We start from the raw sequence: 115,343 nt of genomic DNA, 5'->3' as shown, positions 1-115,343 counted from the left end.
GATACCGTGATTACCGCCGGGCGGGATATCTCATCGGTGGCCTCATCCGTGATCACAACCGGCGACATTGCGCTGAACGCAGGACGTGACGTCACACTGACGACGGCCACGGAAAGCGATTATCACTACGAAGAGACGAAGAAGAAAAGCGGTAGTTTTCTCAGTAAGAAGACCACCCACACTATCACCGAGGACAGTGCCACCCGTGAGGCCGGCTCCCTGCTTTCAGGAAACAGCGTCACGGTAAACGCCGGTAACAACCTTATGGTGAAAGGCTCGGATGTGGTAGCTGACAGTGATGTGGCGCTCAGTGCGGGTAATAATGTGGATATATCCGCCGCCACCAACACCGACACCTCATGGCGTTTTAAGGAAGTGAAGAAATCCGGCCTGATGGGGACCGGGGGTATCGGCGTTTCCATCGGCTCCAGTAAGACCACGCACGACCGCCGTGAAGCCGGTACGACCCAGAGCCAGAGTGCCAGCACTATTGGCTCCACTGCCGGCAATGTCAGTATCACCGCGGGCAACCAGGCGCATATCAGCGGCTCGGATGTGATTGCTAACCGGGATATCAGCATTACCGGGGACAGCGTGGTGATTGACCCGGGTCACGACCGCCGCACCGTGAACGAAAAGTTTGAGCAGAAATCCACGGGTATCACCCTTGCACTGTCAGGTGTTGTGGGTAGTGCCCTGAACCAGGCGGTGTCAGCTGCTCAGGATGCGAAAGACAGCAGCGACAGCCGTCTGAGTGCACTGAAAGGTACTCAGGCTGTTCTCTCCGGGGTTCAGGCTGGGATGAATCGGGAACAACAGCAACAAAGTGCCGAACCGAATAATGGTATTGGCGTAAGTCTCTCGCTTACCCACCAGCAATCAAAATCCGAGACAAAATATGAGCACGATATGGTCTCAGGATCGAATATTAATGCAGGCCGCGATGTTTCTGTTACTGCAACAGGTAAACACCCGGATGGCAGCAACAGCGGTGATATCGTTATTGGCGGGAGTCAGATAAAGGCGGGTGACAACCTTACGCTGGATGCACAGAATGATATCCTGCTGGCCGCAGCCGCTAATACGCAGCAGACCACCGGGAAAAACAGCAGTAGCGGTGGAGGTGTGGGCATCAGTTTTGGTGGGGGCTCAAATGGCGGCGGTCTGAGTATCTTTGCTAATGTGAATGCTTCAAAAGGCAGTGAGAAAGGCAATGGCACCACCTGGACCGAAACCACGCTGGATGCAGGTAAAAATGTGTCCATCACCAGCGGACGAGACACTACCCTGAATGGAGCACAGGTTAGCGGGGAGAAAGTGACTGCGGATGTTGGTAACAATCTGACCATCAGCAGCCTGCAGGACAGTGACCGTTACGACAGCAGGCAGAACAGTGGGGCCGCAGGCGGCAGCTTTACCTTTGGTGGTGGCGGTGGAAGCGGCTATATCAGCATCAGCCAGGACAAAATCAAAAGTAATTACGACTCGGTTCAGGAGCAGAGCGGGATTTACGCCGGGAAAGGCGGTTTTGATGTCACCGTGGGGAAACACACGCAGCTTGACGGGGCGGTGATTGCGTCCACGGCAACGGATGACAAAAACAGGCTGGATACCGGGACGCTGGGCTGGACGGATATCCACAACGAAGCGGACTACAAAACCAGCCATACCGGTATCAGTGTCTCCGGTGGCTCAGGGATGACAGCCAGCCAGATAGTGACCGGAAACGTGATGGCTAATGCGGCGAATGGAGTGACGGGAATGTCCGGCAGCAAGGGACATGCGGAAGGTACCACGTCGTCTGCTGTCAGCGGCGGCAGTATCGTCATCCGGGATAAGGAAAACCAGAAGCCGGATGTGGCTGGCCTCAGCCGGGCCCCGGACAACGCAAACGGCAGCATTGCGCCGATATTTGACAAGGAGAAGGAGCAGAAGCGCCTGCAGGAAGCACAGGTTATCAGCCAGATTAGTGGTCAGATGAGCAATATCGTCATGACGTATGGCGAAACCGAAGCGATGAAGGCTGCCAGAAAAGAACATCCGGGAATGAGCGATGCACAGCTACGTGATACCCCGGAATACAAAGGCGTCATGAAGGGCTACGGTACGGGCAGTATGCCGCAGATGGTGGTACAGGCCATCACGGGCGTACTGGGCGGACTGAATGCGGATAACTTTGGACAGGCCCTGGCGGGTGGACTCAATCCGGCAGTGGCTCAGCTTATCAAAAATGCCACCGGCGATAACAAAGAAACCAACCTGATGGCGCATGCTGTCTGGGGCGCACTGGCAGCTCAGCTTGGCGGGAACAATGCAGCAGCAGGGGCAGCTGGCGCCTTCAGTGGTGAACTTGCTGCCCGCTACATCATCGACAATTATTACGGTGGGAAGACAGACAACCTGAGCGAGCAGGAGCGTCAGCAAATCAGTATGCTGGCAACCATTGCATCGGGTATCGCCGGTGGTCTGGCGGGCAACAGCACCGCAGCAGCAGGTACGGGGGCGCAGGCGGGCAAGAACGCGGTTGAGAATAACTCACTGGCCGGAGACCAGGCTCGTGACACAATGAAACAGGCCGCTGAATCCCTGAAAAATCAGGTCAGGGATTCGCTGGGTGAAGGTACAACTTCTGCCATCGCTAACGGCATTATTAATGCTCTTGCTGATAGCGGTGATGCGGCATTAGGTTCGGCGGACTATGTTGCTGATACGGCAATGGCGCTGGCCTCATGTGCAATCGGGGACAGTTACTGCACTAAAGCGCTGAATGATCTGTCAGGTAAGAATCAGGCAGTGGCGGATAGCGTTGCCGCCCTGATGAAGAGTGAAACCTGGATCGGTATTGCTGATATGGCGAAAAAAGCCAATCAGGGTGATCAGCTTGCTCTTGAAGGTATGGGGGGACTTATGGCAGGTCTCATTATACCGGGCAAAAAAATTCCAAATGCTGGAACTGCAATCATCTCTGATAGTGTCGCTTTCAGTACCAAACAGTTAGATAAGAAATTTAAACATGCTTCTGATTTTGGCGTGGTAACCACCAAGAAAAATGGTGATACCATTATTGAATATCAGACTGCTATCAAATCACATTTAGATAATAAAACGACTTATGAACATGGGACGTATTTATTAGTTCCAGAGTCGAAAGTGTTCTTCAACCCACAAACCAACAATGTGGTTGTAATTGATAAAGCAGGTAATTTTGTTAGTGGATGGAAACTTGATCCCCAAACAAAACAATATGAGAACTTCATAAATAACGGGACCTTAAGATGAGTCAGTCGCTTAAATGTTATATTGATAGCTTTATTGCTAAGGATATATCGGCTAACTGCTTTGCAGATAGCTATATGACAAAATGGAAATCTGAGCGTGATAATGGTCTGCTTGGAAAGGATGATGACAATTTAAGTGAATTATTATCCAGCGTTTTTTGTCTGGCTGATATGTATAATCCAGATGATGACCGTGAAGAATACGAATTTAGTGATGAACAATTATGGGATGAAGTAAATAAATTGCTGATTAATTACATAAGATAGTGAAAGATCCCGGCCTCAGTGTCGGGATCTTTTTGCCAGACCTTACCCAAAATGCCCGTTCCCGCGCCTGTACACCGGCAGATCGCCGGTGTCATTCATCAGCTCACGTTCCTCTCCGACAAAACCCGGACCCGGCGCGACCATATGAAGTACCTGACGCTGATACAGTCGATAGCGCTGCTGCACCAGTACCAGCGGGAGGTGAAACGGGCGGCGCACCGGGGAAAAGTCATTGAGTATATCGAGGTGGAGCGGTCTGATATCGCATTAGCCAATAAGCTGGCCCATGAGGTGCTGGGCCGCACGCTGGACGAGATGCCGCCGCAGACACGGAAGCTGCTGTTGCTGATACAGTCGATGGTGAATGACATGGCGCAGCGGCAGAACTGCCAGCCCTGCGAGGTGCGCTTCACACGGCGGGATATCCGGGCATACAGCAACTGGAGCGACAGCCAGCTAAAGAACCACTGCCTGCGGCTCAGTGAAATGGAATACCTGCTGCTGCACGGCGGGAGCCGGGGCCATCTGCTGCACTATGAGCTGCTGTGGGACGGTTCCGGCGAGGGAGAGGCGCACCTGTGCGGGCTGCTTGACGTGGATGCAGTCACGGGCGATGAACGCAAGTCTGACCTGGAGGATAGCAAGTCGGCCTCAGGTCTGGCACAAGTCGGGGCTAAGTCTGATACAGAAAACAGGCCTCAAAGCCAGACAGGACAAGGGGTTGAAGGTGCGCAAGTCTGCCCTGACGAAAATGCAGTAATCAGGGGCAAAAATAAACGTGCTGCCGCCGCCGTCCCGAAAGGTAAAGGTAAAACGACACAGGAGGTGGCGCATGGCTATCCGCAGGGGCGAAGCGGCGCGACTGGAGACGTACAGCGTGGACGTGAGCCGCCGCACCGTCACCATCGTGCAGGGCAAGGGCAAACAGGACCGGGTGGTGCCAGTGGGTGTGCGGGCCTTGTGGTGGATACAGCACTATATTCAGCAGGTGAGGCCTCAGCTGCTGGTTAATCCGCACTGTAGGGCGCTGTTCCTTGCGCTGGACGGTGTGGAAGGACTGGGGCCGAACGGTATCACCAACGCGGTGGGGGCGTATATCAAAGCGTCCGGGATAGCTAAATGGGGAAGCGGCCACCTGTTCCGCCATGCGATGGCCACGCAGATGCTGGAGAACGGCGCGGACCTGCGCTGGATACAGGCGATGCTGGGGCACCGCAGCGTCGAGTCTACGCAAATCTACACGCAGGTGAGCATCCGGGCGCTGGCGGCGGTTCATGCGAGCACGCATCCGGCGGAGCAGCAGGAGACGGACAGTGAAGAGGTCGGGTTGCTGGCCGACCTGAGCGCGGACGATACGCCAGAGCTGCCGGAGAGTCCCAAAAGTTAGCTCGTTCCTCTGTGAGTCCGCAGGGGTCCGTGCAGGCAACAGGCGCGCATCCCTGCGCACCTCTTGCCCCCTGCCTTCAGCGTGTGCGGGGGTAAATGCCCGGAAGCCGGCGGTGGCCACGGTGCCACATGGCAGCCCGGCGTGGCCGGCATCCGTTCATTCAACATAATGTGAGGGTATTATGCGCAGTCACCCCGGTCAGGCGCGAAGGCCGCCCCGCCCACGGGCGCGCGGGGCGTCTTCGCATAATATGCATTATGTCTTGCGCCCCCGCAGGTGAGTCCGCAGCCCGCAGCAGCGCACAGCTCACTGGCGTTCGCTCTGCTGTCGGCAGCGTCACGCCACCTCAGCTCCGCAGGTCGCCGCGTCCCTGCGGCTCCCGGTGCCGTTCTGCGGCAGCGGTGCAACCATCAGCAAACCCCACAGGGGCAGTCGGCCTGCGGCCTCCGCTTAAAGGGCGTTACCTCGCCCCCGCCCCAACCCTGCTGCATCTGGCTGCGTCGGCTCGCACTGCGTTGCTCGTTCCCGCCTCGCCAGTCTCCGCCCCGTGCGGCCCCCGCCGGGGGCCTCCCTGCTAACACCTGTGCATGCGAACCCTGCCGGTTCGCGCTCCGGCCAACCCGCGCCAGCCCCACAGGCAAGCTGTGTGGCCGTCACGGGTTCGCGATAACCCCGGTTCAGGCAGGGAAAGGCGGTTAACAAAAACGGTAATGGCAGCGGCTGACGCCGCTGCTATGATGCGGGGTGTGCAGGCCGGAAGGCCACGGCGGGGCGGTAGCGTGTCGGGGGCTAAAAGTGCGTATCGGGGCCTGATGAGCGGGCAGCGAAAAGGCACAGGGGAAAAGCAGTTATAAGTTGCTGACCGTACTGGAAAAACCTCTCTTCGTCGCCGGACTTCGCAACGGATAAAGTTGTTGTTGAGAATAACTATCTGAGTCTGCCTAAGGGGCTGAATGATATTGGCTTATCTCAACAGTCGCTTGCGGCCAGTATGATCCAGAATGGCGCTTCGCCGGATGAACTTACGGCGGCGCTGGTTAAAAACTCGCAGGGTCAAATACCTGAAGGGCAGGATGCCGTTAAAGGATTGCTGACAGCATGGGCAGAGTTTTTTGGGGTCCCGGTCACTGCATTGACGGCTGACGGAGAAATGACGCCACAACGGGCAGCAGAAATCCTGGCGAGTGGTGTACCTACGAGTGAAGCCAAGCTGGTGCAGTACGTAGCTGCTAAAGCTTTTTTGTCTATTGCGAAAAGTTCAGATCTTGGACTATCACCTTCAAACCAGAAATACGTTGATATCCTTTCACCAGAAGCGAAACAACATATTTTATATGGGGATAGCCCTACGCAAGGGGGACATCTATACCCTGGAAATCCAGGAAAAACAGTCTTTCCTCAAAGTTGGTCAGCAGATAAGGTTGTCCATACTGTGGGAGACATTGCTACCTCCCCCGATACTCAATGGTTTGCTCAAACCGGAACTGGTGGGGCGTATACAAACGCAGGAAGGCCGGCAAGGTGGGTTGCTTGGGAAGAACGAGATGGTGTCAGAGTTCGTGTGGTATACGAGCCCGCTAGTGGGAAAATTGTAACAGCGTTCCCGGATAGTAATCCGACTCCTCCAACTTTAAAGCCTATTAAAAAATAGTGTGGGTGACATGGATATTAATGACAAAATTAGAGAATTTGGTGAAGGATTAAAAGATCGTCTGGAACCTTCGTTAGTTGACTTTGCTCTTGGTTATCTTGGGTATTCAGAGAATGTATTAGCATTCGAAACGCTATGTGATCATATTGCTGATCATGATGTTGTGATCAGTAAAGATGAGTACACGCAAGTGCTTAAAATAGTTAATGATCTTGGTCTGGAAATTGATAGTAGGTATACATATATAAATCCAGAAAAATAACCGCTAAAACGCACAAATGCTCCCAACACCAACGTCAGGAGCATTTTTAAAATCCTAACAATGCGCCAGGTGCTCTTGGCCAGCGGTAGCATATGAAGACGAAAAAGGCGCGTCGGGGCAAAAAGTTGTCGCACTGGAAGTGCGGCAGGCAAAAACGACGGTAATCAACGGAAAGTAAAGGGAAAAATCGGCCTCACCTATGTAATCCGCGTCAGAGAGAGTTGTTGTTGAGAATAACGCGCTAAGCAAGAAAGACAAAATTAATATCTTTGATATCAACCCGATGCTGAAAATCGGGGTTGAGGATGCTGACGGAGAGTTACTGAAAGGCGGCGGTGGAATTGCTAAAAATGATAAAGCCAGCCTCACTGCGAAAGATAGTCTTATTTCATCAGCAAACAAACCAATTAACGGGCAAGGTATGTCTGCTGCAGCAAGAGCCTGGGAAAAGCATGCTGGCAGAGAGGGTGGAACGTTTGAACCTTTAAAAGGAAATGTGGCTCAAAAAAATGAATCTGCGAGTAAGTTTGTTAATGATGTATTGAGTAATCCAAGTACTGTCAGAACAGAGTTATCTCGTGGTGGCGTAGAATATCGTCTACCAAGTGGTCAAGGTATTCGCTATAACTCTGATGGCTCGTTTTCTGGTTTCTTAGATCCAAGAAGGTAAGGCGCATGAATGACGGATTTGAAGTGGATTTTTTTAGTGACTCTCGTTATGAGGAACTGACAGCGGAAATATCTTATAAAGGGCAAATTCTATGTCAGTTGAACAAAGATAAAGGGGTTGATTCAATTGAAATCGAGTTTTTTTCTGATAGCCGAATTTTGGCTGAAACTGTAGTTATGAAATTTCCTGTTGACGATTTTTTAAAAATTTTAGAACAGACGAAAGAAGAATTGATCGGTTAATTTCTGCGTGTTACGTGGAATCTAACTATTTACCCGGAGGGTTCTTTTCCATGTGATGGTGTGTCTAGGTGGAAAGGCGTATCTGGAAAAAATGTTGCTGCGTCAGATATACAGCAGGGAAAACCAGTTGTAAATCACGGAAAGGACAGGGAAAAAACATGCTCATCGCAGCAACCTGCATCGGAAAGAGTTGTTGTTGAGAATAACTACTTAAGCTCTAAAGAAGCACGACAACTTGAACAGGAATTAACCGAATGCAAAGCTTCTGGCGGAGACTGCAAATCTATTGTTCAGAAGTATCTGGATATTAGTAACAAAAACAGCAAGGAGCTGGCTGAGGCCTGTACTGGTGGTGGCGTCGCGTGTGTAACCTGGGAGGAGCTGATTCAGGGAGGAACGAATGTTGCTAATGACCCGCAATCAGGACAATTCAGACTGGATGAAAAACTGAAAGATCCCGATGCGGCAGCAATCGTAAATTATCTCAATCGTTCAGATCTTAAATTCCTAAAAGATAACATTACGGAAGGTGACCGTTTGCTGTCCGTAATAAGCGATCCAACTTCCTGGCCTGTTGCGGTAATGGGAGGTAAGGCCTTTATCACCAATGCAGTCAATAACACTAAAGAACAGCTTATAGCTGTGGGTGTTGGTGTTGGATTAGGGGCCGGTATTCAATACGGAACGACGGGAGAGGTGAAACTTTCAGATCTGATAGGAACCGGCCTGATTGGTGGGATTACTGCCGGTAAAGGTTATAATCCAACCGTGACATGGAATGCAGTAGGCGGTTATTATCAAGGAGAAATAAGTGGAGATGATCCATTCATTTCTGCCATATTAAGTAAGGCTGGTGCCGGTGCTGGTTATGCAACTGGTAACCTTATCAAGATACCAATGGACAAGGTTCTTAACCCTGTATCAAAGCAATATGAGTGGGTCCCGACTGGTGTATGGACCATAACTAAACCAGCACAACAAAGCTCTGTTCCATCAATTATGGGGAATTTAGGTGATTCTTTTGTTTCAGGAGTAGCCGGCGATACTTTGAAGAAAAATGTATCTGGAGGTGAAAATGAGGCTAAATAGTACTAATAAATCCATAAAGGCATTGCTAGTTATGTGTTTTTTTATGTGCATAGCTTTAATTATTCTCGGGATCTTTTCTTACCTTCTTAAGGGGTGGTTAGTTTGGGACTTTGATAAACCTTTCCCTTTCGGAAAAGAGGAGCTCATTACAATTTTAAAAATTAGTTTATTAGGTGTACCAACCGGTTTGGTCTTCTGGATTTTTGGTGTCCGTTAACAAATAATCCATATGTAATGATCGGGATTTTTGTCGTTGAGAATAACTCGCTGAGTGGTGATCGGGCCCGCGAAGCGGCGAAACAGGCTGCTGAATCCCTGAAAAATCAGGTCAGGGAAAAGCTGGGTGACGGTACAACCTCTTCCATCGCGAACGGTATTATCAATGCCCTCGCTGATACCGGTGATGCAGCACTAGGCTCAGCGGATTATGCTGCTGATGCGGCGATGGCGCTGGCTTCCTGTGCAGTGGGCGACAGCTATTGCAGCAAAGCGATGAGCGACCTTGCAGGGAAGAATCAGGCGGTAGCGGATACCGTTACTGCACTGATGCAAAGCGAAACATGGTCATCGGTTGCGGATACGGTTAAACAGGCGGCTGGGGGAAATCAGGCTGCGCTGGAAGCGACAGGTGGTTTGCTGGCTGGCATTATATTGCCCGGTAAGAAATTACCAAATGCTGGGAAATTGGTTGATCCAACTGTAAAAATTGCTACTGGGAATACTGTTGGTGCTTTCGAAGCGAGCCTGTCTAAGCTTCCACCAGGAGAACGAGTAGCTATTGTAAAAGAAACAGTTAATAAAGTTATCGTTGAACAAGGCATGGTGAAAGACAATAGGTTGACCAAACTAAATAATCGAGATGTCTATCGCGGAGTTGATGGCAATTTATATGCACTCGATACCCAACACGGACGATTTGAAGTTGTTAGCCCTAAAGGTAAACATTTAGGCGAAGTTGATTTTTCTATGCAAATAAGAAAACCTGCTGATCCATCTGGCGGTCATAACCTGAAGGTGAAGTAATGAAACTCGTTGATTACAAAGAAAAGGGTATATCGAGAGGAACGGTTTTTAGGCTACCTGCTACTTGGCCATATGAAAAATGGGTCGATTTTATGTTGTTTGAAACTCAAGATGACAAACGGCCATATGGTTTAATCGTTTCATCTGGGTATAAATCAGGACTTTTCTTAATCAAGTTACCTATTGAAAGTATCTCAGGTGAGGGGGGGGTAAGTACGGAATGGGTTATAACCAATTGGGCTAAATGGATATATCCGGAATGTGATGTTGAAGATGTTTATATCCTTGATGGATATGTGGCAACCCCCATTGAATAAACAAAGATCCCGGTTAAAGCGTGCCGGGATCTTTTTACCTACCATTCAGCCAGCGGCCGTATGACTAGTTGCCCGTTCTAAATAGCCGTAGTGGCAGTTGTATCCTTTCCGAATAATACAGCGGTTGTTATGGTTGCTCTTTAATAGCACTGGGAAAATGGGAAACACGCGCAAAACCGCGTATCGGGGCACTAGTGCCTGTCCATCAAAAGTTAGTGGTGGAAAGTATTTATAACTTGCTGAATATAATTGGAAAGTTTTGCTTGGATTGTTGAATCTGCAACAGATAAAATTGTTGTTGAGAATAATGCGCTGGGAGATAAGGACAAGAAACTTCCGATACTGGATATACGTCCGGGGTGGCTGAAACCTGGAGTTGTGGATGCTGATGGAGACATTAAAGGGAATGGAATGTCAAAAGCTTCAATTCCTAAAGTCCCCCCAAAACTACAGCCTTTTACAAACCCGCCTCAGGGACCTGTTATCCCTCAGGGTTGGGTTAGTAAGCCAGGTAGAACACCAGGAAGTACAATTTATTATCCACCAAACACTGACCCGGGCAGTCCGGGAAGCTCATATATTAGAGTGATGCCGCCAGGATCGACCCCGGTTCCTGGGTTAGAAAATGGATACTGGATATCGGTTAAAAATGGTCAGCCAACAAATCCAGCCACAGGTGGCACTGGCACTCGCGGTGAAACTCATGTACCACTACCAACAGACACTATGCCGCCAAAAAGGTAAGAACAATATGATTACTGATGCCGAACTTCATGAATTTGAACAATCTATATTTACCGGAGTAACGGTTGGTGTGGGATCTTTAGTTTTGCTGTTTTCATCAGGCGCTAGGGTAATGATCCAGTGTCCATTTCAGTGCGGGGAAAAAGGACATTTACATACAGGGCATGGTGAGAATTTATCGACTAGTAATTTTTTATTTCCCTTACTTAACCAGGTAGTCAGAAGGTGTTCTGTTGTGGATGGTGAAATACTGAGACTATCCTTTGATAATGAAAAATATATACAAGTTTTGCCTGAAAATAACGGGTTTGAGTCTTATGTTATTACTACAAGTTATGGGGATTACCCCGTAATTACTTACTGAACGGGTACTGGTTCTTGCGTTAGGATCTTATCAGTTGCTCTTTAACAATTTTGCTGGATAGTACAACAAACTGAAAAGGCGCGTCGGGGCAAAAAGTTGCCGCGCCGGAAGTACAGCAGGGAAAAACGGTTGTAACTCACGGAAAGCACAGGGAAAAAACGTTATCATCACAGCAATGTGCACCGGAGCGAGTTGTTGTTGAGAATAACTCGCTGAGTAAGGATAAAATCTTCGACATCAACCCGATGCTGAAGATCGGGGTTGAAGGGGCTGATGGCGATCCGCTGAAAGGCGGTGGTGGGATAGCAAAAGGCACTAATGGCTCTATGCTGGGTCAAAATGGTGTTCAAACAGCGAGCAAGACTATATGGAAAGGAACTGGTAAAGAACGTATTGATGTTGAAAACCCTAATCCAGGTCAAAGGCCAGGACAGCTACACTATCAAGATAATAAGGGTAATAAGTATATTTATGATCCTCAAACCAACTCGTTCCCTGATGCACCAAAATCAGTTAACAATTTATTGAAGGATCCTTCTTTCAAAAAATCTATAGATAAAGGGATGACTCAATACTTGGGAGAGAAAAAATGAAATGCAACTCACTGATGTTACAAGCATTGTGTAGTGCTCAATGGAGTGATTTGGTCTTGCCAGAAGAGTTAAATTCATGGGTGGAGAAGGGATTTGTAAAGAAAAAAAATTGTGTTTTCCTTGCCGCGTTTTTCCGCTCCTATCCAAATGATAAATATTTATTTGATAAAACTGGTGTTGAGTGCTTTGTCAATTCATTTCATATTGATGATTATGTTACAGAACGATATTTAGACTATTCATGTCTTTTTTGTAATAGCATTATTAATAAATGGTACCAAGAAGGAAATAGTGAAAAATTAAATATGATTATTTCAATGGATGAATTTGGCGCTGTGATTAAATGTCACGTTATACGGCAAGGTGAAAACTGGTTAAGCCATAATCTTGAGCAGTACGAAGATGCTATATTGGTAACAAGCGATATTATAAAGCGATGATCCCTTGGAATGCTTAACAGCGAAAAAAGTTGTAGCTGCAGAAATTTCGTGGTCAAGATTGACTGTAACCGTCTGATTGTAAATAAAAAATAGTGCTATTCTTGCTCAGTCTCGTCGGATAGAGTTGTTGTTGAGAATAACTACCTTAGCAGTAAGCAGATAGATGCCTGGTCCGCTGAAATAAAGTCCTGTCAGGCGAAAGGCGGTGACTGCGGCGGTATTATCAAAAAGTACGAAGAGTTGAGTACGGCACAGCAGAAGCAACTGATCAGTGACTGTGCAGCCAGCCCGGCAACCTGCCAGCAGAAATACGGTGATGTACTGACTGACAGTCTGGCGGTGAAGCAGGCAATAGATCGTGCTCTGGGTGAAGATATCCCGATCAAGATGGTCTACGATCTGACGGCGACTTTTGCGCAGCAAATGCAGGCCGAAGGGGTTGTCGCGACCAACAAAGTCTCGGAAGCACTCCAGAAAGAATACGGTCTGGATGAAGTTCAGGCGGGAATAGTAGCGAGCGCTGCGGCGTCAGCATTTGGGGGAATTAGTAAGGCTAAAGGGAATTCCCAGCCTAAAATTGAACAAATCCTCAAGCCAGAGAAAAACTGGGAAACTGCTCGAAACAAGGCATTGGATCTTGTAGGTAATTTAGGAACGGACTCTAAGCCAGTTATCGGACGTTTGGAGGTCAGCGCTGGTAATGGGAAAGTCATAGGGCGGCAATCCAGCGACGGAAAAGTTGGTTGGCGTGTTGATTATGATCCTGAAAAAGGCACACACATCAATATATGGGATTACTCACAAGGTAAAGGCCCTGGAAAAGCGGTGAAGCAAGTCATACCTTTTGAAGGCAATGAAAAGTCTTTTGAAACAATATTGAAACAGCTAAACAGGTAGAGCAAATGACTTTATTTGATGAGTGTCGGGAAGCACTGAGTGCTGATTTTAATATAGTAGAGGGGCAGGCTCAGCAGGAGGCTCTGGGCATTTTAAATAAGTATCCTCTCGCGAAAGGAAGTGTTACTTGGTCAGAGATCAGGCATTCTGATTATGAGAGTTTTGATGAGCTATTGAGTGCAAACTCTGTAAAAAATGATGACATGTTTGTCTTTGCAGATGATGCAAGCATTCCAGTTTTTAGGTCAAATCTAAGATTAATCGCTGAAAATATCTATGACGTAACAGCTTTATCGCCCAAATTATTCATTTTTAATGATGAAGTGATAATACAACCTTTATTCCCAACTGATATGTTCCGTTTAGGAATCAAGAAATAGTGGGAAAGCTCGCAAATCCCGCCCCTTATGCCGGGATTTTTTTGCGCGTCATCTGCCACAGCTTTACACGGTTTTCCTCTCAACAGCGGGACAGGGTAACAACGCAAAAAAAGCCCGTGGAGAAAATGCAACAGTAAAACCGGCTGTAACTCACGGAAAGAACAGGGAAAAATCGTTATCATCACAGCAATGTGCACCGGAGCGAGTTGTTGTTGAGAATAACTACTTAAGCTCTAAAGAAGCACGACAACTGGATCAGGAATTAACTGAATGCAAAGTTTCTGGCGGAGACTGCAAATCTGTTGTTCAGAAGTATCTGGATATTAGTAACAAAAACAGCAAGGACCTGGCTGAGGCCTGTACTGGTGGTGGCGTCGCGTGTGTGACCTGGGAGGAGCTGATTCAGGGAGGAACGAATGTTGCTAATGACCCGCAATCAGGACAATTCAGACTGGATGAAAAACTGAAAGATCCCGATGCGGCAGCAATCGTAAATTATCTCAATCGTTCAGATCTTAAATTCCTAAAAGATAACATTACAGAGGGTGACCGCTTACTGTCTGTTATCAGCGATCCAACTTCATGGCCTGTTGCGGTAATGGGAGGTAAGGCCTTTATCACCAATGCAGTCAATAATACTAAAGAACAGCTTATAGCTGTGGGGGTTGGTGTTGGATTAGGAGCCGGTATTCAATACGGAACGACGGGAGAGGTGAAACTTTCAGATCTGATAGGAACCGGCCTGATTGGTGGGATTACTGCCGGTAAAGGTTATAATCCAACCGTGACATGGAATGCAGTAGGTGGTTATTATCAAGCTGAAATCAGTGGTGATGATCCATTTATTGCGTCTTTACTGAGTAAAGTAGGGGCTTCGGCTGGTTATGCTGCGGGTAATGTTCTAAAAGTTCCATTTGATAAAAAATTAAACCCAATATCGAAGGAGTATGAATGGATTCCAACTGGTGTTTGGACAATAACGAAACCAGCCCCGCAGCATCCATTGCCCTCAATAATGGGTAATGTCGGCGACTCTGCTGTATCGGGTATGGTTCAGGATAAGCTGAAAGATAGTGGAGGTAAGTGATGAAAGATAGCACTAAGTCATTACTTAACCTTTTATCCTTATGCTGCTCTATGAGCTTGGCGTTGTTTGCCCTGACTATGCTTGGCCGCTTATTAGGGGCATGGTTAGCTTGGGATGTGAATGAGAGCTTCCCATTTTCATTAAAAGATTTAATTGCTTGTCTCAAACTAACTTGGATGGGAGTACCTGCTGGATTTATTTTTTGGTATTTTTATTATCGGTGAGTCTGGTAAAGCATTAAGTCTATATGATGGTGGTGCGGTAGCTTCTCCTGTTAATGAGGGGCGGTAGCGTCTGGGGGGCCAAAAACGCTTAACAGCGCAAAAAGTTGCCGCGCCGGAAGTACAGCAGGGAAAAACGGTTGTAACTCACGGAAAGCACAGGGTAAAATCAGGTCCATTGCAGCCACCTGTGCCGGAAAGAGTTGTTGTTGAGAATAATGCGCTGGGTAACAAGAATGGCAAGCTGCCACCCATTATTCCGATTAATCCATTGAATCCAGGGGTTGTGGATGAGAATGGCGATCCGCTGAAAGGTGGAGGTGGGATAGCCAAATATACAATTAATAAAGGACAACAAAACAAACACATTGAGGGTACTAATGAGTATAAAACTGCGGCTGCTTCATCAGGAAGCCAACGCAGTATCTTAACGGTTGATCCACAATCTTTGTTGCCTCAATTAGGAACAGGGCAGCAAGTCGGGAAGGTAGACGTTGGCTTAGCTGGTTCTAAAGAGCGAATTGATTTTGGTAAGCCTATTGGAAACTTTGTCGATAGAGATACTGGCCTATCTGTGCCTACGACAAAAGGAATCGTTCATTACGGCAAAGATGGTGCTCATATAGTACCTGCACGCCCATGATTGAGAGGTTATGATGAGAAGTAATTATGAAATCATGAAAAGATTAAAATTGTCGATACAATCAGCACTTCTTGGTGCTATTACTGAAAATATGAGAAATATAGCTATAGATATCAGTGAAAACAAAATCATGCTGTATTTTTTTATTAGTGGAGAGATCACTGAGGATGATAGAGAAAATATATCCATAATTGAAACGGAGGTTATAGCTGATTTTGAAGATAAATTTGATATAGAATCCGTTATAAAAAGAGTTGACTATCCAGAATCAATTGTTCTAGAGCGAGGTTGTAGTGTTTTTCAAAGAAAAGAAAGATAGTTATAAACGTAATCTAAAAATCAAACCTACTAAAATTCCGCCCTTGATTGGCGGTTTTTTTTGCTTCGCAATTTTTCGATAAATACTGAATCCATCCCGGCAGGCTATTTTACGATAGCTGTAAATAGACCCGTTTTAGTTCCAGGTGTTTTTTGAGATCCCGGCCAAATGATTGTGTTGCCGATATTCCTCCGGCGTCATATTGTTCAGTGATTCATGCGGGCGTTCACAGTTATATTCTGACACCCATCTTTCAGTGATTTCCCGCACTTCATTCAGCGTTCTGAACAGATAAAAATCGAGTATTTCTGTACGGTATGTCCGGTTAAAACGCTCGATGAAAGCGTTCTGCGTCGGTTTACCCGGCTGAATAAATTCCAGTTTTACTGCATGTTGCTCTGCCCATTCAGCCAGTGCAAGTGAGATAAATTCCGGACCATTATCCATACGTAGCATGACCGGATAGCCGCGATTTGCCGCGATCCTGTCGAGTACACGGACCACGCGCAAAGCTGGTAGATTCAGATCGATTTCAATCGACAATGCCTCACGGTTAAAGTCATCAACGACATTGAACGTGCGAAAACGACGGCCACAGACCAGAGCATCATGCATAAAATCGACAGACCAGCTCTGGTTCAGCGCTTCCGGTGTGGCCAGTGGCGAGGGATTACGCACCGGCAACCGTTGTTTGCCTTTACGACGAAAATTCAGCTTCAGCAGACAATAAATACGATGGATCCTTTTGTGATTCCACGGGTATCCCTGCCGCCGCAGAACCTGGAAAAGTTTTGGAAAACCGTACCGTGGGTATCGCTCTGCCACTGCCTGCAACGCGGCAATAACGGGTTCGTCACGCGTGGTATCCGGACGGTAATGGTAAACCGTTCTGCTCAGGTTCAGACTCCGGCAGGCCAGACGGATACTGAGTCCAAATGTCGTTATCAGATGAGTGACCAGCTCACGCTTAAAGGCTGGTTTTAAAGCTTTTTTTCGATAACGTCTTTCAGCGCCCGGTTCTCAAGGCTCAGGTCGGCAAACATCTGTTTGAGACGTCGATTCTCGTCCTCAAGATCCTTGATCTTTTTAATATCAGAAGCCTCCATGCCGCCGTATCTGGACTTCCAGTTGTAGTAGGTGGCTTCAGAGATACCGGCCTCCCGGCAGACATCTTTAACGGTTCGTCCGGCTTCAACCGATTTAATTACGGCAATGATCTGATGCTCAGTAAAACGGGCTTTACGCATAGTGATCTCCTTTGTTGGCAGAGTGATTATGCCGGAGGATCTCTAAATGTGAATGGCACGATTATGCGGGATACTTACACACTGAAAGAACGGGAAAAACGTTATCATCACAGCGACATGCACAGGAAAGAGTTGTTGTTGAGAATAAATCGTTAAGTCTGGTAGTCAGAGGTTGTGCGGTTGCAGCGCCCTGCCGGACAAAGGTTGCGGAGCAGTAGCTGGCAATGGGGGGGCAAAGCTGGGCTGACGGGGCAGTGGCGAAGACGCTCGCCGACAAACTGACTGCAGACGAACTGGATCACCCCGTCACATACGGGGAACAATCAATTTTCAGTTCAGCGCATTGACTCAGCATTTTTGCAACTCATCTATATAATCAGCGTACCACTGCATCATTTCTCTACGACCATCAAGATATTGCGCATGGTTGTACGTCCCGCGAATGCTGTTTTTATCTACATGGGCTAGTTGCATTTCAATCCAGTCAGAATGAAATCCATGATCGTTTAGTATTGTGCTCATGGTGTGACGAAATCCATGAGCGGTAACTCTGTCTAGCCAGCCCAGCTTTAACAAGTAGTAATTGAACATACGACGGGCGCGTGGCTTTTGTGGATTATGACATCCAGGAAAAATAAACTGAGATTGTTTTGTTTGTGTTAATATTTTGATGGTTTTCAATATTTCAATAGCTTGTTTTGATAATGGTACAATGTGTGGTCTTTTCATTTTCATTCGTTCTTTAGGGATCTCCCAGATGGCTTTATCCAGATTGATTTCATCCCAGACCCCCCAACGTAGCTCAACAGAACGTAATCCTGTGATGATTAACAATCTGGTGGCTAATTGTAATATGGGATTACTTGTCGAGTCATAGAGTTCTCGTAAAAATTCGGGAAGAGCTTCAACTTCTAGGCTCAGATGATTTTCGCTTTCAGGTGATGCGAGAGCACTGGAGAGATAATCGGCAGGATTAGACTTTGCTCTGCCGGTTATGATTGCATATGTAAATACCTGTAGGCAGGCGTTTCTTGTTTTTCTGAGAGTTTCCAGCTTGTCTGTCGACTCAATTTTTCTCAGGCATGTTAATACTTCCATAGGGGAAATCTCAGTAACAGGTCTGTTGCCTATGAAGGGATACACATAATTTTTTAACCGGCTTTCAGTATTTTTCCAGTAATCCTGACCCCACTGTTGTTTTTTCGACAGTAGCCATTCAGTAGATAATGTTTTAAACGTATTTGTTTGTTCCGTTCTGTGTATCCGTTTTTGATTTTGTTTTTCTTGCGATGGATCTTTGTTCTCAGCCAATAATTTTCTGGCTTCATCACGGCGTAGGCGTGCCTGAGCAAGGGATACGTCAGGATAAACACCGACTGCCAGCTTTTTTTCTTTACCTGCAAAGTGGTACTTATAACGCCAATATTTCGCTCCTGAGGGCTTAACCAGTAGGTACAACCCCTGACTGTCTGTCAGTTTGTACTCTTTCTCTTTGGGTTTGGCATGTTCAGCTTGTCTGGCAGTCAAAGGCATAGTTATATTCCTTTTCATTTTAGAGCCCCATAAAAGGCCCCGAAATGATACTTGAAATAGGTTGATTTTGGTAGACCTTGGTTGATAATGTTTTTTTTAATTTATTGTTTATAATGTATATTTATTGATTTTAGTTGAGTCTGGTTGAATTTATTAATCTTCCCGTAAGGGGAAGGCTTATGCTTAAAAGATAGCCTGCTTAAGCTGCTGAATATAAGGAAGTGAGAATGCAACGTCGTGACTTTTTAAAGTACTCCGTGGCGCTGGGCGTCGCGTCAGCGTTACCTTTATGGAGCCGGAGCGTATTTGCCGCCGACCGTCCCGCCTTACCCATTCCTGATCTGTTAACCGCCGATGCTTCGAATCGCATCCAGCTGATCGTGCAAACCGGGCAGTCAAACTTTGCCGGTAAAACGGCCACGACCTGGGGATATAACGGCAATCTGCTCGGACCGGCGGTCAAGCTGAATAAAGGGCAATCGGTGACCGTCGACATTCATAACCAGCTTACCGAAGAGACAACGCTACACTGGCACGGACTGGAAATCCCCGGTGAAGTCGATGGCGGGCCGCAAGGCATTATTCCTGCAGGCGGGAAACGCTCCGTGACCTTTACGCCGGATCAACGGGCAGCAACCTGTTGGATCCACCCACATCAGCATGGCAAGACTGGTCGTCAGGTGGCGATGGGGCTGGCCGGGCTGGTGCTGATTGAAGATGAAGAGATTCGCAAGCTGCTGCTGCCTAAGCAGTGGGGCATTGATGATGTGCCGGTAATCATGCAGGACAAGCAGTTTTCCGCGGATGGACAGATTAACTATCAACTGGACATCATGACCGCTGCCGTCGGCTGGTTTGGCGATACGCTGCTGACCAACGGGGCGATTTTTCCTCAGCATGCGGCGCCGCGCGGCTGGCTGCGCCTGCGTCTGCTTAATGGGTGTAATGCCCGCTCACTGAATATCGCGGCCAGCGATAATCGCCCGCTGTATGTCATTGCCAGCGATGGCGGTTTGTTGGCGGAGCCGGTAAAAGTGACCGAGCTTCCTATGCTGATGGGCGAACGCTTCGAAGTGCTGGTGGATGTGAGCGACGGTAAAGCTTTTGATCTGGTCACATTGCCTGTCAGTCAGATGGGCATGGCGGTGGCGCCGTTTGATAAACCGCACCCGGTCATGCGCGTTCAGCCGCTGCTGATTACCGCCTCCGGCACGTTACCGGATATGCTGACATCTATGCCAGTGCTGCCGTCGCTTGATGGGCTGACGGTACGCAAACTGCAGTTGTCTATGGATCCGATGCTCGACATGATGGGCATGCAAATGCTGATGAAGAAATACGGCGGGCAGGCCATGGCAGGGATGGATCATGGGAAGATGATGGGCCATATGAATAACGACAATATGGGTCACGGGAACATGGATCATGGCAATATGAACCACGGTGAGATGGGGAATATGCAGCATGGCGGCATGGGCAACATGAAGCAGGAGGGTACATTTGATTTCCATAATGCTAACCGGATTAACGGGTTGGCGTTTGATATGAATAAACCGATGTTCGCCGCGGCGAAAGGTCAGCACGAACGCTGGGTGATTTCTGGCCAGGGAGACATGATGCTGCATCCGTTCCACATTCACGGCACGCAGTTCCGCATTCTGTCTGAAAATGGCAAAGCGCCTGCTGCCCACCGTACGGGATGGAAAGACACGGTGCGGGTAGAGGGCGGCGTCAGCGAGGTGCTGGTGAAGTTTGACCACGACGCGCCAAAAGAGCATGCCTATATGGCGCACTGTCATCTGTTAGAGCATGAAGATACCGGCATGATGCTCGGATTCACGGTATAAAAAAAGCCGGGGGGCGGCTTCGCCTTGCCCGGCCGACATGTCGCATCCGTAGGCCCGGTAAGCATTAGCGCCACCGGGCTTTTCAGTTATTTAGCGTCGTCCGGCAACGCGTACGCCACGATATAATCGCCCATTTTCGTCCCAAATGAGCCGTGGCCTCCGGCGGATATAACCACATACTGCTTACCGTTAACTTCATACGTCATCGGTGTTGCCTGGCCACCGGCCGGTAAGCGCCCCTGCCACAGTTTTTCACCGTTGCTCATGTTGTATGCGCGCAGATAGTTATCGGCAGTTGCGGCAATAAACAGCACGTTGCCCGCAGTGGAGATTGGTCCACCCAGCATCGGCATCCCCATATTGAATGGCACCGGAACCGGCATCGGGAACGGCATGCTGTCCTGCGGTGTACCAATACGTTTTTTCCACACTACCTTATTGGATTTCAGATCGAGCGCGGAGATATATCCCCAGGCCGGTTGCTTGCACGGCAGTCCAAATGGCGAAAGGAACGGGTTCAGCGTGACGCCAAACGGCACACCGTACTGCGGCTGAATACCGGATTCCGTACCGCTGCCTTTGGCATCTTTCGGCGGCTCCATTGGGTTGCCGGGACCGCGTGGGATCAGCTTCGAAACGAACGGCAGCGCCATCGGGTTAGCAATAGCGACCTGACGGTTAGGATCAACGGAGATACCGCCCCATTCGAACATACCGAGGTTACCAGGGAAGACCAACGTGCCTTGTTCAGATGGCGGGGTGAATATCCCCTCATAACGCAGTTGGTGGAACATCACGCGGCACACCAGCTGGTCAAACATGGTTGCGCCCCACATGTCGGCCCCGCTGAGATCTTTTTTCGGACGGAAGCTGAGATCGGAGAACGGCTGGGTTGGGCTGACATAATCCCCTTTAGCTGCGCCTTGCGGCACCGGTTTTTCCGGGGCAGGTACCACCAGCTCGCCATTACGGCGGTCGAGGACGAAGATATTACCGGTTTTCGCCGGAGCATAAATGACCGGAACTTTCTCTCCTTTAACGGTGATATCTGCAAGGGTCGGCTGCGCCGGTAAATCCATATCCCACAGATCGTGGTGAACGGTCTGATAACTCCAGGCAAGCTTACCGGTGCTGGCATTCAATGCCAGAATCGAACTCGCGTAGCGTTCCTGTTCCGGCGTGCGGTTACCGCCCCAGATATCCGGGGTGGTGACGCCCATCGGTAGATACACCAGGTCCAGCTTCGCGTCATAGGCCGCAGGCGCCCAGGAGTTCGGAGAATTAAAGGTGTAGTGCCCGCCCGGCTGCGGGATCGCGTTTGGATCTTTCGCACCTGGGTCAAAGGCCCACAACAGTTTACCGCTGTTAACGTCAAAGCCGCGAATTACGCCTGACGGCTCGCGGGTAGAGAAGTTATCAGTCACCGCTCCGGCAATTACTATCACTTTATCGGTGATAATCGGCGGAGATGTCGGCTCGTACATACCTGGCGTGGTTACCGGCATATCGGTTTGCAGGTTCAGAATACCTTTGTTCGCAAAGGATTCGCACAGCTTACCGGTGTCAGCGTTGAGAGCAAAAATGCGCCCATCGTTGACCGGCAGAATAATGCGACGCGGACAGTCGGCCACCACGTCAGACGAAGCATTCGCCGCCGTTGCTTCATGATAAGACACCCCACGACAGGTGACGTGCTGGAAGCTGGTGTTGGTATTGAGCTGTGGATCGAAATGCCACTTCTCCTTCCCGCTGGCCGCATCGAGGGCAAACAGCCGCTGGTGGGCGGTACACAGATAAAGACTGTCGCCCACTTTTATGGGGGTAACTTCGTTGGTGATTTCACCAGGATCGTTCGGTTGTTTTAAATCACCGGTACGAAATACCCACGCTTCTTTCAACTGATGAACGTTGTCAGCGTTAATTTGTTTTAACGGAGAATAGCGTTGGCCTTCCTGATTACGACCATAAGCAGGCCAGTCCCCATCGGCAACCGGCGAGATTGCGTCGGCCTCTGTGGCATCAGCACTCAGCGTGCCGTGAACCTCTTGCGGATCGTTAAAGCCAGCCCAGGTCAGGATGCCGCCGCTTATCAGCAGGGCCACAACCAGCGCGGCTACCGCACCGCTGGATGGGATTATCAGACGATGCCAGACGAAAGGTAAAATAAGCCAGATACCAAAGAAAACCAGGATGTCGCTTCGCGGCGTCAGTGCCCAGAAATCAAAGCCGACTTCCCAAACACCCCAAATCATGGTGGCGAGAAGTAGGACAGCATACAGCCAGAGAGCAGAACGTTTACTTCGCCACAGCAGGAAAGCCACACCGAGCATGACAAGGCCCGCGATCGGGTAGTACCAGGAGCCTCCGATAGCGACCAGCCAGCCTCCGCCAATCAGGAGATAGAGTCCACAAAGTGCCGCGAACAGGGCGCTCAGGGTCACGATAAGCCGTTGAGAACGTACGTTGTTATTTGCCATAAAAAATACCATCACGGGTGTTATTTATTTATTCGCAGTTAATTATAGGAGCTAAAACGCGTGATACTCGTCACGTTATGAACTTTATCAACAGATGCCGCGTGTGAATGCTTTTACTGGTATACTGCGTGCCTTGCGCTTAGATGCTCGCTTATTACAAGTAAGCATTGAGTGATTTGTTTTTAAATCATATGGTTAGAGATATGAAACATACTGTTGAAGTCATGATCCCGGAAGCGGAGATCAAAGCGCGTATTGCTGAACTGGGACGTCAAATTAACGAACGTTATAAGGACAGCGGCAGCGATATGGTGCTGGTTGGTCTGTTACGCGGCTCATTTATGTTTATGGCCGACCTGTGCCGTGAAGTGCATGTCTCCCACGAAGTCGATTTCATGACTGCATCCAGCTACGGCAGCGGAATGTCTACCACGCGTGATGTTAAAATCCTGAAAGACCTGGATGAAGATATTCGTGGCAAGGACGTGCTGATTGTCGAAGACATTATTGACTCCGGCAATACGTTGTCTAAAGTGCGTGAGATTCTGAGCCTGCGCGAGCCGAAATCCCTGGCCATCTGTACGTTGCTGGACAAACCTTCCCGTCGTGAAGTGGATGTTCCGGTTGAGTTTATCGGATTCTCTATTCCAGATGAGTTTGTTGTTGGCTACGGCATTGACTACGCCCAGCGTTATCGCCATCTGCCGTATGTTGGCAAAGTGGTGCTGTTGGACGAGTAATATTGGGAGCGCCTGCTGGCGCTTCGCTTATTCGGCCTGCACGTTACTTCCGCAGGCCGAAAAGTCGCTTACGCGTCGCTGCCGTTTGTTGGCATCTGCTTGTGATTGGTATGTTTCTGACTGAGGTTAGACAACCCCTGGCGATAGCGCTGCTCCAGCGTTTCGCGACTGGTGGCGGTGACGTCAAGATCGCGCAGCAGGCCATCATGAATACCGTAAGCCCAGCCGTGAATTGTGACTTTCTGACCGCGCTTCCAGGCTGAACGCATAATGGTTGAGTGGCCGAGGTTGTAGACCTGCTCCATGACATTCAGTTCGCAAAGGGTATCAATGCGGCGTTCCTGTGGCATTTCGCCCAGTAGTGAGCTGTGTTTAAACCAGATATCGCGAATATGAAGTAACCAGTTATCAATCAGTCCCTGTTCTTTATTTTCAATAGCCGCCTGGACGCCGCCGCAACCATAGTGACCACAAATAATAATATGTTCCACTTCCAGCACATCCACCGCATACTGCACTACTGAGAGGCAGTTCAGGTCGGTGTGAATAACCAGATTGGCAACATTACGGTGGACAAATAATTCGCCCGGCTCAAGACCGGTTAATCGTTCAGCGGGTACGCGGCTATCGGAACATCCAATCCATAGAAAACGCGGATTCTGCGCATGTGTCAGCGTTTCAAAAAATCCGGGATCCTCTTCTACCAGCATCTTTGACCATAGTGCATTGTTGCTGATGAGTGTATCTATGTCTTTCATGGAGTTGTACGACCCGAAGCCAGATAAATTCGATGGGCTAATATAGGTTAACTCCAACATTATTTAAACTATATATAAAATGTCAGAACGTAAGGTAAGTAAAAAACCATGACCATTGCTCTGGAACTTCAACAACTTAAGAAAACCTATCCCGGTGGTGTTCAGGCGCTACGCGGCATAGATTTGCAAGTCGAAGCGGGCGATTTCTATGCGCTCCTGGGACCTAACGGCGCAGGGAAGTCCACCACCATCGGGATAATCAGCTCGCTGGTGAATAAAACCTCCGGACGGGTTAGCGTTTTCGGCTACGATCTCGATAAAGATACGGTTAACGCCAAACGCCAGCTTGGGCTGGTCCCGCAGGAGTTTAACTTTAACCCGTTTGAAACCGTGCTGCAGATCGTGGTTAACCAGGCCGGTTACTACGGCGTTGAGCATAAAGAGGCGGTCAAACGCAGCGAATTATATTTAAAGCAGCTCGATTTATGGGAAAAACGCAACGAGCGCGCGCGCATGCTTTCCGGTGGGATGAAGCGCCGTCTGATGATTGCCCGGGCACTCATGCACGAGCCCAAATTACTCATCCTTGATGAACCGACGGCGGGCGTGGATATTGAGCTGCGCCGTTCAATGTGGGGCTTTTTAAAAGATTTAAACGACAAAGGCACCACGATTATTCTGACCACCCACTATCTCGAAGAAGCTGAAATGCTGTGTCGCAATATCGGCATTATTCAGCATGGTGAGCTGGTGGAAAACACCTCAATGAAGAGCCTGCTCTCTAAACTGAAATCCGAGACCTTTATTCTCGATCTGGCGCCGAAAAGCCCGTTGCCAAAACTGGAAGGCTATCAGTATCGTCTGGTGGATACTTCCACGCTGGAAGTGGAAGTTCTGCGCGAGCAGGGCATTAACAGCGTCTTCTCCCAACTGAGCGCTCAGGGGATTCAAGTATTGAGTATGCGGAACAAAGCAAACCGACTGGAAGAACTGTTTGTTTCTCTGGTGCATGAAAAACAAGGAGATGGCGCATGATGCAGCTTTATTGGGTTGCGCTGAAAAGCATTTGGGCGAAAGAAATTCACCGCTTTATGCGTATCTGGGTCCAGACTCTGGTTCCCCCCGTCATCACCATGACGCTCTATTTTATTATCTTTGGTAACCTGATCGGCTCGCGTATTGGCGAAATGCACGGTTTTAGCTATATGCAGTTTATCGTGCCGGGTCTGATTATGATGGCAGTGATCACCAACTCATACGCTAACGTGGCATCGTCATTCTTCAGCGCCAAGTTTCAACGCAATATTGAAGAGTTGCTGGTCGCCCCGGTGCCAACACACGTGATCATCGCCGGTTTTGTCGGCGGCGGCGTGGCGCGTGGCCTGTGCGTCGGGATCCTGGTCACGGCGATTTCACTGTTCTTCGTGCCGTTCCAGGTGCATTCCTGGGTCTTTGTGGCGCTCACGCTGGTGTTAACGGCAGTGCTGTTTTCGCTGGCCGGTTTGTTGAACGCGGTTTTCGCCAAAACCTTTGACGATATCAGCCTGATCCCAACTTTCGTGCTGACCCCTCTGACCTATCTGGGTGGTGTGTTCTATTCGTTAACACTGCTGCCGCCGTTCTGGCAGGGGCTTTCGCATCTGAATCCGATCGTCTACATGATTAGCGGCTTCCGCTACGGCTTCCTGGGGATTCATGATGTTCCCCTGGTCACCACATTTGGCGTGCTGGTGGTGTTTATCGCTGTGTTTTATTTGCTGTGCTGGTACCTGATTCAGCGCGGTCGAGGATTGCGCAGCTAACGTTGCGTTGTGCCGGATGGCGTTTTGAGCGGCGCATCCGGCCAGCATTATCGTGTGAGCAACTCCCAGCGTAAGTCCGCCTCCAGACTGGTGACATCGGTGGTATGCGAAAACTGGTTATCGTTGAGTACTGGGGTTAGCGTCAGGGTAAATGACATCTGCTTTCCCGATACCTGCGCATGGTTTTCTACTGCCACAATACCGTCATTGTTATGTAGTAACAGCGTCTCGCCGGCATTTTCTTCGGCGGTCAGATTCTGGCGGTCGCTGGTTTTTGCCACCGAATAGTGGCGCCCATCAACGACCAGTTGGCTCACCCGTACCACGAGCCCGCCACCGTTACCAAATAAAAAACGCCCTTGCGGGCCAGCGCTTCCCTGTACAAACACGCCCATTACGGTGTCTTGCGGGCAGTAAGCGTTCACACTGATCTCTTTCGTTGGCATTTGATGCCACTGCTGGCGTGTGTTGACACTATCTTCCCGTCGGAACGTGTTAAACCCCACGGTCGGTTGAGATAAAGTCAGTTGGCACTCACTCTGCGCCATTGCAGAGGGGGAAGAGAGCACCAAAGCGGCAACGACCCCATAAATCCCATTTATCTTCACTGGCAGGTTCCCTCCACGGTTTCATAAAACGCCTCTTTATCCTGCTCGTCGCTGAGCGTGTAATGTATGCGACAAATCCGCTGCATATTGTCATCCACGGCATAAAGTGCAGGGTTGCCTTCCACGTCGCTGATAAAGACGCGACCGCTGTCTACCACACTGACCTGATAATTATCGTGCTCATCAACGATACTCATTCCTTTCGGTAACCATTGCCCGTCCGCACCTTTTACCGTCAGCATGACCCGACGTGTATTCAGTACGTTAAAATCCACTTTGCTTACCGAGCCGTGGGCGGCAACCACGCTCTTGATCCCGTTCGCCAGATCCATATTTTGCGGCAAGCTGTTGGCATTAATTTCAATACGTGATTTTCGCCACTCCGACACGCCCGGGATCACCGCTTGCCCCCAGACGTCAGTCCACACGGAGCCCTGCGGCGTGGAAATTTCGACACCGCTTTGTGATTCGCTTAACCGCGCGATGCCAAAGGTATTTTTGATGGCGTAAGGCGAGAAGGTGAGGCCATGATCGTGAATTGCCACTCCACCCGACAGTGTTCCGTTGTAAGTGCGCTGCCGATCGCTGTCGGCAGTAGCCGCGAGGCTCAGCTGCGTGTAATGCAGGTTGGTGCTGAGGCCTCCGCTGAGCGAATTAACGTCGCGTTCGGCGCTTTCACGCTCTGCCGCCAGATAATAGTTGGTATTTCTGCCAATAATGCCGCTATTTTGTACGCCATAGGCGGTTCGGTCGCCCTGATCGCGCATATAAGCGCTGATATTCTGATTTGCGCCAAGCGGTATACTGAGATTGACATACACCATGTCATCATCGTTGTAGCGGCTACCGTTATCGTCACTGATATGACTGTTTAACGCATGCTGCCAGTTGACGCTCACGGACCCATACTGGAACGATTTACTCCATGAGGCGATCATATAGCGAGAGTCTTCCGTGTCGCTGTCGCTTGCCTGTTCATAGTTGTAACCCAGCGAAAAGGTGCCCACCAGCGGCGCACTCCAGCTCAGGTTGCCGCCCCAGCTATTTTTGCTGCGCTCAAACTCATCATCCAGCGCTTCGGTTAATTCGCGATAGCCGTTCGAATAATGCGCCGCATTGAGGGATAACGCGAAGTTACTGGTGAGGTACAGATTACTTTGTAACTCCGTTTTCATGCCGTTTTGCGCACTGCCAAAGGATTCGCGGCTGCCGAGCAAACTCGACGAGAGCGTCCAGCTATCGTTCACCGCCCAATCAAGCATCGTTCCGGCTGCCTGATAATCCTGTGCCGCCACGCCGGACGCCTGCAAAGAAAGCTGCGGATGTAACAGCCAGCCATCAGAGACGTTATAAACCCACGGGTTGCTATAGTCGCCTTCCACCTCGCGGACTTTACCCAATGACATCGTTAATCCTGTCGGGCGCGACAGGCCATTACGGCGGAAAGAGGCGGCCGGGATCATAAAACGGGTCACCGAGTTATCGGTTTCCACTACGCTGACGTCCAGGTTGGCATTGTGCCGCACGATCGGCACATTCTCGAGCGTAAACGGCCCGGCCTGTACCACGGAGGAGTAAATAAGCTGCCCGGACTGACGCACTTCCACGCGAGCCTGCTGGGTGCGGGCAATGCCGGAAACGCTCACCCCGGAGAAATTTGAGATAAGTCCTTGCTCTGGTTGAATCTGCACGCCGCTTATCGGCGCACCGCTAAACAGTGCCGACTGCACGTTGATCTGGCCAACCTGAGCGCGTATTTTCTGCTGCATAAACACGTGCTCAGCAAAGGTATAGAGGCTGTCGGCATTGCGTTCACCGTTATCATCGGTGACGATATAACGGCTGCGTAGAGTCCAGTCAGCGATATTCATTCCCGCTTCCAGATCTGCCTGTGAATAATCGTTGCTGGCGGTGTCAAACTCGTTGTGTGAGTTGAATACCGTATAGTTCAGCAGCCCCGCCGTGCCGCCAGTGGCGTAGTTTTCCTGTGTGTAAAAGTCGTTATCCAGCGCCACGGTGGGCACAAACAGTTCCACGGTTTCATCGTTGGGGCGGTAATTGAGGGTGGCGTCAGGATAATCGCTGTGAATTTCGTGGCACGTTTCGCTGGCGGAGATGGACAACGTGCGCAGCCCCGCCGCGTCGGTAAAATCATTATCTACGCAAAGTTGCCCTTTATCACCAAAGCGCAGGGCAAGCGTGCCTTTTTCCGTGCCATTCACTTTGAGTGAAACCGCGTGCCGTCCTGGCAGAAAACGGGCTTCGTTGGCAAAGTATTGTGCCACGCTGGTACTGATCCCACGCGCTTTGAGAATATCGGTACTGAATGTCACTTCTCTGGCATTGGCTGCTGTCATCGGGAATAAACAGATCGTCAGTGAACAGCAGAGCGCATGGCGAATACTGCAAGTCAGTGGCTTGAGCTTATTCACTCATCTATCCTTCTGATCAGGGGGCTAATGGGGCGGTAAAGGTTGGAACTTCAATGCCATAGCGGCTGGCAGGCGAAAAGCGTACCGATTTGTCTGCGGCGATGGCTTTGGGTACCGCAACATTCAGCGTTTCACCGGGCAGAATATAGGTTTTAGGCAGTCTCCCCGCCGTGCCGGAAGGTTGATACGTAACGTTCATGTCCATGCGCACTACGTAAGGCGAGGGGTTTTTCACCGTGAGATGTTGCCCGCTGCCTGACCAGGTGAGCAGTTTCCAGGCGTCGGTAACCACGGGTAAACTTTTCGGGCGGATTAGCACCGGTAAATCCTGGCGAATATTAAAACTAATTTTGCGTTTTTTGGTTGGGTCTTTGGGTGGAATTCCCTCAAAGACGACGCGTTTGTAATGCTCTACCGTGAGCGGCTCGGTGGTTTGCAGAATAAAACGCACCTGCTGCTGTTGCCCCGGCTCTACGCGCACCACGGGCTGGGTGACGTGTACCTGAGTGCCTTTGTCGTCGGGCAGGTCAGTGATGGTGGTGTACAGTAATGCCGGGTAGTCGTCAGTATTTTTGACGTTCATGACCCCACCGCCATCTGATTCATCAATGACCAGCAGCGTGGTGTCCGGCACCATGCCAGCGGCATGTGCCGCTATCATTGGGCACAGGGAAAGAGACAGCACCAGTAATGCGCGTTTGGATGTCAGGTATTGCAGGGAAATCATTGTTATCCTCCATGGGGAAATACGCTCTCCACATCCGGTGGAGAGCGGGGAACCGATTACAGATAGCCCAGGGTAATGGTGGCTTCACCATCAAGTGGGGTATCGTCGGTGATGGCAAGCGTTGTTGTATTCTGAATGGCGGCAGAGACTACCAGTGGGAAAACCGCTTCGGTAATGGCCAGTGGATCCACACTGCCAGTGGTGGCGACGCTGTACCAGATAAGATCTCCGGCATCGTTGGTTATTGCTCCCGTCGTTGATTTCTTCCAGGCTTGCGTTAGCGTGCCGTTACCTTCAACCATATCCACGACCGCGCCGTTGGCCTTCAGGTTCGGCAGGTCAACATAGAGAGCCCAGCCACCAATCTTGACGTTCCCGGCCGTTTTGCCGAGGCCATTTGTTCGTGGAGCCAAATCTGTTGAGGCTCCCGAGATGTCTGCATTGGCCACTTCGATACCTAACGGGCGAGTACCAGTGCGGTTTTCCGAAAGGCGCCAGGCCATTTTGGTGGCCGCTGTGCAGTTAAGGGTCAGCGTGATATTTTTGTGTCCTAGCTGGTTGGTTTCGGTGGCGCTCAGGTTGCCGAGGTAAATCTTCCCATAGTCGGCCACCCCCGCATCACTCATGGTGGGAGTACAGGCGGCATTGGTGAGCTTCCCGGCGACTTTCAGAGTGGCGGTATCCGCTGCGTGAGCGGCGGAGCCCAGTAGAGCCAGTGATAACGCTGAAATTAAAAGTGTTTTTTTCATTGTTAATCCTTACAGGTAAAGCAACTAAACGGTGTATTTGTTTTTCTCTTTAATATCCGTCATTCTCCAGGCTGCAGGTGCGTTGGCTTTATCCGGCTCTTCAAGAGCCGCGGCAAGCGGCGTTCAAAATGCAGAGGCGTTTTGACCTGCAACTCGAATTATTTAGGGGATATACAGGCCAGCCGCGTATGAAACGTTCGCTGGCCGTCAGGCAACACCTTCAGCAATTGCGCCGGTGGCGTTGGATGCCCGGATTAGAGATATTTCAGCGTGATGGTTGCTTCACCGTCGAGATTGGTGTCATCAGTGATAGCCAGGGTAGTGGTATCCTGAATGGCAGCAGACACCACCAGCGGGAATTCCGCCGATGTGACCGCTACCGGGTCAGTTGTTCCGGTTGTTGCCAAAGAGAGCATACCGGCATTTTGCATTTTGACCGCACCAGTGGTGGATTTTGACCAGCTTACGGTGGCGACATCGCTGGAGATCAAGTCAGCCGCAGCGGTGTTTGCTTTCACGCCCGTAGGATCGACATATACCGCCCAGGCACCAATGTTTACCGCGCCCGCTTTACCCAGGCCCGCCGTCAATGTTGCCCCCGTGGCTTCTCCACCTGCCGAGTCCGCGTTTTTCACTGTGATGCCGGAAGCCAGCGTGTCGGCATGGTTATCGGTCAGCGTCCATGCCACTTTGGTAGCGGTGTTGCAGGTAATATTCAGACTGACATTTTTTTTGCCTAACTGGTTGGTTGCAGTGCTGCTCAGATCGCCGAGGTAGATACGGCCATAGTCAGCAACACCGACCTGATCCAGCGCAGGGGTACAGGCGGCGTTGGTCAGCAGACCTTTTACTTTCAGTAAGGTGGTATCTGCAGCGTGGGCGTTGGACATCAGTGTTGCGAGTGATAATGCTGAAATTAAAAATACCTTTTTCATTGCTAATCCTTTATAGAATATAAATAAAACATCTCGCTCTTAATAATAAGAGAAAGATAAAAAATATTAATAGCATTTGCTATGCTAATGTTTTTTTCGTGTAAAATTATATTTTAGCTGGAGTGGGAAACATATATATTTTTTCTTAATAGCTTTTCAATTATAGCTAATAAATAGCGCAGGGTTGCACAGTTCTTATTTAAATATGAAATAATTTCCATTGCGTTTATTTATTCCACGAATAAATAGATCAATGATTTTCGGATTAAGAACAAAAATTAAGAAAATATTGATATATGTGATGCAACGGTAAGAAACATGCAGGTCCGGTGTATGATAAGCTGTTTGCTGATTCAGACTCATTGGGAGAGTTGCGATGCTGGGTTGGGTAATTACCTGTCATGACGATAAGGCACAGGATATGCTGCATCGTCTGGAAACAAAACACGGTCCTTTGGTCCAGTGTCAGGCGGTAAGTTTTTGGCGAGGGCTCAGCTCGAACATGCTAAGTCGCATGATGTGCCATGCCCTGCATGCTACAGACTCGGGCGAGGGCGTGATATTCCTGACCGATATGGCCGGGGCTGCGCCTTACCGTGTGGCTTCGTTAATGAGCCATAAACACCCCCAGTGTGAAGTGATTTCAGGTATCACTTATCCGTTACTTGAGCGAATGCTGTCGTCACGGGAATCGATGAGCAGTGCTGCGTTTCGCGACAGCATCGTCGCGCTTGGCGGGCCTGAAGTCTCCAGTCTCTGGCATCAGCAACAAAAAAATCCCCCCTTCGTGTTGAAGCATGATTTGTATGAGTATTAATCATTGGTATTGATGGCGTTTTTGCTACAATAGCCAGGGTTTCTCGCCTCGGTTATCTCATATGGTTATGCGCGTTCTGCTTATTTTATTGCTCCTGTTTTCTGGCAGCGCCACTGCGGCTTTGCCTGCTCGCTATATGCAAACCACCGAAGCCGCCGCCGTATGGGCGCAAATTGGCAATAAAATGGTGACGGTCGGGAATATTCGCGCCGGGCAGATCCTCGCCGTTGAGCCCATCGCGGCAGACTATTACGAATTTGCCTTTGGTTTTGGCACCGGGTTTATTGATAAGGGGCACCTGGAGCCCGTTCAGGGGCGGCAGAAAGTCGATGATGGCCTGGGCGATCTCAATAAACCGCTGAGTAATCAAAGTCTGATAACCTGGAAAGATACATCGGTTTATAACGCTCCGGATGTCGGTAGCGCCCCATTTGGGGTGCTGGCTGATAATCTGCGTTATCCGATTATCAGCAAGCTTAAAGACCGACTCAACCAGACCTGGTACCAGATCCGCATTGGTGGCCGACTGGCTTATGTTAGCGCGCTGGATGCGCAGGAAGACAACGGTATTCCGGTGCTAACTTACCATCATATTCTGCGCGATGAAGAGAATACCCGCTTTCGCCATACCTCCACCACAACCTCCGTACGTGCGTTTAGCAACCAGATGGCCTGGCTCCAGGATCGTGGCTACACCACGTTGACGATGTATCAACTGGAAGGCTACGTGCAGAATAAAATGAATCTTCCGGCGCGGGCGGTGGTGCTGACCTTTGATGATGGTCTCAAGTCGGTGAGCCGTTATGCTTACCCCATTTTGAAGCAGTACGGTATGAAGGCCACGGCGTTTATCATCTCCTCACGCATCAAGCGCCACCCGCAGAAGTGGGATCCGAAATCGCTGCAGTTTATGAGCCTCTCTGAACTGAACGAGATCCGGGATGTGTTCGACTTCCAGTCGCATACCCATTTTTTACATCGGGTTGATGCGAATCACCGACCGATCCTGCTGAGTCGCAGCTATCACAATATTCTGTTCGATTTCGCCCGTTCGCGCCGGGCGTTGTCCCAGTTTAATCCTCACGTCCTGTATCTTTCGTATCCGTTTGGCGGTTATAACGCCACGGCGGTAAAAGCCGCAGGCGACGCAGGATTCCATATGGCGGTCACTACGGTGAGAGGGAAGGTTAAGCCGGGAGATAATCCGTTCTTATTGAAAAGACTTTATATTTTAAGAACGGATTCGCTGGAGACAATGTCGCGGCTGATAAGCAACCAGCCGCAGGGGTAATGGCTGTCAGGCAACCTGTACCGGAATGGCTTTCGCGGTGCGCTTCATTTCGTTGTCGCCTTCAAAGTAGGCTACTTTTGGACGCCAGGTACGGGCTTCTTCATCAGGCATGGTGACGAAGCTGGCAATAATCACAATGTCGCCAACCTCGGCGCAATGCGCTGCCGCACCGTTCACTGAGATAATTCTGGAGCCGCGTTCAGCCGCAATCGCGTAGGTGGAGAAACGTTTCCCGTTGGTCACGTTCCAGATATCAATCGCTTCGTTTTCCAGAATACCAGAGGCGTCAAGAAAATCCTGGTCAATGGCGCAGGAGCCTTCATAGTGCAGGTCTGCCTGCGTGACTTTTACACGGTGGAGCTTGCCTTGCAGCATGGTGCGAATCATAACTTCTATACCCTGTCGTTTATCTTGGCTAAGCAGGCGCAATTGACCTGCTTTGAGAATTTCAGGCAGTATTGCCTGATTTTTAACCCCTGTCTACTGGGCTAATGTAACGCTTTGATTATCGATCAGACGCGCCTGACCCAGCCAGGCGGCGACCAGAATCACTGCGCGTTTGCTGGTTTCAGTCAACTCCAACAGTGTGTCGGCATCACGGATCTGAATGTCGTCGGCGCGGAAGCCTTTTTCATTCAGTTCGTGCTCAGCAATGGCGACAATCTCTTCCAGATCGCGCTCACCAGCCTGTAATTTTTCACCGATATGGCTCATTACTTTGTATAAACCAGGGGCGATTTTACGCTGCTCTGCCGTGAGATAGCCGTTACGTGAGCTGAGGGCTAAGCCGTCTTTGGCACGAATAATGGGTACGCCGACGATCTCAATGTCATAACCCATATCCGCTACCATTTTGCGGATCAACGCCAGTTGCTGGAAATCTTTCTCGCCAAAGCAGGCGATATCTGGCTGGATCAGGTTAAACAGCTTGCTGACGATAGTGGAAACACCGCGGAAGTGACCCGGACGGCTGGCGCCTTCCAGCATAGTAGACAGTCCAGGAACATCTACATAGGTATGGCCTTCTGTGCCCTGCGGGTAGATTTCTTTCTCTGACGGTGCAAAGACGACATCGACTTTACGCTTGTTCAGTTTTTCGCAATCTTCCTGCAGCGTGCGTGGATAGCGCGCCAGGTCTTCCACACGATCAAATTGCATTGGGTTAACGAAAATACTGACGATCACGACATCAGCCTGAGCCTTTGCTTCATCAACCAACTTCATATGACCGTCGTGTAGGTTCCCCATGGTAGGGACCAGCGCGACGCGTTTGCCTTCCTGACGCAGACGACGAATATGCTGGCGCAGCAACGGCAGAGTTTCAATAATTAACACGTTGACTCCTTAATGGAAACTGTGTTCTTCACCCGGATAGACGCCGGATTCAACCTCAGCAATATACTGCCGTACTGCGGCGCGCATGTCGCCCGCTTCAGTGAGGAAATTTTTGGCAAATTTAGGGATATGGCCGCCGGTAATGCCGAAGGCATCGTGCATGACGAGGATTTGTCCATCAGTGACGTTACCTGCGCCAATACCGATAACCGGAATAGACAGCGCATTTGTGACTCGCCTCGCCAGCTCAACCGGTACGCATTCCAGCACCAGCAACTGAGCGCCAGCGGCTTCCAGCGCCAGCGCATCTTCCAGCAGAACGTCTCCGGCATTGCCGCGGCCCTGAATTTTATAGCCACCAAAGATATTCACCGACTGCGGGGTTAACCCCAGATGACCGCAAACCGGCACGGCACGTTCGGTGAGCATTTTCACCGTATCAACCAGCCAGGCTCCGCCTTCAATTTTTACCATATTGGCGCCCGCACGCATAACCACCGCGGCGTTTTCAAACGCCTGTTGCGGCGTGGCATAAGCCATAAATGGCAGGTCTGAAAGCAGCAGGCAGTTGGGCGCACCACGACGCACGGCGCGGGTGTGGTAGGCAATATCTTCAACGGTCACAGGCAGGGTAGAATCATGACCCTGAACTGTCATTCCCAGGGAGTCACCGACCAGCATCACGTTAACGCCTTCGTCAGCAAACAGTTTGGCAAAACTGTAGTCATAGGCGGTGATGGTGGCGAAGCGTTTCTTTTCTTGTTTGCATTTCTGCAGCAAGGCGATGGTGGTTGGTTTCATCATAACCCCTGTTGGTCATCAATAATCTGAATATAATGGCCGCATTGTAGGGGAAGCGACGATGGAAAGTTAGCCCTTTATGGAGATCTCCCGGCCATAGACAGCCGGGAGTGAGCGTTACGGGTAGTCCATCGTGAAGATACCGGTGGCTCTGAAATTACCCGCGGTGATTGGCTGATTACTGTCTTGCTTCAGCGTTGCCAGGAAATTGAGGGTTTGAGATTGCGCTACGCCCGGCTCATTACCCACAACCGTGCCATCATAAATGTTGTTTTCACCGGTGGTATCGTGCCGATCGCGATACACCGAGTTCTCGTCATTTGGCACCAGAATAGTCTGCGGGCTGAAGTTATTTGCCGCGCCGCTGATTTGCACTCCCACGCCGTCGGCTCGATCGTTGGCTAACGCATTGGCGAGCAGGCTAGGGTCTCTACCCACTGCATTTGAAGAGAGCGTCACGTTAATATTGTTGAGCCCTCTGCAGCCTGCGAGCTGAATAGCGAAAGGTACTGGCGTCGCACCTGTGAGAATATCACGCGGGCTGTAGCGCCCCAGGTCGACAACACCGCCGCTGACGCTGCGACCGCTGACAGCTGGTTGAGCCGTGCAGGTGGGTTCGCTGATTTTGATTTTGCTGATATCGTAAGTGACAAGGATGTCGTGGCTGGCAATACCTGGGCCGGGACTCTCATTCCAAATGCGAAGGCCGTAACCGTTCGTTAGCAGTTGAATAGAATTTCCACCAGGGACATAGGTCTGGTCGGTATAAAAGGTGATCGTATTGTAAAAAGCAAAGCCGCCATCGGTGGCGTAGTTCACACCACCGCTGGTGTTGGTTTTATCGCACCAGTTTCCACTGGGGATGGGGGTCAGCACATTGGACTGAATGCTATTACGAATATTCAATTCAGTGACGTTCACGGTAAACTGATTTGCGGCGCTAAAGTTATGTAGCTTAAGCGAAAAGTAGAGTCCCTGAATATTGGTTTTAAAGATATCCACTCCGTTATAGCTGCCGGCGGAGATAAAACCCGACTGTACTGAAAATCCACGTTCCGTACCGCTGGATGACTGGGTGCAGAATGCGCCAGTTGAGTTTTTTCCCGAACCATGGTTGTTATCCCATTTCAACACCACGTTGGCCGGCGCCAGGGTGGTGTTATGGCTAAATACCACCGTGGGGGCTGCGTTATAGGTCATATTAACCGTGCCATCTTTTGAGGGGCCGCGGCCGTCCTGGTAAGAAGTCTGGTATTCGCCTAACACATAGGTTTTTTTCGCGAGGCTATCGGTGCTGACGCCAGACAGCAGGCTGACGAGCAGGAGGGCGGTAACGCCTTTCCCGCCGCGTCGTTCGAATAATGTCCTTATCATGTTCAATTCCTTATTCATAATAAACGGAAATCAGCACGCTGCTTTTGACCGGGCCGCCGGTAATCGACTGCGCAGAGACCACTTTCTGCATCCTGGCATAGAAGGTGTACATGCTGTCCTGATAGGTGGCGGCGGTCACGTCATATTGACTGCGCGGCGTGCCGTCGGGGTTCATCACGTTGACGATATGGCTGGGATCCTGAGTGGAGAAGATCACCACGCCCACGTTTTGTGCACCCGGCGTGGCGTCGTTTGGGAAAATTTGCGCTGACCCGGTGGCAAAACGCCCGGAAAGCGGCGAAAAGTTGAGGGTAATTTTTGACGGTTCTTTCCCGCTGACCGGCATACAGTTTTTCACGCGGACGTAGAACGTAGAGCCCCCCTGGTAAGGATCTTCTGGCGTAATGCCGCGCGCGAAATAGTCGATATCTTTGGTGCCTAATTCCACCAGCCCATTGTTATCCAGGGAGATTTCGCAGCTGGTGTTCAGAATATTGGCTCTGATTTCCACCTCGTTATCGGCGTGGGCGAAAGAGGTTAATAACAACAGGCCAATCGTCAGCGTGCGGCGCAATAGTGTGCTCATGGCGTTTTACTCATAGGTGACGGTGAACAGGCCCTGGGTGGAGAATCCCCCGGTGTGTATATCGGCGATGGTGTTACCATTGGCTATTACGATGCGGGCGCTGAGCGGCCACTTGACGATATTGTCGTCGTGCGCGTCGGTGACATTAACCGCTTGTTTAACCGGGTTGTTGCACTGCAGTTGTACGCTGCCGCTGCTGCCCGGCGAGGCGGTAGTCCACACTTCCGCTGAGACGCCAGCGGCATCTTCGCCACCGTTGAGCGCGTTACGAAATCCGTTGCCGCTACCGGAAAGACCATCGCAACCGGTTCTGGGGGTCAGGGTGACTGAGGCCTGATTCTTCACCAGCCCGGAGCAGTTTTTGAAGGCCAAATAAAAGGCGCGGAAATTGGTTTTATTCACCACCTGCGGAAGATAAATATCGCCGATATTGACCACCGAGTTCACCGTACCGCTGCTGTCAGTGATCGTTGTCTCGCAGGTGGGCTGGAGGAAGGTGGTGGACACCGTCATCTCCAGCGCGTTGATGCCCGCAAACCCAGGAAAGGCGATCAGCAGGGCCGGAAGCGCACCGCAGAGTGAGAAGAGAGATCGCATCAACGTAGCCTCATTGCTATTCATAGGTAAACGTAAACGTCGCCTTGGCCTGAAAATCCCCGCTGGTGGGGGCGATTGAAGAACTGCTGCGACGGAAAAAGGCGCTGATATCAAAGCCGTTCTCTATCTGGTCGGCGCGCCATAGCACCTCTTGCGAACCATCCAGACGGAAAAGGGCGCCGTCATCGCTGCCTTTGGGCTTAAAACCAAGCGAAATGTTTTCTGCGCCGCCGCTCAGGCTGTTTTGCAGCTTGTAGTCGGTGCTGGGCATCCGGTCGGCTGACCATATGGTCATTTTCAGCGTGGTAATATTGTTATTGCACTCTTGCGGCAGAAGTTTGAAACTGCCTTCGGCCTCTGCTGTGGCATTAACCACTGCCGTCAGCGCCATGGTAGGTATCTTAAGCGAATATTGCGGGTCATTGCCGCTGACCGTGGCGTTCGTCACGCTGCTGACTTTCATGCTGCAGGTGGTTTCCGCTATCACGGCGGTAAAGTCGACACTTATCCCTTGATTGCCTGCAAAACAGGACGGGGAAAACAGCAGTCCGGTTAGGCTCAACGCGGAGATTACGCGGCGTATTTTCATCATCTTTCCTCGTAATCTATTGCATTATGCAGGGAACGGCATTGAACACGAGTGTTTTGCCGCCGTTCTGCTCATCTTGCTGCGTCACCTGGTAATGCAGGCGGCAGCTTTGGGATTGGTTTTTGAGCGTCCAGCGCACCACCAGATCGCCGCTGTCGCCAATGCCGCGTACAAAGGCCTGGCTGCCCTGGCCTACGGTACCTAACAGTGTCTGTTTCTCGTCGTAAACTTCGGCGGTGAACGGAACCGGTTTATGGTCGCTGCGTACGAGGTTAATAATGGCTGCGCGGCCCTGGTCGGTCTCAAATCGACTCAGTACCACCGCGCCACGGCGTGGAATCACCGTCGAGCTGGTGCTTTTCAGTTCGACGTCATTTTCCAACTGGTCAATATCCAGCGAGACCATATTTTCCCGGTACGGGGTCAGCGAACTGCCCACGCCGTAGCCAAAGCGGTCAACCGTACTGTTGCCATAGTCAATTCGCGCCCCTTTGGCGCCAGGCGCTTCTATCAGCACCAGCGTATCGCTATCACCAAAACTCTGGTTGCTGAAGGTCAGGCCACCACGGTGCAAAATAAAGCCGCCGTCGGTGTTAAGGGAATATTGACGCGAGCTATCGTTGCTGGCAGAGGCGGACGCGGCCAGGCTGCCATACCCAGAGTCATAGCTGACGTAAGAGCTGACGGTGGAGAGGTTTTTATCCTCTTTGCGCATGTCATAGGCGGTGCTGACACTGTAGTTCCAGCGGTTGTCGGCACTGTAGCCGCTGGCGCTGGTGTTGAACTGGTTGTTGCCGTTAAAATCGCTGTTTACGCTGCTGTTTAAAGTGTGGAAACCGCCGCCGCTGGTTTCTCTACCCAGTAATTTATCCAGTGGAATGGTCAGACTGAGATACACCGAGTCGTCGCGGTTATTGTCTTCATCGTAGGTGCGCTGCAGGCTCACGCTATAGCTGGCCCAGCCCCAGTTGTTGCTGTAGCCTGCCGAGAAGCTACTGCGTGAATCATTGGTGACCCAGTAATCAGACCAGCTGCCGGTAAGGTATATGGAGCCATAGGTCTCGTCGCCGCTTTGCAGGGTTTGGTTAAGACTGATGGTGAACTGGTTTTTCATTCGCGCGTAGCTATTCATGTTGCGGACTCTATCGCCACTACTGTGGTTCGCATCATCAATCAACGTCAGCGCATCTTTCAGTCCCAGGTAGTCTTTCGTGGAGTAGCGGTAGGCCGCGATATTCAGTGAGGTGTCGGTCGGTGTGAAAAATTTGTTCCACGATACGCGATAGCTCTGGCCGGAGTAAGTTTGATCCTCCGGGATCCTGGCTTGCGATTGCGTCACGTCAAAGGAGATGGCGCCCGCCGAGGTATTCATCCCCAGGCCGAGCAGCCCGGCGAGATAGCCGTTATCTGTGGCCTGAATGCCGCTATAGCCGGTAAACGTACTGTTGAAGCCGTAATAAAAGGTGCCCTGCGCCAGGCCGGGTTTATCTCGCAGGCTGTCGTCATTGACTTCGCCTATGCTGACGTCCCAACGGCCGACGCCAGGGTGCATCATTTGCACCAGCGATGAGAACGGTTGGGTGAAGGTATGCTTCGTGCCATCGGCCTCGGTGATGGTGACTTCTAAATCCGCGCCATAGCCGGACGGTGAAAGATCGTCAATAACAAATGGCCCAGGCGGGACGGTGGTTTCGTAAATTTTATAGCCGTTCTGGGTGATTGAGACGCGGGCGTTGCTTTTGGCGACGCCGCGTATGGTCGGCGCGAAGCTGGCAAGCTGTGGCGGCAGCATTTGCGACTCGCTGTATAGGCGCGCGCCGCGAATATTCACCGTGTCGAAGGTTTCACCGCTGGTACCAGACTCGCCGAGAATGAGCTGTGAACGCAGAAAAGCAATGTCCCTCTGGACGTACCGGTTTTGGTACTCAATGCTGCTTTCGCCCTCTTTTTGCCAGGAGTAGTTACCCTGAGCGCGAAAATGCCATGCGCCAAGGTTGACTCCGCCATTAAAGCCGGCGTATACGCTGTCATCGGTACCTTCATTGTTTTGGTTTTTCCACGCATTGAGGTTATACGACAGCATGGCGGCTGGGATACCATCGTCCCATAACGAAGGGTCAACGCTGTTGGCAAAACCTTTCTGCACCCACATTTGCGGCACGCCGATATCCAGACGCTGGTCGCCACCATCGAAGTGAACGGTTGACTGGTCAATGGCACGCGACAGCTTAAGGCAGCTGTTCGCGCGATCGTCGCGCTTGAGCCATACGGCATCTTCCGGCATATCGTCGGGCAGGCGGACGTGCAACTGGCTGAGTATTTTAGGCGTGATACAGGCTTCGGTTTTGCCGTTCTTGGCGTCAATAAATTCAAGTTTTAGCGTGGTGACCAGCGTGTTATTGACATAGCCGCTGACGTCATAGATCCCGGCAGCAATGGCGTTGCCGTTGGTGTAGCGGCTAAGGTCGACGCTGTTAGAGCCGGGTCCCATGAGAAATGAACTGTCAAATTCGACGTTTTCATTTTCAGCCCATGCGAGAGGACAAGCCGAACAAACGGCGAACATAATCACGCGGGCTAACAGCGAAACAGCGAACTTTTTTGACGACATATTCATCAAGGTGTCCAGAAGCTAAATTTAAAGATCGGCTTTACCGTTGATGGCACCGCCAAAATCGTTAATGGCCATATAATTGACGCTGGCTTTACCCGGCATGCCGCTTAAGCCAGGGATCGCAAAGTCCGCTTCGGTTTTCGGTGCGACCATGGATGACGAAGCGGTATATTTTCGGCCATTCACGTTGGTTTCTACTTTATTAAACGAAACAAAATAGCCAGTGGGATTGGTGACGTGCAGTACGGGCTTGCCCGCTTTTTGCTGCAGGCGCCACTGTAATTTATGCGGTGCTTCCGAGGCGTTATCGTTCAGCCCGCTTGGGCGGTAGAACATTTTAATTCGTGTACGGAATGCCAACTGCAGAAGATTTTTTTCGTTAACGTCTTCGTCTTTCATTTTGGGCGGCACTTCAAGGACGTTAAACCAATAGATACTTTCCCGATCTTTCGGTAATGCGCGTCCGCCGGTAAAGGTGATTTTCACTGTCTGCCCGCGGCCCGCTTCAATGCGCGACACCGGCGGCGTGGCGTTGAAAGGAAGATTAATCGTGCTTGGGTCGGCGTTTTGATTGCCGTCATCCAGCCAGCTTTGCGTTAATGCCGGGCGCGAACCTTTATTTTCCAGCCGAATAGTGGTGTCTTTTTGGGCTTCGTTGTAAACGATTCGGGTGCCTGACAGAATAATATCGGCCCTCGCCGGGTTAATAGCCGAGGTGGTGGCGAGTAGAGATAATGTAATAAGAGTAGAACGACGCATCCTGGTCATTATTATTCCTCCATGTTTTTCATTAAAAGGGAATAATGGAATTCTTTATTCCCTTATAAAGCGTTAACGATTACTCATAGGTAAACGTATAGGCGGTATTCGATTTCACGTAGCCCGGCGTTACAGGAACTGCGCTGGCCTGTCTGACGTAGGACACCACAAAGTTAAAGGTGGCGATGCCGCTTTTGAACGCCACCTGGTGAGTATCAGTAGGGTTGTTGACTTTCACCTGTTTGTACGCCACGGCAGCGCCAGACGAATCGACCATATGAATCGCCAGGTTAACGCCGCTGGCCGGGCTGATGATGGCTTTATCGTTCTCCAGCGTGCCGTTGGCGTTGCTGAAGAACGTGGAGGCCATGCTGAGATTGGCTTTGGTATTCGACGTCGCAGCGCCGCAGTCTACGGTGATGTAGAACTTCTCAGGCATAACGCCCGGTGTGGTGTCTGATACGCCGGGGTTGGCAGTGATATCAGCGGTTTTGGCGGTTTTCAGCTGTACCTGGCCGTCCTGGCTGCCGCCGTTTACGTGCGGCGTACAGGTGTTGTCACTGACCAGACCGGCGAAGTCGACCTGACCACCGTCTAATGCTGCAAATGCCGTTGTGGTTGACGCTGCAGACAGCACCAGCGATAAAGCTATTAACTTTAATTTCATGTAGAAATATCCTTGTTAAAAATAATTTCATGTAAAGCAGCGCTCATTATATGGAGCGTCAATGAAATATAAAAATATAACATTTGGATGATTTTATTTTAAATTATTAATCAGGGTGATGATTCTTGTTCATTGCCTCATGTATATGCGATATAAAGCCTCGGTGTTTTTATCCTTTATGACACTTTGGATAATTATGCATTATTATTTTTGGGGCCATTTTCGCAATCTTGCTGTTTACGCTATTGATTATATAAAATTATTTTGTTTTTGCTTTTTGTTATTTTCGTTGTCTATTGTTACGGCTGGATAAAACCGCATCCGCCTGCTATGTGCTTATTATGCGGTAGCAGGGAAAAGAGGAGCTATCCCATTACTGCCGATAGCTCCAGAACCGAGCCTTTACTCGTAGGTCAGAGTATAGGCGGTGTTCGATTTCACGTAACCCGGTGTTACAGGAACCGCGCTGGCCTGTCTGACGTAGGACGCCACAAAGTTAAAGGTAGCGATGCCGCTTTTGAATGCCACCTGGTGAGTATCTGCGGGATTGTTGACTTTCACCTGTTTGTACGCCACGGCAGCGCCAGACGAATCGACCATGTGAATCGCCAGGTTAACGCCGCTGGCCGGGTTGATGATGGCTTTATCGTTGTTCAGTGTGCCGTTGGCATTGCTGAAGAACGTGGAAGCCATGCTGAGATTGGCTTTGGTATTCGACGTCGCAGCGCCGCAGTCTACGGTGATATAGAATCTTTCTGGCATAACGCCCGGTGTGGTGTCTGATACGCCGGGGTTGGCAGTGATATCAGCGGTTTTGGCGGTTTTCAGCTGTACCTGGCCGTCCTGGCTGCCACCGTTTACATGTGGCGCACAGGTGTTGTCACTCACCAGACCAGCGAAGTCGACCTGACCGCCGTCTAATGCTGCAAGTGCAGAGGCGGAGAGCAGGGCAGCGGAGAAAGCAACCGATAGTGCGATGATTTTTTTCTTCACAAGAATATCCTTATATAAAGTTAATATGTGGCGCAATTTTTTATCTGGTAAATAAAAATATGGTTTATATGAAATTAATTCGTGTGAATTAAACCTGAATGTGGTTACTTTGTAAAATCCATGAGTTGAATTTAAAAAGTTTTATCATTCATAAATTGAATATTATTTTTTTACGTTATCTCCTTTGTCTTGAAGAAGATGTCATTGATATGTCTTTTTTACGCTAAACCATAGGTTTTGATTAATTTTTGAATGAAATGAGCATTTTTTTGTTTTTTTATTCGTTTTGGGGTGGTTTTAATACATGTCGAAATGGTTATTAAATATTAGAGGAGTGTCGGTATATTATTTATATTATTTGTTTTAATGATGTAATTGCGTTATTTAGAATTTTTGAATTGTTTTGTTAGAAGATATAAGGAGATGTGGGTTAAAATTTCAGCTAATATTAAAGGCGTTTCGGTAGATTGATTTAATATTTCTCGATAGATTATATGGTGATACTCGTCATCTACTCAAAACTCAGGCACGTGTTGTGACGCAAGCTGAATGATTCGTGCCTGCTTTATAAGCGCAATATTACCAGCGTTCGGGGCAGGGTGACACGTGACGCAGGCAGATAGCCAGCGGCTGGTTGTCATCGGGGAAGCGTAATTCAGGGGCTATTTCAAACAGTGGCCACAGCATAAATCCACGGTTCTTCATGTCATAATGTGGCACGGTCAGACGGTCGGTATTCATCACTTCATCCCCAAACAGCATTATATCAAGGTCCAGCGTACGCGGCCCCCAGCGTTCGGCTTTACGCACGCGTCCCTGCTGTAGCTCAATGCGTTGGGTGTGATTAAGCAGTTCTTCGGGCGCGAGAGTCGTTTCCAGCGCCACGGCGGCGTTCAGGTAGTCTGGCTGATCCTGTGGGCCTAACGGCGGTGTACGGTAAAACGAGGAAACTGCGACGATGCGGCTGTCGGGAATATCGCCTATCGCTTGCACGGCAGCATTAACCTGCTCCAGAGGTGAGGCTAAATTACTGCCGAGCGCAATATAAACGAGGGTCACGAAGAACCTTCACGGCGCGGGGCACGTTTACGCGGGCGACGATGTCGACGGCGCTCTGGTTCTTCGTCGAGTTCGTTCAGCATGCCTTTTTGTTCCGGCGGCGCGGAAACCTGGAATTCACTCCACCACTGCGCCAGACGCTGCAGCTCTGCGTTGTGTTCCACTTCGGCGCGCAGGGCCAGTAGGTCGTAGGCAGCGCGGAATTTTGGATGCTCCATCAGCTTCCAGGCGCGTTTGCCCTGACGGCGGGACATACGTAGTTGTAGCTGCCAGATATCGCGGGTCAACGAGGTCAGGCGCTTAGGAATAGCCAGCGAGCGGCAGGCTTCGTCCAGTACGTCGTTCATCGCCAGCGCGAAAGCGTCGTAGTAGGCCAGACCGCTCTCCTGCGCGATTTTCTGCGCGGCTTCCAGTAACGGATACCAGAACATGGCGGCGAACAGGAACGCCGGGTTAACGCGCATATCATTGTTGATGCGGTTATCGGTATTCTTCAGCACCTGGGCGATGATGCGCTCCATCGGGCTGTCGCCGTCTTCGGTGAAATAGCGCGTAATAGTTGGGAACAACGGCTGGAACAGGCTGTACTCACGCAGTTTTTTATAGGTTTCATACCCATAGCCCGCCTGTAACAGCTTGAGCGCTTCTTCAAACAAGCGCGCGGGAGGAATATCGTTAAGCAGCGTTGCCAGACGCGGGATCGGTTCTGCGGTTTCCGGGCTGATGCGCATGTCGAGCTTGGCGGCAAAGCGTACGGCACGCAGCATACGTACAGGATCTTCACGATAGCGCGTTTCTGGATTACCGATCAGGCGGATGACGCCATCTTCGAGATCCTGCATGCCTCCGACGTAATCACGTACGGTGAAATCGGCCACGCTGTAATACAGGCTGTTAATCGTGAAGTCGCGACGCTGAGCATCTTCCTCGATGGAGCCGAAGATGTTGTCGCGCAGCAGCATACCGTTTTGCCCGCGTTGTGACGTTGTGCGATCGGACTCGCTGCCTTCATGGTGTCCACGAAAGGTCGCGACTTCGATAATTTCCGGGCCAAACATGACATGGGCCAGACGGAATCGACGCCCAACCAGGCGACAGTTACGAAACAGTTTTCGCACCTGATCCGGCGTTGCATTGGTGGTGACATCAAAATCTTTCGGCTTTTTGCCCAGCAAAAGATCACGTACGCCACCGCCTACCAGCCATGCCTCGTATCCGGCCTTATTGAGCCTGTACATTACCTTCAGGGCATTTTCACTGATATCTTTGCGGGAGATAGAGTGCTGCTCACGCGGGATTACCGTCATATGTGGACGGGCGACGGCAAGCTCGGCCTCGCGCTCCTCGCGGCTTAGCACCTTGCGGCAAAAATTAGCGACTCGGGTAAAAATAGTGCACCTCGGTAGTGTCAAACTTCAGTAAAGACAAGTGTTGCTGTGTAAAAATCGCGGCTAATCATAGCTCAGCATGAGGCATTTGAGAATGCCGGATTTATGCTTACCTGTTCTGGTACCCTGGTGAGATCCCAGTTAGCCACGGCAAATTGCAGGAGTTGTGCCACTGACATATCCCGCCAGTCGTTATAACTGGGCTGCCCCAAAAAGCGTAATGCATCAATCAGTACCGGGCGCGGATCGCCATTGGGCAGTGCAGGCGCATGATTCTGCTTGGAAAGTTTAGCGCCTTGTTCATTGAGCGCCAGTGGCAGATGAATATAGTCTGGTGCTTGCCAGCCGAACTGTTGATACAACGAAATCTGCCGTACCGTTGGTTCGATAAGATCGGCACCACGCACAATCTCCGTCACGCCCTGGAAGTGATCGTCCACCACCACCGCGAGATTATAGGCAAACAGCCCGTCACGCCGATGGATGATAAAATCTTCCCTTGCGAGTTGCGGGTCAGCCTGAATCACACCGCGCAGTTGGTCGGTAAACTGCAGTACCGGATGGTGCTGTTTAATACGTACCGCCGCCTGCTCTGGCCCATGACGTAACTCACGGCAGTGACCATCGTAAATACCGCCGACGCTTTGAATACGCGCACGTGTGCAGGTGCAGTAATAGCTCAGATCCTGCTGATGCAGCCAGGCGAGTGCCTCGCGGTAAGCGTCATGACGTTGAGATTGCCATAAAATATCGCCGTCCCAATGCAGTCCGTAATGTTCCAGCTGACGCAGAATTGTGTCTGCAGCACCGGGAACTTCACGAGGGGGGTCAATATCTTCAATACGTACGCGCCAGATTCCGCGATGAGCCCGCGCCTGCAGGTAGCTCCCGAGGGCGGCAATCAGTGAACCGAAATGTAGCTCGCCAGAGGGGGAAGGGGCGAAGCGGCCAATATAGTGTGAATCGCTCATTTTGCGGGCTAACAAATAATAAGGCGGGAGAAGCTCCCGCCTGTAGTCAACGTGGTAAAATGGCCGGAATTAACCTGCCATTTGTTTTTCGCGGATTTCTGCCAGCGTTTTACAGTCGATGCACAGATCGGCTGTTGGACGCGCTTCCAGACGGCGAATACCAATTTCTACGCCGCATGATTCGCAGTAGCCGAAATCTTCATCTTCTACTTTCTTCAGCGTCTTCTCGATCTTTTTGATCAGTTTGCGCTCACGATCACGGTTACGCAGCTCAAGGCTGAATTCTTCTTCCTGCGCGGCACGGTCCACCGGATCAGGGAAGTTAGCCGCTTCGTCTTGCATATGAGATACGGTGCGATCAACTTCATCCCTAAGTTGATTACGCCATGCCTCAAGAATACGCCTGAAGTGCGACAGCTGGGCTTCGTTCATATACTCTTCGCCCGGTTTCTCCTGGTACGGCTCCACCCCAGCGATGGCGAGAATACTCAGGGACGATGTTTTACGGTTTTGCCCTTCTTGCATGTTGCTTCTCCTTAACACGCACTATCGATCCCCATGTTCGGGGGAAAAATCAGGTCGCTATAAATAGCAGATGCTTTTCCGGATAGCAATTATCTAAACGTAACACTTGACAACCCTGTGAGGAAAAGCGTATTTGCCCACGCGCCCAGAATACTAATTAACCAAATGTTTACACCATTACAAGGTAATGGGCAATGGCTCTTTAAGAGTCATACCATGGGCAGAAAGTTCCGCGTTATAAACCAGAATTTCTACCCCCTTAAGCTGTGCTTCAACTAATAACTGCGCATATTTAGCATCGATATGACGCGCGGGTGAAAACCGTGTAATGGCTGAATGCAACACCGCAAAAAATATCACGGCACGCTTGCCTTCAGCCGCTACGCTCATCAATTCCCGAAGATGTTTCTGACCTCGTTCAGTAATGGCATCGGGAAAATAACCCTGATCTTTTTCCGCCAACGTGACTGATTTCACTTCAATATAGCAGTCAGGTCGGGAATCCGCCTGTAACAAAAAGTCTATGCGACTCCCTTCGGTGCCGTATTTTACTTCACTTTTCAAGGTGCTGTAGCCTGAAACTTCTGAAATGAGCTCATTCTCAATAGCTTCTTTCGTTAATTTGTTGGCCCACAGCGTGTTAACACAAATAAAAGCGCCCTTTTGCGTTTGTGTTAATTCCCAGGTATGGGGATATTTCCGTTTAGTATTTTCTGATGTCGAATACCAGACTGTGTCCCCCGGCGTTGCACATCCGGTCATCGCTCCCGTATTGGGGCAGTGTAATGTTAGCGCTGTGCCATCCGGTGTAATCACATCCGCTAAAAAACGCTTATAGCGCAGGATGAGCGTGGCAGGTTGTAAAGGTGGAGAAAATTGCATGAACAGTCCCTTTGATTATTCAGTCAGCATCCAGCGTTGCAGTGGCGTGTAACGCGTGCGTCCCCGCGATAGTGAAGAGGAATACAGCGCAAACTCCGTGACCGGAAATGACCAGCCAAAGCCAGGTGCGGGGAGAGATACCGCATGACCCGCATCGCGCAGCAGTGTGATATGTGGATGAAACGGCTGTGGACTTTGGTAGCACCCGCTTCGTGCGGCCTGCGCCCGCAGCATATTCGCCAGTTGCAGCAGGCCGCGCGGCGGCTGACGCATTCCCAGCCACACAACCCGCGAGCGCAGCCATTGTCCGGCATCATCAAGTTTGAGGGTAAAACCCGGCTGGCGAATACGTCCGGCAAGCTGTGACAGCGCCTGCTGTTTCTCCGCGCTGACGTCGCCTAAAAAGGCCAGCGTCAGATGCAGATTATCAGCGGCGACGGGACGACCCGCTTCAGCGGGAAACTGCGCGGCCCGCCAGTGGATGAGCTGCTCCCGAACCTCGCCTGGCAATTCAATCGCAAAGAACAGCCTTTTTGGCTCAGTCATGATGGATACTCGGTTATGAATTAACGCGATGCTACAATGCAGCGCGAAGAATGTTAACCCTCTGGAGCCATTTGTGACGTCGTTGCCCGTTGCCGCCGTAGTGCCTGAACTGCTTACCGCCCTTGATGCCTCGTTGCAGGTTTTGCTGACGGCGCCGACTGGTGCCGGGAAATCGACCTGGCTGCCGTTGCGACTTCTTGAGCACCGCGGCATCAAGGGGCGCATTATTTTGCTGGAGCCTCGGCGTCTGGCTGCGCGTAATGTGGCGCAACGATTAGCGGAATTGCTGAATGAAAAGCCTGGTGAGACTGTCGGCTACCGGATGCGTGCGCAAAGCTGCGTAGGGCCGCAGACCCGCCTTGAGGTGGTGACGGAAGGTGTCCTGACGCGCATGATCCAGCGCGATCCTGAGTTGTCGGGCGTTGGGCTGGTGATCCTCGACGAATTTCACGAGCGGAGTTTGCAAGCTGACCTGGCGCTGGCGCTGTTACTGGATGTGCAGCAAGGGCTGCGCGACGACCTGAAGCTGTTGATCATGTCCGCCACTCTGGATAATGGGCGTTTGCAGCAGATGTTACCCGATGCGCCGACGATTGTCTCTGAAGGCCGGGCATTTCCTGTTGAACGGCGGTATCAGCCGTTGGCGGCACACCTGCGTTTTGATGAAGCGGTAGCGATAGCGGCGGCAGAATTCTTGCGCCATGAAAGCGGGTCGCTGCTGCTGTTTTTTCCGGGCGTGGGGGAAATCCTGCGCGTGCAGGAACAGCTGACATCACGTGTGGGCAGTGATGTGCTGCTATGTCCACTATACGGTGCATTGACGCTTGCCGAGCAGCGTCAGGCGATTTTGCCCGCGCCGCAAGGTAAGCGCAAAGTGGTGCTGGCGACCAATATTGCCGAAACCAGCTTAACGATTGAAGGCATCCGGTTGGTGGTCGACTGCGCCCAGGAGCGAGTGGCGCGCTATGACGCGCGCACCGGTTTAACGCGGTTGATTACCCAGCGCATTAGCCAGGCATCGATGACCCAGCGAGCCGGGCGTGCAGGTCGTCTGGAGCCCGGTATCTGTCTGCATCTGCTTGCCAAAGAGCAGGCCGAAAGAGCGGCGGCGCAGGGCGAACCCGAGATATTACAGAGCGATCTGTCCGGACTGTCGATGGAACTGCTGCAATGGGGATGCACCGATCCTGCGCAGTTGAACTGGCTGGATACGCCGCCAGCTATCAACCTGCAGGCAGCAAAACGGCTGTTGCAGATGCTGGGCGCGCTTGAGGGCGACAGACTCAGCGTCACGGGGCAAAAAATGGCGGCGTTGGGTAACGATCCCCGTTTAGCGGCTATGCTGGTTAGCACCAACAGTGACGATGAAGCGGCATCGGCGGCAAAACTGGCAGCAATTCTGGAAGAGCCGCCGCGCGGTGGCAGTAGCGATTTGGCTGTTGTGTTTTCACGAAATCAGCCCGTCTGGCAGCAGCGTAGTCAACAATTACTGAAACGGCTTAACGTTCGCAGCGGGCAGCCAGACAGCGCGCTGCTCCCCTCGTTGCTGGCGCAGGCGTTTGCCGATCGGATCGCGCGTCGACGTGGACAAGAAGGACGCTATCAACTGGCCAACGGCATGGGGGCAATGCTGGATGCCGATGACGCTCTTGGACGCCATGAATGGTTGATTGCGCCGTTGTTATTGCAAGGCAGCGCGTCACCAGATGCGCGTATTTTACTGGCCTTGCCGCTGGATATTGAAGTGTTGATGCAGAGGTGTCCTGAACTGCTGCAACAGTCCGACACCATCGAATGGGATGAAGCCCAGGGAACGTTAAAAGCACTGCGCCGTACGCGGATAGGCCAGTTGACGCTAAAAGTGCAGCCACTGGCCAAGCCCTCGGAAGAGGAGTTGCATCAGGCGATGCTGAATGGTATTCGCGATAAAGGGCTAAGTGTGCTCAACTGGACACTGGAGGCCGAGCAGCTTCGGCTGCGTTTGCAATGTGCGACAATCTGGTTGCCGGAGTACGACTGGCCCGCGGTAGATGAGGATTCTCTGTTGAAGACGCTGGAGCGTTGGCTGCTGCCACACATGAGCGGTGTGCACTCTTTACGCGCGTTAAAAGCACTCAATGTGGGTCAGGCATTGCGAGGTTTGCTGGACTGGTCAATGCTGCAACGTCTGGATAGTGAACTGCCAGCGCATTACACTGTGCCAACGGGAAGCCGGATTGCCATTCGCTATCATGAGGATAATCCTCCTGTATTGGCCGTTCGGATGCAGGAAATGTTTGGTGAAGCAAACACTCCGACTATCGCCCAGGGACGCGTGCCGCTGGTGCTGGAGCTGTTGTCTCCGGCCCAAAGACCGCTACAGGTAACGAGCGATCTAAGCGCGTTCTGGCAGGGATCGTACCGCGAGGTGCAAAAAGAGATGAAAGGGCGTTATCCCAAACATGTCTGGCCGGACGATCCGGCGAATACCGCGCCAACGCGGCGCACCAAAAAGTATTCATAATTTGAGAGATTTCTTCTTCTGTCGCAGGGCGGAAGAACTGAGAATCGGCCTTTGCGCCTGAATGTTGCGGAGAAAAAGCATGGCGGGGAATGACCGCGAGCCAATTGGACGTAAAGGGAAACCCTCGCGTCCGGTGAAACAAAAGGTGAGCCGTCGTCAACTCAGAGATGAAGAGTATGACGACGATTATGATGATGATGACTATGAGGATGAAGAACCGATGCCGCGTAAGGGTAAAGGCAAAGGGCGTAAGCCTCGTGGTAAACGCGGCTGGTTCTGGCTGCTGGTAAAACTGTCGATTGTTTTTTTGGTGCTGATCGCCATTTACGGCGTGTATCTGGACCAAAAAATCCGTAGCCGTATAGACGGTAAAGTCTGGCAGCTTCCTGCTGCAGTATATGGTCGCATGGTTAACCTTGAGCCAGAAATGCCGATCGGCAAGAACGAAATGGTGAAGTTGCTGGAAGCCACGCAGTACCGTCAGGTAACGAAGATGACGCGTCCAGGCGAATTCACCGTGCAGGCGAAAAGCATTGAGATGATTCGTCGTCCGTTTGACTTCCCGGACAGTAAAGAAGGGCAGGTGCGCGCGCGTCTGACCTTTGACGGTGATCATCTGGACACCATCGAGAATATGGATAACAACCGCCAGTTCGGTTTCTTCCGTCTCGATCCACGCCTGATTACCATGCTCTCTTCACCTAATGGCGAGCAGCGCTTGTTTGTCCCGCGCAGTGGATTCCCGGATCTGCTGGTCGATACACTACTGGCAACCGAAGACCGTCACTTCTATGAGCATGATGGCGTCAGCCTCTACTCGATTGGTCGTGCGGTGCTGGCCAACCTGACGGCCGGTCGCACAGTGCAGGGGGCGAGTACGCTGACTCAGCAGCTCGTGAAGAACCTGTTCCTGTCCAGCGAACGTTCTTACTGGCGTAAGGCCAACGAAGCTTACATGGCGCTGCTGATGGATGCGCGTTACAGCAAAGATCGCATTCTTGAGCTGTACATGAACGAAGTCTATCTCGGTCAAAGCGGCGATAATGAAATTCGCGGCTTCCCGCTGGCGAGCCTCTATTATTTCGGTCGTCCGGTGGAAGAACTGAGCCTCGACCAGCAGGCGTTGCTGGTGGGGATGGTTAAAGGGGCGTCAATCTATAACCCATGGCGTAACCCGAAGCTGGCGCTGGAGCGTCGTAACCTGGTGCTACGTTTGCTGCAACAGCAGCAGATTATCGACCAGGATCTGTATGACATGCTGAGCGCGCGTCCGTTAGGCGTACAGCCGCGTGGTGGAGTGATCTCGCCGCAGCCAGCCTTTATGCAGATGGTGCGTCAGGAGCTCCAGGCGAAGCTGGGCGATAAAGTTAAAGATCTCTCCGGCGTGAAGATTTTCACCACCTTTGATTCCGTGGCGCAGGACGCTGCGGAAAAAGCGGCGGTGGAAGGCATTCCGGTGCTGAAGAAACAGCGTAAGCTGAGCGATCTGGAAACCGCGATTGTAGTGGTTGACCGCTTCAGTGGCGAAGTGCGTGCCATGGTTGGTGGAGCAGAACCGCAGTTTGCGGGCTATAACCGTGCGATGCAGGCGCGTCGTTCGATTGGTTCTCTGGCAAAGCCAGCGACTTATTTGACCGCGCTCAGTCAGCCGAAACTGTATCGCCTGAATACCTGGATTGCTGATGCGCCGATTGCGCTGCGTCAGCCGAACGGACAGGTCTGGTCGCCACAGAACGATGATCGTCGCTATAGCGAAAGCGGAAAAGTGATGCTGGTGGATGCGTTAACCCGCTCCATGAACGTACCGACGGTAAATCTGGGGATGGCGCTGGGCTTGCCTGCTGTGACTGATACCTGGATTAAACTGGGTGTGCCGAAGGATCAGCTCCACCCGGTTCCGGCCATGCTGCTCGGGGCGTTGAACCTGACGCCGATCGAAGTGGCGCAGGCGTTCCAGACTATCGCCAGCGGCGGCAACCGCGCGCCGCTGTCGGCGTTGCGTTCGGTGATTGCTGAAGATGGCACCGTGCTGTATCAGAGCTTCCCGCAGGCCGAGCGTGCCGTGCCAGCACAGGCGGCGTATATGACGCTGTGGACCATGCAGCAGGTGGTTCAGCGTGGTACGGGTCGTCAGCTTGGCGCGAAATATCCAGGCTTGCATCTGGCAGGGAAAACCGGGACCACTAACAACAACGTGGATACCTGGTTTGCCGGGATCGACGGCAGCCAGGTGACCATCACCTGGGTGGGACGTGATAACAACCAGCCAACCAAGCTGTACGGTGCCAGCGGTGCAATGTCGATTTATCAGCGTTATCTGGCTAACCAAACGCCAACGCCGCTGGTGCTGACGCCGCCGGAAGATGTGGTGGATATGGGCGTGGACTACGATGGTAACTTCGTGTGTAGCGGCGGTATGCGCACGCTGCCGGTCTGGACTACCGATCCTGATTCACTGTGTCAGCAGGGTGAAATGATGCAGCAGCCGACCGGAAATCCGTTCGATCAATCTTCTCAACCGCAACCGCAGCAGCAACAGCAGCAACAGCAGCCACCGCAGCAAGAGAAGAAAGACAGCGATGGCGTAGCGGGCTGGATTAAGGATATGTTTGGCGGGAATTAATCTCGCTACCGTTGTACTTCCCCCATATCAGCATGATGCCAATGCGTGCTGATGTGGGGATTTCCCCCTGTTTGACATCCCTGTTTTTACGCCGCTTCCTGACTAACCTCCAGTTTTTAAAGCAAATAGCATTGAAAATCGATTCGATTATTATGTGCCAATTATAAACAATAATTTTTTTGTATTTATTTCTGTGACAATTAAACGTTAAATTTTTTTGTTTTCGTTTTCTGGTTGCATTTTACAGTGAATTTCATAGTGAAAATAATTAAATCCATCTAAAGTATTCTTTTGGTGTATGTATTTTTATCTTCTTAATGTTGAATTAAGTATAAATAATTTATGGGGATATTCTTAATTTAATCAATGTGTTGATTGTTATGTTATTTCACTGTGTGTGGGAAGGCTATTCGCTTTTATTCGTTTATCCTCGTATGATAAATCATCAAAGGGAATATTTTGATGTTGATAGATCTGATGTTTGTATAATATTCATGGAAATATATTGCTCATCATCATTTGCAGCCAGACTCTGTATTTCCTTTGATGCAATCCATTTATTTTAATGTTGATTTTTATGAGCATATGTAAGGAATACGTTATGTGCAAAAAAATTCTCACCGACTTGTTCATGGGCGGTATGTTGGCAGGGATTGTGGCCCCAGCGTTAGCTGTTGATACGGGAAGCATTACTTTTACCGGGAAGATTGTCCCTGACTCTTGCGTAGTCGATGTCAATGGCGCTGGAGGAGAGGGGACGGTTACCTTTAATCAGTTGTCAAAAACTGCGTTCGGCGCAGATAAGAAAGTTGGCGATTCGCAATCTTTTGCCATCACCATCACGGGTTGTGATGAGGCGGTTCAAAACCTCAATATCAAGTTTGATGGGGCAAGCATCCCCGGATACAACGAGGAAGTATTGCAGCCTGGAGGAGAGGCAAAGAATGTCGGGGTTCGTATGCTGCCTGAAGGGAGCAGTAATTATGTGAAATTTGATGGTTCAGAACCGGATGTCGCGCTAAATAAGGCCAACGTTGGGAACGTAATATTTAACTATAAGGCTGAAGTGATTCAGGTGGGTAGCACTGCGCCGACCGCCGGAGATTACACAGCACAAGCTACTTACACCCTGCTTTACCGTTAGTACCTGTCTAACCTGGCCCAGGCTGGGCCAGTATTTCAATGGAATGGAAATATGAAACGATTTATTATCGCATTAACCGCTATTTTCACTATCGGGATTAATCTTGCCCATGCTGGTGTTGTATTGGGGGGGACTCGCGTTATTTATCCTGCTAATCTGGCAGAGGTTCAGGTTGCGCTGAAAAATAAGGATAATGATAAGCGCTATCTTGTTCATAGCTGGGTAAGCAATATTGATGACAGCAAAGCCCCCTTTATTATTACTCCGCCAATTTATAAACTCGATGAAAATCATCAGACATTGTTGCATGTCGTTTATACCGGCAGTCAATCTTCTGTCCCTCAGGATCGTGAATCATTGTATATGGCAAATGTTAAATCTGTTTCTGCGATACCTGAAGCATTGCGTGATAATAATACACTGCAATTTGCCATTAAAACCAAATTAAAGTTGTTCTACCGCCCGGTATCGTTGAAAGAGAGCGAGGCTAAAACCGCCTGGCAGTCACTGCAGTTTAGTCGCAGCCAAAACCAGCTTATCGTGAAGAATCCTACGCCATTTTACGTCACTTTTGGCCAACTCACCGTTGCTGGAAAAGAAATTAAACCCGCTGCAGATGGGAAAACACCTTCTGCATTAGCGATGATGGTCGCGCCGTTTGGCGAGCAGCGTTTCCCTTTATCATCATCGGTGAAAGGGGATGTGGTCTGGACTGCAATTAATGATTTCGGTTCAGAAACCGGGCAGCACAAACAGTCGCTGTAAATCAACTATTGATTTATCACGGGTGGTATTTATGGCTTCTCATCATACTGTTCGGATACTGGCCCTCAATTCGCTGACATTGGCTTTATTTACGATGAGTGGTGCAGTCTATGCCGAGGATTATTTTAATCTCGATGTTCTGGAAACGGGAACACCATTGGAAAATACGGGGGCGCTTGAATCTTATTTACAGCATAACGGGTTATCACCCGGGCGTTATTTAACATCGATTGTCTGGGATCAGGACCGAATTGATAAGCGAAATATAAATTACCTCCTTTCAAAAGATAATAAAAAACTGATTCCACAACTGACCAAAGCAGAATGGCGCGAGCTCGGTGTGAAAGTGGATGCCATACCGACATTAAATAATATTGATGATAATACGCTGCTGGGCGATATCAGCGAATATATCGCCGATGCACACGATGACTTCAACCCGGAGACCCAGGTACTGCAATTACGCATCCCTCAGATATACCGTGACCGGCAAATGTCGGGGGAAAGCAACCTCGCTTCCTGGGATGACGGCATTCCGGCGCTGTGGACGAGCTACTATGTCTCGGGGACGCATCAACAATTGAACGGCGACAGCAATGTATCCAACTGGGCGAGCTTCAATTCTGGAATGAATATCGGCCCCTGGCGTTTGCGTAACGCCAGTAACTGGGGAAATGATGATGGCTGGCAATCCATTAGTACGACGCTTTCCCGTGATATCAAGCGCTTACGCAGCCAGCTTCAGTTTGGGCAAACCGCTACCAATGGTGAACTGTTCGACAGTGTGCAAATGACGGGTATGAAGCTGGAAACGGATACCAGCATGCTGCCCAGCGGGTTGCAGGGATTTGCGCCGGTCGTTCGTGGCATCGCCAACAGCGATGCCAAAGTGACCGTTAAGCAAAATGGTTACACCGTTTACCAGACAAACGTTTCACCGGGCCCATTTGAAATCCGTGATTTAGCGCAGGTGACGGCAGGGGCGGATCTGGAAGTCACTGTGACGGAAGCCGATGGCACGGAAAGGAGCTTTATTCAGGCGAGCTCCTCGGTGCCGATCATGCAGCGTGATGGCGCGTTGAAATACAGCCTGGCGATGGGGAAATATCGCGATACGGATAGCCATGAGAAACCAGAATTTGGTCAGGCAACGCTGATTTACGGCTTGCCGTATGGCATTACCGCTTACGGCGGTGTGCAGGGCGCGTCAATGTACCATGCCGGGCTGGTCGGTATCGGGGCGGATTTACATCATTTGGGCTCGCTGTCGATGGATTTAACCATGGCCAAAACGGCTTTTGACGACAGTCGCTCTGATACCAGCGGCCAGTCGTGGCGCGTGCAGTACGCCAAAGATTTTCCGCTGACCGATACCACGGTCACGTTAGCCAGCTATCGTTACTCCACGTCCGGGTTTTATACCTTTCAGGAGGCACTCGACCAGCGAAATAGTCGCTATGACGACGACAGCATCTACAGCTACCGCGACAGCTACAACCGTCGCAGCCGCATGCAACTGAACGTGTCGCAGTCGTTACAGAGCTGGGGATCGGTGTATGCCAACGCTTATCAGCAGGACTACTGGGGAATGCAAGGCCATGAGCGCAGCGTCAGCATGGGCTACAGCAGCAGCTGGCAGGGCGTGAACTGGTCGCTGAATTACAGCCTTACCAAAACGCCGTCGACGGATAACGACCAGCAGTTTTCAGTATCGATTAACGTCCCGCTTTCGCGTTGGCTGCCGAATGCCTGGGGCACGTATAACCTGACGAGTTCGAAAACAGGCAACACGTCACATCAGGTTGGCGTAAGCGGTACATTGCTGGAAAACAAAAATTTAAATTACAACCTCCAGCAAACCTACACGGATAACAACGTGGGCTATGGGGCGTATCTCTCGTCACGCTATCGGGCTTCGGCGGGTGAGTTCAGCGCCAATTACAGCTACCAGAAAAATAGCAAGCAGTGGGGCTATAGCGCGCAAGGATCTGTGGTGGCGCATTCGCAGGGGATTACGCTCGGGCAGTCAATTCAGGATGCCTTCGCCCTGGTGCATATCGCCGATGGTGACCACGTTAAAATACAGAATGCGCAGGGGATATACACCGATCGCTGGGGTAATGCGATCGTGCCGAATTTAACTAACTATCGGCGTAATACTGTCACTGTGAATACCGTGGGGCGTGACGATCTGGATATTCAGGATGCTTCTGTGGATGTGGTTCCCACGAAAGGCGCGGTGGTGGCGGCTTACTTTAGTGCTCGTTCGGGGAAACGGGCCTTGCTGACGCTGCGGCATGGCCAGGGCGTGGTGCCGTTTGGCGCAGTGGTGAGTATGGACGGGACGACATCAATCGTCGGCGATGATGGTGAAGCGTATGTCACAGGGCTCAAAGGAACGCAACGTTTTGAGGCGCAATGGGGAAATACCGCACAGACCAAATGTTCGGGCCGCGTGAGCGTGCCGGAGAACGTAGGCGCAGGAATTCTTACGGCTACAGTGAATTGCCAATAACGGAAGGCTAGCGAATGAACTCACAAAAAATAAGATGCAGGATGCTAATTTTAATAGCATTTTTATCCTTTTGGTTGTCACCAGCAGTATTGGCCTCGTGTTATTTTTCTGATGGTGGAGGAAATCCAGCGGAGGTGAATTTTACCATTCCTCAATTGATTGTGAATAGTGATGCACCGCCAGGAACTATTATTTACACGGCAGAAGCCACAAGCGCTTCGATTGCGGTGACATGTGATGCCGACGGCGATATTTATCAAGGATACAATAATGGTTTAATGCCAGATGATGCCAGACCGGACAATCCGCTTAAAGGTGTTTATGCAACGAATATTCCGGGGATTGGTTTTCGCGCTGCCTGGGCGAATAATACTAACGCAACATTAAATGAGGGGGCATTAATTAGCCTCTGGCATATGGGCAGTTCAAAAGTACGTAAATCAGATGGTTACTATCCCATAAAGCTTCATGCCATTATTCAGTTTGTGGTAACCGGTACCGTTTATTCTGGCGGTGGCGTTGTGCATACCCCACAGTTTTATGCAGACTGGAAATATGACAATCTGGTGATGGGGAAACTGCGTTTTTCCGATATAAGCGTTTTTGTACAATCACAAACCTGCGAGCTAACAGAAAAAAATATTACGGTGCCATTAAATGATATTACCGCTGGGGAGTTTACGAATAATGTCTCAAAAGTCGTTTCGGACGATCGTTTTAAAATCCAGTTAAATAATTGTGATGCCGGGATTCAAGTTGACTATCAGTTTACTTCTGCAGGCTCAACCGGTGTGACGGACGGCACTATTTTGAATATTGCTAATGGTGACAATGCCGCCAGCGGGGTGGGTATTCAAATTCTGGATAGCCACGATAATGTTCTTCGGTTTGATCAAAACTACACGGCGGTTGCGCAGACTACGCAGGATCAGTCTGTCACGATTCCGCTGAAAGCGCGTTATGCCAAAACCGGAACTGTGAAGGGAGGGCAGGTCAGCGCAGTGGCAACCTTTGAAGTGTATTATCGCTAAAGCCAGCCTCTGCTTGCCCTGAAACCGGGGGTTTTCTTTGACTCAACATTCCAGCTTATTTTATTAACCCTTTATTTTCATCTGGTTATTTCTTGAGCCCTTAGTTTTGGTAGGGGGCTGTATTGCTTGCTATCGCATCAAATTTTGGCCTATTATTCCCATCGTTATAATAATAATTCTCGTTTACGTTATCATTCACTTTCATCAGAGAAACACCAATGGCGCGTTTTAAAACTGCTAAGCCAAACTCATCGCTGCGTAAAATCGCAGTCGTGGTAGCCACAGCGGTTAGCGGCATGTCTGTCTATGCACAGGCGGCGGTTCAACCGAAAGAAGAAACCATCACTGTCACCGCAGCACCTGCCGTACAAGAAAGCGCATGGGGCCCCGCGGCGACGATTGCTGCTCGTCAGTCAGCGACGGCGACCAAAACCGACACACCGATTCAAAAAGTTCCTCAGTCTATTTCAGTGGTCACCGCCGAAGAGATGGCGTTGCATCAGCCGAAATCAGTTAAAGAGGCGCTCAGCTACACACCTGGTGTGGCAGTGGGTACTCGTGGCGCATCGAATACGTATGATTACCTGATCATCCGTGGCTTCGCTGCTGATGGCCAAAGTCAGAATAACTATCTGAATGGCCTGAAAATGCAGGGCAATTTCTACAATGATGCCGTGATCGACCCGTATATGTTGGAGCGTGCCGAAGTGATGCGCGGTCCGGTTTCCGTTCTCTACGGAAAAAGTAACCCAGGCGGTTTGTTGAACATGGTCAGCAAACGCCCGACCACAGAGCCGTTGAAAGAAATTCAGTTCAAGATGGGCACTGACAGCCTGTTCCAGACCGGTTTTGATTTCAGCGATGCGCTGGATGATGACAGCGTATACTCTTACCGCTTAACTGGCCTGGCGCGTTCCGCGAATGCCCAGCAACAGGGCGCAGAAGAACAACGCTATGCCATCGCGCCATCTTTCTCATGGCGTCCGGACGATAAGACAAACTTCACCTTCCTTTCCTACTTCCAGAACGAGCCGGAAACCGGTTATTACGGTTGGTTGCCGAAAGAAGGGACGGTGACTGAGCTGCCGAACGGCAAGCGTCTGCCTACCGATTTCAACGAAGGTGCGAACAACAATACCTATTCTCGTAACGAGAAGATGGTGGGCTACAGCTTCGACCACGAATTTAACGACACCTTTACCGTGCGTCAGAACCTGCGTTACGCGCAAAATAAAGTCTCGCAGAACAGCGTGTATGGCTACGGTATGTGCTCCGATCCACTCTATACCAAGGATCCGGCTAACAGTCCTTGCGCCAGCGTTCCTCAGGCCGACTGGAATCACACGCTGACTCGTCAGTATGTTATCGACAATGAGAAATTGCAGAACTTCTCCGTCGATACCCAGTTGCAAAGCAAGTTCGCGACTGCTGATGTGGATCACACGCTGCTGACCGGCGTTGACTTTATGCGTATGCGTAATGATATCAACTCCTGGTTTGGCTATGCGGGTTCTGTTGCGCCGTCCGATATCTATAACCTCGACCGTAGCGACTTCGATTTTGGCTCACACCCAGGCCCTTCAGGTCCTTACAAAGTGATGAACAAACAGAAGCAGACCGGCTTGTATGTCCAGGATCAGGCGCAATGGGATAAGGTGTTGGTTACTCTGGGCGGCCGTTACGACTGGGCTAAACAGGACTCTCTGAACCGTGTTTCTGGCGTAACGGATTCCCGCGATGATAAGCAATTCACCTGGCGCGGTGGGGTTAACTATCTGTTCGACAACGGCGTAACCCCGTATTTCAGCTACAGCGAGTCGTTTGAACCGGCTTCCCAGACGGGGGCAAGCGGTAATATCTTTGCGCCGTCCAAAGGTAAGCAGTACGAAGCTGGCGTGAAGTACGTGCCGAACGATCGTCCAATCGTGATCACCGGTGCTGTCTATCAGTTGACCAAAACCAACAATCTGATGGCCGATCCAAACGGATCGTTCTGGTCAGTGGAAGGCGGTGAAATTCGTTCTCGCGGAGTGGAAATTGAAGCGAAAGCGGCGCTGTCTGCCAGTGTTAACGTTGTCGGCTCTTATACCTATACCGATGCGGAATACACCACCGACACCAACTACAAAGGCAATACGCCTGCGCAGGTGCCAAAACACATGGCATCGCTGTGGGGCGATTATACCCTTTATGACGGCGTGCTTTCCGGGCTGACGCTGGGTACGGGCGTTCGTTATACTGGCTCCAGCTATGGCGATCCGGCAAACTCCTTTAAAGTAGGGAGCTACACGCTGGTGGATGCGTTAGTTCGTTATGATCTGGCTCGTGTCGGCATGGTGGGCTCCAACGTGGCGTTGCATGTGAACAACCTGTTTGACCGCGAATACGTCGCCAGCTGCTTCAATACCTATGGCTGCTTCTGGGGCGCAGAACGTCAGGTCGTTGCAACCGCAACCTTCCGTTTCTAATTTCTTTTGGGCACGCTTTGCGTGCCCGTTTTACAAGTTGGCTGCTATGCAGGAAAACAGATCCCATCCCGACACCACCTTTGCGTTGCGTAATGTCTCCTTTCGTGTGCCTGGCCGCACGCTTTTGCATCCTCTCTCTTTAACTTTTCCTGTGGGGAAAGTGACTGGCCTTATCGGCCACAACGGTTCCGGAAAATCGACGTTATTGAAAATGCTGGGGCGCCATCAGCCGCCGTCGGAAGGTGAAATCCTGCTCAACGAACAGCCGCTGGAGAACTGGAGCAGTAAAGCGTTTGCCCGTAAGGTCGCCTATCTGCCGCAACAGCTGCCGCAAGCGGAAGGAATGACGGTGCGGGAACTGGTGGCGATTGGGCGTTATCCGTGGCACGGGGCACTGGGACGTTTTGGTGTGGCTGACAGAGAGAAAGTAGAAGAAGCTATTTCGCTGGTCGGCTTAAAACCGCTGGCACATCGTCTGGTCGACAGCCTGTCCGGCGGGGAACGCCAGCGGGCGTGGATTGCGATGCTGGTGGCGCAGGACACCCGCTGCCTGCTGCTTGATGAACCGACTTCCGCGCTGGATATTGCCCATCAGGTTGATGTGCTTGCGCTGGTGCATCGCTTAAGTCAGCAGCGCGGGCTGACGGTGATTGCCGTACTGCATGATATCAACATGGCGGCTCGCTACTGCGATTATCTGGTGGCGCTGCGCGGTGGTGAAATGATTGCCCAGGGGGCGTCTGCTGAGCTGATGCGCAGTGAAACTCTGGAACAGATTTATGGTATCCCGATGGGCATTTTGCCACATCCGGCTGGTGCCGCACCCGTGAGTTTTGTCTATTAATGATTGAATTACATCATATTACCCGTCGGCGGCTGCTTGCGGCGATGGCGCTGTCGCCGCTGCTGTGGCGGATGAATACGGCACACGCTGCAGTGGTTGATACGCAACGCATTGTGGCGCTGGAATGGCTACCGGTAGAACTACTGCTGGCGCTGGGTATTACGCCGTATGGCATCGCGGATATCCCTAACTACAAGCTGTGGGTCAGTGAGCCCCCGTTGCCAGACTCGGTGATTGACGTTGGGCTACGCACGGAACCCAATCTCGAACTGCTGACCGAAATGAAACCCTCATTTCTGCTGTGGTCGGCAGGCTATGGTCCTTCTCCCGAAAAGCTGGCGCGAATTGCGCCTGGCCGGGGATTTAACTTCAGTGACGGTAAAAAGCCGCTGGCCGTTGCGCGACGATCGCTGCAGGAAATGGCGCAATTGTTCAATCTGCAAGCCTCTGCTGAACGCCATCTGACCGAGTACGATCGTTTTATCGCCAGCCTGAAACCGCGCTTTATTCAACGTGGTGCGCGTCCCGTGCTGCTGACATCCTTGCTTGATTCGCGACATATGCTGGTGTTTGGTCCGAACAGTCTGTTCCAGGACGTGCTGGACGAATATGCGATCCCCAACGCCTGGCAGGGCGAGACAAACTTTTGGGGCAGTACTGCCGTGAGTATTGACCGTCTGGCAGCCTTTCAGGATGCCGATGTTTTGTGCTTTGACCACGGCAACGATCAAGAGATGGCTGTGCTGATGTCTACGCCGTTGTGGCAAGCAATGCCGTTTGTCCGCAGCGGACGTTTTCAGCGTGTACCTGCCGTCTGGTTCTATGGCGCCACACTCTCGGCGATGCATTTTGCCCGCATTCTGGATAATGCGCTGGGAGGCAAAGCGTGAGTAAACGAATTGCGCTTTTCCCGCCCCTTCTGCTGGCGATTCTGTTTGTGGCTGCCTGCTGGTTGACCTGGGTGAGTTTTTCCGTTGCGTTGCCGCGCAGCCAGTGGCAGCAGGCTATCTGGTCACCAAACATCAATCTCATTGAGCAGATGGTTTTCCACTACAGTCTGCTGCCGAGGCTGGCGATTTCGCTGCTGGTCGGCGCCGGACTGGGGCTGGTTGGCGTCTTGTTTCAGCAGGTGCTGCGTAACCCGCTGGCAGAGCCAACCACGCTGGGCGTCGCGACCGGTGCGCAATTGGGCATTACCGTCACCACGCTATGGTCGATTCCTGGTGCCCTGACCACGCAATTTGCGGCGCTGGCGGGAGCATGTGTCGTTGGGGCGCTGGTGTTTGGCGTCGCCTGGGGCAAGCGTCTTTCCCCAGTGACGTTAATCCTTGCCGGGCTGGTGGTCAGCCTGTACTGCGGGGCGATTAACCAGTTGATGGTTATCTTCCATCACGATCAACTGCAAAGCATGTTTTTATGGAGCAGCGGTACGTTAACCCAAACCGACTGGAGCGGCGTACAACGCCTGTGGCCGCAGTTGCTGGGCGGCGTGATGCTGACGCTGCTGTTACTGCGCCCAATGACGCTGATGGGACTGGATGACGGCGTAGCGCGTAACCTCGGTCTGGCGTTATCGCTGGCGCGCCTGGCGGCCTTGTCGCTGGCGATTGTTCTCAGCGCATTGCTGGTTAACGCCGTCGGGATTATCGGTTTTATTGGCCTGTTTGCGCCGCTGCTGGCGAAAATGCTTGGCGCGCGGCGTTTGCTGTCGCGTCTGATGTTGGCTCCGCTGATTGGGGCATTAATCCTCTGGCTCTCTGACCAAATTATTCTGTGGCTGACCCGCGTATGGATGGAAGTTTCCACTGGTTCGGTGACGGCGCTGATTGGCGCGCCATTGTTGCTGTGGCTGTTGCCGCGCCTGAGGAGTATGAGCGCGCCGGATATGAATGCCGGCAACCGTATCGCCGCTGAGCGTCAGAATATACTGATGTTTGCGCTGGCGGGTGGGGCGATATTGCTGCTGACCGTTATTGTGGCGCTCGCGTTTGGCCGTGATGCGCACGGCTGGACATGGGCCAGCGGCGCGATGCTGGATGAACTCATGCCCTGGCGCTGGCCACGTGTTCTGGCAGCGCTGATTGCCGGGGTGATGCTGGCGGTAGCTGGCTGTATTATTCAGCGTCTGACCGGAAACCCAATGGCCAGCCCGGAAGTATTAGGTATTAGCTCCGGGGCGGCATTTGGCGTGGTATTAATGTTATTTCTGGTCCCCGGAAATGCCTTTGGCTGGCTGATGCCGGCCGGGAGCCTCGGGGCGGCAGCCACCTTGCTTATCATTATGATTGCCGCCGGGCGCGGGGGTTTTTCGCCGCACCGCATGTTGCTGGCAGGGATGGCGCTCAGCACGGCGTTTACAATGCTGCTGATGATGCTGCAGGCCAGCGGCGATCCGAGGATGGCGGGGGTGCTAACCTGGATCTCCGGCTCAACCTATAACGCGAGTGGCGAACAGGTGCTGCGCACCGGGATTGTAATGGTTATCCTGCTGGCGATGACGCCACTGTGTCGTCGTTGGCTGACGATATTACCGCTGGGCGGCGATACGGCGCGGGCGGTGGGGATGGCGATCACGCCGTCGCGCGTAGGGTTACTGCTGTTGGCGGCGGGGCTGACGGCAACCGCAACCATGACGATTGGACCGTTGAGTTTTGTCGGGTTAATGGCGCCGCATATTGCTCGTATGATGGGCTTTCGCCGGGCGATGCCGCATATGCTGATTTCGGCGCTGGCGGGCGGCGTGTTGCTGGTCTTTGCTGACTGGTGTGGGCGAATGGTGCTGTTTCCGTATCAGATCCCGGCGGGGTTACTGTCGACGTTTATTGGTGCGCCGTACTTTATCTATCTGCTGAGAAAGCAGAGCCGGTAATGTAAATGCCTCGCCTTTACAGGCGAGGCGAATGGATCACAACTTTGCAAATACCCGACGCGCGGCGTCGATGGTGTTATTGATATCGTCTTCGCTGTGCGCCACGGACATAAAGCCCGCTTCGAAGGCGGACGGCGCCAGATAAACACCTTCATCCAACATCATATGGAAGAAACGCTTGAAGCGTTCAACATCGCACGCCATCACGTCCTGATAGCAGGTCACGGTTTCGGCATCGGTGAAGAAAATCCCGAACATCCCACCCACATGGTTAACCACCAGCGGAATGTTTGCTTCCTCGGCGGCTTCCAGTAGACCTTCCGCCAGACGTGTCGTCAGCTCGTTCAGCGTTTCATGAATACCCGGTTGGGCCACTTCGGTCAGACAGGCAAAACCTGCCGCCATCGCAATCGGGTTACCGGAAAGCGTACCCGCCTGGTAAACTGGTCCGGTCGGTGCCAGTGCGTCCATCACATCGCGACGGCCGCCGAATGCGCCAACGGGCATGCCGCCACCGATGATTTTACCCAGGCAGGTGAGATCCGGCACGACACCGTAATAATCCTGCGCACCGGCCAGCGCTACGCGGAAACCGGTCATCACTTCATCGATAATCAACAGCGCACCGAACTCATCGCACAGTGCACGCAGGCCCGGCAGGAATTCCGGCAGCGGCGGGATACAGTTCATGTTACCTGCGACTGGCTCAACGATGATGCAGGCGATCTCCTGAGGATATTGTTCAAATGCTGCACGTACTGAAACGAGATCGTTATAAGTGCAGGTCAGGGTGTGTTTCGCGAAATCAGCCGGAACGCCTGGAGAATTCGGCTGACCCAGCGTTAACGCGCCGGAACCGGCTTTGACCAGCAGGCAATCGGCATGACCGTGGTAGCAGCCTTCAAATTTGATGATCTTATCGCGGCCGGTGAAACCGCGCGCCAGGCGGATGGCGCTCATTGTCGCTTCCGTACCGGAGTTCACCATACGCACCATGTCCATGGTCGGCACGAGTTCAGTGACCAGCTCCGCCATTTTCACTTCCATCTCGGTTGGTGCGCCGAAGCTTAAACCGCGCTCTGCGGCTTCAATCACCGCATTACGGATTGCCGGATGGTTATGACCCAGTACCATCGGTCCCCAGGATCCGACGTAATCGATATAGGCTTTACCATCGACATCGTACAGATACGCGCCGTCGGCTTTTTCAATAAACAACGGAGTGCCACCCACGCCGGTAAAGGCGCGAACGGGGGAGTTAACACCGCCGGGGATAAGTTCGCGTGCTGCGTTGTAGAGGTTTTCAGACTTACTCATGGATGGGGTCCTGGTTCGTAGAAAAAGTGAATGCGGGCTATTCTAGTTATTCAGCGAAGGTTATGAAAGTTTTACGCATTTGAAACAATGCGATTTGCAGGGGATTTTCGTGAAATGTGCGAGTAGAATGCCGATTTCGTATTTGTATTACCAATTAATGATCATCTGATGAAGACAGACACTCCCTCTTTTGAAGCACAGCAAATTGTGCGTTTACGCCGTAGGGATCAAATCCGTCGACTCCTGGAACGAGACAAAACGCCGTTGGCGATCCTGTTGATGGCAGCGGTAGTTGGTACCGTAACAGGGTTGGTTGGCGTGGCATTTGAGAAAGCGGTGACTTGGGTACAGAATCAACGCATTGGCGCGCTGGTTCAGGTTGCCGACCATGCCGTTCTGGTGTGGCCTCTGGCGTTTATTCTCTCTGCATTGCTGGCGATGGTCGGCTACTTTCTGGTGCGTAAATTTGCCCCGGAAGCGGGCGGCTCAGGGATACCAGAGATTGAAGGCGCGCTGGAAGAGCTGCGGCCTGTGCGCTGGTGGCGCGTACTGCCGGTGAAATTTTTCGGCGGTATGGGTACGCTGGGTGCCGGTATGGTGCTCGGACGTGAAGGGCCGACCGTACAGATTGGCGGTAATATTGGGCGCATGGTGCTGGATATTTTCCGCATGCGCAGCGCTGAGGCGCGGCATACTCTGCTGGCGACCGGCGCGGCTGCGGGGCTTTCGGCGGCGTTTAACGCTCCGCTGGCGGGGATCCTGTTCATTATTGAAGAGATGCGCCCGCAGTTTCGCTATAGCCTTGTGTCGATCAAAGCCGTGTTTACCGGCGTCATCATGTCGAGCATTGTGTTTCGTGTTTTCAACGGCGAGGCCCCGCTCATTGAGGTTGGTAAACTCTCCAATGCGCCAGTGAACACGCTGTGGTTGTATCTGGTCCTGGGGATTATTTTTGGCTGTGTCGGACCGTTGTTCAACACCATGGTGTTGCGGACTCAGGATATGTTCCAGCGTTTCCACGGCGGCGATCTCAAAAAATGGGTGCTGATGGGCGGTGCGATCGGCGGTCTGTGCGGGATCCTTGGCTTAATTACGCCTGAAGCGGCTGGTGGCGGGTTTAACCTGATACCTATCGCTGCGGCAGGGAATTTCAGCGTTGGTTTACTGCTGTTTATCTTTATTGCCCGCGTCATTACCACGTTGCTGTGCTTCTCGTCCGGCGCGCCAGGCGGGATATTTGCCCCGATGTTGGCATTAGGCACGTTACTTGGCACCGCGTTCGGTATGGCAGCAGCGGCCTCGTTTCCCCATTATCATCTGGAGGCCGGAACCTTTGCCATTGCCGGTATGGGGGCATTGTTGGCGGCCTCGGTGCGCGCGCCGTTAACGGGCATTATACTGGTACTGGAAATGACCGATAACTATCAGCTCATTTTGCCAATGATTATTACCTGTCTTGGCGCAACACTATTAGCCCAATTTATGGGCGGGAAGCCGCTATACTCGACAATCCTTGCCCGTACGCTGGCGAAACAGGAAGCGGAGCAGGCGGCAAAAAGCCAGAGTGCCGCCACGGGCGAGAATACTTGAACGAAATACCAGGGTATTAGATAATGGCCCAAAATATTGGGTTGAAATTTACCCAATTGCCGATGTCGTTTGGAGCAAAATATGAGTGATGACGTAGCGCTGCCACTGCAATTTACTGAAGCAGCAGCCAATAAAGTAAAAAGCCTGATCGCTGACGAAGATAACCCGAATCTGAAATTACGCGTGTATATCACTGGCGGTGGTTGTAGCGGTTTCCAGTACGGTTTCACCTTTGACGATCAGGTAAACGATGGTGATATGACCATTGAGAAACAAGGTGTTGGTCTGGTAGTTGACCCAATGAGCCTGCAATATCTGGTGGGCGGCGCGGTTGACTATACCGAAGGTCTGGAAGGTTCCCGCTTCGTTGTGACTAACCCGAATGCGAAAAGCACCTGCGGGTGTGGTTCTTCTTTTAGCATTTAAGTGTGCGAGAATGAAAAAGCCGTGTTAATGACACGGCTTTTTGCTATCTGCTGTTATCATCCAGCGCAAACGTGGGTAATTTCAAATGCCAGCGAATAGCGGCAAGCCGAATTAGCAGGGTGACAACCATTCCCATCATACTGGCGTTTTCCAGCGAAACATTAAAAGTATAAAACGCCGTCGCATGCACGATCCCGCCGATAATACACGCGGTGGCGTAGATTTCGGTGCGCAAAATCATCGGAACTTCACGCGCTAACACGTCGCGAATGATCCCGCCGCCGACGCCGGTAATCACTCCCATACAAATCGCCACTAACGGCCCGGTTCCGGCGAGAAACGCTTTATTTACACCAATACCTACAAACACCGCCAGGCCAACGGCATCGAGTACCGGAAGGATCCACTTAGGTATTCGTCTGGGCTGGCGTACCAGTACGATCGTCAGCATGCTGGTGATCATCGCCACGACCAGATCGGTCGGATCCTTAACCCAAAAAACTGGCCCATTATCCAGCGCCATATCGCGGATTGTACCGCCGCCAACGGCGGTAACCACGCCAAGAACCAGGACACCAAACGGGTCCATACGTAATTTTCCGGCCAGTAATACGCCAGAGATAGCAAATACCGCAGTGCCTACAATATCAAGCCAATAGACGAGCATTGTCGAATCCCCACTGATAGCCCGACAGGCAGGCTCTATTTCACTTGTGAAAGCGCATTACAGAGTTGTTTTGCGGCGAGGATAATACGCGGGCTCGCGCGTTCGAACCAGTCACTATTCAGCGTAATAACGGGAATTTTTAGCTGGTTTCCCCAGTATTGCTCAATTTTCAGAGTTTCGCCCGGACCTCCGGTTGCAACAATTGCCTGAGGGGCGCGTGCCAGGACCTGCTCGCGACTAACCTGTGGCCAGGGAACCCGGCTGCCGGCAAAGATGTTTTCTCCGCCGCATACCTCAAGAACCTCGTGCTGAATGGAGCCTTTTCCACTGGTAAACAGAGGATTTGCGCCAAACTGGAGAAACACCCGTTTTTTGGGTTTGTTGCCATACTGAGATTTTAGTAAAGCATAATCATCAAGCAGGGTTTGCGCCGCCTGTTTGGCCTGCTCAGGTTTAGGGCTCCACGCTGCCAGTTGGCGGAGCGCATCAGCGACTTGCTCAATGGTAACGGCATCCACCCAGATGACCTTAATTCCCAGGGCGGTCAATTGATTCACCTGGCGTTCAGCATTGCCCCCGCGCCAGGCGACGACTAAATCCGGTTTGAGCGCCACAATGCGTTCAAGATTCATGCCTTGCCAGGTTGATACCTCTTCGATATTTTTCGCTTCGGGCGGATAGTTCGAGTAGCTGCTGACGCCTACGGGCGTAATGCCAGCGGCAAAGGCAAGTTCGGTATTGGCAGGAGAAAGCGTCACAACACGCGGCGCGGCGTAAAGGAACGCCGGGAGAGTGAAAAGCAGGGCGACCAGCGCCCTGGAGAATGATTTAGCCATGCGCCAGTTTCTGCACCAGCGTTTCAACCATCAGGCTTGACTGTTTGGCGGCAACCACCAGGAACTCGTCAAAGCTAAGGTGGGACTGCTGATCGGCGACGTCAGAGATGGCGCGAACCACGACAAACGGCACGTTAAAGTTGTGGCAAACGTGCGCAATTGCAGTGGCTTCCATTTCTACGGCAATGGCCTGCGGGAAGTTATGCTGAATTTTTGCCAGACCAACAGAACCGTTAATGAAGGCGTCACCGCTGACGATAAGACCACGAACGGCGTTCAGGTTGAGTTCTGCGATGCAGGATTCCGCCGCAGCGATAAGTGCGGGATCGGCTTTAAAACCTGCCGGGCAACCCGGGAGCTGACCAAATTCATAGCCAAAGGCGGTGACGTCAGCGTCGTGATAACGCGCTTCGTCAGAAACCACAATATCACCAACTTTCAGCGTAGAGGCCAGGCCGCCCGCGGAACCGGTATTAATGATGGCATCTGGTTTGCAGCGTTCGAGCAGTAGCGTTGCGCCCAGCGCCGCAGCCACTTTACCGATACCCGATTTCAGTAGCGCAACCTCAGTACCGTTCAGTTGGCCGGTATAAATTTCACAACCGCCGAGAGCGATGGTCTGACGGTTTTCGATTTTGTCACGCAGCAGCGTAACTTCTTCTTCCATTGCACCAATGATGCCGATTTTCATAGATTTACTCGCGATAAGCCAGATTTGAGGGCATAGTCTATCATGCGCTTAAGGGGTAGCGCATTTCTCAGGCGGGAGAGGATATGGTACAGATCGATTTCCGAAAAAAAATAAACTGGCATCGTCGTTACCGTTCGCCGCAGGGCATGAAGACGGAGCATGAGATCCTGCGTATTTTTGAAAGCGATCGTGGACGTATTATCAACTCTCCTGCTATTCGCCGGCTGCAGCAAAAAACCCAGGTCTTTCCGCTGGAGCGTAATGCCGCGGTGCGCACGCGCCTGACGCACTCGATGGAAGTTCAGCAGGTTGGGCGCTATATCGCGAAAGAGATCCTCAGTCGGCTGAAAGAACTCAAGCTGCTGGAGCAGTATGGCCTGGATGAACTGACGGGGCCGTTTGAGAGTATTGTCGAAATGTCGTGCCTGATGCATGACATCGGGAATCCACCGTTTGGCCATTTTGGTGAAGCGGCGATCAATGACTGGTTCCGCCAGCGACTGTATCCCGCCGACGCGGAAAGTCAGCCCCTTAGCGACGACCGCTGCATGGTTGCGGCGCTACGTTTACGCGAAGGCGAAGAGTCGCTGAATGATATTCGCCGCAAGGTGCGTCAGGATCTCTGTCATTTTGAAGGCAATGCGCAGGGTATTCGTCTGGTGCATACTTTGATGCGAATGAATCTTACCTGGGCGCAGGTTGGCGGTATTTTAAAATATACCCGTCCGGCATGGTGGCGCGGCAGTACACCTGAAACACATAACTATTTAATGAAGAAACCGGGCTATTATCTTTCCGAGGAACCGTATATTGAGCGGTTGCGTAAAGAATTATCATTAGCGCCTTACAGTCGTTTTCCATTAACCTGGATTATGGAAGCTGCCGACGATATCTCTTATTGCGTAGCCGATCTTGAGGATGCCGTTGAGAAAAGAATCTTCAGCGTCGAGCAACTTTATCACCATTTGTATGAGGCGTGGGGACACCATGAAAAGGGTTCCCTGTTTAGTCAGGTTGTTGAGAACGCCTGGGAAAAATCACGTTCAAATACATTAAGCCGCAGCACCGAAGATCAGTTCTTTATGTATTTACGCGTTAATACGCTGAATAAACTGGTGCCGTATGCGGCCCAGCGGTTTATTGATAATTTACCGCAGATTTTTGCGGGTAGCTTTAATCACGCGCTGTTAGAAGATGCGAGTAGCTTCAGTCAGTTGCTGGGTGTCTATAAAAACGTGGCGGTAAAACATGTGTTTAGCCATCCAGACGTTGAGCAACTGGAATTGCAGGGCTACCGAGTCATCAGCGGGTTGCTGGAGATCTATCAGCCTTTATTAAAAATGTCCCAGTCAGATTTTACTGAACTGGTCGACAATGAAAGAGTTAAACGTTTCCCTATCGAATCACGATTATTTCAGAAGTTGTCTACTCGCCATCGTCTTGCTTATGTAGAGGCGGTTAGTAAAATATCAACAGGTTGCGCTGAGTTTTCGGTACTGGAATATTATTATCGCTGCCGGCTGATTCAGGATTATATCAGCGGTATGACAGATTTGTATGCCTGGGATGAATATCGTCGCTTGATGGCCGTAGAACAATAAATACTCATTTGTAAAGACGACCAATAAAATTTTACTTTTTCCTTAAACTCAATTCTGGAACTTAGCGCTATAAAACGACTCTGACGTATACAGCAATTTTGCGTTACCTGTTAATCGAGAACGAAACACATGAAAAAAACCACATTAGCAATGAGTGCACTGGCTCTGAGTTTAGGCTTGGCGTTGTCCCCTCTGTCTGCAACTGCGGCTGAGACGTCGTCTTCAGCAATGACCGCCCAACAGATGCCAAGCCTGGCCCCGATGCTCGAAAAAGTGATGCCATCGGTGGTAAGTATTAACGTCGAGGGGAGCACGACGGTGAATACGCCGCGTATGCCGCGTAATTTCCAGCAGTTCTTTGGTGATAATTCACCGTTCTGTCAGGACGGTTCTCCGTTCCAGAGTTCACCGTTCTGCCAGGGCGGCGCGCCGGGGGCTGACAACGGCGGCGGCCAGCAGCAGAAATTTATGGCGCTGGGTTCCGGCGTAATTATTGATGCCGCGAAAGGATATGTCGTGACTAACAACCACGTGGTGGATAATGCCACGGTGATTAAAGTCCAGTTGAGCGATGGTCGTAAATTTGACGCGAAGATCGTGGGTAAAGATCCACGTTCTGATATCGCGCTGATCCAAATTCAGGATCCGAAAAACCTGACAGCAATTAAGCTGGCAGATTCCGACGCGTTACGCGTGGGGGATTACACCGTGGCGATTGGTAACCCGTTTGGCCTCGGTGAGACCGTGACTTCCGGTATCGTTTCTGCGCTGGGGCGTAGCGGCCTGAACGCGGAGAACTACGAAAACTTTATTCAGACAGATGCCGCGATTAACCGGGGTAACTCCGGTGGTGCGCTGGTCAATTTGAACGGCGAGCTGATCGGCATTAACACCGCGATCCTCGCACCGGACGGCGGTAACATCGGTATCGGTTTTGCGATCCCAAGCAACATGGTGAAAAACCTGACTTCGCAGATGGTTGAGTTTGGCCAGGTTAAACGTGGTGAGCTGGGTATTATGGGGACCGAGCTGAGCTCTGAGCTGGCGAAAGCGATGAAAGTTGACGCTCAGCGCGGCGCATTTGTCAGCCAGGTGATGCCAAACTCTTCGGCAGCGAAAGCAGGTATTAAAGCCGGGGATGTGATTACCTCCCTGAACGGTAAACCTATCAGCAGCTTTGCCGCTCTGCGTGCGCAAGTGGGGACAATGCCGGTAGGCAGCAAAATTAGCCTTGGCCTGCTGCGCGACGGTAAGCCAGTCACCGTGAATCTGGAACTGCAGCAGAGCAGCCAGACTCAGGTTGATTCCAGCTCTATCTTCAAAGGCATTGAAGGTGCTGATATGAGCAACAAAGGTCAGGACAAAGGGGTCGTGGTTAGCGACGTTAAACCGAATAGTCCGGCTGCACAGATCGGCCTGAAGAAAGGTGATGTGATTATCGGTGCGAACCAACAGCCGGTGAAAAACATCGCCGAACTGCGCAAAATCCTCGAGAGCAAACCGGCTGTACTGGCGCTGAACATTCAGCGTGGCGACAGCTCCATCTATCTGTTGATGCAGTAATCTCCCTCAACCCCTTCCTGCACAGGAAGGGGTTCTTTTTGTGATACCTCCCACAACTCCATATTTATCCCTTCTGCTTTGTGCATTTGCACAATGTCGCCGCTTATTATCTTCCCTATGCTTGAGCTCTGCTCACAGGAGGGGTTTATGGCTGGCTGGCATCTTGATACCAAAATGGCACAGGATATCGTGGCGCGAACCATGCGCATTATTGATACCAATATCAACGTAATGGATGCCCGTGGGCGGATCATTGGCAGCGGCGATCGCGAACGTATTGGTGAATTGCACGAAGGTGCGCTGCTGGTGCTTTCGCAGGGTCGGGTGGTGGACATTGACGATGCGGTGGCCCGGCATTTACACGGTGTGCGGCAGGGGATAAACCTGCCGTTGCGTCTTGAAGGCGAAATCGTTGGCGTTATCGGGCTTACCGGCGAACCGGAACATCTGCGCAAGTATGGCGAACTGGTGTGTATGACTGCGGAAATGATGCTGGAGCAGTCGCGTCTGATGCATCTGTTAGCGCAGGATAGTCGCCTGCGTGAAGAACTGGTGATGAACCTGATCCAGGCAGAAGAGAATACCCCAGCGCTGATGGAATGGGCGCAGCGATTAGGCATTGATTTAAACCAGCCGCGTGTGGTGGCTGTGGTGGAGGTCGATAGCGGTCAGCTTGGTGTTGATAGTGCGATGGCGGAGTTACAGCAATTGCAGAGCGCATTGACTACGCCCGAACGTAATAATCTGATTGCGATTGTTTCTTTGACCGAGATGGTGGTGTTGAAACCGGCTCTCAATCAGTTTGGCCGCTGGGACGCTGAGGATCATCGCAAGCGGGTTGAGCAGCTCATTGCTCGCATGAAAGAGAACGGACAGCTGCGTTTTCGCGTGTCGCTGGGCAACTATTTTACCGGGCCTGGCAGTATTGCCCGCTCGTATCGTACGGCGCGCACGACCATGATGGTCGGTAAGCAACGGATGCCGGAAAGCCGTAGCTATTTCTACCAGGATTTAATGCTGCCGGTGCTGCTGGACAGTTTGCGCGGTGGCTGGCAGGCTAACGAGCTGGCGCGTCCGCTGGTACGGCTGAAAGCAATGGATAACAACGGCTTACTGCGTCGCACATTAGCGGCGTGGTTTCGGCATAACGTTCAGCCGCTGGCGACCTCAAAAGCGTTATTTATCCACCGCAATACGCTGGAATATCGCCTGAACCGAATTTCAGAGCTGACCGGGCTGGATTTAGGGAATTTTGACGACCGACTGCTTCTGTATGTCGCGTTACAGTTGGATGAGCAGCATTAATTTCTTGCCTGTTGGCGCTACGCTTATCAGGCAAAATGCCGGGGGCGGCTTCGCCTTACCCGGCATACGAACACATTCACTCGCGGTTATTTACGCGTTAGCTTTTCCAGATCGGCTTCAATTTCGCTGATCTTGTTGGTCACGACGCTTTCCAGATGACGTAAATCATCGAGGATCTTGCGTTTAAGATCGACTTCGCTGCGATCGCGCTGGCAGATCTGATCCAGTTCGTCGATCACATAACGCAGGTTGGGGCTGATCTCCTGCACTTCTTTGTAACCCTGGCCGACGCCATCGGCGACAACCGTTTTACGCTGACGGGGATATTTGAACTTCACGCTCTTGGCAAAAAACTCACCTTTATCCTTCTGGAAATAGATTTTCAGGATATCGTTGTTGGCTTCTTGCCGCAGGCTGTAACGATCGATTTCTTCAGGATTAGTAATGCCCAGACTTTTCAGATTGTCATACATAGCGGTACCCTTAAGCTCACTATAACCATTGAATAATTAACGAAAAGCCTTGTTTATGCCACTCGTAGATGTAAAAAAAGCGGGCTAAGCCCGCTTTTTCAAATCACGGTTAGTCGATGGTGCGTAACAGTTCGTTGATTCCTACTTTGCCACGCGTTTTGGCATCGACTTTCTTCACAATTACCGCGCAGTACAGGCTATATTTGCCATCTTTCGACGGCAGGTTGCCGGAGACAACCACAGAGCCTGCCGGAACGCGGCCATAATGCACTTCGCCGGTTTCGCGATCGTAAATACGGGTGCTTTGACCGATGTACACGCCCATAGAGATAACAGAGCCTTCTTCGACGATCACGCCTTCAACCACTTCAGAGCGCGCGCCGATGAAGCAGTTGTCCTCGATGATGGTCGGGTTAGCCTGTAACGGCTCCAGTACGCCGCCGATGCCAACGCCACCGGACAGGTGAACGTTTTTACCGATTTGCGCGCAGGAACCCACGGTCGCCCAGGTATCAACCATTGTACCTTCATCAACATAAGCGCCGATGTTTACGTAAGAAGGCATCAGTACGGTGTTACGTGCGATAAACGCACCCTGGCGTACGGCTGCTGGCGGAACCACGCGGAAACCCTCTTTCTGGAAGCGTGCTTCATCATAGTTGGCGAATTTCATCGGTACTTTATCGAAGTAACGACTTTCCGCACCCTCGATAACCTGATTATCGTTAATACGGAAAGAGAGCAGGACCGCCTTTTTCAGCCACTGATGCGTGACCCACTGACCCTCAATCTTCTCTGCGACGCGCAGTGCACCGGAATCCAGTAAAGCAATAACCTGATTCACCGCTTCGCGGGTTACGGTATCTACATTTGCCGGAGTAATGTCGGCACGGCGCTCGAAAGCGGACTCAATAACGTTCTGTAACTGCTGCATTGTTAAACTCTTTCCATAATAAATAAAAACATTACCCTTTATCGTTTGGATTGAGGGCCTCTGTCAACCGTTGATGTACTTCCTGCTGCAGCTCATTATTAAGGGCGCGCCGGTCGGCAGTGGCGATTATGAATAAATCTTCTACTCGCTCGCCAATGGTTGTAATTCGGGCGCCATGCAGCGAAATTCCCAGATCGGCAAAAATCTGCCCGACCCGCGCCAGCAGTCCAGGCTGGTCGAGGGCGATAAGCTCAAGGAATGATTTTCGGTCGGTATGGGTCGGCAGGAAAGTGACCTCGGTATCGACGGTAAAGTGGCGTAATTTTGCCGGTTGGCGACGCGGCTGCGGCGGCTGCCAGCTCCGCTGCGTGATCGCCTGTTCCAGTCCAAAACGGATCGCTTCGTGTCGGTCTGACGACAGCGGGCTACCGTCCGGCTCCAGTACAATGAACGTATCCATCGCCATCCCATCGCGGGTGGTAAAGATCTGCGCATCGTGGACGCTTAGATTGCGCCTGTCCAGTTCGGCGCAAACGGCGGCAAACAGGTAAGGGCGATCGGGGCTCCAAATGAATATTTCTGTTCCGCCGCGCGTGGCCTGCGGGCTGAGCAGGATTAGCGGCTTACTGAGATCGTGTTGCAGCAGATGACGCGCATGCCAGGCCAGTTGATTTGGGCTGTGGCGCACGAAATAGTTGGCGCGACAGCGCGACCAGATGTGGTGCAGCGCTTCTTCATCAATGTTATCCATACGCAGTAGCGCCAGCGCCTGAAGCTGATGATGGCGAACGCGTTCGCGCATATCCGGCGTGTTTTGCATCCCGCGACGTAGCTGTTTTTCCGTGGCAAAGTACAACTCACGCAGCAAACTTTGCTTCCAGCTATTCCACAGCGTTTCGTTAGTAGCGCAAATATCCGCGACGGTCAGGCACACTAAAAAGCGCAGACGGTGTTCCGTTTGTACTTCTTCAGCGAATTGCTTGATCACTTCTGGATCCTGAATATCACGGCGCTGAGCGGTCACCGACATCAGCAAATGCTGACGCACCAGCCAGACGATCAGCTGCGTTTCACGTGAGTTCAGACCGTGCAGTTCGGCGAATTTGAGCACGTCCTGGGCGCCGAGAACCGAGTGATCGCCGCCGCGACCTTTGGCGATATCGTGGAACAGCGCGGCAATCAGAATCAGTTCAGGTTGTCGCAAGCGCGGCCACAGATCCACGCACAGCGGATGGCGCGGGCGGGTCTCTTCGTTAGCAAAACTTTCCAGCTTGAGCATCACGCGGATGGTGTGTTCATCCACCGTGTAGGCATGAAACAGGTCAAACTGCATTTGGCCGACAATATGTGACCATTGCGGCATATAGGCCCACAAAACGCTATGGCGATGCATCGGCAGCAGGCCGCGACTCACTGCTCCCGGATGGCGCAACATACTCAGAAATAGTGAGCGCGCTTCCGGGATGTAGCACAGCGGCTGGGTTAAATGACGGCGGGCATGACGCAGATGGCGCAGCGTGGTGGAGTAAATCCCAGCGATCGCGCTGTTACGCACCATGATGTAAAACATCCGCAATATCGCTTCGGGTTTGCGGATAAACAGGTCGTCGTTGCGCAGATCAATCAACGAGCCGCGTAGTTGAAAGTCGTCGTCAATCGGACGAGGTTTTTCATCGGCGGGCAGGGCGAGGATTGCCTCGTCAAATAGCTGCAGCAGCATGTGGTTCAGTTCGCTGACCCGCCGCGTAACGCGGAAATAGTCTTTCATCATCCGCTCGATTGGCTCGTTGCCTTCACCGCCGTAGTTCAGGCGTTGCGCCACGCTGAGCTGACGATCAAACAGCAGGCGGTTATCGTAGCGACTGACCTCCAGATGCAGGGCGAAGCGAATGCGCCAGAGGATGTGCAGACATTCATTCAATTCGGCGCGTTCTGCCAGCGTCAGGAAGCCAAAGCCGACCATTTCATCCAGCGAGGTAGCGCCAAAATGGCGGCGGGCGACCCATTGCAGAGTATGAATATCGCGCAGGCCGCCGGGGCTGCTTTTGATATCCGGCTCCAGGTTGTAGCTCGTGCCGTGATAGCGTTGGTGGCGCTGATTTTGCTCTTCCACTTTGGCGGCGTAAAATTTATCGGACGGCCAGAAACCTTCACTAAAAATATGCTTTTGTAGCTCAAGAAACAGCGCCACGTCGCCAATCAGCAGGCGTGTTTCTATCAGGTTGGTGGCGACGGTTAAGTCTGACAATCCTTCCAGCAGACACTCTTCCAGCGTGCGCACGCTGTGCCCAACCTCGAGCCTCACGTCCCACAGCAGCGTTAACAACTCGCCGACTTTTTCGGCCTGCGCGTCAGGGAGCTTTTTACGACTGAGGATTAGCAGGTCAATATCGGAAAGCGGATGCAGTTCGCCGCGTCCGTAACCGCCAACTGCAACCAGCGCCAGGTCGGCAATTTGACCAAAACCAGCTTCAATCCACAGCCGCTGAAGCAACTGGTCAATAAACTCGGTGCGGGCCTCAATCAGCTGTTCAGCGGAGATCCCGCTGTCAAACGCTTCACCTAACCAGTGCTGGAACGCGTCGATATGCGCTTTAATGCCGGGACAGTTGAGGTCGTGCTGCGGCCAGGTTCCGGGATTTTGCGGTTGGCCAGGCAGGGTGGGGAGGGCAGTATTTGCGTGCTGTTCAGGAAGAGTATTCATTTTGCGCCACCCATTAAAAAGCCGGATGGCGGCTAATGCGCCTTACCCGGCCTACGGATTTACTCTTCATCCTTCAAGCTGCTTCTGCGTTGGCTGCGCTCGTTCACTCCAGTCACGTACTTTTGTACGCTTCTGGAGGTTCACTCTCTTGCCGTCTTGAATCAATTCGAATGATTTTGAGTAAAGGTGCAACTTGTAGGCCTGATAAGATGCAGGGGCATCGCCATCAGGCAAAACATTATTCGCCGTGTGTGATGATCGCCGGGATGGTGTCATCCTTGCGTAACGTCAGAATTTCACAGCCGTTTTCCGTCACCACAATAGTATGCTCGTACTGAGCAGACAAGCTCCGGTCTTTGGTTTTTACCGTCCAGCCGTCTTTCATGGTGCGGATGCGGTAATCACCGGCATTCAGCATAGGTTCTACGGTGAAGGTCATGCCCGGCTGCAGTACCACGCCGCCGTCGTCTGCATCGTAATGCAGAACCTGCGGTTCTTCATGGAAGCCGCGACCGATGCCGTGACCGCAGTATTCACGGACCACAGAGAACCCTTCGCCTTCCGCATATTTCTGAATCGCAGCGCCCAGTGTGCGCAGGCGAATACCCGGTTTTACCATCCGCAGCGCCAGGTACAGGCTTTCCTGCGTGACGCGGCACAGACGCTCGCCCAAAATGGTAGGTTTGCCGACGATGAACATTTTCGAGGTGTCGCCGTGGAATTCGTCTTTAATTACGGTGACGTCAATGTTGACGATATCACCGTCTTTCAGGAGCTTGGCGTCGTCCGGGATCCCGTGGCACACCACCTCATTAATAGAGATGCACACGGATTTCGGATAACCGTGGTAGCCAAGGCATGCGGAAATAGCCTGCTGCTCGTTCACGATGTAGTCATTACAGATGCGATCCAGCTCGCCAGTGCTGACGCCCGGTTTAACAAATGGTTCGATCATTTCCAGTACATCAGCGGCCAGGCGACCAGCGACGCGCATTTTTTCGATTTCTTCAGGGGTCTTGATTGAGATAGCCATGAATTCTGTCCATCAGTACCGATGATATCGGCAATAATTGTTTAAGTGCTGCCAATGGTATCAGTCAGGGGTGTACCCTGCCAAATTGAGAATCATTCTGAACTTCGCCTTTCGTGCCACAGGTGCGTTAGCTCTATTTTTTCACTCCGCTCACTTACTACATGTAAGCTCCCGGAGATTCGAAAATTTGCCGCCTTCCTGTAACACGAAATTCATCGTTCATTCAGCACACAGTGCCAACAATTATTGGTGTCGGCGGCGTATTTGTGGTATAAAGCGCGCCGGACTTCCGATCCGTTCGAAGACTACACACGATGGACGGGAGCGACAAATCTCACTTTGTGTAACAACACACACGTATCGACACATATTCCGGGGTGCCCTTTGGGTCGGTAATATGGGATGCGTGGAGGCTTAACCCCAACTTTTATATATAGAGGTTTTAATCATGGCAACTGTTTCCATGCGCGACATGCTCAAGGCTGGTGTTCACTTTGGTCACCAGACCCGTTACTGGAACCCGAAAATGAAGCCGTTCATCTTCGGTGCGCGTAACAAAGTTCACATCATCAACCTTGAGAAAACTGTACCGATGTTCAACGAAGCTCTGGCTGAACTGAACAAGATCTCTGCTCGTAAAGGTAAAATCCTTTTCGTTGGTACTAAACGCGCTGCAAGCGAAGCGGTGAAAGAAGCTGCTAACAACTGCGACCAGTTCTTCGTGAACCATCGCTGGTTGGGCGGTATGCTGACTAACTGGAAAACCGTTCGTCAGTCCATCAAACGTCTGAAAGATCTGGAAACTCAGTCTCAGGACGGTACTTTCGAAAAGCTGACCAAGAAAGAAGCGCTGATGCGCACTCGTGAGCTTGAGAAACTGGAAAACAGCCTGGGCGGTATCAAAGACATGGGCGGTCTGCCGGACGCTCTGTTCGTAATCGATGCTGACCACGAGCACATTGCTATCAAAGAAGCAAACAACCTGGGTATCCCAGTATTTGCTATCGTTGATACCAACTCTGATCCGGACGGTGTTGACTTCGTTATCCCGGGTAACGACGACGCAATCCGTGCTGTGACCCTGTACCTGGGCGCTGTAGCTACTACCGTTCGTGAAGGCCGTTCTCAGGATCTGGCTTCCCAGGCGGAAGAAAGCTTCGTAGAAGCTGAATAATAAGGCACGCTCGTTAGAGCGACCCCTTATATATCCTGGATAATTCGAGTTGCTGGAAGGCGTTGACGCAACGAATCCCCCGGAGCTTACGTCAGTAAGTGACTGGGGTGAGTAAGGAAAACAACGCACCAGCAGCTTGAAGAATGACGGATATAGGCCAGGTAGTATCACGTTTGGTTAGGGGGCCTGTATATGGCCCCCTTTTTCACTTTTAAATCTGTGCGGTTTCATGCCGGGCAGATCAAATCTTCCGAGGATTTTAGAATGGCTGAAATTACCGCATCCCTGGTAAAAGAGCTGCGTGAGCGTACTGGCGCAGGCATGATGGATTGCAAAAAAGCACTGACTGAAGCTAATGGCGACATCGAGCTGGCAATCGAAAACATGCGTAAGTCCGGCGCAATCAAAGCGGCGAAAAAAGCAGGCAACGTGGCTGCTGACGGCGTAATCAAAACCAAAATCGACGGCAACATCGCTTTCATTCTGGAAGTTAACTGCCAGACTGACTTCGTTGCTAAAGATGCTGGTTTCCAGGCATTTGCTGACAAAGTACTGGACGCTGCCGTTGCTGGCAAAATCACTGACGTTGAAGTTCTGAAAGCACAGTTCGAAGAAGAACGTGTTGCACTGGTTGCTAAAATCGGTGAGAACATCAACATCCGTCGCGTTGCTTCCCTGGAAGGCGACGTTCTGGGTAACTACCAGCACGGTGCTCGTATCGGTGTTCTGGTTGCTGCAACTGGCGCTGACGAAGAACTGGTTAAACAGCTGGCAATGCACGTTGCTGCAAGCAAACCAGAATTCGTTAAGCCGGAAGACGTTTCCGCTGAAGTGGTAGAGAAAGAATACCAGGTTCAGCTGGATATCGCGATGCAGTCTGGTAAGCCGAAAGAAATCGCAGAGAAAATGGTTGAAGGCCGCATGAAGAAATTCACCGGCGAAGTTTCTCTGACTGGCCAGCCTTTCGTTATGGATCCGAGCAAATCTGTTGGTCAGCTGCTGAAAGAGCACAATGCTGACGTAACAGGCTTCATCCGCTTTGAAGTGGGTGAAGGTATCGAGAAAGTTGAGACTGACTTTGCAGCAGAAGTTGCTGCAATGTCCAAGCAGTCTTAATTTTTAAAGGAGCCGCCTGAGGGCGGCTTCTTTTTGTGTCTGGCTTGTAAATTCAGCGAACCGCTATAGTGGTCATGCTGAAAAGCGGCATACAATGTCGCCGGAATTAACTCATCTCATTCGTTGACAGTCTCAGGAAAGAAACATGGCTACCAATGCAAAACCCGTCTACAAACGTATTCTGCTTAAGTTAAGTGGCGAAGCTCTGCAAGGTTCAGAAGGCTTCGGTATTGATGCAAGCATCCTTGACCGTATGGCTCAGGAAATCAAAGAGCTGGTTGAGCTGGGTATCCAGGTTGGCGTAGTGATTGGTGGTGGTAACCTGTTCCGTGGCGCTGGTCTGGCGAAAGCAGGGATGAACCGTGTTGTGGGCGACCACATGGGCATGTTAGCCACCGTCATGAACGGTCTGGCGATGCGCGATGCGCTTCACCGCGCCTATGTGAACGCTCGCTTGATGTCCGCTATTCCTCTGAATGGCGTGTGTGATAACTACAGCTGGGCAGAGGCTATCAGCCTGCTGCGCAACAACCGCGTTGTTATTTTGTCTGCGGGTACCGGCAACCCATTCTTTACCACCGATTCTGCAGCCTGCCTGCGTGGTATTGAAATTGAAGCGGATGTGGTACTGAAAGCCACCAAAGTCGACGGCGTATTTACGGCTGATCCGGCTAAAGATCCAACCGCGACCATGTACGAGCAGTTGACCTATTCGGAAGTGCTGGATAAAGAACTGAAAGTGATGGATCTGGCGGCGTTCACGCTGGCTCGTGACCACAAATTGCCGATTCGTGTCTTTAACATGAACAAACCGGGTGCGCTGCGCCGTGTTGTTATGGGTGAAAAAGAAGGCACGTTAATCACGGAATAATTCCCGTTGCGGCTAAATGCAGGTAATATTCCGCTTTAATGTCGCGGGATACGTCCCTCAAAATTAATCAAGACTATACTTGTCACATCTTGCGTGGTGGGTATGGTCTGACTGAAACAAGCTTTCAAGGATTCGTAACGTGATCAACGATATCAGAAAAGATGCTGAAGTACGCATGGACAAATGCGTCGAAGCGTTCAAAAACCAAATCAGCAAAATTCGCACGGGTCGTGCTTCTCCTAGCCTGCTGGATGGTATTGTCGTGGAATATTACGGCACACCGACTCCGCTGCGCCAGTTGGCAAGCGTAACGGTTGAAGATTCCCGTACCCTGAAAATTAACGTGTTTGACCGTTCTATGGGACCAGCCGTTGAGAAAGCCATTATGGCTTCCGACCTCGGTCTGAACCCAAGCTCTGCGGGTTCCGATATCCGCGTTCCGCTGCCGCCGCTGACTGAAGAACGTCGTAAAGATCTGACCAAGATCGTGCGTGGCGAAGCTGAAGGCGCGCGCGTTGCCGTACGTAACGTACGCCGTGATGCCAACGACAAAGTGAAAGCATTGTTGAAAGAAAAAGAGATCAGCGAAGATGACGATCGCCGTTCTCAGGATGACGTGCAGAAACTGACTGACGCAGCTATCAAGAAAGTTGATGCGGCGCTGGCAGAGAAAGAAACGGAACTGATGCAGTTCTGATTCGCCTGTACGCTAAAAACGCCGCTTAGAAGGCCTGAGAAGGCTGGAGAGCGGCGTTTTGCTTTATTCTGCCTATATACCTTAAAGGGTAAAATTCTTCTGGATGTCTCATGAAGCAATTAACCATCCTGGGATCAACCGGTTCCATTGGTTGCAGTACGCTGGATGTAGTACGCCATAACCCGGAAAAATTTCGTGTTGCTGCGTTAGTGGCGGGTAAAAATGTCGCCCGTATGGTCGAGCAATGCCTGGAGTTTGCTCCTCGCTATGCGGTAATGGACGATGAAAAAAGCGCGACGTTGGTAAAAATAGCTCTGCTGGAGCAGGGCTGTCGTACTGAGGTAATGAGTGGACAGCAGGCGGCCTGTGATATGGCTGCGCTGGATGATGTTGATCAGGTGATGGCGGCGATTGTTGGCGCGGCGGGATTGCTGCCGACGCTGGCTGCAATTCGTGCGAGCAAAAGCATTTTACTGGCGAATAAAGAATCTCTGGTGACCTGTGGTCGTCTGTTTATGGACGACGTGAAACGTCACAAAGCGCAACTTTTGCCGGTAGATAGCGAACATAACGCGATTTTTCAGAGTTTACCGCAACCTATCCAACACAATCTGGGATACGCTGACCTTGAGCAAAATGGCGTCATGTCAGTTTTGCTTACCGGGTCTGGTGGCCCTTTCCGTGAAACGCCATTGTCCGATCTGATTTCTATGACCCCCGATCAGGCATGTCGTCATCCGAATTGGTCGATGGGACGAAAAATCTCTGTCGATTCCGCCACTATGATGAATAAAGGTCTGGAATACATTGAAGCGCGTTGGTTGTTTAATGCCAGTGCGAGTCAGATGGAAGTGCTGATTCATCCGCAGTCGGTTATTCATTCGATGGTTCGTTATCAGGATGGTAGCGTTCTGGCGCAGTTGGGGGAACCTGATATGCGTACACCTATTGCCCATACGATGGCATGGCCAGAACGTGTGACGTCTGGTGTTAAGCCTGTCGACTTTTGCCAACTCAGTGCGTTGACGTTTTCCGCACCTGATTATCAGCGTTATCCCTGCCTGAAACTGGCGATGGACGCGTTTGAGCAAGGGCAAGCGGCGACGACCGCGCTGAACGCCGCGAATGAAATTACCGTTGCCGCATTTTTGGCGCAGCAGATCCGATTTACCGATATTGCTGACCTGAATTTATCCGTACTGGATAAGATGGATTTGCAGGAGCCACAGAGCGTTGATGATGTGCTGAAGGTTGATGCCATCGCGCGGGATGTCGCCAGAAAAGAAGTGATGCGACTCTCAAGCTGATGATAATCCCTGTACGCAGAATCGCGCTATTTGTTAGCGTTGGGCTTCAGTGATATAGTCTGCGCCACTCGATCGCGGGTATTTGCTTTTTTCCGGTCGGGTAAGCCGTGGTTTGACACGGCTTTTTTGTGGATGGGCTTCAGTATTCCTGAGTACCGTTAATCCTTTCAGGGACTAAAAACGCGTTATGTTGTCTGCAACTAAACCATTAAGCGAAAATTTGCCAGCACATGGTTGTCGCCATGTAGCAATTATCATGGATGGCAATGGCCGCTGGGCGAAAAAGCAAGGGAAGATTCGCGCCTTTGGGCATAAGGCCGGAGCTAAATCCGTCCGCCGGGCTGTCTCTTTTGCTGCCAATAACGGTATTGATGCGTTAACGCTGTATGCCTTTAGCAGTGAGAACTGGAACCGACCTGCGCAGGAAGTGAGCGCGTTAATGGAGCTGTTCGTGTGGGCGCTTGATAGCGAAGTGAAAAACCTGCACCGCCATAACGTACGTCTGCGTATTATCGGGGATATCAGTCGATTTAACTCACGTTTGCAAGAACGGATTCGCAAATCAGAAGCGATTACCGCCCAGAATACCGGGTTGACGCTGAATATTGCAGCGAATTACGGTGGACGGTGGGATATAGTCCAGGGAGTCAGGCAACTGGCACAACAGGTGCAGGATGGTCTGCTGCGACCAGAGCAAATCGATGAAGAGATGCTTGGGCAGCAAATTTGCATGCATGAACTGGCTCCTGTGGATTTAGTGATAAGGACTGGGGGGGAGCATCGAATTAGTAATTTTCTGTTGTGGCAAATTGCCTATGCCGAACTTTACTTTACGGATGTTCTCTGGCCCGATTTCGATGAACAAGACTTTGAAGGTGCGCTGCATGCCTTTGCTAATCGTGAGCGTCGTTTCGGCGGCACCGAGCCCGGTGATGAAAAAGCCTGATGGGGGTCGCTTTTGCTGAAGTATCGCCTGATTTCTGCTTTTGTTTTAATACCCGTTGTCATCGCGGCGTTGTTTTTGCTGCCGCCGGTGGGGTTCGCCATTGTCACGCTGGTTGTCTGTATGCTGGCCGCCTGGGAATGGGGACAGTTAAGCGGTTTTACCACGCGTACACAGCGAGTATGGCTGGCGGTTTTGTGTGGGCTATTGCTGGCACTGATGCTGTTTTTACTGCCAGAATACCATCGCAATATTCATCAGCCTCTGGTTGAAGTCTCGCTGTGGGCGTCGCTGGGCTGGTGGGTCGTGGCGCTGTTGCTGGTACTGTTTTATCCCGGCTCTGCGGCGGTATGGCGTAATTCCAAAACATTACGCATAATTTTCGGCGTGTTGACCATTGTCCCGTTCTTTTGGGGAATGCTGGCGCTACGTGCATGGCACTATGATGAGAATCATTATAGTGGCGCGCTATGGCTGCTGTATGTCATGATCCTCGTCTGGGGAGCTGACTCTGGTGCCTATATGTTTGGTAAGCTGTTTGGCAAACATAAGCTGGCGCCGAAGGTTTCTCCTGGTAAAACCTGGCAGGGTTTTTTTGGCGGACTCGCCACTGCGGCCGTGATCTCATGGGGTTATGGCATGTGGGCGAATCTTGAGGTTGCGCCTGTCACCTTGCTTATTTGCTCCATCGTTGCAGCCCTGGCCTCCGTGCTGGGTGACCTGACCGAGAGTATGTTTAAGCGTGAAGCAGGAATAAAGGACAGTGGTCACTTAATTCCAGGACACGGTGGTATTCTGGATCGCATTGATAGCCTGACGGCTGCGGTACCGGTCTTTGCCTGCCTGTTGTTATTGGTATTCAGGACGCTTTAACGGATGGTCTTATGCTGAGTATTCTCTGGAATCTGGCTGCATTCATTGTTGCACTTGGTGTGCTTATCACCGTGCATGAATTTGGTCATTTCTGGGTTGCGCGGCGCTGCGGAGTTCGCGTCGAACGCTTTTCCATTGGTTTTGGAAAAGCGCTTTGGCGGCGTACTGATAAATCAGGTACGGAATACGTCATCGCCCTGATTCCTCTCGGCGGTTACGTCAAAATGTTGGATGAGCGCGCTGAACCGGTCGCACCGGAGTTGCGCCATTACGCTTTCAACAATAAAACGGTTGGACAACGCGCAGCCATCATCGCCGCAGGTCCGATTGCAAACTTCCTTTTTGCTATTTTCGCTTATTGGCTGGTGTTTATCATCGGTGTTCCTGGCGTTCGCCCGGTTGTTGGTGAAATAACGCCCAACTCGATTGCTGCGCAGGCGCAAATTCAGCCGGGTACGGAACTAAAAGCGGTTGATGGTATCGAAACCCCTGATTGGGATGCCGTAAGATTGCAACTGGTAGCCAAAATTGGCGATCAGCATACGACTCTCAGCGTAGCGCAATTTGGCAGTAACCAGCGTCAGGACAAAACGCTGGATTTACGTCAGTGGGCATTTGAGCCAGACAAGCAGGATCCCGTCTCCAGTTTAGGGATTCGTCCGCGCGGTCCGCAGATTGAACCGGTGCTGTCAGAAGTGCAGGTTAACTCCGCTGCAAGTAAGGCGGGTTTGCAAGCTGGCGACAGGATCGTTAAAGTCAATGGTCAGCCGCTGACACAATGGATGACGTTTGTCACGCAGGTGCGCGATAATCCGGATAAGCCGTTAGCGCTAGATATTGAAAGACAAGGAAGTTCCTTGTCTTTAACGTTAACCCCAGATTCAAAAGAGGTTAACGGGAAGGCAGAGGGTTTTGCGGGCGTGGTGCCTAAAGTTATTCCTCTGCCTGATGAGTATAAGACTGTACGCCAGTATGGGCCATTCAGCGCCATCCTCGAAGCCTCGGATAAAACGTGGCAGTTGATGAAGCTGACGGTCAGTATGCTGGGAAAATTGATTACCGGTGATGTAAAACTGAACAACCTCAGTGGGCCGATTTCTATCGCCCAGGGGGCTGGGATGTCAGCGGAGTTCGGGGTTATTTATTACCTGATGTTCCTTGCGCTTATCAGCGTGAACTTAGGGATAATCAACCTGTTTCCGTTGCCCGTTCTTGACGGGGGGCATCTGCTGTTCCTGGCGATTGAAAAGCTGAAGGGCGGTCCGGTATCCGAGCGGGTTCAAGACTTTAGTTATCGCATTGGCTCTATCTTGCTGGTGTTGTTAATGGGGCTTGCACTTTTCAATGATTTCTCTCGGTTGTAAGAGAGTGTTAGGAAGAACGCATAATAACGATGGCGATGAAAAAGTTGCTCATAGCGTCGCTGCTGTTTAGCAGCGCCACCGTATACGGTGCTGAAGGGTTCGTAGTGAAGGACATTCATTTCGAAGGCCTACAGCGAGTCGCCGTTGGTGCGGCTCTCCTCAGTATGCCGGTGCGCACAGGCGACACGGTTAATGATGAAGACATCAGTAATACCATTCGTGCTCTGTTCGCCACCGGTAACTTTGAGGATGTCCGCGTCCTGCGCGATGGTGATACCCTTCTGGTTCAGGTAAAAGAACGCCCGACGATTGCCAGCATCACTTTCTCCGGTAATAAATCGGTGAAAGATGACATGTTGAAGCAGAATCTCGAGGCGTCTGGCGTGCGTGTTGGCGAGTCTCTGGATCGCACCACGCTTGCTGATATCGAAAAAGGCCTGGAAGATTTCTACTATAGCGTCGGTAAGTACAGCGCCAGTGTGAAAGCAGTGGTTACGCCTTTGCCGCGTAACCGCGTTGACCTCAAACTGGTCTTCCAGGAAGGGGTTTCGGCTAAGATCCAACAGATCAATATCGTCGGCAACCATGCCTTCACAACCGAGGAACTTATTTCTCACTTCCAGTTGCGTGATGAAGTTCCGTGGTGGAACGTGGTGGGCGATCGTAAATACCAGAAACAGAAACTGGCGGGCGACCTTGAAACCCTGCGCAGCTACTATCTGGATCGCGGCTATGCTCGTTTCAACATCGATTCCACCCAGGTCAGCCTGACGCCGGATAAAAAAGGTATCTATATCACCGTTAACATCACTGAAGGCGATCAGTACAAGCTTTCAGGGGTACAGGTGAGCGGTAATCTGGCCGGGCATTCTGCCGAAATTGAGACCCTGACGAAAATCGAACCAGGCGAACTCTATAACGGCACTAAAGTGACCAAAATGGAAGATGATATCAAGAAGCTTCTGGGTCGCTATGGCTATGCCTATCCGCGCGTACAGTCGCAGCCTGAAATCAACGATGCAGACAAAACCGTTAAATTGCGCGTAAACGTGGATGCGGGTAACCGTTTCTATGTGCGTAAGATCCGCTTTGAAGGTAACGACACTTCTAAAGATTCCGTTCTGCGTCGCGAAATGCGTCAGATGGAAGGTGCCTGGCTGGGTAGCGATCTGGTCGATCAGGGTAAAGAGCGTCTGAACCGCCTGGGTTACTTTGAAACCGTCGATACCGATACTCAGCGTATTCCGGGCAGTCCGGATCAGGTTGATGTGGTTTATAAGGTCAAAGAGCGTAACACCGGTAGCTTTAACTTCGGCGTCGGTTACGGTACCGAGAGCGGCGTGAGCTTCCAGGCTGGCGTTCAGCAAGATAACTGGTTAGGTACTGGCTATTCTGTTGGTATCAATGGCACCAAAAACGACTACCAGACCTATACTGAGTTGTCTGTTACTAACCCGTACTTCACCGTTGATGGTGTGAGTCTGGGGGGCCGTGTCTTCTACAATGACTTTGAAGCGAATGATGCGGATCTGTCCGACTATACCAACAAAAGTTATGGTACAGACGTAACGCTTGGCTTCCCGGTAAACGAATACAACACGTTGCGTGCTGGCCTGGGTTATGTACACAACAAACTGTCCAACATGCAGCCGCAGGTTGCGATGGATCGTTATCTTGAGTCAATGGGCGAGACCAATACCAACAGCTTTGCCGCTGATGACTTCACCTTTAACTATGGGTGGACGTACAACAAACTGGACCGTGGGTACTTCCCAACGGACGGTACACGCGTCAACCTGAACGGTAAAGTGACCATTCCGGGTTCTGATAACGAATACTACAAAGTGTCGATGGATACCGCGACCTATGTGCCGATCGATGACGATCACAAGTGGGTGGTTTTAGGACGTACGAAGGTAGGCTATGGTGACGGCATTGGCAGTAAAGAAATGCCGTTCTATGAAAACTTCTATGCAGGTGGTTCCAGCACCGTGCGTGGTTTCCAGTCGAATACCATCGGTCCAAAAGCGGTCTATAAAAACGGTGCCTACGCCAGTGGTTCCGATAATAACGATTACGAAGAGTGTTCCAACGCAGACGGTAAAGACTGTAAATCGGATGATGCAGTGGGCGGTAACGCCATGGCTGTCGCCAGCCTGGAGTTTATTACCCCAACGCCGTTCATTAGTGACAAGTATGCTAACTCGGTCCGTACCTCGTTCTTCTGGGATATGGGTACCGTTTGGGATACTAACTGGCAGGATAGCGCTCAAACAAGAGCTATAGGTGTGCCGGACTACAGTGATCCAAGCAATATCCGTATGTCAGCGGGTATCGCTTTACAATGGATGTCCCCATTGGGGCCGTTGGTTTTCTCCTACGCCCAGCCGTTCAAGAAGTACGATGGAGACAAAGCGGAACAGTTCCAGTTTAACATTGGTAAAACCTGGTAATTGTTCTTCGCAAAGGAATGTAGTGGTAGTGTAGCGATGACTTTAGGCGATCTTGCATGGGATCGCCTGGCCACGCAAAGAACTGTACCCTCGGGTGCAAATGGGATGGTAAGGAGTTAATTGTGAAAAAGTGGTTATTAGCTGCAGGTCTCGGTTTAGCGATGGCAACGTCCGCACAAGCGGCTGACAAAATTGCAATCGTCAACATGGGTAGCCTGTTCCAACAGGTTGCACAGAAGACAGGCGTTTCTGCTACGCTGGAAAACGAGTTCAAAGGCCGTGCCAGCGAACTGCAGCGTATGGAATCCGATCTGCAATCTAAGATGCAGCGTCTGCAATCAATGAAAGCAGGTAGCGATCGTACCAAGCTGGAAAAAGACGTTATGGCTCAGCGTCAGACTTTCTCTCAGAAAGCTCAGGCTTTTGAGCAGGATCGTGCGCGTCGCTCCAACGAAGAACGTGGCAAACTGGTTACTCGTATCCAGACTGCTGTGAAATCTGTTGCCAGCAGCCAGAGCATCGATCTGGTCGTTGACGCAAACACCGTTGCATACAACAGCAGCGATGTAAAAGACATCACCGCTGACGTACTGAAACAGGTTAAATAAGTAATGCCTTCAATTCGACTGGCTGATTTAGCAGAGCAGTTGGATGCAGAATTACACGGTGATGGCGATATCGTCATCACCGGCGTAGCGTCCATGCAATCTGCGCAAACTGGCAATATTACGTTCATGGTGAATCCTAAGTACCGTGAGCACTTAGGCGTATGCCAGGCTTCTGCCGTAGTGATGACGCAGGACGATCTTCCTTTTGCTAAGAGTGCAGCGCTGGTAGTGAAGAATCCCTACCTGACCTATGCTCGCATGGCGCAAATCTTAGATACCACGCCGCAGCCGGCACAAAACATTGCACCGAGTGCAGTAATTGATGCGACGGCGAAGCTGGGTAACAATGTCTCTGTGGGCGCAAATGCGGTCATTGAGTCTGGCGTAGAACTGGGCGATAACGTCGTTATCGGCGCAGGTTGCTTCGTCGGAAAAAATACTAAAATCGGCGCAGGTTCACGCTTGTGGGCGAATGTGACGATTTACCATGACATTCAGATCGGTGAGAATTGCCTGATCCAGTCCAGCACGGTCGTTGGATCTGATGGATTTGGTTACGCGAACGATCGCGGTAACTGGGTGAAGATCCCCCAGCTTGGTCGCGTGATTATTGGCGATCGCGTCGAGATCGGCGCGTGTACCACTATTGACCGTGGTGCCCTGGACGATACTGTGATCGGTAATGGTGTTATCATTGATAACCAGTGCCAGATTGCGCATAACGTTGTGATTGGCGACAATACGGCGGTAGCCGGTGGCGTCATTATGGCGGGTAGCCTGAAGATTGGCCGTTACTGCATGATTGGCGGTGCCAGCGTGATTAATGGGCATATGGAAATATGCGACAAAGTCACGGTGACTGGCATGGGTATGGTGATGCGTCCTATCACTGAACCGGGCGTCTACTCCTCAGGCATTCCGCTGCAACCTAACAAGGTATGGCGTAAAACAGCTGCACTGGTGATGAACATTGATGATATGAGCAAGCGCCTCAAATCGATTGAGCGCAAGGTTAATCAACAAGACTAAAGCACCTTTTTTGCATGTCTGACTTTTCGGCCTGTCCCATTCATACGATTGCGACAGGCCGTGTTATTATTGCCTTTTAGTATATTTTGACAGGAAGAGTATTTTGACTACTAACACTCATACTCTGCATATTGAAGAGATTCTAGAACTTCTGCCGCACCGTTTTCCGTTTTTGCTGGTTGACCGCGTGCTGGATTTTGAAGAAGGTCGTTTTCTGCGCGCAGTGAAAAATGTATCCGTTAACGAGCCTTTCTTCCAGGGCCACTTCCCGGGTAAACCTATTTTTCCAGGCGTACTGATTCTGGAAGCGATGGCGCAGGCCACCGGCATCCTCGCGTTTAAAAGCGTAGGAAAACTGGAACCAGGCGAACTGTACTATTTCGCGGGCATTGACGAAGCACGCTTTAAGCGTCCTGTCGTACCTGGCGATCAGATGATCATGGAAGTGACTTTCGAGAAAACGCGCCGTGGCCTGACCCGTTTTAAAGGGGTTGCGCTGGTCGACGGTAAAGTTGTATGCGAAGCAACGATGATGTGTGCCCGTAGCCGGGAGGCCTGATACGTGATTGATAAATCCGCCTTTATTCACCCGACCGCCATTGTGGAAGAGGGCGCCAGCATTGGCGCTAACGCTCACATTGGCCCATTTTGTATTGTTGGACCCCATGTTGAAATTGGTGAGGGTACCGTACTGAAGTCTCACGTTGTCGTGAATGGCCATACCAAAATTGGTCGCGATAACGAGATCTATCAGTTTGCCTCCATCGGTGAAGTTAACCAGGATCTGAAATATGCTGGCGAACCAACCCGCGTGGAAATTGGCGATCGCAACCGCATCCGCGAAAGCGTCACCATTCATCGTGGCACAGTGCAGGGCGGTGGAGTGACGAAGGTGGGCAGCGATAACTTACTGATGATTAATGCGCACGTTGCGCATGATTGTACGGTAGGCAACCGCTGTATTCTGGCAAATAACGCCACGCTTGCCGGACATGTATCGCTTGATGATTTTGTTATCATCGGCGGCATGACCGCGGTGCATCAGTTCTGCATCATCGGCGCGCATGTGATGGTTGGCGGTTGTTCTGGCGTTGCCCAGGATGTGCCTCCGTACGTTATCGCCCAGGGCAACCACGCCACGCCGTTTGGCGTTAACATCGAAGGTCTGAAGCGTCGCGGATTTACCCGCGAAGCGATCACCGCGATTCGTAACGCCTATAAAGCGTTGTACCGTAACGGTAAAACGCTGGAAGAAGCGAAGCCGGAAATCGCGGAACTGGCGCAACAGTACCCCGAAGTCCAGGCTTTCAGCGACTTCTTTGAGCGCTCAACGCGTGGCCTGATTCGTTAATGACTGAACAGCGTCCTTTAACGATAGCCCTCGTCGCCGGAGAAACCTCCGGCGATATTCTTGGTGCAGGGTTAATCCGTGCAATCAAGGCGCGTGTTCCCAATGCGCGTTTTGTTGGCGTGGCGGGCCCGCTGATGCAGGCCGAAGGCTGTGAGGTTTGGTACGAAATGGAAGAGTTGGCGGTAATGGGCATTGTTGAAGTGCTCGGACGCCTGCGCCGCTTACTACATATTCGTGCCGATCTCACTCGCCGTTTCACTGAACTTAAGCCGGATGTTTTCGTCGGCATTGATGCGCCTGACTTCAATATTACCCTCGAAGGCAACCTGAAAAAGCAGGGCATAAAAACCATTCATTATGTCAGTCCTTCTGTATGGGCCTGGCGACAGAAACGTGTTTTCAAAATAGGCAGATCCACCAATATGGTGCTGGCCTTTCTGCCTTTCGAAAAAGCGTTTTATGACAAATTTAACGTTCCGTGCCGCTTTATTGGCCACACCATGGCGGATGCCATGCCGCTGGATCCGGATAAAAACGCGGCACGCGACGTGCTGGGTATTCCCCATGATGCTCACTGTCTGGCGCTATTGCCAGGAAGCCGTGGCGCAGAAGTGGAGATGCTCAGTGCCGATTTTCTGAAAACGGCGCAGCTGTTGCGCCAGCATTATCCGGATCTCGAAGTCGTGGTGCCGTTGGTGAATGCCAAACGTCGCGAGCAGTTTGAGCGTATCAAAGCTGAAGTTGCGCCGGATCTTTCCGTACATCTGCTCAATGGGATGGGACGTGAAGCGATGGTGGCCAGCGATGCAGCACTGTTGGCTTCAGGCACGGCAGCGCTGGAATGTATGCTGGCAAAATGCCCGATGGTGGTTGGCTACCGTATGAAACCCTTTACCTTCTGGTTGGCGAAGCGTCTGGTGAAAACGGATTACGTTTCGCTACCTAACCTGCTGGCAGGAAGAGAACTGGTTAAAGAGCTGTTGCAGGAAGAGTGTGAGCCGCAGGCGCTGTCGCAAGCGCTGCTGCCGTTGCTGGCGAAGGGTAAAACCAGCCATGCGATGCACGACACATTCCGTGAACTGCACCAGCAGATCCGTTGCAATGCTGATGAGCAGGCGGCGGATGCAGTCCTGGAGTTAGCACAATGATTGAGTTTGTTTATCCACATACGCATTTAGTGGCGGGTGTGGATGAAGTTGGACGTGGTCCTTTGGTCGGCGCGGTTGTTACTGCCGCCGTTATTCTGGATCCGGCTCGTCCTGTTATTGGTCTGAACGACTCAAAAAAACTGTCGGAAAAACGTCGCCTGGCGCTGTTTGATGAGATTAAAGAAAAAGCGTTAAGCTGGAGTCTGGGCCGTGCGGAACCGCATGAAATCGACGAGCTGAATATTTTACATGCCACCATGCTGGCGATGCAGCGTGCGGTTGCGGGTCTGCATATTGCGCCGGAATACGTACTGATTGACGGCAATCGTTGCCCGGCATTACCGATGCCGTCAATGGCGGTGGTCAAAGGTGATAGCCGCGTGGCGGAGATTAGCGCTGCTTCGATACTGGCAAAAGTCACCCGTGACGCTGAAATGGCGGCACTGGATACGGTTTTCCCGCAGTATGGCTTTGCACAGCACAAAGGTTATCCAACTGCTTTTCATCTGGAAAAGTTGGCACTACATGGTGCAACAGAGCACCATCGCCGTAGTTTTGGCCCCGTCAAACGCGCTCTGGGACTCACGTCCTGATTCTTGTGTCGAAGGAATCTGAAGATGTCTGAACCTCGTTTCGTCCACCTGCGGGTGCACAGCGACTACTCCATGATCGATGGGCTGGCGAAAACCGGGCCGCTGGTAAAAAAGGCGGCCGCGTTAGGCATGCCTGCGCTGGCGATCACCGATTTTACCAACCTGTGTGGTCTGGTGAAGTTTTACGGAGCGGGTCACGGTGCGGGTATCAAGCCGATAGTTGGCGCAGATTTTCATGTCCGTAGCGAACTGTTGGGCGATGAACTTGCGCAGCTCACCGTGCTGGCCGCAAATAATACCGGCTATCAGAACCTGACGTTGTTGATATCGAAAGCCTATCAGCGTGGCTACGGCGCAGAAGGACCTGTCATCGACAGAGACTGGCTGATCGAACTAAAAGAAGGTTTGATTTTGCTCTCCGGCGGTCGCATGGGCGACGTCGGGCGCAGCCTGCTGCGCGGCAATAGCGCACTGGTTGATGAGTGCGTGGCGTTTTATGAAGAACATTTTCCTGATTGCTATTTTTTAGAACTGATTCGCACCGGCAGGCAGGATGAAGAAAATTATCTGCATGCTGCGGTAGAACTGGCTGAAACGCGTGGTCTTCCGGTGGTGGCGACCAACGATGTTCGCTTCCTTGAAACCGGTGATTTTGACGCGCATGAAATCCGCGTGGCAATCCACGACGGGTTTACCCTTGATGATCCAAAACGACCGCGTAATTATTCGCCGCAGCAGTACATGCGCAGCGAAGATGAGATGTGCGATCTATTCTCCGATATCCCGGAGGCGTTGCAAAACACTGTTGAGATAGCCAAGCGCTGTAACGTGACGGTGCGTCTGGGTGAGTATTTCCTGCCACAGTTCCCGACTGGTGATATGACCACCGAGGATTTCCTTGTGGCAAAATCACGCGAAGGGCTGGAAGAGCGTCTGGCGTTTTTATTCCCGGATCCTGAAGTTCGCGCGCAGAGGCGGCCGCCTTATGACGAACGTCTGGAAGTTGAACTTAAAGTTATCAACCAGATGGGCTTCCCGGGTTACTTCCTGATCGTTATGGAGTTTATCCAGTGGTCGAAAGATAACGGCGTACCGGTAGGCCCGGGACGTGGTTCTGGTGCTGGTTCGCTGGTCGCCTACGCGCTGAAAATTACCGACCTTGATCCGCTGGAATTTGACCTGCTGTTCGAACGTTTCCTTAACCCGGAACGTGTTTCAATGCCCGATTTTGACGTTGATTTCTGTATGGAAAAACGTGACCAGGTCATTGAACACGTGGCGGAAATGTACGGTCGTGATGCGGTTTCGCAGATTATTACCTTCGGTACGATGGCGGCAAAAGCGGTTATCCGTGACGTGGGCCGCGTACTGGGTCACCCGTATGGCTTCGTTGACCGTATTTCGAAACTGGTGCCGCCCGACCCGGGCATGACGCTGGCCAAAGCCTTTGAAGCTGAACCTCAACTGCCGGAAATCTATGAGGCAGATGAAGAGGTTAGAGCGCTGATCGATATGGCGCGCAAGCTGGAAGGCGTCACGCGTAACGCTGGTAAGCACGCCGGTGGCGTGGTTATAGCACCGACCAAAATTACTGATTTTGCGCCGCTGTACTGTGATGAGCAGGGGCTGCACCCGGTCACCCAGTTTGATAAAAACGACGTGGAATACGCTGGCCTCGTGAAGTTCGACTTCCTCGGTCTGCGTACGCTCACTATCATCAACTGGGCGTTGGAAATGATCAACGCGCGCCGTGAAAAGAACGGTGAACCGCCGTTGGATATCGCCGCTATCCCGCTGGATGACAAAAAAAGCTTCGACATGCTGCAACGTTCGGAGACCACGGCGGTGTTCCAGCTTGAATCCCGCGGCATGAAAGATCTGATCAAACGTCTGCAGCCTGACTGCTTCGAAGATATGATCGCACTGGTGGCTCTGTTCCGACCTGGTCCGCTACAGTCGGGGATGGTAGATAACTTTATCGACCGTAAGCATGGTCGTGAAGAGATTTCCTACCCGGACGTACAATGGCAGCATGAGTGTCTGAAACCGGTACTGGAGCCGACCTACGGCATTATCCTGTATCAGGAACAGGTTATGCAGATTGCCCAGGAGCTGTCCGGATACACCCTTGGCGGCGCGGATATGCTGCGTCGTGCGATGGGTAAGAAAAAACCGGAAGAGATGGCTAAGCAGCGCGGTACCTTTGAAGAAGGGGCGAAAAAGCGCGGCGTCGACGGCGAACTGGCGATGAAAATCTTTGACCTGGTGGAGAAATTCGCCGGTTACGGATTTAACAAATCGCACTCCGCAGCCTATGCGCTGGTCTCCTACCAGACGCTGTGGCTGAAGGCGCATTACCCTGCCGAATTTATGGCGGCGGTAATGACCGCCGATATGGATAACACCGAGAAAGTCGTCGGACTGGTGGATGAATGCTGGCGCATGGGGCTCAAAATCCTGCCACCGGACATCAACTCCGGGCTTTATCATTTTCACGTGAATGATGATGGCGAGATTGTCTACGGCATCGGCGCGATAAAAGGCGTGGGTGAAGGGCCAATTGAGGCTATTATTGAGGCGCGAAATGAAGGCGGTTACTTCCGCGAACTATTTGATCTTTGTGCGCGTACGGATATCAAAAAACTTAACCGCCGGGTGCTGGAAAAGTTAATCATGTCCGGGGCGTTTGACCGCCTTGGTCCGCATCGCGCGGCGTTGATGAACTCACTCAGCGATGCCCTAAAAGCCGCCGATCAGCATGCGAAAGCCGAGGCAATTGGTCAGGCGGATATGTTTGGCGTACTGGCGGAAGAGCCGGAACAAATTGAACAGTCTTATGCCAACTGTACACCGTGGCCGGAGCAGGTGGTATTAGACGGTGAGCGTGAAACGTTAGGACTTTATCTGACGGGACACCCCATCAATCAGTATTTAAAAGAAATTGAGCGCTATGTTGGAGGCCACAGGCTGAAAGACATGCATCCGACAGAACGTGGTAAAGTCACCACGGCTGCGGGGCTCGTCATTGCTGCGCGGGTAATGGTCACCAAGCGCGGCAATCGTATCGGCATCTGTACACTGGATGACCGTTCCGGGCGTCTGGAAGTGATGTTATTTACCGATGCTCTGGATAAATACCAGCAATTGCTGGAAAAAGACCGCATACTTATCGTCAGCGGACAGGTCAGCTTTGATGACTTCAGCGGCGGGCTTAAAATGATGGCCCGTGAAGTCATGGATATTGACGAAGCCCGGGAAAAATATGCTCGCGGGCTTGCTATCTCGCTGACGGACAGGCAAATTGATGACCAGCTTTTAAACCGACTCCGTCAGTCTCTGGAACCCCACCGCTCTGGGACAATTCCAGTACATCTCTACTATCAGAGGGCGGATGCGCGTGCGCGATTGCGTTTTGGCGCAACGTGGCGTGTCTCTCCGAGCGATCGTTTGCTAAACGATCTCCGTGGCCTTATTGGTTCGGAGCAGGTGGAACTGGAGTTTGACTAATACAGGAATACTATGAGTCTGAATTTCCTTGATTTTGAACAGCCGATTGCAGAGCTGGAAGCAAAAATCGATTCTCTGACTGCGGTTAGCCGTCAGGATGAGAAACTGGATATTAACATCGATGAAGAAGTGCATCGTCTGCGTGAAAAAAGCGTAGAACTGACGCGTAAAATCTTCGCCGATCTTGGCGCATGGCAGGTAGCCCAACTGGCGCGCCATCCACAGCGTCCGTACACCCTGGATTATGTCCGCCTGGCATTTGATGAATTTGATGAGCTGGCGGGCGATCGTGCCTATGCGGATGATAAAGCAATTGTCGGCGGCATCGCGCGTCTGGATGGCCGTCCGGTGATGATCATTGGTCATCAGAAAGGCCGTGAGACCAAAGAAAAAATCCGTCGTAATTTTGGCATGCCAGCGCCAGAAGGCTATCGCAAAGCGCTGCGTCTGATGGAAATGGCTGAACGTTTCAATATGCCGATCATTACCTTCATCGACACCCCTGGGGCATACCCGGGCGTAGGCGCGGAAGAGCGTGGTCAGTCTGAAGCGATTGCGCGCAACCTGCGTGAAATGTCGCGTCTGAGTGTGCCGGTTATCTGTACCGTTATCGGTGAAGGTGGCTCCGGCGGCGCACTGGCGATCGGCGTGGGCGATAAAGTGAATATGCTGCAGTACAGCACCTATTCCGTTATCTCTCCGGAAGGCTGCGCATCCATTCTGTGGAAAAGCGCCGACAAAGCGCCGCTGGCCGCAGAAGCGATGGGCATCATCGCCCCTCGTTTGAAAGAGCTGAAGTTGATTGACTCTATCATCCCGGAACCGCTGGGCGGCGCCCATCGTAACCCGGAAGTGATGGCGGCGTCCCTGAAAGCACAGCTGCTGGCCGATCTCGCCGATCTCGACGTGTTAAGCAAAGAAGATTTGAAAAACCGTCGTTATCAGCGTCTGATGAGCTATGGTTACGCGTAAACTGCATTAATTCTGAAAAGGGCCACAACGCTGTGGCCCTTTTTTTTACCTGCAGTTTGACCAGGCTATGCTTAACTAAGGTTTTTCCAGGAGGAACGCATGAATATCATTGCCATCATGGGACCGCATGGCGTCTTTTATAAAGATGAGCCCATCAAGGAGCTTGAACGTGCGCTGCAGCAGCAAGGATTTCAGATTATCTGGCCGCAGAATAGCGTCGACCTGCTGAAGTTTATCGAGCATAACCCGCGAATTTGCGGCGTCATTTTTGACTGGGATGAATACAGTCTGGATCTGTGTAGTGACATCAATCAGCTCAATGAGTATCTCCCGCTCTACGCTTTTATTAATACTCATTCGACGATGGATGTCAGCGCACACGACCTACGCATGGCGCTGTGGTTCTTTGAGTACGCATTGGGCCAGTCTGACGATATTGCTACGCGTATTCGCCAGTACACCAATGAATACCTCGATAACATCACGCCACCTTTTACCAAAGCGCTGTTTACCTATGTGAAGGAAGGGAAGTATACCTTTTGCACGCCGGGCCATATGGCGGGAACGGCGTACCAGAAAAGCCCGGTCGGCTGTCTGTTCTATGATTTCTTTGGCGGTAACACGCTGAAGGCCGATGTGTCCATTTCCGTGACTGAGTTGGGCTCGTTGTTGGATCATACCGGTCCGCATCTGGAAGCCGAGGAGTACATCGCACGTACCTTTGGCGCTGAACAGAGCTATATGGTGACTAACGGCACCTCAACGTCGAACAAGATTGTCGGCATGTATGCCGCGCCTTCAGGCAGTACGCTCCTGATTGATCGCAACTGCCATAAATCGCTGGCGCATTTGCTGATGATGAGCGATGTGGTGCCAATCTGGCTGAAGCCTACCCGTAATGCGCTGGGGATCCTCGGCGGTATACCCCGTCGGGAATTCACTCGCGAAAGCATAGAACGTAAGGTAGAAGAGAGCCCTCAGGCGCAATGGCCAGTCCACGCGGTCATCACCAATTCCACTTATGACGGTCTGTTGTATAACACTAACTGGATCAAGCAAACCCTGGATGTGCCCTCCATTCATTTTGATTCTGCCTGGGTGCCATATACCCATTTTCATCCGATCTATCAGGGGAAAAGCGGAATGAGCGGCGAGCGGGTGCCAGGGAAGGTGATTTTTGAAACCCAGTCTACCCACAAAATGTTGGCGGCATTGTCACAGGCTTCGTTAATCCACATTAAGGGCGACTACGATGAAGAGACGTTCAACGAAGCCTTTATGATGCACACCTCCACTTCGCCGAGCTACCCGATTGTTGCGTCTATCGAAACGGCGGCGGCAATGCTTCGTGGCAATTCAGGCAAGCGCCTGATCAATCGTTCGGTTGAGAGGGCGCTGCATTTCCGTAAGGAAGTCCAGCGGCTGCGAGAAGAGTCAGATGGTTGGTTCTTTGATATCTGGCAGCCGGAAAAGGTAGATGAAGCAGAGTGCTGGCCGGTAGCGCCTGGTGAAGACTGGCACGGATTTGTCGATGCTGATGCCGACCACATGTTCCTCGATCCGGTGAAAGTTACCATTCTGACACCGGGGATGGATGAGCAAGGAAATATGAGCGAAGAGGGGATCCCCGCGGCTCTGGTGGCGAAATTCCTCGATGAACGCGGCATCGTCGTTGAGAAAACAGGGCCGTATAATCTGTTGTTCCTGTTCAGTATTGGTATTGATAAAACCCGGGCGATGGGGCTGCTGCGCGGCCTGACGGAATTTAAACGTTCATACGACCTGAATTTACGCGTGAAAAATATGCTGCCGGATCTGTATGCCGAAGATCCTGATTTCTATCGTAATATGCGTATTCAGGAGCTGGCGCTGGGGATCCACAAACTGATCCGCCAGCACGATCTCTCTGGGTTGATGTTGCGGGCGTTTGATACCTTACCGGAAATGAAAATGACGCCGCACCAGGCCTGGCAGCGGCAGATCAAAGGTGAAGTCGAAACGGTGACGCTCGATCAACTGGTGGGGCGTGTTTCCGCTAATATGATCCTGCCTTATCCTCCCGGCGTGCCGTTGTTGATGCCAGGGGAAATGATCACGGAGAAAAGCCGGACGGTGCTCGATTTTCTGCTGATGCTGTGTTCGGTGGGGCAACATTATCCTGGATTTGAAACCGATATCCATGGCGCTAAACTGGGTGAGGATGGTGTGTATCGCGTGAGAGTCCTGAAAATGGCATAACGACTTGCCTGACCTTGTTACGCACGAGTAACGTTTTAAAAGAAAAAAGAAAGAGGCTATGACGCTATGCTGGGATTAAAACAGGTTCACCATATTGCCATTATTGCGACAGACTATGCGGCGAGTAAGAGATTTTACTGTGATGTGCTGGGCTTTACGCTAATCAGCGAAGCCTACCGGGAAGAACGTGATTCCTGGAAAGGCGATTTGGCATTGAACGGACAGTATGTGATTGAGCTGTTTTCTTTTCCGTTTCCGCCGTGCCGCCCGAGCCGCCCGGAAGCTTGCGGTTTGCGCCATCTGGCGTTCAGCGTAGATGACGTGGAAAAAGCGATCGCTCACCTGGAAGCTCACCAGGTGAAGTGCGAATCCGTGCGAATCGATCCGTTTACCGGCAAACGCTTTACGTTTTTTAACGACCCGGACGGATTACCCCTCGAACTGTACGAGCTGTAAGGCTTGTCATTGTGGCGTTTGCCCGGTAACGTGCCGGGCAATGCCATTGTAAGAAACCATCATGACGACACTCACGTTGAACACTGCACTGCTGAATTCCCAATCGATTCTGGTCGCCTTTAGCGGCGGGCTGGACTCTACCGTGCTGTTGCATCAGTTAGTGCTGTGGCGAGCACAAAATCCTGGGGTTGTGTTGCGCGCAATCCATATTCATCACGGATTAAGCCCCCATGCAGAGGGTTGGGTGCAACACTGTGAGTCGGTATGTGCGCAGTGGCAGGTGCCGCTGGTGGTTGAGCGGGTCCATCTTGAGGATGATGGGCTGGGCATTGAAGCTCAGGCGCGGCGAGCACGCTATCAGGCATTTGCGCAGACTTTACTCCCGGGTGAGGTGCTGATGACCGCCCAGCATCTGGATGACCAGTGTGAAACTTTCCTGCTGGCGCTTAAGCGCGGCAGTGGTCCCGCCGGACTTTCCGCCATGGGGGAAAGCTCACCGTTCGCCGGGACCCGGCTGATCCGACCGTTGCTGGCGCAAACGCGAGAGGCGCTTGAAGCATGGGCGCGACAGCATGAATTATGCTGGATAGAAGATGAAAGCAATCAGGATGATACCTACGATCGCAATTTTCTCAGATTGCGCGTTACCCCCTTACTCCAACAGCGCTGGCCGCACTTCGCACAAGCCACGGCCCGTAGCGCCGCGCTGTGCGCTGAGCAGGAAAGTTTACTGGATGAATTGCTGGCCAACGATTTAGCCGACTGCGTCACATCCCATGGCGCACTGTTACTGGCACCGCTAATGATGATGAGCGATGTGCGGCGTGCCGCTCTGCTTCGTCGTTGGCTGGCGGGATTAAATGCGCCGATGCCTTCCCGTGATGGGCTGGAACGTATTTGGCAGGAAGTTGCGTTGGCACGGGAAGATGCTGCGCCCTGTTTTCGCCTTGGAGAATACGCGGTTCGTCGCTATCAGTCACAGCTGTGGTGGGTTAAATCGAACCACGGTCAAAGCGAAACCGTTCTTCCGTGGCCATGTTGGAAAACGCCGCTGACGCTGCCTGCCGGGTTAGGCTCAGTGCAGCTCATCTCTGCTGGCGAATTGCGCATGCCGCAAGCGGATGAAGCTGTCAGCATCCGTTTTAAAGCGCCAGGAGTATTGCATATTGTCGGGCGTAACGGTGGGCGGAAATTAAAGAAAATCTGGCAGGAACAGGGGATCCCACCCTGGCGACGAGATACCACGCCGTTGCTGTTTTATGGTGAAACGTTGATTGCAGCTGCAGGTGTTTTTGTGACGCGTGAGGGCGCGGCGGTAGATGAAGAAGGTGTAAGTCTGATTTGGCATGTCTGATGGTGCTGCGCTTATTCGGCCTACTCTCCAGAAGATATGTAGGCCGGATAAGGTGCAAGAAAAGTTAAGATTCGCTGACTACCACGGTACCGATTTGCGGGTGGCTGAAGCTGGCAATTTTGTCGAGGCGAAGCTCCCGGGTTTCGCCCGCGACATCTGCGACCAGATATTCCACGTTTTTGCGTGAAACCAGGTCATTCGCTTTCGCCTGCAAAACTTCGCCATCTTTTAGCGCCAGCGTCAGTAACAAATGGTGCTGGCAGGCGAGTTCTAGATTATCGTAATCATCGCAGTTGATGGGTTGATATGTTTCATTCATTGACATAATCGCTCACCAGTAAGTTCGCGGCAGCATAGGCCGCTTTTTCCCTGACCGACTCTGGAAGGGCGTTGTCTGTCGCCACTTCATTAAGCACCTTCAATACGCAACCCAGCGCATCCGGGATATACCCTAAATCTCCGCTGGCGATTTCCGCGTACCGCTTGCGTATTAACTCACAATATTTTTCCACATGCCCTCCTGTCAGCACTCTGACTTAACCGTGGATGCAAGTCTAAGCCTACGAAGATAAACTCTGTTTAGCAAGGTGACTATACCATACTCATTCAAGCAATATCAGCGCCTTGATACAGGAGCAGTTAGCAGCCTTTTGCCGTAGTTTTCGCTACAATGTGCGCCTGATTCGAAAGGAGTTCTCTCATGGCGCTTAAAGCGACAATTTATAAAGCCGTTGTCAACGTCGCGGATCTTGACCGCAACCAGTTCCTCGACGCGGCCTTGACGCTGGCGCGTCATCCCTCTGAAACCCAGGAACGCATGATGCTTCGTCTGCTGGCCTGGATTAAATATGCCGATGAACGGCTGCAGTTCACGCGTGGCCTGAGTGCGGAGGATGAGCCTGAAGCATGGTTGCGTAACGACCATCTGGGCATCGATCTCTGGATTGAGTTGGGTCTGCCGGATGAGCGTCGTATTAAGAAAGCCTGTACCCAGTCCGCTGAGGTAGCCCTGTTTGCTTACAACAGCCGTGCGGCTCAGATCTGGTGGCAGCAAAACCAGAGCAAGTGTGCGCAGTTTAAAAATCTTACCGTGTGGTATCTGGATGATGAACAGCTTGCACAGCTGAGTGACTTTGCTGGTCGTACAATGGCGCTACAGGCGACTATTCAGGACGGTGCTATCTGGCTGTCCGATTCTCAGAATAATCTGGAAGTTCATCTGGCCGCGTGGCAGCCGCGTTCATGATCGTTATATCCCGAAATGTCGCTATCCCAGATAACGAGCTGGAAATCACGGCGATTCGGGCACAGGGCGCGGGCGGTCAGCACGTTAATAAGACCTCGACGGCTATCCATTTGCGCTTTGACATTCGGGCCTCTGGGCTGCCAGAGTATTATAAGGAACGTTTGCTGGCTGCCAGCCATCATCTGATTACAGGCGATGGCGTGATTATCATTAAGGCGCAGGAATACCGTAGCCAGGAGCTAAATCGGGAAGCGGCAATCTCCCGGCTGGTGGCGGTGATAAAAGAATTAACCGCTGTGCAAAAAAGCCGACAGGCAACTCGCCCTACGCGCGCCTCGAAAGAGCGCAGGTTGTCATCGAAGGCGCAAAAATCCACAGTGAAGGCACTGCGCGGGAAAGTTCGTCGAACGCAAGACTGACGAGCGGGAATTAAAATTTATAAGGAATTCATAGTGAAAACAGCAATATTGTCCGTAGTCGCTGCATGTACGCTCTTTTCCTTGATCGGCTGTAACAACCGTACTGAAGTTGAAGTACTACAGCCGACGCGGGCGGCAGAATTAAAACCGATGCAGCAAAGCTGGCGCGGCATTTTGCCTTGCGCGGACTGCGAAGGGATTGAAACTTCTCTGTTCCTGGAAAAAGACGGCACATGGGTGATGAACGAACGCTACCAGGGCGTACGGGATGAACCGTCCTCTTTTGCCTCTTATGGCACATGGGCGCGTACAGCCGACAAACTGGTCCTGACGGACAGTAAAGGCGAAAAATCGTACTACCGCGCAAAAGGTGAAGCGCTGGAAATGCTCGATCGTGAAGGTAATCCGATAGAGTCGCAGTTCAACTACACCCTCCAGCCAGTTTCCGCCAGCTTACCAGTGACGCCAATGCCGATGCGAGGGATGTACTTCTATATGGCTGACGCGGCAACTTTCACTGATTGTGCGACGGGTAAAAGAGTCTCTGTCGCGAACAATGCACAACTGGAGCGAGATTATCTGACTGCGCGTGGTGCAACGGATAAGGCAGTTCTGCTTACGGTGGAAGGGCACTTCACGATGGAAGAAAATCCTGATACGGGCGCGCCAGTGAAAACCTTAAGAGCGGATAAAGAAATTAAGTTTATCCCTGGCCAGAGTTGCGCTGATTGATCTGCTGCTTATAAAAACTGTCCGGCGATCGCCCGGGCAGTTTTTCCTTATCGGGTCAATCCAACAAAACGGCTGGTTTTGATATAAATCCCTAACTTCAGGTGGCCGACATACTGTAGCTGCGTTTCAGACTTAAACGCGGAAATATCACCTTCGCGCATATGCATCAGGTCGGAAGGGCTAATCCAGCCCGACTGCGCCAGCGTTAGCGGGTGTCCGGCGGTGGCAAACGCATCGGTTACGAATTCGGAGCAAAACCACGCCTTCTTTTCTCCCTCGCTGATATTGCTCAACTGGGCTTTTGCCAGCCCGCTAACGCATTGCTGGCGAAAATCCGCTGAGAAAGGATTCAACGAACATATTTGCCGGGTCACCATAAACGGAATAAATTCGACGATGCCGCGGTAGTTATAGCCGCTATCTTTGATTTTATAAGCGAATGTTTTGATTTCTTCGGCCTGCTGCGGAGTGAGGTCGGGTACCCGCAGAGCAAAAAGCTTATCACTGTGATTTTCAGCCTTTTTGAGCGAAACGATTTGTACTCCCGCCCCGGTGGCTTCGGCAACTTCATTACCGCCAAGGTAAACGGCCACATGGCTGACAGAAGAGGTGCTGAACGCGCGAATACCCAATGAGGTCACCCCAAGACTGGAGGAGAATAGCAGGTCGCCTGGCCTGAGGTCGGTATCAGTAATTTCATGCAGCGCTTGATCGGTAAATGAGCTTTGATGCTGGAGTTTTACCTCCCATTTCTTTGCCTGGGCATCAACAGCCTTTGCCGATGAATTTTGCTGACTGACGTCAATCGTGCAGGCTGAAAGCAGAAGACAGAAGAGGAGGTGCAGGCGGTAATACGCCATTGGTTTAAGCATTTTATACAATCCATGTAAAAAAGGCCCTGATCCTCAGGGCCTTGCGCTGGTATTAGCCTTTAATAGCTTTGACCAGGTAGTCGACGATGTCACCTGTTTTAATCAGCTGCTTCTCGCCATTACGACGGTATTTATATTCGATATCGTCGTTGTCGAGGTTACGGTCGCCCAGCACGATAGTGTGCGGAATACCGATCAGCTCCATATCGGCGAACATCACGCCCGGACGCTCTTTACGATCGTCCATCAGCACTTCGATACCCTGCGCGCGCAGTTCAGCGTACAGCTTCTCAGCCAGCTCCTGAACGCGGTAGGATTTGTGCATGTTCATCGGCAGAATCGCCACCTGGAAAGGCGCGATAGCGTCTGGCCATACAATGCCGCGATCGTCAAAGTTCTGTTCAATAGCTGCAGCAACCACGCGAGTGACACCGATGCCGTAGCAGCCCATGGTCAGCGTCTGGTTACGACCATCTTCGCCCTGAACGGCGGCTTTCATCGCTTCAGAGTATTTGGTACCCAACTGGAAGATGTGGCCCACTTCGATACCGCGTTTGATCATCAGCGTACCTTTACCGTCCGGGCTCGGGTCGCCTGCAACCACGTTACGGATGTCAGCTACTTCCGGCGTCGCCACGTCGCGATCCCAGTTGATACCGAAATAGTGCTTACCGTCGATGTTGGCGCCGGCGGCAAAATCGCTCATTACCGCAACGGTACGGTCGATAACTACCGGAATCGGCATGTTCACCGGCCCCAGAGATCCCGGACCTGCTTTCACCAACGCGCGAATTTCTTCTTCGGTGGCGAAGGTCAGCGGACTGGCAACCTGCGGCAATTTTTCCGCTTTGACTTCGTTCAGCTCGTGATCGCCGCGAACCAGCAGGGCAATCAACGGAGATTTGCTGCCTTCAACCGCTTTCACCAGCAGGGTTTTCACGGTTTTCTCGATCGGCAGGTTGAACTGTTCAACCAGCTCGGCGATGGTTTTCGCGTTCGGCGTATCAACCAGCGTCATTTCCTGGGTTGCCGCTGCGCGCGGTTCTTTCGGCGCAAGCGCTTCGGCAAATTCAATGTTGGCCGCGTAGTCGGAGGAGTCAGAGAAGATCACGTCATCTTCGCCGCTCTGCGCCAGTACCTGGAATTCATGAGAGGCATTGCCGCCGATGGAGCCGGTGTCAGCCTGGACTGCACGGAAATCCAGGCCCATACGGCTGAAGATTTTGCTATATGCGGTATACATCGCATCATACGTTTCCTGCAGGGATTCCTGAGAAGTATGGAAAGAGTAGGCATCTTTCATCAGGAATTCACGGGAGCGCATCACGCCAAAACGCGGACGGACTTCGTCGCGGAATTTAGTCTGGATCTGATAGAAGTTCAGCGGCAGCTGTTTGTAAGAGCTCAGCTCATTACGGATCAGGTCGGTGATCACTTCTTCATGCGTTGGACCGAGTACAAACGAACGATCGCCACGGTCAGCAATACGCAGCAGTTCCGGGCCGTATTGTTCCCAACGGCCGCTCTCTTCCCACAGTTCAGAAGGCTGAACGACCGGCATCAACACCTCGATCGCACCGGCGTTGTTCATTTCTTCACGCACGATGTTTTCGACTTTTTTCAGGACGCGCACGCCGGTCGGCAGCCAGGTATATAACCCTGAGGCCAGCTTGCGGATCATCCCGGCGCGCAGCATCAGCTGGTGGCTGATGACTTCGGCGTCGGCAGGTGTCTCCTTCAGAGTGGAGAGCAGATATTGGCTAGTACGCATGTTGTTACGGTTCCAGTTGAACGATCGAACAGGCTCAAAACGAGCCTGGCACAAAACAAAAGTGGTTTAGTTTACCAGCGAGAAAGGGATGTCAAAAGAGTACACGACGCAAATTAGCGGGCTTCCAGCGCAAAGACCTCAAATCCTGCCGGCGTGACGCGCCAGCGGACGTTAAAGTCCAGCAGCCAGACGGCATAGGTTTTGCCTTCTTCCTCATTTTTACGGTAGGCAGGACGCGGATCCTGCGCCAGCACTTCGGCAATAAACTGACGAAGATGCGGATAACGCTTTTCGAGCGTTGGTAGTTGCTCAGCAAGTTCGTCACTGAACGTCACGTCTACGCTGGCCTGGGGGGCATTCTGTGCATAGCTGGCGCGCGCGTCGGGCAGCGACTCGGCAAACGGCAGATACGGTTTAATATCAATGACCGGCGTGCCATCAACAAGATCCAGTCCACCGAGCTCAAGGATTACATGCTCTTTATGACAGCGAATACCCCGCAGCTCAACTAACGACATGCCAACAGGGTTAGGACGAAACGTTGAACGCGTGGCAAAGACCCCCATTCTGGCGTTGCCGCCCAGGCGAGGAGGGCGCACGGTTGGACGCCATCCACCCTCCATTGTCTGGTGAAAAACAAAAATCACCCACAAATGACTGAAGGCTTCCAGGCCGCGAACGGCATCGGCCTGGTTATAGGGTGCGAGCAAATGCAGTTCGCCGCTGGCACTTTTCACCAAACCTGGCTGACGTGGAACAGCGAACTTTTCTTTATAAGGTGAGCGGATAACGCCTATTTGCTCGAACTGAAAATGGCTCATTTCGCCGTAATGTTCAGTGCAGAACCGATACAAACCGCCTGGCGATAGCAACCCGGCGTTCCGCTGGTTACTTCGCAACTGTGCAGCAATACCGCATTTGCTTTCATTTTAGATGCGTTAATCTGCATGCGTTTGCGTGCGGTTGGAATGCTTGGAGGGGAATCCTGGTTGGATGCCTGGCAGGATTCGCCGCTGACTTCGCCGAGATCGCGGAACGGTTTGCCCACTAAATCTTCAGCGTTAGTAATGATTCTTACCGGCGTCGCGCGCGGTGCTTTTGGTTTTTCCGGCTCCGCTTTAGGTGGGGTAGCGGTGCTTTGAACGGGTTCAACAGGGGATCTGCTTAACATAGAACAGCCGCTCAGCATGAGTGCTACTAAACAGATCGGTAAAGCACGCATAATATTTCCTCAATGAATGATCTAAACGTCAGATATTGAATCAGGTGCTTGCATAAATGACAAGACGGGCAAGCGCCCGTCCTGATGATATTACAGATTCTGGAAACAGCCTAAATTTACCAGCCCTTAACAGCACCGCCGTTGAAGACTTTATTTGCCGCTTCGTATACTTCGTCAGACTGGTATGCCTGAACGAATTTCTTCACGTTTTCAGCATCTTTGTTGTCTTCGCGCGTCACAATCAGGTTTACGTACGGGGAATCTTTATCTTCAACAAAAATACCGTCTTTTGCCGGCGTCAGGCCGATCTGGCTGGCGTAGGTGGTGTTGATGACCGCCAGTGCGATTTGTGCATCGTCCAGGGAACGTGGCAGTTGCGGCGCTTCCAGCTCAACCAGCTTCAGGTTTTTCGGGTTTTCAATCACGTCCAGCGCGGTCGGCAGCAGGCCAACACCGTCTTTCAGTTTGATTAAGCCCACTTTTTGCAACAGCAGCAGGGAGCGGCCAAGGTTAGTCGGATCGTTTGGAATCGCCACCTGTGAACCATCCTGCAGTTCATCCAGTGATTTGATTTTTTTGGAGTAGCCCGCAATCGGGTAAACAAAAGTATTACCTGCGGCAACCAGTTTGTAACCGCGATCTTTGATCTGCTGATCCAGGTACGGTTTATGCTGGAAGGCGTTGGCATCGATATCGCCTTTGCTCAAGGCTTCGTTAGGCAGGACGTAATCGTTAAACGTGACCAGTTCAACGTCCAGGCCGTATTTTTCTTTTGCTACTTTCTGTGCGACTTCGGCAACCTGCTGCTCTGCGCCAACAATAACGCCCACTTTGATGTGGTTAGGATCTTTTTCATCCTGACCGCAACCCACAAGTGCCAGAGAACCGATCAGGGCTCCAACTGCCGCAAAGGTTTTGAATTTGAACGCCATGCTTATTTCCTTTTCTTAATGAGTTTTTTGTGTTGTGTGCAACGTTATTTGTGCGTGACAGCCCGGACGATGCGATCGCCGGATAACTGAATTAAATAAACCAGAACGACGAGCAATACCAGCACTGTATTCATTACGGTAGCGTTGTAGCCAATGTAACCGTACTGATAGCCAATCTGCCCAAGACCACCGGCACCAACGGCGCCCCCCATCGCGGAGTAACCAACCAGCGTGATGAGGGTTATGGTGGCCGCATTGACCAGTCCAGGCAGCGCTTCTGGCAGTAAAACCTTACGTACAATCTGCAGCGGCGTGGCGCCCATCGCACGGGAGGCCTCAATCAGCCCGGTTGGAATTTCGAGCAGGGCGTTTTCCACCATACGGGCGATAAACGGCGCGGCGCCGACGGTCAGTGGGACGATAGCGGCCTGCAGTCCGATGGATGTGCCAACAATCATGCGGGTGAATGGAATCATCCATACCAGCAAGATAATGAACGGGATGGAACGGAAAATATTAACCAGCGCAGAGAGTGTACGGTAGAGCTTCGCGTTCTCAATGATTTGCCCCGGGCGCGTGACGTACAGCAACACGCCAACCGGCAAGCCAATCACAAAACCAAAAAAACCGGACACAAAGGTCATTGCCAGCGTTTCCCATACGCCGCGAACCAGCAGCCACATCATCGGCTCAGACATAACCCAGTACCTCTACTTTTACATGGTGTTCCTGCAACCAGTTAATGGCTGCTTGTGTATCTTCCTGTGTACCGTGCATTTCAGTCAGCATGATGCCGAACTTCACACCGCCGGCGTAATCCATCTGCGCGCTAATAATGTTGTTATTCACATTAAAGCGGCGGGCCGTCTCAGAGAGCAATGGCGCATCAACGGAATGACCGGTGAATTCCATGCGTAGCATTGGCACGCTGTCTGCTTCTGGCTCGGCTTTTAACCGTTCCAGATAATCTTCCGGGATATCAAGGTGCAGCGTGGACTGAATAAATTTCTGTGCCAGCGGCGTTTTCGGGTGTGAGAACACTTCGCTGACGGTGTCTTGTTCAATCAGTTCACCATTACTGATGACCGCCACGCAGTCACAAATGCGTTTTACAACGTCCATCTCATGGGTAATCAGCAGAATGGTGAGTCCCAAACGACGGTTAATGTCTTTCAATAATTCCAGAATCGATCGGGTTGTTGCCGGATCGAGTGCGCTGGTTGCTTCATCACACAGCAGCACTTTGGGATTGCTTGCCAGCGCACGGGCGATCGCCACACGCTGTTTTTGTCCACCGGAAAGGTTGGCCGGGTAGCTGTCGTGCTTGTCGCCAAGACCGACTAAGTCCAGCAGCTCTGTTACACGGCGTTTAATTTCTTCTTTCGGTGTGTTATCCAGTTCCAGCGGTAGCGCGACGTTGCCAAACACGGTGCGGGAAGAGAGCAGGTTAAAGTGTTGGAAAATCATGCCGATTTGACGGCGAGCTTTGGTCAGCTCTGACTCAGAAAGCGTCGTGAGCTCCTGACCGCCGACCTGGACGCTGCCTTCGGTTGGGCGTTCAAGTAAGTTAACGCAGCGGATGAGCGTACTTTTACCTGCACCGGAGGCGCCAATGACGCCATAAATCTGCCCGGCAGGAACGTGCAGGCTGACATTATTAAGCGCCTGAATGGTGCGAGTCCCCTGCTGGAACACTTTGGTGATATTCGAAAGTTTTATCATTAGTTATTTATTATCGTAATTAAGTTAGTCGTGGCATTTTCGTCTGTCAGGGACGGTCGAAGCCGTCAACAAGATGGATGTTAAGGCATCCAGACGTCTAAATCAATCTAGCTTTGCACGATGAGCACTTTCTTGCCCGCCGAAACATGCGATACTAGGGCCACATGCCTTATTCAGGAGCTATAAAAGGTGGCAAAATCTGTACCCGCAATTTTTCTCGACCGTGATGGCACCATTAATGTGGACCACGGTTACGTACATGAGATTGACGAGTTCGAGTTTATCGACGGCGTTATTGATGCCATGCGTGAACTTAAAAATATGGGTTACGCGCTGATTGTCGTGACGAACCAGTCTGGTATCGCTCGCGGTAAATTTACTGAGGCACAGTTTGAAACGTTGACCGAATGGATGGACTGGTCGCTGGCCGATCGCGACGTTGATCTGGACGGCATCTACTATTGTCCGCATCACCCGCAGGGTACTGTAGAAGAGTATCGTCAGGTTTGCGACTGCCGTAAACCGCATCCTGGAATGTTGATCTCCGCCCGAGACTTCCTGCACATCGATATGGCCGCTTCTTATATGGTGGGCGACAAAATAGAAGATATGCAGGCGGCGGCAGCTGCGAATGTTGGCACGAAGGTTCTGGTGCGCACGGGGAAACCTGTTACGCCGGAAGCAGAAAATGCGGCGGATTTGGTCATAAATAGTCTGGCAGACCTGCCAATGGCGATAAAAAAGCAGCAAAAGTAAGCGTAATGGATAAAAGGTGAGCGGTTGAAACAAAAAAGCATTTTTCCGCTTGTCTTCCTGATTCGACTCCCTATAATGCGCCTCCATCGACACGGCGGATGTGAATCACTTCACACAAACAGCCGGTCCGGTTGAAGAGAAAAACCTGAAAATGAGGGTTGACTCTGAAAGAGGAAAGCGTAATATACGCCA

The 115,343-nt window shown here is 51.5% G+C and carries 105 protein-coding genes and 4 pseudogenes (1 of these 109 running past the window's edge); 66 read left to right on the top strand and 43 right to left on the bottom strand.

The features are described from left to right. The 20 genes and pseudogenes from ACU8YC_RS21765 to ACU8YC_RS21670 form a co-directional block, all read left to right on the top strand. A protein-coding gene (locus ACU8YC_RS21765; protein WP_446895736.1) for a hemagglutinin repeat-containing protein crosses the window boundary here: on the top strand, window positions 1-3,279 show its 3' portion. The gene continues 8,487 nt to the left of window position 1, outside the view; only the last 3,279 of its 11,766 coding nucleotides appear in the window; its start codon lies off the left edge, out of view; its stop codon occupies window positions 3,277-3,279. Next, a complete protein-coding gene (locus ACU8YC_RS21760; RefSeq protein ID WP_446895735.1) occupies window positions 3,276-3,545 on the top strand; it encodes a colicin immunity domain-containing protein in 270 nt (89 codons plus the stop codon). Before ACU8YC_RS21765 ends, ACU8YC_RS21760 begins: the two co-directional genes overlap by 4 nt. 96 nt (window positions 3,546-3,641) lie before the next feature. Then, window positions 3,642-4,385, top strand: a pseudogene (locus ACU8YC_RS21755) (DNA primase); the annotation flags it as partial. Continuing rightward, window positions 4,372-4,932: pseudogene (locus ACU8YC_RS21750) on the top strand (tyrosine-type recombinase/integrase); the annotation flags it as partial. The pseudogenes ACU8YC_RS21755 and ACU8YC_RS21750, both read left to right, overlap by 14 nt. Window positions 4,933-5,923: 991 nt before the next feature. Beyond that, a complete protein-coding gene (locus ACU8YC_RS21745) occupies window positions 5,924-6,583 on the top strand; it encodes an EndoU domain-containing protein (RefSeq protein ID WP_446895734.1) in 660 nt (219 codons plus the stop codon). 10 nt (window positions 6,584-6,593) lie between these two features. Next, window positions 6,594-6,845 carry a MafI family immunity protein gene (locus ACU8YC_RS21740; protein WP_446895733.1) on the top strand — a complete coding sequence of 84 codons (252 nt, stop codon included), beginning with the start codon at window positions 6,594-6,596 and terminating at the stop codon, window positions 6,843-6,845. Window positions 6,846-7,128: 283 nt separating this feature from the next. Beyond that, window positions 7,129-7,515, top strand: a complete 387-nt coding sequence (locus ACU8YC_RS21735) for a hypothetical protein (RefSeq protein ID WP_446895739.1) — start codon at window positions 7,129-7,131, stop codon at window positions 7,513-7,515. Between the two features lie 5 nt (window positions 7,516-7,520). Continuing rightward, window positions 7,521-7,757: a hypothetical protein gene (locus ACU8YC_RS21730; protein WP_146717465.1), complete on the top strand. Its 237-nt coding sequence runs from the start codon at window positions 7,521-7,523 to the stop codon at window positions 7,755-7,757. A gap of 60 nt (window positions 7,758-7,817) precedes the next feature. Next, window positions 7,818-8,846 carry a hypothetical protein gene (locus ACU8YC_RS21725; protein WP_446895732.1) on the top strand — a complete coding sequence of 343 codons (1,029 nt, stop codon included), beginning with the start codon at window positions 7,818-7,820 and terminating at the stop codon, window positions 8,844-8,846. A gap of 252 nt (window positions 8,847-9,098) precedes the next feature. Beyond that, window positions 9,099-9,869, top strand: a pseudogene (locus tag ACU8YC_RS21720) (hypothetical protein); the annotation flags it as partial. Beyond that, complete coding sequence (gene imm45, locus ACU8YC_RS21715) at window positions 9,869-10,186, top strand: Imm45 family immunity protein (protein ID WP_446895731.1); 318 nt, start codon at window positions 9,869-9,871, stop codon at window positions 10,184-10,186. The pseudogene ACU8YC_RS21720 and the gene imm45, both read left to right, overlap by 1 nt. A 625-nt stretch (window positions 10,187-10,811) precedes the next feature. Continuing rightward, window positions 10,812-11,294: a hypothetical protein gene (locus tag ACU8YC_RS21710; protein ID WP_446895730.1), complete on the top strand. Its 483-nt coding sequence runs from the start codon at window positions 10,812-10,814 to the stop codon at window positions 11,292-11,294. Between the two features lie 245 nt (window positions 11,295-11,539). After that, the gene (locus ACU8YC_RS21705; RefSeq protein WP_446895729.1) at window positions 11,540-11,887 is read left to right on the top strand and encodes a hypothetical protein; all 348 of its coding nucleotides are present in this window, start codon (window positions 11,540-11,542) and stop codon (window positions 11,885-11,887) included. A 14-nt stretch (window positions 11,888-11,901) separates the two neighbouring features. Further along, window positions 11,902-12,327, top strand: a complete 426-nt coding sequence (locus tag ACU8YC_RS21700) for a hypothetical protein (protein WP_446895728.1) — start codon at window positions 11,902-11,904, stop codon at window positions 12,325-12,327. Window positions 12,328-12,441: 114 nt separating this feature from the next. Next, window positions 12,442-13,224: pseudogene (locus ACU8YC_RS21695) on the top strand (VENN motif pre-toxin domain-containing protein); the annotation flags it as partial. A gap of 5 nt (window positions 13,225-13,229) precedes the next feature. Next, window positions 13,230-13,604: a CDI toxin immunity protein gene (locus tag ACU8YC_RS21690; RefSeq protein WP_446895727.1), complete on the top strand. Its 375-nt coding sequence runs from the start codon at window positions 13,230-13,232 to the stop codon at window positions 13,602-13,604. Between the two features lie 382 nt (window positions 13,605-13,986). Further along, window positions 13,987-14,691: a hypothetical protein gene (locus ACU8YC_RS21685; RefSeq protein WP_446895726.1), complete on the top strand. Its 705-nt coding sequence runs from the start codon at window positions 13,987-13,989 to the stop codon at window positions 14,689-14,691. After that, entirely contained in the window at window positions 14,691-14,915 is a 225-nt protein-coding gene (locus ACU8YC_RS21680; protein WP_446895725.1) for a hypothetical protein, read from the top strand. Before ACU8YC_RS21685 ends, ACU8YC_RS21680 begins: the two co-directional genes overlap by 1 nt. A gap of 187 nt (window positions 14,916-15,102) precedes the next feature. Beyond that, on the top strand, window positions 15,103-15,555 hold the full coding sequence (locus ACU8YC_RS21675) for a polymorphic toxin type 50 domain-containing protein (protein ID WP_446895724.1): 453 nt from the start codon (window positions 15,103-15,105) through the stop codon (window positions 15,553-15,555). A 10-nt stretch (window positions 15,556-15,565) separates the two neighbouring features. Beyond that, window positions 15,566-15,874: a hypothetical protein gene (locus tag ACU8YC_RS21670; protein ID WP_446895723.1), complete on the top strand. Its 309-nt coding sequence runs from the start codon at window positions 15,566-15,568 to the stop codon at window positions 15,872-15,874. 135 nt (window positions 15,875-16,009) lie between these two features. Here ACU8YC_RS21670 and ACU8YC_RS21665 read toward each other — a convergent pair. Then, a protein-coding gene (locus ACU8YC_RS21665; RefSeq protein ID WP_446895722.1) for an IS3 family transposase occupies window positions 16,010-17,121 on the bottom strand; the annotation gives its coding sequence in 2 pieces (ribosomal slippage) (window positions 16,010-16,860 and window positions 16,860-17,121; 1,113 coding nt in all). A 348-nt stretch (window positions 17,122-17,469) separates the two neighbouring features. Next, on the bottom strand, window positions 17,470-18,654 hold the full coding sequence (locus ACU8YC_RS21660) for a tyrosine-type recombinase/integrase (protein WP_446895721.1): 1,185 nt from the start codon (window positions 18,652-18,654) through the stop codon (window positions 17,470-17,472). A 227-nt stretch (window positions 18,655-18,881) separates the two neighbouring features. On the opposite strand from ACU8YC_RS21660, the gene cueO reads away from it, so the two are divergent. Then, a complete protein-coding gene (cueO, locus tag ACU8YC_RS21655) occupies window positions 18,882-20,501 on the top strand; it encodes a multicopper oxidase CueO (RefSeq protein WP_210904436.1) in 1,620 nt (539 codons plus the stop codon). Window positions 20,502-20,587: 86 nt separating this feature from the next. On the opposite strand, the gene ACU8YC_RS21650 is transcribed toward cueO, so the two are convergent. Beyond that, entirely contained in the window at window positions 20,588-22,978 is a 2,391-nt protein-coding gene (locus ACU8YC_RS21650; RefSeq protein WP_151216758.1) for a glucose/quinate/shikimate family membrane-bound PQQ-dependent dehydrogenase, read from the bottom strand. 203 nt (window positions 22,979-23,181) lie between these two features. Here ACU8YC_RS21650 and hpt point away from each other — a divergent pair, with 203 nt between their 5' ends. Beyond that, a complete protein-coding gene (gene hpt, locus ACU8YC_RS21645; protein ID WP_042312274.1) occupies window positions 23,182-23,718 on the top strand; it encodes a hypoxanthine phosphoribosyltransferase in 537 nt (178 codons plus the stop codon). Window positions 23,719-23,786: 68 nt separating this feature from the next. Here the strand turns inward: hpt and can are convergent, their stop codons facing one another. Next, window positions 23,787-24,476, bottom strand: coding sequence for a carbonate dehydratase (gene can / locus ACU8YC_RS21640; protein ID WP_151216759.1), 690 nt, complete (start codon window positions 24,474-24,476; stop codon window positions 23,787-23,789). Window positions 24,477-24,584: 108 nt separating this feature from the next. Here can and ACU8YC_RS21635 point away from each other — a divergent pair, with 108 nt between their 5' ends. Next, entirely contained in the window at window positions 24,585-25,511 is a 927-nt protein-coding gene (locus ACU8YC_RS21635; RefSeq protein WP_446895720.1) for an ABC transporter ATP-binding protein, read from the top strand. Then, the gene (locus tag ACU8YC_RS21630) at window positions 25,508-26,278 is read left to right on the top strand and encodes an ABC transporter permease (RefSeq protein WP_042312267.1); all 771 of its coding nucleotides are present in this window, start codon (window positions 25,508-25,510) and stop codon (window positions 26,276-26,278) included. The genes ACU8YC_RS21635 and ACU8YC_RS21630 overlap by 4 nt, the downstream gene beginning before the upstream one ends. Before the next feature lie 47 nt (window positions 26,279-26,325). On the opposite strand, the gene ACU8YC_RS21625 is transcribed toward ACU8YC_RS21630, so the two are convergent. From ACU8YC_RS21625 to ACU8YC_RS21605, 5 genes are all read right to left on the bottom strand, one after another. Next, window positions 26,326-26,886 (bottom strand): hypothetical protein, encoded by a 561-nt coding sequence (locus tag ACU8YC_RS21625; RefSeq protein WP_446895719.1) that lies wholly within the window; start codon window positions 26,884-26,886, stop codon window positions 26,326-26,328. Further along, the gene (locus ACU8YC_RS21620; RefSeq protein ID WP_252838407.1) at window positions 26,883-29,318 is read right to left on the bottom strand and encodes a fimbrial biogenesis usher protein; all 2,436 of its coding nucleotides are present in this window, start codon (window positions 29,316-29,318) and stop codon (window positions 26,883-26,885) included. The genes ACU8YC_RS21625 and ACU8YC_RS21620 overlap by 4 nt, the downstream gene beginning before the upstream one ends. 16 nt (window positions 29,319-29,334) lie before the next feature. Next, entirely contained in the window at window positions 29,335-30,045 is a 711-nt protein-coding gene (locus ACU8YC_RS21615) for a fimbria/pilus chaperone family protein (protein ID WP_256484190.1), read from the bottom strand. A 56-nt stretch (window positions 30,046-30,101) separates the two neighbouring features. After that, a complete protein-coding gene (locus tag ACU8YC_RS21610; RefSeq protein ID WP_252838406.1) occupies window positions 30,102-30,794 on the bottom strand; it encodes a DUF1120 domain-containing protein in 693 nt (230 codons plus the stop codon). 254 nt (window positions 30,795-31,048) lie between these two features. Next, a complete protein-coding gene (locus tag ACU8YC_RS21605) occupies window positions 31,049-31,729 on the bottom strand; it encodes a DUF1120 domain-containing protein (RefSeq protein ID WP_252838405.1) in 681 nt (226 codons plus the stop codon). Window positions 31,730-32,105: 376 nt separating this feature from the next. Here ACU8YC_RS21605 and ACU8YC_RS21600 point away from each other — a divergent pair, with 376 nt between their 5' ends. Together ACU8YC_RS21600 and ACU8YC_RS21595 are read left to right on the top strand one after the other, a co-directional pair. Continuing rightward, on the top strand, window positions 32,106-32,546 hold the full coding sequence (locus ACU8YC_RS21600; RefSeq protein ID WP_187253734.1) for a PTS sugar transporter subunit IIA: 441 nt from the start codon (window positions 32,106-32,108) through the stop codon (window positions 32,544-32,546). Between the two features lie 61 nt (window positions 32,547-32,607). Continuing rightward, window positions 32,608-33,837: a polysaccharide deacetylase family protein gene (locus tag ACU8YC_RS21595; RefSeq protein WP_151216764.1), complete on the top strand. Its 1,230-nt coding sequence runs from the start codon at window positions 32,608-32,610 to the stop codon at window positions 33,835-33,837. 6 nt (window positions 33,838-33,843) lie between these two features. Here the strand turns inward: ACU8YC_RS21595 and panD are convergent, their stop codons facing one another. The 17 genes from panD to thpR all read right to left on the bottom strand — a co-directional run bounded on the left by panD (window position 33,844) and on the right by thpR (window position 49,523). After that, window positions 33,844-34,224: an aspartate 1-decarboxylase gene (gene panD / locus ACU8YC_RS21590; RefSeq protein ID WP_446895718.1), complete on the bottom strand. Its 381-nt coding sequence runs from the start codon at window positions 34,222-34,224 to the stop codon at window positions 33,844-33,846. Between the two features lie 93 nt (window positions 34,225-34,317). After that, the gene (gene panC, locus ACU8YC_RS21585; protein ID WP_151216765.1) at window positions 34,318-35,172 is read right to left on the bottom strand and encodes a pantoate--beta-alanine ligase; all 855 of its coding nucleotides are present in this window, start codon (window positions 35,170-35,172) and stop codon (window positions 34,318-34,320) included. 9 nt (window positions 35,173-35,181) lie between these two features. Then, the gene (gene panB, locus ACU8YC_RS21580) at window positions 35,182-35,973 is read right to left on the bottom strand and encodes a 3-methyl-2-oxobutanoate hydroxymethyltransferase (protein WP_252838512.1); all 792 of its coding nucleotides are present in this window, start codon (window positions 35,971-35,973) and stop codon (window positions 35,182-35,184) included. A gap of 117 nt (window positions 35,974-36,090) precedes the next feature. Then, complete coding sequence (locus tag ACU8YC_RS21575; RefSeq protein ID WP_252838404.1) at window positions 36,091-37,347, bottom strand: fimbrial protein; 1,257 nt, start codon at window positions 37,345-37,347, stop codon at window positions 36,091-36,093. Window positions 37,348-37,357: 10 nt separating this feature from the next. Beyond that, complete coding sequence (locus tag ACU8YC_RS21570; RefSeq protein ID WP_252838403.1) at window positions 37,358-37,933, bottom strand: fimbrial-like protein; 576 nt, start codon at window positions 37,931-37,933, stop codon at window positions 37,358-37,360. Window positions 37,934-37,939: 6 nt separating this feature from the next. Then, window positions 37,940-38,530 carry a fimbrial protein gene (locus ACU8YC_RS21565; RefSeq protein ID WP_252838402.1) on the bottom strand — a complete coding sequence of 197 codons (591 nt, stop codon included), beginning with the start codon at window positions 38,528-38,530 and terminating at the stop codon, window positions 37,940-37,942. 16 nt (window positions 38,531-38,546) lie between these two features. Beyond that, window positions 38,547-39,122 carry a fimbrial protein gene (locus ACU8YC_RS21560; RefSeq protein WP_151216769.1) on the bottom strand — a complete coding sequence of 192 codons (576 nt, stop codon included), beginning with the start codon at window positions 39,120-39,122 and terminating at the stop codon, window positions 38,547-38,549. A gap of 13 nt (window positions 39,123-39,135) precedes the next feature. Continuing rightward, complete coding sequence (locus ACU8YC_RS21555) at window positions 39,136-41,736, bottom strand: outer membrane usher protein (RefSeq protein ID WP_420869112.1); 2,601 nt, start codon at window positions 41,734-41,736, stop codon at window positions 39,136-39,138. Between the two features lie 21 nt (window positions 41,737-41,757). After that, complete coding sequence (locus ACU8YC_RS21550) at window positions 41,758-42,501, bottom strand: fimbrial chaperone (RefSeq protein WP_252838401.1); 744 nt, start codon at window positions 42,499-42,501, stop codon at window positions 41,758-41,760. A gap of 70 nt (window positions 42,502-42,571) precedes the next feature. Then, complete coding sequence (locus ACU8YC_RS21545) at window positions 42,572-43,159, bottom strand: fimbrial protein (RefSeq protein WP_151216771.1); 588 nt, start codon at window positions 43,157-43,159, stop codon at window positions 42,572-42,574. A 402-nt stretch (window positions 43,160-43,561) separates the two neighbouring features. Then, the gene (locus ACU8YC_RS21540) at window positions 43,562-44,152 is read right to left on the bottom strand and encodes a fimbrial protein (RefSeq protein WP_151224571.1); all 591 of its coding nucleotides are present in this window, start codon (window positions 44,150-44,152) and stop codon (window positions 43,562-43,564) included. A 579-nt stretch (window positions 44,153-44,731) separates the two neighbouring features. Next, window positions 44,732-45,211, bottom strand: a complete 480-nt coding sequence (gene folK, locus ACU8YC_RS21535) for a 2-amino-4-hydroxy-6-hydroxymethyldihydropteridine diphosphokinase (RefSeq protein ID WP_210904452.1) — start codon at window positions 45,209-45,211, stop codon at window positions 44,732-44,734. Next, window positions 45,208-46,602, bottom strand: a complete 1,395-nt coding sequence (pcnB, locus tag ACU8YC_RS21530; RefSeq protein ID WP_210904658.1) for a polynucleotide adenylyltransferase PcnB — start codon at window positions 46,600-46,602, stop codon at window positions 45,208-45,210. The genes folK and pcnB overlap by 4 nt, the downstream gene beginning before the upstream one ends. Before the next feature lie 71 nt (window positions 46,603-46,673). Further along, the gene (gene gluQRS, locus ACU8YC_RS21525) at window positions 46,674-47,570 is read right to left on the bottom strand and encodes a tRNA glutamyl-Q(34) synthetase GluQRS (protein ID WP_252838400.1); all 897 of its coding nucleotides are present in this window, start codon (window positions 47,568-47,570) and stop codon (window positions 46,674-46,676) included. 69 nt (window positions 47,571-47,639) lie between these two features. Further along, the gene (gene dksA, locus ACU8YC_RS21520) at window positions 47,640-48,095 is read right to left on the bottom strand and encodes an RNA polymerase-binding protein DksA (protein WP_003018625.1); all 456 of its coding nucleotides are present in this window, start codon (window positions 48,093-48,095) and stop codon (window positions 47,640-47,642) included. A 177-nt stretch (window positions 48,096-48,272) separates the two neighbouring features. Continuing rightward, complete coding sequence (gene sfsA, locus ACU8YC_RS21515; protein ID WP_446895717.1) at window positions 48,273-48,977, bottom strand: DNA/RNA nuclease SfsA; 705 nt, start codon at window positions 48,975-48,977, stop codon at window positions 48,273-48,275. Between the two features lie 15 nt (window positions 48,978-48,992). Beyond that, entirely contained in the window at window positions 48,993-49,523 is a 531-nt protein-coding gene (gene thpR, locus ACU8YC_RS21510; protein WP_187253746.1) for an RNA 2',3'-cyclic phosphodiesterase, read from the bottom strand. Window positions 49,524-49,596: 73 nt separating this feature from the next. Between thpR and hrpB the strand changes: the two genes are divergently transcribed. The 10 genes from hrpB (at window position 49,597) to fhuB (ending at window position 66,285) form a co-directional block, all read left to right on the top strand. Then, entirely contained in the window at window positions 49,597-52,026 is a 2,430-nt protein-coding gene (gene hrpB / locus ACU8YC_RS21505; RefSeq protein ID WP_446895716.1) for an ATP-dependent helicase HrpB, read from the top strand. Between the two features lie 79 nt (window positions 52,027-52,105). Beyond that, complete coding sequence (gene mrcB, locus ACU8YC_RS21500) at window positions 52,106-54,649, top strand: bifunctional glycosyl transferase/transpeptidase (protein WP_446895715.1); 2,544 nt, start codon at window positions 52,106-52,108, stop codon at window positions 54,647-54,649. Window positions 54,650-55,250: 601 nt separating this feature from the next. Then, window positions 55,251-55,793 carry a fimbrial protein gene (locus ACU8YC_RS21495; RefSeq protein ID WP_286542715.1) on the top strand — a complete coding sequence of 181 codons (543 nt, stop codon included), beginning with the start codon at window positions 55,251-55,253 and terminating at the stop codon, window positions 55,791-55,793. A 51-nt stretch (window positions 55,794-55,844) separates the two neighbouring features. Then, complete coding sequence (locus ACU8YC_RS21490) at window positions 55,845-56,558, top strand: fimbrial biogenesis chaperone (protein WP_423390770.1); 714 nt, start codon at window positions 55,845-55,847, stop codon at window positions 56,556-56,558. A gap of 31 nt (window positions 56,559-56,589) precedes the next feature. Continuing rightward, window positions 56,590-59,073 (top strand): fimbria/pilus outer membrane usher protein, encoded by a 2,484-nt coding sequence (locus tag ACU8YC_RS21485; protein WP_446895714.1) that lies wholly within the window; start codon window positions 56,590-56,592, stop codon window positions 59,071-59,073. Window positions 59,074-59,087: 14 nt separating this feature from the next. After that, a complete protein-coding gene (locus ACU8YC_RS21480) occupies window positions 59,088-60,104 on the top strand; it encodes a fimbrial protein (protein WP_278238242.1) in 1,017 nt (338 codons plus the stop codon). A 218-nt stretch (window positions 60,105-60,322) separates the two neighbouring features. Continuing rightward, complete coding sequence (fhuA, locus tag ACU8YC_RS21475; RefSeq protein ID WP_446895713.1) at window positions 60,323-62,572, top strand: ferrichrome porin FhuA; 2,250 nt, start codon at window positions 60,323-60,325, stop codon at window positions 62,570-62,572. A gap of 46 nt (window positions 62,573-62,618) precedes the next feature. After that, window positions 62,619-63,416 (top strand): Fe3+-hydroxamate ABC transporter ATP-binding protein FhuC, encoded by a 798-nt coding sequence (gene fhuC, locus ACU8YC_RS21470; RefSeq protein ID WP_446895712.1) that lies wholly within the window; start codon window positions 62,619-62,621, stop codon window positions 63,414-63,416. Beyond that, on the top strand, window positions 63,416-64,306 hold the full coding sequence (gene fhuD / locus ACU8YC_RS21465) for a Fe(3+)-hydroxamate ABC transporter substrate-binding protein FhuD (protein WP_151216783.1): 891 nt from the start codon (window positions 63,416-63,418) through the stop codon (window positions 64,304-64,306). Before fhuC ends, fhuD begins: the two co-directional genes overlap by 1 nt. Further along, window positions 64,303-66,285, top strand: coding sequence for a Fe(3+)-hydroxamate ABC transporter permease FhuB (gene fhuB, locus ACU8YC_RS21460; RefSeq protein WP_446895711.1), 1,983 nt, complete (start codon window positions 64,303-64,305; stop codon window positions 66,283-66,285). Before fhuD ends, fhuB begins: the two co-directional genes overlap by 4 nt. A gap of 36 nt (window positions 66,286-66,321) precedes the next feature. Here fhuB and hemL read toward each other — a convergent pair whose 3' ends face one another. Beyond that, window positions 66,322-67,602 (bottom strand): glutamate-1-semialdehyde 2,1-aminomutase, encoded by a 1,281-nt coding sequence (hemL, locus tag ACU8YC_RS21455; RefSeq protein WP_151216785.1) that lies wholly within the window; start codon window positions 67,600-67,602, stop codon window positions 66,322-66,324. 168 nt (window positions 67,603-67,770) lie between these two features. Between hemL and clcA the strand changes: the two genes are divergently transcribed. From clcA to erpA, 3 genes are read left to right on the top strand one after another with little or no spacing between them, the layout of a single operon-like run. Further along, the gene (clcA, locus tag ACU8YC_RS21450) at window positions 67,771-69,192 is read left to right on the top strand and encodes a H(+)/Cl(-) exchange transporter ClcA (protein ID WP_151224580.1); all 1,422 of its coding nucleotides are present in this window, start codon (window positions 67,771-67,773) and stop codon (window positions 69,190-69,192) included. Between the two features lie 23 nt (window positions 69,193-69,215). Further along, window positions 69,216-69,281, top strand: a complete 66-nt coding sequence (gene yadW, locus ACU8YC_RS21445; protein ID WP_122973801.1) for a small protein YadW — start codon at window positions 69,216-69,218, stop codon at window positions 69,279-69,281. Beyond that, complete coding sequence (gene erpA / locus ACU8YC_RS21440; protein WP_003018581.1) at window positions 69,274-69,618, top strand: iron-sulfur cluster insertion protein ErpA; 345 nt, start codon at window positions 69,274-69,276, stop codon at window positions 69,616-69,618. Before yadW ends, erpA begins: the two co-directional genes overlap by 8 nt. A 43-nt stretch (window positions 69,619-69,661) precedes the next feature. On the opposite strand, the gene ACU8YC_RS21435 is transcribed toward erpA, so the two are convergent. The 3 genes from ACU8YC_RS21435 to mtnN are packed head-to-tail and all read right to left on the bottom strand — an operon-like array spanning window position 69,662 to window position 71,812. Then, window positions 69,662-70,285 (bottom strand): TRIC cation channel family protein, encoded by a 624-nt coding sequence (locus ACU8YC_RS21435; protein WP_151216786.1) that lies wholly within the window; start codon window positions 70,283-70,285, stop codon window positions 69,662-69,664. 35 nt (window positions 70,286-70,320) lie between these two features. Continuing rightward, complete coding sequence (gene btuF / locus ACU8YC_RS21430; RefSeq protein ID WP_151216787.1) at window positions 70,321-71,121, bottom strand: vitamin B12 ABC transporter substrate-binding protein BtuF; 801 nt, start codon at window positions 71,119-71,121, stop codon at window positions 70,321-70,323. Then, window positions 71,114-71,812 carry a 5'-methylthioadenosine/S-adenosylhomocysteine nucleosidase gene (gene mtnN, locus ACU8YC_RS21425; protein ID WP_123268747.1) on the bottom strand — a complete coding sequence of 233 codons (699 nt, stop codon included), beginning with the start codon at window positions 71,810-71,812 and terminating at the stop codon, window positions 71,114-71,116. The genes btuF and mtnN overlap by 8 nt, the downstream gene beginning before the upstream one ends. Window positions 71,813-71,895: 83 nt before the next feature. Between mtnN and dgt the strand changes: the two genes are divergently transcribed. The 3 genes from dgt to cdaR all read left to right on the top strand — a co-directional run bounded on the left by dgt (window position 71,896) and on the right by cdaR (window position 76,281). Next, the gene (gene dgt / locus ACU8YC_RS21420; protein WP_446895710.1) at window positions 71,896-73,413 is read left to right on the top strand and encodes a dGTPase; all 1,518 of its coding nucleotides are present in this window, start codon (window positions 71,896-71,898) and stop codon (window positions 73,411-73,413) included. A 129-nt stretch (window positions 73,414-73,542) separates the two neighbouring features. Beyond that, window positions 73,543-74,976 (top strand): serine endoprotease DegP, encoded by a 1,434-nt coding sequence (degP, locus tag ACU8YC_RS21415; RefSeq protein ID WP_187253755.1) that lies wholly within the window; start codon window positions 73,543-73,545, stop codon window positions 74,974-74,976. Window positions 74,977-75,123: 147 nt separating this feature from the next. Further along, the gene (gene cdaR / locus ACU8YC_RS21410; RefSeq protein WP_151216789.1) at window positions 75,124-76,281 is read left to right on the top strand and encodes a DNA-binding transcriptional regulator CdaR; all 1,158 of its coding nucleotides are present in this window, start codon (window positions 75,124-75,126) and stop codon (window positions 76,279-76,281) included. 86 nt (window positions 76,282-76,367) lie between these two features. On the opposite strand, the gene ACU8YC_RS21405 is transcribed toward cdaR, so the two are convergent. From ACU8YC_RS21405 to map, 4 genes are all read right to left on the bottom strand, one after another. Further along, window positions 76,368-76,754, bottom strand: coding sequence for a DUF3461 family protein (locus tag ACU8YC_RS21405; protein ID WP_003018562.1), 387 nt, complete (start codon window positions 76,752-76,754; stop codon window positions 76,368-76,370). Window positions 76,755-76,863: 109 nt separating this feature from the next. Continuing rightward, complete coding sequence (dapD, locus tag ACU8YC_RS21400; protein WP_003837532.1) at window positions 76,864-77,688, bottom strand: 2,3,4,5-tetrahydropyridine-2,6-dicarboxylate N-succinyltransferase; 825 nt, start codon at window positions 77,686-77,688, stop codon at window positions 76,864-76,866. 31 nt (window positions 77,689-77,719) lie between these two features. After that, window positions 77,720-80,392, bottom strand: coding sequence for a bifunctional uridylyltransferase/uridylyl-removing protein GlnD (gene glnD / locus ACU8YC_RS21395; protein WP_151224583.1), 2,673 nt, complete (start codon window positions 80,390-80,392; stop codon window positions 77,720-77,722). Window positions 80,393-80,630: 238 nt separating this feature from the next. After that, entirely contained in the window at window positions 80,631-81,425 is a 795-nt protein-coding gene (gene map / locus ACU8YC_RS21390; RefSeq protein WP_151216791.1) for a type I methionyl aminopeptidase, read from the bottom strand. A 448-nt stretch (window positions 81,426-81,873) separates the two neighbouring features. Between map and rpsB the strand changes: the two genes are divergently transcribed. From rpsB to tilS, 20 genes are all read left to right on the top strand, one after another. Further along, window positions 81,874-82,599 carry a 30S ribosomal protein S2 gene (gene rpsB, locus ACU8YC_RS21385; protein WP_016151758.1) on the top strand — a complete coding sequence of 242 codons (726 nt, stop codon included), beginning with the start codon at window positions 81,874-81,876 and terminating at the stop codon, window positions 82,597-82,599. A 264-nt stretch (window positions 82,600-82,863) separates the two neighbouring features. Then, window positions 82,864-83,715 (top strand): translation elongation factor Ts, encoded by an 852-nt coding sequence (gene tsf / locus ACU8YC_RS21380; RefSeq protein ID WP_151216792.1) that lies wholly within the window; start codon window positions 82,864-82,866, stop codon window positions 83,713-83,715. Window positions 83,716-83,860: 145 nt separating this feature from the next. Then, window positions 83,861-84,586, top strand: coding sequence for a UMP kinase (pyrH, locus tag ACU8YC_RS21375; RefSeq protein ID WP_151216793.1), 726 nt, complete (start codon window positions 83,861-83,863; stop codon window positions 84,584-84,586). A gap of 139 nt (window positions 84,587-84,725) precedes the next feature. Further along, window positions 84,726-85,283, top strand: coding sequence for a ribosome recycling factor (frr, locus tag ACU8YC_RS21370; protein WP_016151760.1), 558 nt, complete (start codon window positions 84,726-84,728; stop codon window positions 85,281-85,283). A 110-nt stretch (window positions 85,284-85,393) separates the two neighbouring features. After that, window positions 85,394-86,590: a 1-deoxy-D-xylulose-5-phosphate reductoisomerase gene (gene ispC, locus ACU8YC_RS21365; RefSeq protein ID WP_151216794.1), complete on the top strand. Its 1,197-nt coding sequence runs from the start codon at window positions 85,394-85,396 to the stop codon at window positions 86,588-86,590. Between the two features lie 187 nt (window positions 86,591-86,777). Further along, complete coding sequence (ispU, locus tag ACU8YC_RS21360) at window positions 86,778-87,536, top strand: (2E,6E)-farnesyl-diphosphate-specific ditrans,polycis-undecaprenyl-diphosphate synthase (protein WP_003018543.1); 759 nt, start codon at window positions 86,778-86,780, stop codon at window positions 87,534-87,536. Window positions 87,537-87,548: 12 nt separating this feature from the next. Next, window positions 87,549-88,406: a phosphatidate cytidylyltransferase gene (gene cdsA, locus ACU8YC_RS21355; RefSeq protein ID WP_151216795.1), complete on the top strand. Its 858-nt coding sequence runs from the start codon at window positions 87,549-87,551 to the stop codon at window positions 88,404-88,406. Between the two features lie 11 nt (window positions 88,407-88,417). After that, window positions 88,418-89,770: a sigma E protease regulator RseP gene (gene rseP, locus ACU8YC_RS21350; protein WP_151224585.1), complete on the top strand. Its 1,353-nt coding sequence runs from the start codon at window positions 88,418-88,420 to the stop codon at window positions 89,768-89,770. 29 nt (window positions 89,771-89,799) lie between these two features. Next, window positions 89,800-92,223, top strand: a complete 2,424-nt coding sequence (bamA, locus tag ACU8YC_RS21345; RefSeq protein ID WP_151216797.1) for an outer membrane protein assembly factor BamA — start codon at window positions 89,800-89,802, stop codon at window positions 92,221-92,223. Between the two features lie 122 nt (window positions 92,224-92,345). Next, window positions 92,346-92,831, top strand: a complete 486-nt coding sequence (gene skp, locus ACU8YC_RS21340) for a molecular chaperone Skp (RefSeq protein WP_003018533.1) — start codon at window positions 92,346-92,348, stop codon at window positions 92,829-92,831. Between the two features lie 3 nt (window positions 92,832-92,834). Next, a complete protein-coding gene (gene lpxD / locus ACU8YC_RS21335) occupies window positions 92,835-93,860 on the top strand; it encodes a UDP-3-O-(3-hydroxymyristoyl)glucosamine N-acyltransferase (protein ID WP_151216798.1) in 1,026 nt (341 codons plus the stop codon). A gap of 103 nt (window positions 93,861-93,963) precedes the next feature. Continuing rightward, window positions 93,964-94,419: a 3-hydroxyacyl-ACP dehydratase FabZ gene (gene fabZ, locus ACU8YC_RS21330; protein WP_003018528.1), complete on the top strand. Its 456-nt coding sequence runs from the start codon at window positions 93,964-93,966 to the stop codon at window positions 94,417-94,419. A gap of 3 nt (window positions 94,420-94,422) precedes the next feature. Further along, complete coding sequence (gene lpxA, locus ACU8YC_RS21325) at window positions 94,423-95,211, top strand: acyl-ACP--UDP-N-acetylglucosamine O-acyltransferase (protein ID WP_151216799.1); 789 nt, start codon at window positions 94,423-94,425, stop codon at window positions 95,209-95,211. After that, a complete protein-coding gene (gene lpxB, locus ACU8YC_RS21320) occupies window positions 95,211-96,359 on the top strand; it encodes a lipid-A-disaccharide synthase (RefSeq protein ID WP_187253756.1) in 1,149 nt (382 codons plus the stop codon). Before lpxA ends, lpxB begins: the two co-directional genes overlap by 1 nt. Then, entirely contained in the window at window positions 96,356-96,952 is a 597-nt protein-coding gene (gene rnhB / locus ACU8YC_RS21315) for a ribonuclease HII (RefSeq protein ID WP_187253757.1), read from the top strand. Before lpxB ends, rnhB begins: the two co-directional genes overlap by 4 nt. Before the next feature lie 24 nt (window positions 96,953-96,976). After that, window positions 96,977-100,459, top strand: a complete 3,483-nt coding sequence (gene dnaE / locus ACU8YC_RS21310) for a DNA polymerase III subunit alpha (protein ID WP_187253758.1) — start codon at window positions 96,977-96,979, stop codon at window positions 100,457-100,459. Window positions 100,460-100,471: 12 nt separating this feature from the next. Then, window positions 100,472-101,431: an acetyl-CoA carboxylase carboxyl transferase subunit alpha gene (accA, locus tag ACU8YC_RS21305; RefSeq protein WP_061067282.1), complete on the top strand. Its 960-nt coding sequence runs from the start codon at window positions 100,472-100,474 to the stop codon at window positions 101,429-101,431. Window positions 101,432-101,530: 99 nt separating this feature from the next. Further along, window positions 101,531-103,669, top strand: coding sequence for a lysine decarboxylase LdcC (gene ldcC / locus ACU8YC_RS21300; RefSeq protein ID WP_446895709.1), 2,139 nt, complete (start codon window positions 101,531-101,533; stop codon window positions 103,667-103,669). A gap of 66 nt (window positions 103,670-103,735) precedes the next feature. Continuing rightward, the gene (locus tag ACU8YC_RS21295) at window positions 103,736-104,125 is read left to right on the top strand and encodes a VOC family protein (protein ID WP_151216802.1); all 390 of its coding nucleotides are present in this window, start codon (window positions 103,736-103,738) and stop codon (window positions 104,123-104,125) included. A 61-nt stretch (window positions 104,126-104,186) separates the two neighbouring features. Further along, window positions 104,187-105,479: a tRNA lysidine(34) synthetase TilS gene (gene tilS / locus ACU8YC_RS21290; protein ID WP_446895708.1), complete on the top strand. Its 1,293-nt coding sequence runs from the start codon at window positions 104,187-104,189 to the stop codon at window positions 105,477-105,479. Window positions 105,480-105,543: 64 nt separating this feature from the next. On the opposite strand, the gene rof is transcribed toward tilS, so the two are convergent. After that, a complete protein-coding gene (gene rof / locus ACU8YC_RS21285) occupies window positions 105,544-105,804 on the bottom strand; it encodes a Rho-binding antiterminator (protein WP_003018503.1) in 261 nt (86 codons plus the stop codon). Beyond that, a complete protein-coding gene (locus ACU8YC_RS21280) occupies window positions 105,791-105,991 on the bottom strand; it encodes a YaeP family protein (RefSeq protein WP_151216804.1) in 201 nt (66 codons plus the stop codon). The genes rof and ACU8YC_RS21280 overlap by 14 nt, the downstream gene beginning before the upstream one ends. 188 nt (window positions 105,992-106,179) lie before the next feature. Between ACU8YC_RS21280 and ACU8YC_RS21275 the strand changes: the two genes are divergently transcribed. Genes ACU8YC_RS21275 through nlpE form a run of 3 tightly spaced genes read left to right on the top strand, consistent with a single transcriptional unit; the run spans window position 106,180 to window position 107,876 of the window. Beyond that, entirely contained in the window at window positions 106,180-106,725 is a 546-nt protein-coding gene (locus tag ACU8YC_RS21275; RefSeq protein ID WP_151216805.1) for a YaeQ family protein, read from the top strand. Beyond that, entirely contained in the window at window positions 106,722-107,144 is a 423-nt protein-coding gene (arfB, locus tag ACU8YC_RS21270; protein WP_151224588.1) for an alternative ribosome rescue aminoacyl-tRNA hydrolase ArfB, read from the top strand. Before ACU8YC_RS21275 ends, arfB begins: the two co-directional genes overlap by 4 nt. A gap of 30 nt (window positions 107,145-107,174) precedes the next feature. Then, the gene (nlpE, locus tag ACU8YC_RS21265; protein WP_151216807.1) at window positions 107,175-107,876 is read left to right on the top strand and encodes an envelope stress response activation lipoprotein NlpE; all 702 of its coding nucleotides are present in this window, start codon (window positions 107,175-107,177) and stop codon (window positions 107,874-107,876) included. A 47-nt stretch (window positions 107,877-107,923) separates the two neighbouring features. Here nlpE and ACU8YC_RS21260 read toward each other — a convergent pair whose 3' ends face one another. From ACU8YC_RS21260 to metN, 7 genes are all read right to left on the bottom strand, one after another. Beyond that, the gene (locus ACU8YC_RS21260; RefSeq protein ID WP_151224589.1) at window positions 107,924-108,748 is read right to left on the bottom strand and encodes a YaeF family permuted papain-like enzyme; all 825 of its coding nucleotides are present in this window, start codon (window positions 108,746-108,748) and stop codon (window positions 107,924-107,926) included. A gap of 52 nt (window positions 108,749-108,800) precedes the next feature. After that, a complete protein-coding gene (gene proS, locus ACU8YC_RS21255) occupies window positions 108,801-110,519 on the bottom strand; it encodes a proline--tRNA ligase (protein ID WP_187253762.1) in 1,719 nt (572 codons plus the stop codon). Window positions 110,520-110,632: 113 nt separating this feature from the next. Continuing rightward, window positions 110,633-111,340 carry a tRNA (N6-threonylcarbamoyladenosine(37)-N6)-methyltransferase TrmO gene (tsaA, locus tag ACU8YC_RS21250; protein WP_151216810.1) on the bottom strand — a complete coding sequence of 236 codons (708 nt, stop codon included), beginning with the start codon at window positions 111,338-111,340 and terminating at the stop codon, window positions 110,633-110,635. Further along, window positions 111,337-111,741 (bottom strand): Rcs stress response system protein RcsF, encoded by a 405-nt coding sequence (rcsF, locus tag ACU8YC_RS21245; RefSeq protein ID WP_151216811.1) that lies wholly within the window; start codon window positions 111,739-111,741, stop codon window positions 111,337-111,339. Before rcsF ends, tsaA begins: the two co-directional genes overlap by 4 nt. Window positions 111,742-111,857: 116 nt before the next feature. Next, entirely contained in the window at window positions 111,858-112,673 is an 816-nt protein-coding gene (gene metQ / locus ACU8YC_RS21240) for a methionine ABC transporter substrate-binding lipoprotein MetQ (protein WP_151216812.1), read from the bottom strand. Between the two features lie 44 nt (window positions 112,674-112,717). After that, complete coding sequence (locus tag ACU8YC_RS21235; RefSeq protein WP_003018471.1) at window positions 112,718-113,371, bottom strand: methionine ABC transporter permease MetI; 654 nt, start codon at window positions 113,369-113,371, stop codon at window positions 112,718-112,720. After that, a complete protein-coding gene (gene metN / locus ACU8YC_RS21230) occupies window positions 113,364-114,395 on the bottom strand; it encodes a methionine ABC transporter ATP-binding protein MetN (protein ID WP_003018468.1) in 1,032 nt (343 codons plus the stop codon). Before metN ends, ACU8YC_RS21235 begins: the two co-directional genes overlap by 8 nt. Window positions 114,396-114,584: 189 nt before the next feature. Between metN and gmhB the strand changes: the two genes are divergently transcribed. Then, window positions 114,585-115,151, top strand: a complete 567-nt coding sequence (gmhB, locus tag ACU8YC_RS21225; protein WP_042312133.1) for a D-glycero-beta-D-manno-heptose 1,7-bisphosphate 7-phosphatase — start codon at window positions 114,585-114,587, stop codon at window positions 115,149-115,151. The last annotated feature ends 192 nt before the right edge of the window (window positions 115,152-115,343 follow it).

It is taken from the genome of Citrobacter sp. VF227, from assembly GCF_052950715.1.
Note: the sequence above shows the minus strand (reverse complement) of the source record. Positions and strands in the feature narration are given on the sequence as shown.

Excerpts from the sequence above, each read along its gene's own strand:
- proS (WP_187253762.1), bottom strand. The coding sequence starts at position 110,519 with ATGCGTACTAGCCAATATCTGCTCTCCACTCTGAAGGAGACACCTGCC.
- dgt (WP_446895710.1), top strand. The coding sequence starts at position 71,896 with ATGGTACAGATCGATTTCCGAAAAAAAATAAACTGGCATCGTCGTTAC.
- mrcB (WP_446895715.1), top strand. The coding sequence starts at position 52,106 with ATGGCGGGGAATGACCGCGAGCCAATTGGACGTAAAGGGAAACCCTCG.
- ACU8YC_RS21235 (WP_003018471.1), bottom strand. The coding sequence starts at position 113,371 with ATGTCTGAGCCGATGATGTGGCTGCTGGTTCGCGGCGTATGGGAAACG.
- ACU8YC_RS21275 (WP_151216805.1), top strand. The coding sequence starts at position 106,180 with ATGGCGCTTAAAGCGACAATTTATAAAGCCGTTGTCAACGTCGCGGAT.
- clcA (WP_151224580.1), top strand. The coding sequence starts at position 67,771 with ATGAAGACAGACACTCCCTCTTTTGAAGCACAGCAAATTGTGCGTTTA.
- ACU8YC_RS21435 (WP_151216786.1), bottom strand. The coding sequence starts at position 70,285 with ATGCTCGTCTATTGGCTTGATATTGTAGGCACTGCGGTATTTGCTATC.
- dnaE (WP_187253758.1), top strand. The coding sequence starts at position 96,977 with ATGTCTGAACCTCGTTTCGTCCACCTGCGGGTGCACAGCGACTACTCC.
- ACU8YC_RS21610 (WP_252838406.1), bottom strand. The coding sequence starts at position 30,794 with ATGAAAAAAACACTTTTAATTTCAGCGTTATCACTGGCTCTACTGGGC.
- imm45 (WP_446895731.1), top strand. The coding sequence starts at position 9,869 with ATGAAACTCGTTGATTACAAAGAAAAGGGTATATCGAGAGGAACGGTT.
- ACU8YC_RS21555 (WP_420869112.1), bottom strand. The coding sequence starts at position 41,736 with ATGAATATGTCGTCAAAAAAGTTCGCTGTTTCGCTGTTAGCCCGCGTG.
- ispC (WP_151216794.1), top strand. The coding sequence starts at position 85,394 with ATGAAGCAATTAACCATCCTGGGATCAACCGGTTCCATTGGTTGCAGT.
- dksA (WP_003018625.1), bottom strand. The coding sequence starts at position 48,095 with ATGCAAGAAGGGCAAAACCGTAAAACATCGTCCCTGAGTATTCTCGCC.
- panD (WP_446895718.1), bottom strand. The coding sequence starts at position 34,224 with ATGATTCGCACCATGCTGCAAGGCAAGCTCCACCGTGTAAAAGTCACG.
- glnD (WP_151224583.1), bottom strand. The coding sequence starts at position 80,392 with ATGAATACTCTTCCTGAACAGCACGCAAATACTGCCCTCCCCACCCTG.
- ldcC (WP_446895709.1), top strand. The coding sequence starts at position 101,531 with ATGAATATCATTGCCATCATGGGACCGCATGGCGTCTTTTATAAAGAT.
- thpR (WP_187253746.1), bottom strand. The coding sequence starts at position 49,523 with ATGACTGAGCCAAAAAGGCTGTTCTTTGCGATTGAATTGCCAGGCGAG.
- can (WP_151216759.1), bottom strand. The coding sequence starts at position 24,476 with ATGAAAGACATAGATACACTCATCAGCAACAATGCACTATGGTCAAAG.
- ACU8YC_RS21560 (WP_151216769.1), bottom strand. The coding sequence starts at position 39,122 with ATGATGAAAATACGCCGCGTAATCTCCGCGTTGAGCCTAACCGGACTG.
- bamA (WP_151216797.1), top strand. The coding sequence starts at position 89,800 with ATGGCGATGAAAAAGTTGCTCATAGCGTCGCTGCTGTTTAGCAGCGCC.
- ACU8YC_RS21740 (WP_446895733.1), top strand. The coding sequence starts at position 6,594 with ATGGATATTAATGACAAAATTAGAGAATTTGGTGAAGGATTAAAAGAT.
- tsf (WP_151216792.1), top strand. The coding sequence starts at position 82,864 with ATGGCTGAAATTACCGCATCCCTGGTAAAAGAGCTGCGTGAGCGTACT.
- ACU8YC_RS21690 (WP_446895727.1), top strand. The coding sequence starts at position 13,230 with ATGACTTTATTTGATGAGTGTCGGGAAGCACTGAGTGCTGATTTTAAT.
- ACU8YC_RS21650 (WP_151216758.1), bottom strand. The coding sequence starts at position 22,978 with ATGGCAAATAACAACGTACGTTCTCAACGGCTTATCGTGACCCTGAGC.
- ACU8YC_RS21600 (WP_187253734.1), top strand. The coding sequence starts at position 32,106 with ATGCTGGGTTGGGTAATTACCTGTCATGACGATAAGGCACAGGATATG.
- rpsB (WP_016151758.1), top strand. The coding sequence starts at position 81,874 with ATGGCAACTGTTTCCATGCGCGACATGCTCAAGGCTGGTGTTCACTTT.
- ACU8YC_RS21295 (WP_151216802.1), top strand. The coding sequence starts at position 103,736 with ATGCTGGGATTAAAACAGGTTCACCATATTGCCATTATTGCGACAGAC.
- ACU8YC_RS21615 (WP_256484190.1), bottom strand. The coding sequence starts at position 30,045 with ATGATTTCCCTGCAATACCTGACATCCAAACGCGCATTACTGGTGCTG.
- ACU8YC_RS21630 (WP_042312267.1), top strand. The coding sequence starts at position 25,508 with ATGATGCAGCTTTATTGGGTTGCGCTGAAAAGCATTTGGGCGAAAGAA.
- ispU (WP_003018543.1), top strand. The coding sequence starts at position 86,778 with ATGTTGTCTGCAACTAAACCATTAAGCGAAAATTTGCCAGCACATGGT.
- ACU8YC_RS21595 (WP_151216764.1), top strand. The coding sequence starts at position 32,608 with ATGGTTATGCGCGTTCTGCTTATTTTATTGCTCCTGTTTTCTGGCAGC.
- rcsF (WP_151216811.1), bottom strand. The coding sequence starts at position 111,741 with ATGCGTGCTTTACCGATCTGTTTAGTAGCACTCATGCTGAGCGGCTGT.
- map (WP_151216791.1), bottom strand. The coding sequence starts at position 81,425 with ATGGCTATCTCAATCAAGACCCCTGAAGAAATCGAAAAAATGCGCGTC.
- sfsA (WP_446895717.1), bottom strand. The coding sequence starts at position 48,977 with ATGCAATTTTCTCCACCTTTACAACCTGCCACGCTCATCCTGCGCTAT.
- ACU8YC_RS21635 (WP_446895720.1), top strand. The coding sequence starts at position 24,585 with ATGACCATTGCTCTGGAACTTCAACAACTTAAGAAAACCTATCCCGGT.
- ACU8YC_RS21575 (WP_252838404.1), bottom strand. The coding sequence starts at position 37,347 with ATGATAAGGACATTATTCGAACGACGCGGCGGGAAAGGCGTTACCGCC.
- ACU8YC_RS21490 (WP_423390770.1), top strand. The coding sequence starts at position 55,845 with ATGAAACGATTTATTATCGCATTAACCGCTATTTTCACTATCGGGATT.
- ACU8YC_RS21570 (WP_252838403.1), bottom strand. The coding sequence starts at position 37,933 with ATGAGCACACTATTGCGCCGCACGCTGACGATTGGCCTGTTGTTATTA.
- mtnN (WP_123268747.1), bottom strand. The coding sequence starts at position 71,812 with ATGAAAATCGGCATCATTGGTGCAATGGAAGAAGAAGTTACGCTGCTG.
- hemL (WP_151216785.1), bottom strand. The coding sequence starts at position 67,602 with ATGAGTAAGTCTGAAAACCTCTACAACGCAGCACGCGAACTTATCCCC.
- rof (WP_003018503.1), bottom strand. The coding sequence starts at position 105,804 with ATGTCAATGAATGAAACATATCAACCCATCAACTGCGATGATTACGAT.
- lpxB (WP_187253756.1), top strand. The coding sequence starts at position 95,211 with ATGACTGAACAGCGTCCTTTAACGATAGCCCTCGTCGCCGGAGAAACC.
- fhuC (WP_446895712.1), top strand. The coding sequence starts at position 62,619 with ATGCAGGAAAACAGATCCCATCCCGACACCACCTTTGCGTTGCGTAAT.
- degP (WP_187253755.1), top strand. The coding sequence starts at position 73,543 with ATGAAAAAAACCACATTAGCAATGAGTGCACTGGCTCTGAGTTTAGGC.
- metQ (WP_151216812.1), bottom strand. The coding sequence starts at position 112,673 with ATGGCGTTCAAATTCAAAACCTTTGCGGCAGTTGGAGCCCTGATCGGT.
- metN (WP_003018468.1), bottom strand. The coding sequence starts at position 114,395 with ATGATAAAACTTTCGAATATCACCAAAGTGTTCCAGCAGGGGACTCGC.
- ACU8YC_RS21660 (WP_446895721.1), bottom strand. The coding sequence starts at position 18,654 with ATGCCTTTGACTGCCAGACAAGCTGAACATGCCAAACCCAAAGAGAAA.
- btuF (WP_151216787.1), bottom strand. The coding sequence starts at position 71,121 with ATGGCTAAATCATTCTCCAGGGCGCTGGTCGCCCTGCTTTTCACTCTC.
- hpt (WP_042312274.1), top strand. The coding sequence starts at position 23,182 with ATGAAACATACTGTTGAAGTCATGATCCCGGAAGCGGAGATCAAAGCG.
- cdaR (WP_151216789.1), top strand. The coding sequence starts at position 75,124 with ATGGCTGGCTGGCATCTTGATACCAAAATGGCACAGGATATCGTGGCG.
- ACU8YC_RS21260 (WP_151224589.1), bottom strand. The coding sequence starts at position 108,748 with ATGCTTAAACCAATGGCGTATTACCGCCTGCACCTCCTCTTCTGTCTT.
- ACU8YC_RS21680 (WP_446895725.1), top strand. The coding sequence starts at position 14,691 with ATGAAAGATAGCACTAAGTCATTACTTAACCTTTTATCCTTATGCTGC.
- ACU8YC_RS21670 (WP_446895723.1), top strand. The coding sequence starts at position 15,566 with ATGATGAGAAGTAATTATGAAATCATGAAAAGATTAAAATTGTCGATA.
- ACU8YC_RS21705 (WP_446895729.1), top strand. The coding sequence starts at position 11,540 with ATGCTGAAGATCGGGGTTGAAGGGGCTGATGGCGATCCGCTGAAAGGC.
- ACU8YC_RS21565 (WP_252838402.1), bottom strand. The coding sequence starts at position 38,530 with ATGCGATCTCTCTTCTCACTCTGCGGTGCGCTTCCGGCCCTGCTGATC.
- panB (WP_252838512.1), bottom strand. The coding sequence starts at position 35,973 with ATGAAACCAACCACCATCGCCTTGCTGCAGAAATGCAAACAAGAAAAG.
- ACU8YC_RS21760 (WP_446895735.1), top strand. The coding sequence starts at position 3,276 with ATGAGTCAGTCGCTTAAATGTTATATTGATAGCTTTATTGCTAAGGAT.
- rseP (WP_151224585.1), top strand. The coding sequence starts at position 88,418 with ATGCTGAGTATTCTCTGGAATCTGGCTGCATTCATTGTTGCACTTGGT.
- ACU8YC_RS21545 (WP_151216771.1), bottom strand. The coding sequence starts at position 43,159 with ATGAAATTAAAGTTAATAGCTTTATCGCTGGTGCTGTCTGCAGCGTCA.
- ACU8YC_RS21735 (WP_446895739.1), top strand. The coding sequence starts at position 7,129 with ATGCTGAAAATCGGGGTTGAGGATGCTGACGGAGAGTTACTGAAAGGC.
- ACU8YC_RS21700 (WP_446895728.1), top strand. The coding sequence starts at position 11,902 with ATGTTACAAGCATTGTGTAGTGCTCAATGGAGTGATTTGGTCTTGCCA.
- cueO (WP_210904436.1), top strand. The coding sequence starts at position 18,882 with ATGCAACGTCGTGACTTTTTAAAGTACTCCGTGGCGCTGGGCGTCGCG.
- tilS (WP_446895708.1), top strand. The coding sequence starts at position 104,187 with ATGACGACACTCACGTTGAACACTGCACTGCTGAATTCCCAATCGATT.
- rnhB (WP_187253757.1), top strand. The coding sequence starts at position 96,356 with ATGATTGAGTTTGTTTATCCACATACGCATTTAGTGGCGGGTGTGGAT.
- ACU8YC_RS21745 (WP_446895734.1), top strand. The coding sequence starts at position 5,924 with ATGATCCAGAATGGCGCTTCGCCGGATGAACTTACGGCGGCGCTGGTT.
- tsaA (WP_151216810.1), bottom strand. The coding sequence starts at position 111,340 with ATGAGCCATTTTCAGTTCGAGCAAATAGGCGTTATCCGCTCACCTTAT.
- ACU8YC_RS21730 (WP_146717465.1), top strand. The coding sequence starts at position 7,521 with ATGAATGACGGATTTGAAGTGGATTTTTTTAGTGACTCTCGTTATGAG.
- ACU8YC_RS21405 (WP_003018562.1), bottom strand. The coding sequence starts at position 76,754 with ATGTATGACAATCTGAAAAGTCTGGGCATTACTAATCCTGAAGAAATC.
- ACU8YC_RS21485 (WP_446895714.1), top strand. The coding sequence starts at position 56,590 with ATGGCTTCTCATCATACTGTTCGGATACTGGCCCTCAATTCGCTGACA.
- erpA (WP_003018581.1), top strand. The coding sequence starts at position 69,274 with ATGAGTGATGACGTAGCGCTGCCACTGCAATTTACTGAAGCAGCAGCC.
- gluQRS (WP_252838400.1), bottom strand. The coding sequence starts at position 47,570 with ATGAGCGATTCACACTATATTGGCCGCTTCGCCCCTTCCCCCTCTGGC.
- accA (WP_061067282.1), top strand. The coding sequence starts at position 100,472 with ATGAGTCTGAATTTCCTTGATTTTGAACAGCCGATTGCAGAGCTGGAA.
- ACU8YC_RS21605 (WP_252838405.1), bottom strand. The coding sequence starts at position 31,729 with ATGAAAAAGGTATTTTTAATTTCAGCATTATCACTCGCAACACTGATG.
- fhuD (WP_151216783.1), top strand. The coding sequence starts at position 63,416 with ATGATTGAATTACATCATATTACCCGTCGGCGGCTGCTTGCGGCGATG.
- ACU8YC_RS21480 (WP_278238242.1), top strand. The coding sequence starts at position 59,088 with ATGAACTCACAAAAAATAAGATGCAGGATGCTAATTTTAATAGCATTT.
- ACU8YC_RS21495 (WP_286542715.1), top strand. The coding sequence starts at position 55,251 with ATGTGCAAAAAAATTCTCACCGACTTGTTCATGGGCGGTATGTTGGCA.
- arfB (WP_151224588.1), top strand. The coding sequence starts at position 106,722 with ATGATCGTTATATCCCGAAATGTCGCTATCCCAGATAACGAGCTGGAA.
- ACU8YC_RS21710 (WP_446895730.1), top strand. The coding sequence starts at position 10,812 with ATGGATACTGGATATCGGTTAAAAATGGTCAGCCAACAAATCCAGCCA.
- ACU8YC_RS21550 (WP_252838401.1), bottom strand. The coding sequence starts at position 42,501 with ATGACCAGGATGCGTCGTTCTACTCTTATTACATTATCTCTACTCGCC.
- fhuA (WP_446895713.1), top strand. The coding sequence starts at position 60,323 with ATGGCGCGTTTTAAAACTGCTAAGCCAAACTCATCGCTGCGTAAAATC.
- pyrH (WP_151216793.1), top strand. The coding sequence starts at position 83,861 with ATGGCTACCAATGCAAAACCCGTCTACAAACGTATTCTGCTTAAGTTA.
- dapD (WP_003837532.1), bottom strand. The coding sequence starts at position 77,688 with ATGCAGCAGTTACAGAACGTTATTGAGTCCGCTTTCGAGCGCCGTGCC.
- lpxD (WP_151216798.1), top strand. The coding sequence starts at position 92,835 with ATGCCTTCAATTCGACTGGCTGATTTAGCAGAGCAGTTGGATGCAGAA.